This is a genomic window from Mesorhizobium sp. P3_A10, from assembly GCF_056403175.1.
In genome coordinates, this window is sequence record NZ_JBFUFZ010000009.1 from 56,145 (window position 1) to 166,928 (window position 110,784).

Below are 110,784 nucleotides of genomic sequence, written 5' to 3' on the forward strand. Positions count from 1 at the left end.
GGCCATAATTGCTCGACGGTGCGGCGCGCGAATGTGCGGTGCAGCCCGTCATTCTCGGCGATCATGACCAGCATCATAGTGCCTCCGACACGACCCGGTGTTCGGGTGCTGCTGCTAGAACGGCCGCCTTGCCTTGCAAGGGCTGGCGGTCGATCTCGATGACCACCCGCGTCCCGCTGCTCTTCCGGCTGGCCCGGCCGATGCGCAGGCGCGCACCGATAAGCGCCGCCCGCGTATGCATATGGCCGATGCCGCCATGCGCGGCCGGATCGACCGTGCCGCAGCCCTGGCCGTCATCGGTGACGACGACGCGCAGCACGGTCTCGGTTGCATCCAGCAGCACGTCGATGCGGTGCGGCGCGGCGTGACGAACCGCATTGTTGATGGCTTCCTGGACGATCCGGTAGAGCGCCGTGCGCATCGGCTCCGACAAATTGTCGGCGCTGCCAGCGCTGGTGTCGGCGATGCGCACGGCAATCGGCGGCTTGGCCCTGGCGACGCTGCGGTTGAGATGCGCTTCGACGGCATCGCGCAGCCCGAACAGTTCGAGCACGCTTGGCCGCATATCGTCGACGATGTGGCGCAATTCGGTAAGGCAGCCGACGACCTCCTGCTCGAGATCGGCAAGCTGCGCCGCCCGCGCCACGCCCTGGCTGCGAAACGCCGAGACCTGGCGCGCAATACGGGCAAGGTCGCCAAGCGTCTGGTCATGCAGGTCCATGGCCATGCGGCGGCGTTCCCGCTCCATGCCTTCCGTTAGTTGCGAGGCGCCGACCCTGAGCAGTTCCACCCGATTGTGCGCTTCGCTTTCGGCGAGCATGGCGCGGCGCGCCTCCTCGGTCTGGATCAGCGCAAAGATATAAGGCGCGATAAGGTCGGCGCATTGCTGGGCCACCGCGACATCGGCGAGCGTATAGCAGCCGACTTCGTGCCGGCTGATGTTGAGGGCGCCGATGATGCCGCCGCGCGCCTTGAGCGGCACGACGATGCGGCTGCGTAGCCTGGCGGCGAAGATCGGCCCGTCGATCGCTTTGTCGAAATGGAAGCGCTGGTCGCACAGCGCGTCGTCGGAAAGCAGATAGGGCACCTCGCCCCACAGGATCGAGCGTATCGGGCTGACCTCGGTCGGCAGCGGGTGCTGGGCCAGCTCGCTCCAGCTGGTGTGGAAGCCAGCCTCATAACAGGCATGCTTGCGCCCATCCTGCGACAGCACCGCCAGATCGACGTGATCGTGCGGAATGAGCGTGCCGATCTCGATGGCGGTTGCGCGAAACGCCGAGCCCGGGTCGATATGGCCGGCCAGCGCCTGCGAAATGGCCAGCAGCCGGTCGATCAGCATGGGAGATACATCCGACATCGCTTTGAGACCCTCCCATGACACCTGAACAGTTACGCTACGCGAGCCGCGACGCTTCTCGCGCCGCCAATTCCCGAATTTCGTCAGGCCTCCCCTGCAACAGGAATAGTGGGCACCTGTGACCGGCGCTGTCAACGACGCCTCCGTCGCGGCGGCCGATCAACTTGCGGTGCATCAATTGAAAAGGGTTCGCGTCCTGGTCTAGGGAAGAGGCAGGAGACCAAAGCAAAAATGGCAGCGACGCCAACTGTTGCGCCGGGCGCACCCGGAATCCCAGCGCGCTGGACGTCGAGCGCCAAGAGCGGCGTTGGAGCAGCCCTTTCACCGGCCAGCCGCGTCTGGTTCACGCTGAGCCACGGCATTCTCAACGAAATCTACTATCCGCGCCTCGACAGCGCCTGCACCCGCGACATGGGATTGCTGGTGGCCGGCCCGGATGGCTATTTCTCCGAGGAGAAGCGGGACGCCGAACACCGGGTCGAACGGTTCGAGGATGGCGTGCCGGCCTACCGGCTGGTTAACACCGCGACCGACGGAGCCTGGCGGATCGAAAAGCGCATCGTTACGGATCCGAAACGCCCTACCTTGCTGCAGGAGATCACCTTCACGTCGCTCAAGGGCGCCGACCACAGCGTCTACGCACTTCTGGCGCCGCATCTCGTCAATGCCGGCATGGGCAACACCGCCTGGATCGACGACCACCAAGGGAAAACAATGCTGTTTGCCTCGGGGCGCGGCGTCTGCCTGGCGCTCGCCTCGTCACTGCCCTGGGGAGACTGCTCGGCCGGCTATGTCGGTGTCTCCGACGGCTGGCAGCAACTCAGCCACAGCGGTCGTCTCGATCCGGCTTGCCGCAGGGCCGAGGACGGCAATGTCGCGCTGACCGGTGAGATCGGTTTTTCCCCGGCAAATCCGAAAGCCCTGCTAGCGCTTGGCTTCGGCGCCACCCCACAAGAGGCGGCGGACCATGCTACTGCCAGCCTTGCCCAGGGGTTTGAGCCTGCCGCCAAGGCCTATGTCGAGACATGGCGCAAATGGCAGGCCGGCCTGCTGCCGCTCGACCGCCATGACCAGTCGGGCCTCAACACCTATCGCGTCAGCACGGCGGTGCTGGCAACACACCGGTCTCTCGCCAAGCCCGGCGCGGCCGTCGCCAGCCTGTCCATCCCGTGGGGTTTCAGCAAGGGTGACGACGACCTCGGCGGCTATCATCTGGTCTGGCCGCGCGATCTGGTCGAGACCGCCGGTGGTTTCCTTGCAGCCGGCGATGCCGAGGCGGCGCTGCAGACGCTTGCCTATCTCCGTTCCATCCAGCAGCCGGACGGCCATTGGCCGCAAAACGTCTGGCTCGACGGCTCGGCCTATTGGCCGGGCATCCAGATGGATGAGTGTGCCTTTCCGCTGCTGCTTGCCGACGCGCTGCGCCGCGCCGGCCGTTTGCCGCGCGCAGCACTGACTTCCTTCATGCCAATGATCGAGAAGGCGGCGTCCTACGTGGTGCGTAACGGCCCCGTCACCGGCGAGGACCGCTGGGAGGAGGATGCCGGCTACAGCCCGTTCACGCTAGCCGTCGAGATATCGGCATTGCTCGCCGCCGCCGATATGTTCGACGCTTTCGGCAAAGCAGAGCCGGCTAACTATCTGCGCGAGACTGCCGATATATGGAACGACCAGATCGAGCGTTGGACCTATGTCACCGGCACGGATTTGTGCGCCGAGCACGGCGTCAACGGCTATTATGTCCGCATCGCGCCGCCCGACGATGCCGGCGCGGCGGCGCCGAAGGACGGCTTTGTGCCGATCAAGAACCGCCCGCCCGGCGACACCGACAAGCCGGCCGAGGCCATCATCAGCCCGGATGCGCTGGCGCTTGTCCGCTTCGGTCTCAGGGCAGCCGATGATCCGCGCATCGTCGACACGGTCAAAGTTATCGACGCGCAATTGCGCATAGAACTGGCGCAAGGACCACTCTGGTACCGCTATACCGGTGACGGCTACGGCGAACACGCCGACGGCGCGCCGTTCGACAGCACCGGCACAGGCCGGCCATGGCCGTTGCTGGCCGGCGAACGCGCCCATTACGAGCTGGCCGCGGGGCGCAAGGACAGAGCGGCAAGCCTGCTCGAGACATTCGAGGCCTCCGCCGGGGTCGGCGGCTTGCTGCCGGAGCAGGTCTGGGATGGTCCTGACCTGCCGCAGCACGAATTGCGGCGCGGCGGGCCGTCAGGCAGTGCCATGCCGCTGGTCTGGGCGCATTCGGAGCATATCAAGCTGCTGCGATCGCTGCGCGACGGCGCGGTCTTCGACATGCCGCCGCAAGGTGTGGAGCGCTACATCACGGACAAGACCGTGTCGCCGCGCAGGACATGGCGCTTCAACAACAAGCCACGCACCATCCCCGCCGGCAAGCTATTGCGCGTGGAGCTTCCGGCGCGCGGCGTGGTCCACTGGACAAGCGACAAATGGCTGGCTGTGCAAGACAGCAAGACCGCGGAGAATGCCTTTGGCATCCATCTGGTGGATCTGCCCGTTGCCGATATTCCGCCGGGCAACGCCATCGTCTTCACTTTTTTCTGGCCCGATACAGGCGGTTGGGAGAATGTCGACTTTTCCGTCGGCATAGACGCGCCGGACAGCCAGTAAAGCTTCGATTCCTCAAGAAACCAGGACAAGACCATGCAAATCGGAATGATGGGACTGGGCAGGATGGGCGCCAACATGGTGCGCCGCCTGATGCGCGATGGCCATGAATGCGTCGTCTATGACATCAACGCGGCAAGCGTCGCCGCTCTGGTCAAGGACGGCGCCATTGGTGCTGCCTCGATGGAGGAATTCGTCGGCAAGCTGTCCAAGCCGCGCAGCGCCTGGCTGATGCTGCCGGCAGCGATCACCGGCAAGATCGCCGACCAGGTGGCAGCGCTGATGGAACCCGGCGATATCATCATCGATGGTGGCAATTCCTACTACCACGACGCCGTCGACCAGGCGGCCGAGCTGGCGGCCAAGGGGCTGAACTATGTCGATGTCGGCACCAGCGGCGGCGTCTGGGGCCTGGAGCGCGGCTACTGCCTGATGATCGGCGGTCCCGACGAGGCAGTGCGCCATCTCGATCCGATCTTTGCCACGCTGGCGCCGGGCCTCGATGCCGGTGCGCCGGCTCCCGACAAGGCCGCGGGCACGGCGCCGTTCGGCTATCTCCATTGCGGACCGAGCGGCGCCGGCCATTTCGTCAAGATGGTCCATAACGGCATCGAGTACGGCGTCATGGCCGCCTATGCCGAAGGCATGAACATCCTGAAGTCGGCCAATGCCGGCAAGCGGCAACGCACGGCCGACGCCGAAACCAGCCCGCTGGAAAACCCGAAATATTATCAATTCGACATCGACCTTCCCCAGGTGGCCGAGGTCTGGCGGCATGGCAGCGTCATCGGTTCCTGGTTGCTCGACCTGACCGCCGGCGCGCTGAAGAGCGACCCGGCGCTAGCGCAATTCGGCGGCCGCGTCTCGGATTCCGGCGAAGGCCGCTGGACGCTGAAGGCGGCGATCGACACTGGCGTGCCCGCGCCGGTGCTGTCCTCGGCCCTGTTCGACCGCTTCTCTTCGCAAGGCGAATCCGAATTCTCCGACAAGCTCCTGTCCGCCATGCGCTACGCCTTCGGTGGCCATGTCGAAAAGCCGAAGGCCGGCTCGTGACGGTGGCGAGGGAGGCACGCTCATGAGCCAGGAACGCTCCGACACGCTGGTGCTTTTCGGCGCCACCGGCGATCTCGCCCACAAGAAGATCTTTCCAGCACTTTACCAGATGGTCGCCAAGGGAACGCTGACCGAGCCGGTGATCGGCGTCGCTTTCGATCCCTGGGACCTCGGCCAGTTGCAGGCGCGCGCCCGCGACGGCATCGTCGCCGCGCTCGGCGGCATCGATGACGCGGTCTTCGCCAAGCTGGCCTCGCAGCTGCGCTATGTCAGCGGCGATTACCGCAACGGCGCCACCTTCGAAAAGCTGAAAAGCGCGCTCGGCTCGGCGCAGCGGCCGCTGCACTACATGGCGGTGCCGCCGACCATGTTCGAGACCGTCGTCCAGGGGCTGGAACAATCCGGCACCGCGCATGGCGCGCGGCTGATGGTGGAAAAGCCGTTCGGCCACGATCTGCAATCGGCGCGCTGGCTGAACCGGGTGCTGCATCTGGTCTTCGACGAGCAGTCGATCTTCCGCATCGATCACTATCTCGGCAAGGAGGCGATCCAGAACCTGCTCTATTTCCGCTTCGCCAATTCATTCCTCGAGCCGATCTGGAACCGCAATTTCGTCGAAAGCGTGCAGATCACCATGGCCGAGGATTTCGGCGTCGAGGGCCGCGGCCGCTTCTATGACGATGTCGGCTGCATCAGGGACGTGATCGAAAACCATCTGCTCAACATCCTGTTGCTGCTCGCCATGGAACCGCCGGTCGGCCGCTCCGCCGACGATCTCATCGACGAGAAGGTGCAGGTGCTGAGGGCCATCCGCACGCTGACCAAGGACGATGTCGTGCGCGGCCAATTCAACGGCTATCTGGCCGAGCCCGGCGTGGCGCCGAATTCGCCGGTCGAGACCTTCGCCGCGGTGCGCTTCTTCGTCGATACCTGGCGCTGGCAGGACGTGCCCTTCTTCATCCGCGCCGGCAAGAACATGCCGGTGCATGTCACCGAGGTGGTGGTGCGGCTGAAGCGGCCGCCGCTGGATGTCTTCGACCCGATCAAGCCAGCGGACCAGAACTACGTCCGCTTCCGCATCGATCCGCAGGTGGTGATCGCCATCGGCGCGCAGCGCAAGGCGCCCGGCGACGACATGATCGGCGAGCAGGTGGAACTGACGGCGCTCGACGACTCGAAGAGCGACATGCCGCCCTATGAGCGGCTAATCGGCGACGCCATGAACGGCAACGGCCAGCTGTTCACCCGCCAGGACGCCAGCGAAATGGCCTGGCGAATCGTCGGCCCGGTGCTTGGCGACACCACGCCGCCGCATGTCTATGAGCCGAAGACCTGGGGACCGGCCGATGCGATGGCCGGGTTCGGGCCGCCCAATGGATGGATCGATCCGGTAAGATAATTTCGGGAGGGTGAGACAATGGCCAAAGCGGTGAAACAACCGGCATCGGGCACCGAGCCGGTCGTGCTGGCGATCGACATTGGCGGCTCGCACGTCAAGATCCTGACCAGCGCCGGCGGCGAGGAGCGCCGGGCCGATTCCGGACCGGGACTGACGCCGCAGCAGATGATCGCGACGGTGAAGACATTGGCCGAGGGCCTGCCCTATGACGTCATCTCGATGGGTTATCCCGGCCCGGTGACCCACAACCGGCCAATGATCGACCCGGCCAATCTCGGCAAGGGCTGGGCCGGCTACGATTTCGCCGCCGCCTTCGGCAAGCCGGTGAAGGTGGTCAACGACGCGCTGATGCAGGCGATCGGCAGCTATGAAGGCGGGCGCATGCTGTTCCTCGGCCTGGGCACCGGCCTCGGCGCCGCGATGATCGTCGACAACGTCGCCCAGCCGATGGAGCTGGCCCACCTTCCCTACAAGAAGGGGAAAAGCTTCGAGGACTATGTCGGCGAACGCGGCCTTGAAAAGCGCGGCAAGAAGAAGTGGCACAAATACGTCTTCGACGTCGTCGATCGGCTTCGCGCCGCCATGCAGCCGGACTACGTGGTCATTGGCGGCGGCAATGTCGACAAACTCGACGAATTGCCTGAAGACAGCAGGCGCGGCGACAACACACGCGCCTTTGAAGGCGGATTTCGCCTGTGGCGCGACAAGGCGCTTATCGTCTGATATTAGTCCAGTTTAGTATAGTTGTTCAAAATAACGTGTGATTTCGCGCGAAATCATTGCGTTGTGCAGATTTGCCGACTAGGAATTCGGCCACCCCCACGGATGGAGAAAATAGATTGTCCGACGATAGCAACAACACCAGCAAAGACGACCTGCTTGAACTGACGGCTCACATCGTGTCCGCCTATGTCGAGAAGAATCGCTTGCCTGCTTCCGGCCTGAGCGACCTTATCGCCAGCGTCAGCGCCTCGATCAGCGGGCTCGGACAACCGGCGACCCCCGTCGCCGCGCCGCTCGTCCCCGCCGTCAATCCGAAAAAGTCGGTGACCCCGGACTACATCATCTGCCTCGAAGACGGCAAACGGTTCAAATCCCTGAAGCGTCATCTCGGCGTGCATTTCGGGCTGACGCCGGAGGCCTATCGCACCAAATGGAGCCTGCCGGCCGACTACCCGATGGTCGCCCCCAATTACGCGGCTTCCCGCTCGGCGCTGGCCAAGTCGATCGGTCTTGGTCGCAAGGCCGCCGTGCCAGCAGTCGTCAAGCGTCAGACCAGGAAGGCCAAAGCCTAGGCTAAAACGGGAATCCTCGCTAAGCAGGCTGTGGTTCTGCCGGCGATCCCTCGACGGCAGACGTCGGGGGAGTGCCGCCATGAACTACGCCAGGATGGTGATCGAGAAAGAGGCGCCGGAGGAGTACGGCTACGACCGTATCCGCTACAATCTCTCCGAAAGCTCGATCGCCGACCAAAAACTCTCCGACATCGGCCTGTCGCTGCCCGACCTGACGCTGTTCTATGGCGAGCATCGCGGCGACAAGGATCTGCGGGGGCTGATCGCGGCGCAGGATGCCGGCATCTCGCCTGACGATGTGCTGGTCACCGCCGGTGCCGCGGGCGCACTGTTCATCATCTCGACCTCGCTTCTGTCCGAGCGCGACCACCTCGTCGTCATCAGGCCCAACTACGCCACCAACATCGAAACCCCCAAGGCGATCGGCTGCGCCATCTCCTATGTCGATCTGAATTTCGACGAAGGTTTCGCCATCGATGTCGGCCGCGTCGCCGCCAGTATGCTGCCGAACACAAAGCTGATCAGCGTCACCTGTCCGCACAATCCGACCGGCACCATGATGCGCCAAGCCGATCTCGACGCGCTGGTGGCGCTGGCCGAGGCTAGCGGCTGCCATCTTCTGGTCGACGAAACCTATCGCGACCTCTCCTATGGAACGCGCCTGCCCACAGCGGCCTCGCTGAGCCCACGCGCGATCAGCGTCTCGTCGCTGTCCAAGGCTTTTGGCATTCCCGGCATCCGCATCGGCTGGCTGGTCACCCGCGACGCAGCACTTCAGGAAAAATTCCTCGCCGCCAAGGAGCAGATCGGCATTTGCGGCAGCGTCATCGACGAAGGCATTGCCCGCGGCATGCTCGAACGCCGCGACACCTTCCTGGCAACGCTGCTGCCTGAAATGGCCCGGCGCCGCGACATCGTCCAGGCTTGGATCGACCGCGAGAAGCTGGTTGACTGGGTGCGGCCGGAAGGCGGCGTTGTCGGCTTCCCCCGGCTGAATGTCGGTCCCGGTTTCGACCTCGACCGCTTCTATGTGAACCTGCTGGAAAACCATGGCGCCTATGTCGGGCCCGGCCACTGGTTCGACATGCCGAAAAGCTTCTTCCGCGTCGGCTTCGGCTGGCCGAAGGAAGCCGAATTGCGCGGCGGCCTCGACGCCATCTCGGCCGCGCTCAGGGACTGAGGGCCGTCACCGCTGCGCCAGATGGATTCCCGCCAGCATGCAGCGGACCGAGCCGCCCGCGAGCTCAATGGTCGGAATGTCGAGGCTGACCGGGGCAATGCAATTCTCGATGGCGGCGACCTGATCAGGCCGAAGCGCCCGCATCGCCCGCGATGAGATCGCCAGCACGCGGCCGTCCCGCCCCTGAAGCTCAAGCGCATTGCCCGCGAACGCCTCGATCTGCTCGGCCGTCAGGTCGACGACAATGCGCCCTCCTGCCTCAAGCCGTTCGCGGACCTCGGCCCGCCGGCGGTCCGACATGATGCTGGCGAGACCGATGAGGCAGAGCTCGGTGCCGAGGCACATCATCACATTGGTGTGGTAGATCGGCCGCCCGGATCGATCGAAGGCGTCGAACAGCATCGGTTCGAAGTTGAAATGCGTACAGAAGCGTTCCAGCGCCACCTCATTGGTGCGGTTCGACCGGGCGGCATAGGCAACGCGCTCGATATGGTCGAGGACCATGGCGCCGGTGCCTTCGAGAAAGATGCCATCCTGCTCCAGCCCGGAATAGTCGATGATGTCCTGGACGCGGTAATGCCGCTTGAGGAACTCGATGATATCCCATCGCCGTTCCGCCTGCCGGCTGGGCGAAAACATCGGATACACCGCGATATGGCCGCCGGAATGGGTCGAGAACCAGTTGTTCGGGAAGACCGAATCCGGACGCCCGTCGGTCTCGTCCTCGAAGAGATGGACGGTGACCCCGGCCGCCTCGAGGCGCGCCGCCATGCGTGTCGATTCCTGATAGGCCTCGGCGCTGATCAGGGTGACCGTGCGCGTTCCGTCACGGTTCTGGAATGCGTTGTCGGCGGCGGTCGCCTCGTTGGGGGTGAAGTGATGTGGGCGGATCATGACGACGCCGCGCGGCGCCTGCGCGGAAACGGAGCGCATGGTCATTGCACCGTGCAAGCAGCGACCGGGCCGCTGGAGGCGGGCGCCGATATCAGGCCGAACAGGTTGCGAGGATCAGCGGGCTGAGCCAGAAGCTCGAAGGGTTCCAACCCGATCGAACCGACCAGCCGTATCAGGTTTGCCGTGCCGACATATTGCACCATCGATGCGCTCCACCTCGAGAAGAATTTTCTGACGAGGCGAGAGCTTAGGGGTAGCAGAATTTACAAGAAACCTGCAAAGTGTTCAAAACTCGCGCCAGAATCGTACAATCTGATCACTGCTGGCTGGCAACATTGACATGCATGTCTTCGACGAAATCGATCGCCGGCTGATCTCGATCCTCAGGGAGGACGGCCGCGCGCCCATTTCCAAGCTTGCGGATTTGCTCGATGTTTCACGCGGAACGGTGCAGGCGCGGCTGGATAGGCTGCTGTCGTCGGGCGCCGTGCTCGGCTTTACCGTTCGCGTGCGCCAGGACGTCGACGATCAGGCCATCCGCGCCATCATGATGATCGAAGTCACCGGCAAATCCACCACCACCATCATCAAGCGGCTGCGTGGCATACCGGAGCTGTATTCGCTGCATACGACCAACGGCACCTGGGACCTGATCGCCGAGATCCATGCGGCGAGCCTTTCGGACTTCGACCGTGTGCTGCGTGAAGTCAGAGCCATCGATGGCATCCTCAACAGCGAAACCAGCCTGATGCTGAGCAGCGTATAAGCTTCGCCAACGCCGGCGTTGCGCAGAAAATCCCTTGATCCAGCGCCGATTCTGGCGCACATGCCGCAGCGAACTTTGCTAAAAGTTCCCTGGCCGGAACAGCGCCCATCGTGGAAGAGCCCCGCTGGCCAGTGTTTTCGCAACGGGGCCCATCTCCATGACACTTGAACAGACATCGCCGGACCAGCGCTATGCCGCCTTCCGGCACAAGGCCTTCCTCAGCTACTGGGCGGCGCGCTTCCTCGGCACTTTCGCAACCATGATCGTGTCTGTCGCGGTCGGCTGGCAGGTCTATGACCTGACGCGCGATCCCTTCGACCTTGGCATTGTCGGCATCGTCCAGTTCCTGCCTTCGCTGCTTCTGGTGCTGGTCACCGGCGCCGTCGCCGACCGCTTCGGCCGCCGCCTGATCATGACATTGTCGACGCTGGTCGAGGCGATCTGCGCACTGGCGTTGCTGCTGTTGACGGTGCGCGGTCTCGTCAGTCCACTGCCTATCTTCACCGTGCTCGCTCTATTCGGCGGAGCGCGCGCCTTTTTCGGACCGGCTTCGTCCTCGCTGTTCGCCAACCTTGTGCCACCGGAGGATTTCGCCAACGCGATCGCCTGGAATTCGTCCGCCTGGCAGACGGCGACCATCGTCGGCCCGGTGGCCGGCGGCCTGCTCTACGGCGTCTCGGCCGAAGCCGCGTACGCCGTCGCCGGCGTGCTGATGCTGGTGGCCGCCGTGCTGATCTTCACCATCCCGAAACCTGCCCAGCAGACCGCCACCGACAAGCCGACGATGGAAACGCTGTTTGGCGGCTTCCGCTATATCTGGAGCGAGAAGATCGTGCTCGGCGCCATCTCGCTCGACCTCTTCGCCGTGCTCTTGTCCGGCGCCTCGGCGCTGTTGCCGGTCTATGCGCGCGACATCCTGCAGCTCGGTCCATGGGGCCTCGGCCTGCTGCGCTCGGCGCCCAGCGTCGGCGCCATTTGCGTCGCCATCTGGCTGGCCGGGCATCCAATACGCAACCACGCCGGCATGATCATGCTCGCCGCCGCCGCGTCGTTCGGCGCCTTCACCGTTCTGTTCGGCCTCTCGACCATCACCTGGCTGTCGATCGTGGCGCTCGCCTTGCTCGGCGCCACCGACATGTTCAGCGTCTACATCAGGGAGACGCTGATCCAGCTGTGGACGCCGGACGAACTGCGCGGCCGCGTCAACGCCGTCAACCAGGTCTTCGTCGGCGCCTCCAACGAGGTCGGCGAATTCCGCGCCGGCACGATGGCGGCGCTGATCGGCACCGTCCCGGCGGTGGTGGTCGGCGGCGTCGGCGCCATCGCGGTTGTCGGCCTGTGGGCGGTGCTGTTTCCAGCGCTAAGGAAGGTACGGCATCTCAGCGGGCGGAACTGATCGAGCGAGCCGCTGGATCCGCCGCTTGGTCTAAATCTGCTTGCGCCGACAACGGCTGAGATGGACCGGAAGCGGACGGTCCGGTTCCGGGACGAACTAGCCAGGTGGCGGGGCAGCCTCAGGGTGGACATTTCAGCCCACATGGAAAATGATCATGTTGCCTGCACAACACTGCAGGGCTCTGATCTCGATGAGAAGCGTAGAAGCGGATCAACCGACCTCCGGGTCCAGCGTGGGGGATGCAAATGGACAATGGGCAATTGCACCGCGACGCGGGCGGGCGACCCCGTCGATCGGCCGGCTGGCTTGCCCGCGCCGCCGTGCCGGCGGCTTTCCTGCTCGGCATGGCTTTCAGCAACACTGCGTTCGCGCAGGACCAGCAGCTGCCCGTGGTGACGGCGGCCAAGCCGGTGGTCCGTGAAATCGTCGAAGACGACGAGTTCGTAGGGCGCTTCGAAGCCGTCGACCAGGTCGCCATCCGTTCGCGCGTCAGTGGCTATCTGGACAAGGTCAGCTTCCAGGACGGCGCACTGGTCAACAAGGGCGACCTGCTCTTCACCATCGACCAGCGTCCATACCAGGCGGCTTATGATGCCGCCAAATCGCAAGTGGATGTCGCCAAGAGTCTGCTCGAATTCTCCAAGATGCAGCTGGATCGCGCCGACGAACTCGCCAAGACCGGCAATATCTCGGCCGCGACGGTCGACGACCGCCGGCGGGAATACCTTTCGGCACAGGCGCAGATGCAGGGCGCAACGGCTGCGCTGACGTCGGCCAGCCTGAATCTGGAATTCACCGAGATCAAGGCGCCCTTGTCCGGCCGCATCGACCGCCGGCTGGTGTCGGTCGGCAACCTCGTGCAGCCGGATTCCACCTTGCTGACGACCATCGTTACGCGCGATCCGATCGACTTCTATTTCGACGTCGATGAGCGCCTGTATTTCAGCTACGCCCGCGACGCGAAGGAGCGCGGCGGCTCGATGCAGGAAGGCGCCGGCGGGCTCGAGGTGGTGGTTCGCGTCGCCGACCGCGCGGAGGCGGTCTTCAAAGGCAAGCTCGATTTTGCAGAGAACCGGATCGACAACGCGACCGGCACCATGCGGGTGCGTGCAACGTTTCCCAACGCCGACGGCGTTCTCCAGCCAGGTATGTTCGGGCGCATCAACGTGCCGGGGTCGCTGCCGCATAGCGGCGTGCTTGTGCCCGACGAGGCGATCGGCGCCGATCAGGATCGCCGCATCGTGTTCTTGGTGGATGAGGCCGGGACGGTGTCGGCGAAGCCCGTGCGCACCGGCCCGCTTCTCGATGGCTACCGGGTGATCCGCTCGGGCCTGACCGGCAACGAGACGATCATCGTCAACGGGCTGATGCATGCCAGGCCCGGCACCAAGGTGAAGGTCGAGATGGTGACGTTGCCGCCCAAGGTCGAAACCGCCGGGTTGCCGCAATGAGGTTCGCCCATTTCTTCGTCGACCGTCCGATCTTCGCATCGGTCGTTTCGATCGTCCTGCTGATCCTTGGCGGGATTGCCTATACCCAGCTGCCGGTCGCGCAATATCCCGAGATCGCGCCGCCGACCATCGTCGTTCGCGCGCAATATCCGGGCGCCGACGCCGAGACGGTCGCAGCGACGGTGGCAACGCCGATCGAGCAGGAGATCAACGGCGTTGAGGGCATGCTCTACATGTCGTCCTACTCGTCGGGCGACGGGGCGATGGCGCTGACCATCACCTTCAAGCTGGGCACCGATCTCGACCAGGCGCAGGTGCTGGTGCAGAACCGCGTGTCGGTCGCCGAGCCGCGCCTGCCCGAAGAAGTCCGCCGCCTCGGCATCACCACCACCAAGAGCTCGCCCGACCTGATGATGGTCGTGCACATGCTGTCGCCCGACAATACCTACGACCAGCTCTACGTCTCGAACTACGCCCGCTCGCGGGTGCGCGACATACTGCTCAGGTTGGACGGCGTCGGCGACCTCATCATCTTCGGCGAACGCGAATATTCGCTGCGCATCTGGCTCGATCCGGAAAAACTGTCCGCCCTGGGGATGACCTCGGGCGATGTGGTGCAGGCGCTGCGCGACCAGAACGTCCAGGTGTCGGGCGGCTCGATCGGCGCGCCGCCGACCAACATGGGCACCGCGTTCCAGTATACGGTCACCACGCAAGGCCGTTTCAACGACGCACGCGACTTCCGATACGTGATCGTCAAATCGACCGAGGACGGCCGCCTTATCCAGCTGCAGGACGTGGCGCGCATCGAGCTCGGCGCCAAGGATTACGTCACCAACTCCTATCTCAACGGCAAGCCGGCGGTGGCGCTCGCCATCTTCCAGCGGCCGGGCACCAATGCGCTCGCCGCAGCCGCCGAGATCCAGGACAAGATGAAGGAGCTTTCCCGCGACTTCCCGAAGGGGTTGAGCTACGACATCGTCTACAATCCGACCGAGTTCGTCGCCGAGTCGATCCAGGAGGTCTACAAGACGATCCTCGAGGCGATGGTGCTCGTCATCATCGTCATCATCGTCTTCCTGCAATCGTGGCGCATGGCGATCGTGCCGATCGTGGCGATCCCCGTGTCTCTGATCGGCACGCTGGCGGTGCTTTACGCCGCCGGCTTCTCGCTCAACATGCTGACACTGTTCGGCCTCGTTCTGGCGATCGGCATCGTCGTCGACGATGCCATCGTCGTGGTCGAAAACGTCGAGCGCAATATCGCCAGCGGGCTGGCGCCCAATCCGGCGTCGCACCTGACCATGGACGAAGTCGGAACGGCCATCATCGCGATCTCGCTGGTGCTGATCGCCGTGTTCGTACCGACGGCCTTCATCCCCGGCATTTCCGGGCAGTTCTACCTGCAGTTTGCGATCACCATCGCGGTGTCGACGGCGATTTCGGCATTCAATTCGCTGACGCTTTCGCCGGCGCTGGCCGCACTACTGTTCAAGCCGCACCACATTGCTGCGGCGCCGCCGCGCTTTTTCCTGGTGCGGTTCGGACAGGCGCTCGCCGACGGCTTTAACAGGGGCTTCGACAGGCTCGCCCATTGGTATTCGAGCATCATACGCGTGCTGGTCGGTTCGCGGATAGCGATCGGCGCCATGCTGGCCGTTTTCGCGGCCCTCATCTACGCCACGGTCTACATGGTGCAGACGGTGCCGCGCGGTTTCATTCCGTCGCTTGACCAGGGCTATGCGATCGTTGTCGTCCAGCTGCCGGACGGCGCTTCGCTGTCGAGGACCGATGCGGTCATCCAGCAGGCGTCGCAGATTATCCAGAAAACCCCAGGCGTCGACTACGCAGTCGCCTTCGCCGGCTTTTCCGGCGCGACCTTCACCAACGCCAGCAACGCGGGCGTGATCTTCGCCAGGTTCAAGCCGTTTGACGAGCGACTGAAAGAAGGCCAGTCGGCGACCAAGGTCATCGGCAATCTGTTCGGCAGCCTGCAAAGCATCAAGGAAGCCTTCATTATCGCGCTGCCGCCGCCGCCGATCCGCGGCGTCGGCAATGCCGGCGGCTTCAAGCTGCAGATCCAGGAGCGCAACAGCGCCGACATGCGGCAGATCCTGGCGCTTGCCTACGAAATCGCCGGCAAGGCCAACAAGACGCCGGGGCTGACGGGCGTGTTCACCACCTTCTCCGCGTCGAGCCCGCAATTCTTCCTGGCGATCGATCGCGACAAGGCGCGCATCCTGAACGTACCGATCCCCAACATCTTCGAGACGCTGTCGATCAATCTGGGCACCGCCTACGTCAACGACTTCAACGCGTTCGGGCGCGTCTACCAGGTGCGGGCGCAGGCCGACCAGGCGTTCCGCCTCGATCGCGCCGACATCCTAAAGCTGAAGGTGCGCTCGGCGACCGGCGCGCTGGTTCCGCTCGGCACGTTGATCGAGATCCGCGACGTCACCGGCCCGGCGCTGGTCCAGCGCTACAACATGTACGTCTCGGTGCCGCTGCAGGGCAACGCCGCGCCCGGCGTTTCCACGGGCGACGCGCTGGCTTTGATGGAAGGGATCACGGCACAGACGCTGCCGGCCGGTACCTCCTATGAATGGACCGAGCTCGCCTATCAGGAGCGCAACACCGGCAATGCCGCCGTCTATATCTTCGGACTGTCGGTGCTGTTCGTGTTCCTGGCGCTGGCGGCGCAATATGAAAGCTGGGTGCTGCCGTTCGCCATTGTGCTGGTGGTGCCGCTCGGCGTGCTCGCGGCTTTGGTCGGCGTGTCTTTGCGAGGGCTGGACAACAACATCCTCGTGCAGATCGGTCTCATCGTGCTGATCGGGCTTGCCGCCAAGAACGCGATCCTGATCGTCGAATTCGCGCGGCAGGCGCAGGAACGCGGCCTGTCGGTCGCCGAGGCTGCCGTCGAAGCCTGTCGGCTTAGGCTGCGGCCGATCCTGATGACCGCCTTCGCGTTCATCCTCGGCGTCGTGCCGCTCATGATCGCAACAGGCCCGGGCGCGGAAATGCGCCAGTCGCTCGGCACCGCGGTGTTCTCCGGCATGCTCGGAGTCACCTTCGTCGGCCTGTTCCTGACGCCGGTGTTCTACGTCACGCTCAGGTCGCTGTTTTCACGGCGCCGTGCCGAGGCCGAGCCTTCGGCGCCGGCAGAGGCGCCATCGGAGACGGCCGCCGAGTAGGGTTGCGAATTCGCTGCGTCGGGCGCGGCGTGTCGCGCCAGAAAATCGGCGCCGCAACGGCCGCGACCTGCGCGACATCGGCGTCGGCGCAAAGCGGCCGTCCACGCCCAGGCAGACGCAGGTCGTCTTTCGATCAAGCTCGGCCACTATGAACCATTGGCTCGTATTCTATCGGCAGCCGGCTTGCCAAAAATCAGCCCCAAAAACTCACCCAGCCAGCGCTTGAGATGCATGTCCCAGATCAGCCGGCCGCCGAGATGGTCGCGGCCGGGCTGGGCGCCGGGCAGTTCGAAACGGTGGGCGCCGCGCACCACCCAGCGCTGCATCATCATCCGGGTCAATTCGCCATGGAACTGGATGCCCCAGGCATTGTCACCATAGCGGAACGCCTGGTTGGGATAGGTCTCGGCTGTCGCCAGCAGCGTCGCGTCCCTGGGCAGCGAAAAGCCTTCGCGGTGGAACTGGTAGACCATCTCGGGCCAGTGCAGCAGCCTTTTGCCGGCTTCAGTCGCTTTCAGCGGATACCAGCCGATTTCGACCAGCCCTTCGCCATGACCCTCGACCTTGCCGCCGAGGTGGTTGGCCAGCATCTGCGCACCGAGGCAGATACCCAGAAACGGCCGGTTCTCCCTCAGCGGGATTTCCAGCCAGTTGGTCTCGCGGCGGACGAACTCGTCCTCGTCATTGGCGCTCATCGGTCCACCGAACACCACCGTGCCGGCATGGCCGTCCAGCGTTTCCGGCAAGGCGTCGCCCAGCGGCGGGCGGCGGATGTCGAGATCAAACCCTTCTTCGAGCAGCATGTGGCCGACGCGACCGGGGCTCGAATTTTCCTGATGCAGGACGATCAGGATCTTTGGCTTCGAGCTCGGTCTTGGCGGCATGGGAAGGCGGGATCCTATTCGTCGCTCGACGTTCCGGTGGCACCCGGTGCGGCGGCGGCCGCCTTGCGGCGTGCTTCGACACGGTCGCGGCGTTCGACGCCGATCAGCTCGGCGACGCGCCAGACGGTGTTGTCCTCGAGCTCGTGCAATTCGCCGTCGGCGTAGACGATCTCCCACATCAGGCCGATGAAGGCCTTGCGCGCCTCGGCATCGAGGTGGCGCTTCAGAACGCTGGTGAAGGCATAGAGGTCGATCGCCTCATTGTCGGCGCGCTCGCCGGCGGCGGCCAGCGCATCGAGTTCGTCACCGCTGATCGAGTAGCTTTCCGCCAGCACTTCCTTGAACCGCTCCCATTCGACGTCCTGACGCACGCCGTCGGCGTTCATCACATGATAGAGAAGGGCAGATGCCGCAACGCGCGGATCGTCCGCGTTTGGGCGGGCGCCGGCACCGCTCGGCAGGTCCTTCAGAAACGAGAGAACGCGTTCGAACATCAAACTATTCCCAATCGGCCAACGGGCCCATTCACATCAAAACAGTCGAAACCGGCGCGGTGACTTCTCCGCTTCCTCATCGGGATCGACGCCGGGGTCGTCGGGCAGTCGGGCAAGTTCCTCCGCCGGCTCGACGGCTTCGGCATCGGCCGGCACCGCGGCAAAGGCGGCGGCGGTGACTGGCGTAACCAGGTCCTCGCCGCTTTCCGCTACGGCTCCGGTCGCTACTGTCGTCCTGCCAGCCGAAACAGCCGGGTGAAAGATCACGTCGGCAGGCTTTTCCTTGACCGATACGACTGGCGCCGCAATTGCCGGCACTTCGGCCTCCGGCGTCTCCTCATGGCTGTCGATGAGCTGGCCGAGCCGCTCCATCGGCGCGCGCCATTCGAACGCGTCGAGCTTGCCGGTGACCGGCGATACCGGCGCCCAGCGCTCGGAGATGACGCCATCGGCAACCCACGCGGGATCGCGCGGCGCCCGCACCGCCTTCGACAGCAGCTGCCGCACCTTGCCCTGGTCGCCGCTTTCGGCCTCTTCGATGTCGGCCAAAAGCAGATAGGCGCCTTCGCGCCGGTCCATGCGGATCGCGGCTTCCGCCTCGCGCCGCGCGGTGGCGAAATCCTGCGCGTCGAGCGCTGCGCGGGCGACGGTCATCGACGACTCCGCGTGGTTCTTCTTCATCTCCTGCAGCTTCTTCGCCCGGTTCAGGCGATCGAGCACGGCGTCGCCCGGCCTTGCGTGGGTGTAGAGTTCGGCGATCTCCGGATGCGGCTCGGCCTTCCACGCCGCCTCGAGGATCTTTGAGCCCTTGCGCACATCGTTCTGCCGAAACAGCGCCGTTGCCGCTGCGACCGCGGCCGGGGCGAAATCCGGTCGCAACCGGTTGGCCTCTATGGCGGCGGTTCTGGCGGCATTGGGATCGCTGTCGAGCAGCGCCTGCGCCTTGGCGGTGAGCAGCACGGCGCGGCGCCGGTTGGCGGCGTCGCGCTCGATCTGCCGCGTCGACTTTTGCGCGTCGACCAGTTTCAGCGCGCCGTCCCAGTCGCCGCGTCCGGTCAGGTCTTCCAGCGTCGATTCGGCGGCCCAGGCCAGTTGCGGCGCCATCACCGCGGCACGGCCGGCATAGTGCCGCGCGGCGTTGCGGTCACCCAGCCGTTCGGCCTCGAGATAGAGCCCACGCAGGCCGAGCAGCCGCATTTCGGGATCGTCGAGCATGGTCTCGAACTTTTCGCGGGCGCCCTCATGGTCGCCTTCCAGCAACGAGGCCTGCGCCTCGAGCAGATGGATCAGCGGCTCCTGATCGGAGCGGATCAGCTTTGCCGCTTCCTTGGTCTTCTTGCGCGCCAGCGCGCCATCGCCGGCGCCGGCGGCGATCATGCCGGTCGACAGCGCCTGGTAACCGCGGTCGCGGCGGCGCACGCGGAAATAGCGCGAGATGGTGTAGGGGCTGTTCCACAGCGACTTGATCAGCCACCAGACGATCATCACCGCGGCGACAATGGTGACGATCGCCACCGCTGCCACCATCAGGCTGACCTGATATTGATAGCCGTTGAAGGTGACGAGCATCTCGCCGGGACGGTCGGCCAGCCAGGCGAAGCCGAGACCGAGGGCGAAAACGACGGCGAGGAAGATCAGAATTCGGATCATCTTAACTCCCTCACGCCTTCATCGCGCCTGATATCAGCGCGTCAACCTGGGTCTCGACCTCGATGCGCGCCTTCAGTTTGCCGGCAAAATCGGCGCCGGCGGTCTTCACCGCTTCGGGCAGCGTCGCGTATTCGCTGAGCGCTTTGGCATAGTCGCCCTGGTTGACCGCCACTTCCATGCGGGCGACGGTTTCCGGCGCACCGGCGCCTTCGACGGCGCCGATCGGCCTGACCTTGACCAGCGATTCGGCGCTCGACAACAGGCTCTGCAGGAAGCCGGCATTCTCGTCGACAGGTGCGGCGGCAGCGACCATGGCATTGGCCGCGGCGTCGGCTTCCGCCGCGATGTCGGTGCGGGTCGGAACGCCCTTTTCGGCGTAGGGCCGCAGCGTTGCGATTTGCGGCGCATCCGGCGAAATCGCGGCAAAGGTTTCGAGTTCGGCCGCGAACGGCGCGCCCCGGTCGAGCGCCGCCTTCAGCGCCGAAGCGGCAATGGCGAGCGCAATCTTCGGCTGCGACGCCTGGGCGTCAACCTTGCCGGACAGTTGGGACACTGACTGTTCCAGCGCGGTCAATCTTCCTTCCTGCGCCGTCGCCGCCTCGCCGGCGGATTTCATCAGCGCGTCGAGCCCGGCCAGCTTTTCGTTGAGCGGGCCGAGATCGACCGGCGCCGTATTGCCGGCCTGGCCGAGCGCGGCCACCGCCGTCTCGATCTGCTTGACCTTGTCGCCCAATGCGGCAAGACCGGCATTGTCGCCGGCGCCGCCTTGCTCGACCGCCGATTTCAGCGCCGCGACATCGGTCTTGACCTGATCCAGTGCCGCCGACAGCCCATCGACCTTAGCCGATGCATCGGCGTTGCCGCCTGCTTCTTTCAAGCCAGCGATCTCGGTCTTCAGCGAAGCGATTTCGCCATTGACGCCGTCGAGCGACACATTGCCCGCACCGGAGCCCGGCCCGCCGAGCAGGCCGGCAAATTGCAGCCCGCCGGCGCCGACCAACGCGATGACGCCGCCGATGATGCCGGCGGCGATGCCGTTGATGCCGCTGCGCTTCGGCTGGATTGCCATCGGTTGGTCCCTTGTTTCGGCTTTTCTTGGTGCGTCTTTGGTGCCGCCCGCTTTGGGCGATGCGTCCTCGAAACTGTAGTCGGAGGTTTTGGCGCGGCTCGGTGGTGCGTCCGAGGGATAGGAGGAGTCCGATTCCGTAGCGCCTTTGGCCTCGGCCGGCGCTTCCGTTTCAGCCTGCTGCGAGGCCGCTACCGCGTCGGTATGCTCCCAAGGCTCGAGATCGACCTGGTCGGCATGCACCGGCTCTTCAGGCACCTCCGGTTGCGAAACAGTGACCGCTTCCTCTGCCGTCACGTCTTCGGCCGGCGCCTTGACGGCATCCTCGTCGACGATGCGCGACACGGCGCCGGGTTCGAGCTCGATGGTCACCGGCTCGCGCCGGCTTTTCGAATGTCGCATCTTCGGCGTCTTGACCATGCTTGGGCTCCGCAAAATTCGCTTCGGGATGGTTCAAATGGGTCTAGCACATCACCAAGCGGTGAAAAGGGGCGGCGTGATGACACGGGGTCAGCGCCATATCAGTAAAAGCTCAAGCAACGCCTCTTCGTGAGGTTCCCTAGCAATCCGGATTTTTTCACCAGCAACGTCGTCCAGGGCAGCGGCAATACGCGCCGACAGGGCGAAAACAAGTGTATTTTCAAAGAGATCGCGAAGCGCCGGCCGCCTGATCAGGGTTTGCAGTGCCGTCGCCGCCTTGGCCGAATAGAGCAGCGCAGCCTCGACCGGCTGGCCGGACAGGCGTTCGACAATTGCATCGCCGGAATAGTCCAGCGTCACGGTGTCGTAGGTCTCGACGGCGCGGACCTGCACTCCCACTGCCTGCAGCCGCGCCTCGAAGGCCGGAAACCGCACCCGCCCGCACAGATAGGCGATCGTCTTGCCCGAAAGGCCGGCAAGCGCATCGGCAAGCGCCAAAGCGTCGCCCGGGCCTTCGCTGACGGCCAAGAATCCCGCCGCACGCGCGGCTTCCGCAGTCCTTTTGCCAACGGCATGGCAAGGCAAACCGGCGAGCGCCGCGATGATTTCTTTCGGCGCATGGCGCACCGCATTGGCGCTGGTGACCGCAACGGCGGCGGCGTCCCTGACGACTGGGCCGAGCGGCAAAGCCGCAGTTTCAGTCAATGGCAACAGAATCGGCTGGAAACCCATATCCTGTAGCCGCTGCGCCGTGCGTGACGCCCCCGGTTCCGGCCTGGTCACCAGGACGCGGACCATGTCACGCCCAGCCGTCAAAAAATGTTTCGCCGGCCTTGGCGCGTATTGTCCGGGCGGCGTCCTCGCCGATGCGGGCGGCCTCGTGTGCCGGGCCTTGCGCCTCGACTTCATGGGAGACTGCGCCGTCCGGCGAGATAATCAGCCCGGCAAAGACGATCGTGCCGCCAGATATCGTCGCATGGCCGGCGATCGGCGTGCGGCAGGAGCCGTCGAGCGCCGCCAGGAAAGCGCGTTCGCAGGCCAGCGCCTGGCCCGTCGCCACATCATGGATGGCCACAAGCATCTTTTCCACGTCACGATCGCCAATGCGGCTTTCGATGCAGATCGCGCCTTGCCCGGGTGCCGGCGGAAAGCTGTCGAGCGGCATCAGATCGGTGACGACGTGTTCGAGCCCGAGCCGCTTCAGCCCGGCATAGGCGAGGATGGTGCCTTCGGCGACGCCCTCGTCGAGCTTGCGCAGCCGCGTCTGCACATTGCCACGAAACATCACCACATCGAGATCCGGCCGCATGCGCCGGATCAGCGCCTGGCGCCGGAGCGACGACGAGCCGATTTTGGCGCCGTGCGGCAGGTCGGCGATTGTTTTCGCCGCCTTGCCGATAAAGGCATCGCGTGCATCCTCGCGCGGCAGGAAGGCGCTGAGTTCCAGCCCGTCGGGCAGTTTCGTCGGCATGTCCTTCGACGAATGCACGGCGATGTCGATCCTGCCGGCGAGCAGCGCCTCTTCGATTTCCTTGGTGAACAGGCCCTTGCCGCCGGCTTCCGACAGCGGCCGGTCCTGGATGCGGTCGCCGCTGGTCGAGATGACGACCACCTCGAACGCCTGTTCCGGCATGCCATGCGCCACCATCAGCCGCGCCTGCGTTTCACGCGCCTGCGCTACGGCCAGCGGGCTGCCGCGTGTTCCGATTTTCAAAGTTTGCATGGCGCGCAGTCCGTGATAACCCCCGGGCAGCTTGAGCTCTGCCGGGCCTTTTCCTAATTGGGAATGGCCGGTGATACAATCTTCGAAGGCAGCGACCAATTGATCCGCGTTCTGGGCATTGAGACGAGTTGCGACGAGACCGCCGCCAGCGTGGTGACGCTGGATGGCGATGCCGCGCCCAAAATTCTGTCCAATGTCGTGCTCAGCCAGATCGAGGAACATGCCGCGTTTGGCGGCGTCGTGCCGGAGATCGCCGCGCGCGCCCATGTCGAAGCGCTGGACGGCATCGTCGAGGCGGCCCTTGCCGATTCGGGCATCGATCTCGCAGACATCGATGCGATTGCCGCCACCGCCGGTCCCGGCCTGGTCGGCGGGCTGATCGTCGGCTTGATGACGGCCAAGGCCATCGCCGCCGCCGCCAACAAGCCGCTGATCGCCATCAACCACCTCGAGGGCCATGCACTGACCGCAAGGCTGACCGATGGCCTCGATTTTCCCTACCTGCTGCTGCTGGTGTCCGGCGGCCATACCCAGATCGTCGCGGTGCGTGGCGTCGGTGACTACCAGCGCTGGGCGACGACCATCGACGATGCACTGGGCGAAGCCTTCGACAAGACGGCCAAGATGCTCGGCCTGCCCTATCCCGGTGGCCCGAATGTCGAAAAGGCTGCGGCGGCAGGCGATCCAATGCGCTTCGCCTTTCCACGCCCGATGAAGGGCTCGGCGCAGCCCGATTTCTCCTTCTCCGGCCTCAAGACCGCCGTGCGCCAGGCGGCGACCGCCATCCAGCCTCTGAGCGACCAGGATGTCGCCGACATCTGCGCCTCGTTCCAGGCGGCGGTGGCAGATGCGCTTGGCGACCGTGTGTCGCGGGCGTTGAACCGGTTCCGTCAGGAATTTCCCGGCAAGGCGGACCCGGCGCTTGTCGTTGCCGGCGGCGTCGCCGCTAATCGGACGATCAAGGCGACCCTGGAAACGCTGTGCGATCAGGCCAGCTTCGCTTTCATCGCACCGCCGCTAAAGCTCTGCACCGACAATGCGGCGATGATCGCCTGGGCCGGCATCGAGCGGCTACGGGCGGGCCTGGCGGAGGAGAACGGCTTCGATTTCGTGCCACGCTCGCGCTGGCCGCTGGACAGCATCTCGGCGCCGATGGTTGGCTCCGGCCGGCGCGGAGCCAAAGCATGACGGGCCGGGGCAAGTCCGGCTGGCGTGTCGCCGTGCTCGGCGGCGGCGCCTGGGGCACGGCGCTGGCGCTGGCCATGCTGCGCGCCGGCCACGATGTCCGGCTCTACGCGCGCGACGCAGAAACTGTCGCCGCTATTCGTGGCGGCGAGAACCCGCGCTATCTCCCCGGCATCGCCATCGAGCCCGGCATCGAGGCGACGAGCGACATCGGGGCGGCGCTGGCTGATGCCGATTGCGTGCTGGCGGTGGCGCCGGCGCAGGCTCTGCGGGCGATGCTGTCGGCGGCGAAGACCCACATGCCGAACGCCATTCCGCTGGTGCTCTGCGCCAAGGGCATCGAGCGCGACACCGGCGCGCTGCTGTCGGCAATTGTCGAAGAGATCCTGCCCAGCAATCCAGTCGCCGCTCTGTCCGGCCCGAGCTTTGCCACCGACGTCGCCCGCGGCCTGCCAACGGCGGTGGTGGTCGCCGCCCGCGGCGACGACCTGGCAGCGGAGCTTGCCGCCCGCTTTTCGGCTGAAAATCTGCGCTGCTATTCCAGCGACGACCTGATCGGCGTCGAGATCGGCGGCGCGCTGAAAAATGTCTTTGCCATCGCCGCCGGCGCCGTCACCGGTGCCGGGCTTGGCGCCAGCGCCCAGGCCGCCATGGTGACGCGCGGCTTCGTCGAATTGCGCCGCATCGGCGCCGCCTTCGGCGCCAGGCCGGAGACGCTGATGGGGCTTTCCGGGCTCGGCGATCTTTTGCTCACCTGCTCATCCGCGCAGTCGCGCAATTTCGCCTATGGGCTGGCGCTCGGGCAAGGCAAGGCGCTTGCCGGCCTGCCGCTAGCCGAAGGTGTGCCGACGGCGGCAATTGCCGCCCGCATCGCCACCGAACGCCAGATCGACGCGCCGATCATCGCCGCCGTTGCCGCGATCCTCGATGGCAAGATAACCATTGGCCAAGCCGTGACCGCCCTGATGACAAGGCCCCTCAAAACCGAAACCGACATCTGAACCAGCGGAGTTTCAAGACATGCTTTTTGCCTTTGTTTGCAAGGACAAGCCCGACAGCCTGCAACTGCGCATCGACACGCGGCCGCCCCATGTCGCTTTCCTCGAAGGGCTGAACGCAGAGGGCAAGCTCGCCTTTGCCGGTCCGTTCCTCAACGCGGAGGGGAAGCCGGACGGCAGCCTCGTCGTCGTCGAGGCGGCTGATATGGCCGCCGCGCAGGCCCTGTCGGCCGCCGACCCCTATGCCAAGGCAGGCCTGTTCCAAAGCGTCGAAATCCGCCAGTGGAACTGGACCTTCAACAAGCCGGCGGCTAGTTAATCGCTGGCGGGCAAGCCGCACGGAGGAGCAAAGACATGAACTACTGGCTGTTCAAATCCGAACCCTCGGTGTTCTCCTTCGAGGCGCTGAAGGCGAAGGGCAAGGCCGGCACGCAATGGGACGGCGTGCGCAACTATGCGGCGCGCAACAACATGAAGGCGATGCAGGTCGGCGATCTCGGCTTCTTCTACCATTCCAACGAGGGGCTCAATGTCGTCGGCATCGCCGAGGTCTGCGCGCTTGCCCATCCCGATACCAGCACCGACGACCCGCGCTGGGAATGCGTCGACATCCGCGCCTTCAAGGACGTGCCGAACCCGCCGACGCTGGAGCAGGTCAAGGCCAATCCCAAGCTGGCCGAGATGGCACTGGTGCGCCTCGGCCGGCTTTCCGTGCAGCCGGTGACGCCGGCCGAATGGAAAGAGGTCTGCCGCATGGGTGGCCTGACACCCGCACCGTGACGGCGCTCACCCCCAACAGCGCGAAGAAATTCATCCTCGACAACACGGCGCTGATGGCGCCGCCGCATGTGCCGGAGATTTTTCTGCGGCTGGCCGACGAGGCGCATGATCTGTGGCAGCGGACGGAGGACGAGCTGATCGAGATCGGCCTGCCGCCGCCCTTCTGGGCCTTCGCCTGGGCGGGCGGCCAGGGCCTTGCCCGCTATGTCCTGGACAATCCCGATACGGTGCGCGGAAAGCGCGTGCTCGACTTCGCCTCCGGCTCCGGCATCGTCGCCATTGCCGCCGCCAAGGCCGGTGCCGCGGAGGTGATCGCCGCCGACATCGACCCGTTCTGCGAGACGGCGATCCGCCTCAACGCCGAAGCCAATGAAGTCAGCATCGACTTCCTCGGCACGGACTGCATCGGCACCGATGCGGGCTGGGATGTGATTCTGGCCGGCGACGTCTTCTACGACAAATCCTTTGCCGACGCTCTGATGCCATGGTTTGCAACGCTGAAGGCGCGCAGCGCCGACATCCTCGTTGGCGATCCCGGCCGCTCCTATTTGCCGAAGACAGGACTGCAGCCGCTCGCCGTCTACGAAGTGGCGGTGACGCGAGCGCTGGAGGATGCCCTGGTCAAGCGCACCACGGTCTGGCGCCTCGCTTGACGCCGTCGCCGAACAGGCGTTCCATCGCGCATTATTTGGAGAATATGCATGTCGTTGTCCCAAAAGCGCTGAGGCTTTGGGCGACATGCTCCGGGGGGAGGACTTTATGGATTTTTCCGCAGTGAACTGGCTGGCGGTGGTGGTTGCGGCCGCGGTGGCGTGGCTGTTCGGCGCGCTCTGGTACACGGTACTCAGCAAGCCTTGGATGAGGGCGGCCAGGATCGATCCGTCAACGACGAAGAAATCAATATTGCCCTTCATCATCTCCTTCATCGCCGAACTGATCATGGCGCTGATCGTGGCCCTGGTCGTCGGTGCGATGACCGGCGGCGAGCCGAGCCTTACCGCCGGATTTGTCTTCGGCTTCGTTCTCTGGCTGGGCTTCGTCGCCACGACGCTGACGGCCAACCATCGCTATGAGAATTTCGGCTGGGACCTGACACTGATCGACGGTGGCCACTGGCTTGGCGTGCTGCTGCTCATCGGCGCGGTAATCGGCTGGTTCGGAGCGCCTGTGGTCGCGGGCTAAAGCTCGTCCCAGCTTCGACGCGTCGGGTCCGGCTGCGGGTTGTGGACTTCGTTCAGCATCCAGTCCTTGAACGCGACGATCCTGGCGTCGTTCGCCGATCCCTGGGGATAGACCAGATGATAGGCGAAGTCGGGCGCAACCTTGATGCCCAGTTCGAACGGCTGCACCAGCCTGCCCTCCGAGAGGTCGTTGGCGACCATGGCGAAATCGGCAAGCGCCACCGCATTGCCGTCGAGTGCTGCCTGCGTCGCATCGGTTGAGGACCCGAAGACGAGGGTGCGGCTGTCGTCGAAATCGTCGACGCCGGCGGCCGCCATCCACATGCGCCAGTTCGGCCATGTCACCCCCTGGCGCGACCACTGGATATGGGCGAGCGTGTGGTGGAACAGGTCGCGCGGCTCCTTCAGCGGCGGCCCGGCGCGCAGCAGAGCCGGACTGCAGACAGGGATGATGACATTGTCGAACAGCCGGTCCGAGCAAAGTCCCGGATATTTTCCGGTGCCGAAGCGGATGCCGATATCGACGTCGTCGCGATCGAAATCGCGCACTTCATAAGTGATGTCGAACCGGAGCTCGATGCCCGGCTGATGCCGACGAAACTCGTCGACCCGCCGCATCAGCCATTTTGTCGCGAACTGGGCATCGAGAGTTATTTTCAGCAGCGCCGTGCCGCGTGTCATCTTTTGCGCCCGCGAGACGGCCCGGCCCAAAAGGTCGAGCGCATCGATCGCCGCCTCGAACAGCACCGTGCCTGCCTCGGTCAGCCGGATGGTGCGGCTGGTGCGCGTGAACAGCACGATGCCGAGCTGATCCTCGATTTCCTTGATCTGATGGCTGACCGCGGCTGGCGTCAGCCCAAGCTCGTCGGCGGCGCGGGTGAAATTGAGGTGCCGTGCCGCGGCTTCCAGCGTCCTCAGAGCACGCGTTCCGGGCAACTGGCGGGCCATGCCATCCTCAAATAAAACTTGATGATAAGGAAAGAACTACTCGTTTCTCTCAGGCATTTCAATCCGGCATGATGCATCCATCGAAACATCATCAAGCCGGATTTGATATCCGGCGGAAGCGGAGCACATCATGTCCATCATCACTTTGAATTCGCCAGCCGCCCGTCCGGCTTCGTTAATCGCCGTAATCGACTGGTTTCGCCAGGCGAGGGTCGCGATCAACCTGCCACGCCAAGATGTCGAGGATCTTTCGGACCGCCAATTGTCCGATATCGGCGCCAGGCGCAAGGACGTCACGCGCGCGGTGGACCGGGAACTCGGCCGGTTGGGCCTGCTGGACATCGGTTGGCAGCAGCCGCGTCGCTAAGGGAATAGGGCAGTACGGCAGTAAGGCAGTAGGTGGAAATCAAGGCAGCGCTGACCGGTAACCCTACTGCCCTACTGCCCTACTGCCCTACTGCCCTACTGCCCTACTGTCCTACTGCCCTACTGCCCTACCTCACCTACCTCACCACCCTCACCACCGTCCGATCCGAAATCAGCGGCAAGAGCCGCGCCATGGTGCGTGCAGTCACCGCGACGCAGCCTTGCGTCGGCGTGAAGCCGGGGCGCGCCAGATGAAAGAAAATCGCGCTGCCGCGCCCGCGGCGGCGCGGCGCCATGTTCCAGTCGAGCACCAGGCAGGCGTCATAGAGACGGTCGTCGCGCCGCATCCGCTCATGGCTGGCGCCATAGGGGATTTTGACCGGCCGGTTGTAGTTGCGGTCGTCGGGCACCTCGCACCAGCCGAGATCGGGACCGATCGGCGCCATCGCCAGCCGGGTTTTACGGCCGGCCGAGAAATGATCCCCGCGAAAATACCCCGATAGAATCCGCATCTCGGCAAGCGGCGTCGCGCCATCGCCTTCGCGTTTGCTGGCCGAGATGCCGCCGCGCCCCAGCGCGCAGGCAAACACCTTGCTGCCGGCCTGCAAGATACCTTGGCTGGGCTTGCCAGGCCGTGCCCGCACCACCAGCACCCGCAGCCCTTTCGGCAAAAATGCGCCGGCTGCATTGCGCGGCCGTTTTTTCTTGTATGATCGTGTCACGGAACAAATCACTGTGATCGGCTGTTGTGCCGGTCAGCTTCAGCATAAACGGGGGGCGGTCAACTGAATATTCTTTTCAAAACAACGGATTGATCCATGACATCACGCACAATTCTGATCGTCGACGACGATGACGACCTCCGCGGCACCCTCGTCGAACAACTGGCCCTCTATGAGGAATTCGACGTTCTGCAGGAATCCACCGCCGCCAAGGGTGTCGCTTCGGCGCGTGGCGGCCTGATCGACCTGCTCATCATGGATGTTGGATTGCCCGACATGGACGGCCGCGAGGCGGTGAAGATCCTGCGCAAGGGCGGCTACAAGGCGCCGATCATCATGCTGACCGGCCACGATACCGATTCCGACACGATTCTCGGCCTCGAAGCCGGCGCCAATGACTACGTGACCAAGCCGTTCCGCTTCGCCGTGCTGCTGGCCCGCATCCGTGCGCAGTTGCGCCAGCACGAGCAGAGCGAAGACGCCACCTTCTCGGTCGGTCCCTACACGTTCAAGCCCAGCCAGAAGCTGCTCATCGACCAGCGCGGCGCCAAAGTGCGGCTGACCGAGAAAGAGGCCTCGATCATCAAATATCTCTACCGCGCCGACCAGAAGGTGGTGACGCGCGACGTGCTTTTGGAGGAAGTGTGGGGTTACAATTCCGGTGTCACCACGCACACGCTGGAAACCCATGTCTACAGGCTGCGCCAGAAGATCGAGCGCGATCCTTCCAATGCCGAAATTCTTGTGACAGAAAGCGGCGGCTACAAGCTGGTTCCTTAAACATTTCATGATCCGATATGCGGCCGGGGCGGGGCCGTTTTCGGGGACGATCCAGTTGGAGGTTTTCTGGATCGACCCGCAGAGGAGGGATTGGACTGACCGTTCGGGGACACAGCTAGAGATGGCGTTGGATGACGACATCCGCATCCTGTCCGCCGTGAAGCTCTTCGAGGGTTTCACGCAGGAACAGCTGCGTCTGCTCGCCTTCGGCGCCGAATCCACCCTGCTCCAGGCAGACCATAAGCTTTACCGCGAGGACGACGAGGCCGATTCGGCCTACATCGTGGTCAATGGGCGCATCGTGCTCTATCGCGAGCAGAATGGCGAACGCATCCCGATCGGCAAGGCCGGCCCTGGTACGATCCTGAGCGAGCTGGCATTGATCGCCGACACCAACCGGCTGACCAGCGCGTCAGCCGAAATCGATTCGGAAGTGATCCGGCTCAGCCGCAAGATGTTCCGCCGTATCCTTGAGGAATATCCCGAAGTGGCGGTAAAACTGCACCAGCGCATCCTGGAGGATTTCCAGGCCATGATCGCCCGCATCGAAAAACTGGCGCCGCGCTTTTCCAGCTGAACGATAGCGGCGGGTTGGCCATCCCGCCGCCCGGACCCGAGGGGCGAGCTTCGTTGACAGGCAAGGGGTGAAATCCTACAGAGCCTCCAGGCGGGCGGCGTAGCGGGCACCGCCACCACCAAGCTCGTTGGGGGGAGCGCGGCATGCTGCCAGCCCGATACGACACGATTGTCCTGTATTCCCGACATGACGCGTTCGGCGACGGACTGATCCGAGTCCCGGCTTTGCGGGCCGCGAGAACGGCATTCCCTGACAGTTTTATCGTGTATGGAACCACCGAGCCTTCGACTCTTGAACATGTCCTCAATCGTCATGTCGACCACTTGGTCGACGCGATCAAAGTGCGGACGCCGCTGGCGCGTCTGGTAGCCAGCCACCGCAAGGCCAACGAGCGTATGGCCATTGTCGATTTCCGTATCGTGGCTCCTTGGTTGATTCAGACCTGGGCCTCGCTGCTCGGGCGCGGAATTGCCTATGAGGCGAATTTTCCGGCGTTCGCTCTATCATTGCCTCCCGGCCGAAAACCCGAACCACGCCCCGAGCACAATGCATGGCGCTTCCACCGCCTGATCGAGCGTCTTGCGCGGAGACAATTGCCTTTCGATCATCGCCTGGAGCCCACGCCGGCCGCGCGGGCGGCAGCCAGCCACCTGACCGACGGCAAGCATGGCCCACTGATCGTGATCGCGGCACATGGCAATGGCGGCAAACGAATGGCGGCGGATCAGCTTGTCGCAATATCCGACGGCATGATCGCCAATGGTGCGAACCTTGTTTTTGTGAGAACGCCGGGCGATGGCCCTGACATGGCTGAGCTGGCTCAACGCGTGCCGAAATTGCAGCTTATCGATTCTGGCACGGTGGAGAATGTCGCTGTCAGCGACATTCTGCTGGCGCTCGGAGAGTTTGCCGATCTTTACATTGGCGCCGAAGGGGGCACGGCACATCTCATGGCTACTGTGATGACCCCGATGGTCATCGTCAGTGGCGGCGCCAATATGAGCCGTTGGCGGCCGCTTTCGAACAGCGTGGATGTGGTAGAGGCACGCCACGCAAGTCCGACCGGCCTGGTCGCCAATGTCCCGGCGCCGAAGATCATCGAGGCGGCGCAGCGCATGCTGGCGGCGCGCCGCCGCGACCATCCCTATCAACTGGGTCACACGGACAAGACAGGATCGCTGTCCGCGCAGCCGTTTTTGGACAACGACACGCGCAAAGCCAAAGACGTGAAACGCATCGTGTGAACCCGTCCGGTCGCGACGCACTTTAAGGTGTGTTGAGATTCAGGTCAGGCCGAGCCGGAGTCGATGACGGGCGCGGAGCTACCAATTAATCGAGGTCGAACCTTGCGATCACCGGCACATGGTCCGACGGCCGGTCCCAGCCGCGTGCCAGCCGCAGGATGTCGTAGCCGGCAAACCGCGGCACCAGGTTTGGCGATGGCCAGACGTGGTCGAGCCGGCGGCCACGGTTCGACGCTTCCCAATCCTGCGCGCGATAACTCCACCAGGTGTAGAGTTTCTGATCGTGCGGCACGTTGAGCCGCATCAGGTCGACCCAGTCGCCGGCGAGCCGCATGGCTTCGAAATTCTCGGTCTCGATCGGCGTATGGCTGACGACGTTGAGCAGCTGCTTGTGCGACCAGACATCGTGCTCGAGCGGCGCGATGTTGAGGTCGCCGACCAGGATCGAGCCGGATACCTCGCTATGCTCGGCGCGGATGGCGTTCATCTCGGCGACGAAATCCAGCTTGTGCTTGAATTTGCGATTGATGACGGGATCGGGCTCGTCGCCACCAGCCGGAACATAGAAATTGTGAACGAGGATCGTCTTGCCGCCGGCCTGGACGGTGACCGACAGATGCCGGCTGTCCTCGATTTCGCAGAAGCGCCGCTTTTCGACCACTTCGATCGGCCGTCGCGCCACCGTCGCCACGCCGTGGTAGCCCTTCTGACCATGGAAGGCGATGTGCTCGTAGCCGAGCTTGCGAAAAGCCTTCTCCGGAAACAGCTCGTCGGGAACCTTGGTTTCCTGCAGGCAGAGCACGTCCGGCGCCTGCTCGACCAGCAGCCGCTCGACGATCGGCATGCGCAAGCGAACGGAGTTGATGTTCCAGGTGGCGATGGAAAAGGGCATGCGGAATCCGGGATAATGCCAGGCCCGTCAAAGCCTGGGGCTTTTGCGCGGTCAGGACAGCTTTGAAAGAGTCTGTCCGGACCCTGCCAGCCACGCGTCTGGAAAACAAGCCGGGCCGCGCCTGTTGAGGCACAGCCATGGCACTATCCCACAGTGGAGGTGAAGCAGTCAGGCTTTGCCGGGTCTGGCCGTGTCCCCCGTCACTGCCACCGCTAAGTCATTGTCTCTGCCCGGCGACGTATCCTTTCCCTGCTTTCGTCCGTCTTGGTTGTTGATGGGCAGTCATTGTCGACATCGCCCGCAAACAAATCGGAGCGTGACATGAACAGCAACAAGAGCTTGGCCAACAAGATACACTACGAAACGCTGGCGGAGGCCTGGCGCAGCGGCCGGGAATTGCCGCCGGAAGTCTCGGAGTGGTCCACTTTGACGGAGGAGCCGGGCGGCGTCGATTACATCGAGACGGGTCTCGGCGACAAGACCGCGCTGTGGGTGCAGCCAAAACGGGCGGCCAAAGATCGCGTCATGCTCTACGTGCACGGCGGTGGCTATCTTGGCGGATCGATCTGGACCCATCGCAAGATGGTTGGACACATCGCCAAGGCGGTTGGCTGTTACGCTTTGATCGCCACATACGACTACTCGTTTCAAAGCAAGTTCCCGCGCCAGATCGAGCAGATCGTGGCCGCGTTCGAGTGGCTGGCTGCGCAAGGTATCGAGCCGCGGCACACCATTGGCGCGGGCGATTCCGCTGGCGCCGGCCTGATCGTTGCTGCTGCGATGAAACTGCGTGATGCGCGACGTCCGCTGCCAGCCGCGCTCCTCAGCATCTCTGGCTGGCATGATGCGTCGGCGAGCGGCCGCTCTTACGAAGCCAACCGCGAGAAGGACGCCTTCTTCCAGAAGGCGGCGGTGGATATGCTGGCATCGCAATGGCTCGGTGGGGCCGACGCCAGAAATCCATTCGCCAGCCCGATCTTTGCCGATCTCAAAGGCCTGCCGCCGATCAATCTGCAAGTGGGCGGAGATGAAACCCTGCTCGACGACAGCCTCGTGCTCGCCGACCGTGCGAAGGCCGCCGGCGTCGAGGTGCACTTGGAAGTATTTCCCGGCATGCTGCACAGTTTCCAGATGATGGCCGGCCGCGCTCCCGAAGCCGACGACGCCATCGAGCGGTTTGCACAATGGGTTCGCCCCAGGCTCGGCCTGACCGCGCCGACACGCGGTGAAAGGCAGGAGGTCGCATGACTGCCAAAAGGGGCAAGCGCGCATTTGAAGACGTTGACAATGAGCTCGTCCGCCTGAAGGCTTGTCGATACGCATCGTTTCAAGAATGGCGCCGTGGTCCTCACCTGTGTTCGCCAATGGCGCCAAGATGTGGAAGGTGAAGGACATGCCCGAGCGACCGACCGGCCTGTTCGACGCGCAGTATCGAGCCTTCCTCGAGACGGTGTCGGACAGCCGCGCCCAACTGCATCGCTACTGCGCCCGCATGACCGGCTCACGGCTCGACGGGGAGGACCTCATGCAGGAGACGCTGTTTGAGGCCTACACCAAGATCGAGACCCTCGATGATGCCGGCAGGCTGAAGCCCTGGCTGTTTCGCATCGCCCACAACCGCTGCATTGACTTTCTGCGGCGGCGCGATGCGCGCGTGCACGCGGAGAGCGCCTATTCGGACGACATCGGCGTCGTCGCTGCGGAGCCGCCGACGGCCGATGCCCGTCGCGCCATCGAACGGCTGGTTGGTCACCTGCCGCCCAAGGAGCGCGCCTGCCTGCTGCTGAAGGATGTGTTCGACTACTCCCTGGAAGAGACCGCCGAACTCGTGGACTCGACGGTTGGCGGCGTCAAATCCGCACTCTCCCGTGGCCGGACGAAGCTCGCTGACCTGCCCGCTGACCCTGCCGGCAAACCGAGCCACCAGCTTGATCCCGACACCGCGCAGCTCTTGCAGCGCTATGTCGACCTCTTCAACCGCCACGACTGGGAGGGCGTGCGCGGCCTCACCAGCGCCGATGCCCGGTTGCGGGTCGCCGACTGCTTCGACGGCCTGCTCAAAAGCTCTCCCTATTTCGCCGAGTACGAGCGAAATCCGGAGAGGTGGACCATGGCGTTCGGGGCGATCGACGCAGAGCCTGTCCTGCTCGTGCTCTTCCAGCGAGACGACCAGTGGCAGGTCGCGTGGCCGATTCGCGTCCATGTCACCGGCCGCGTCATCGACCGCATCGAAGACTATTATGCCTGCCCGTGGGTCATCGGAAACGCCTCGGAGTCCGACTTGAAACTCATGATGGAGCCGGACGTCCTGCAAGAAGCGTGACGGCGGAGGAGACGAACCCTTAGCGCGTCTTCGTATTGAGCTCGCGATTGGCCGTATAGTCGATGGCAAAGGTGTCGGGGGCGAAGCTCACGCCCTCCTTGACGTTGAAGATCATCACCGTCGTGTCCTTGCCTTGCGCGTCGGTGATGGTCCACTGGCGCAGCTCATAGGATTTCGGATCGAACATCATGGTGATCTTCGAATTGCCGAACACCGATTTGTCGGCAAGCTGGATGGTGGTCAGGTCGCTCTCTTCCTTGACGCTTTTGACGCGATTGCCGGAGAGGTCGATCTTGGTGTCGAGCAACAGCTTCAGCGGCGTCTTCGACAGCGGATAGAGGTCGGACGTGTTCAGCTTCTTGTTGAGGATGACCACCGACTTGCCGTCGGAAATCACCCGGAAATTCGACGACCCGTCATAGTTGAAGCGGATCTTGCCCGGCCGTTCCAGAAAGAACTTGCCGCCGGTCTGCTCGCCCTTGGGTCCGAACTGCACGAACTCGCCGGACATCGATTTGACCGAGGAAAAATGGTCGGCGATCTTCTGCGCCGCTGGCGGCACCGCCGCTTGCGCCGACGCCAGCAGCTGGAACCCGGGAACGACGTTGACGGCTGCAGCGCCGGCAAGGACCAGGCCGAGGCCGAGCACCTGGCGGCGGGTTGGATTGAATGAAGCGTTTGTCATGCCGGTCACTCTCGTCTGGTTCGGTTGTGTCGCAGTCCTTGGCCCCCCAGTTGGGCTTAAGTTTGGCGGCCGGACAGCGCTCAGTCACCTGAACGCGTCAAAAGGTTCAAAGTTGCCGCCCCGTCGGGTCCAATCAGAACTTGTCGTCCTCCGTCGGCACCAGGATCTCGCGTTTGCCGGCATGGTTGGCCGGGCCGACAATGCCTTCCTTCTCCATCTTCTCGATGATCGAGGCGGCGCGGTTGTAGCCGATGCCGAGCCGGCGCTGGATGTAGCTGGTCGAGGCCTTGCCGTCGCGCAGCACCACCGAGACCGCCTGGTCGTAGGGATCGTCGGAATCCTCGAAATTGCTGTTCCCGCCACCACCGGAGCCACCCTTGCCCGACGGCTCGTCCTCGTCCTCGCCGTCATCCTCGGTGATGGCGTCGAGATATTCCGGCACGCCCTGCAGCTTCAGATGCGCGACGATCTTCTCGACCTCCTCATCGGCGACGAACGGGCCGTGCACGCGCTGGATGCGGCCGCCGCCGGCCATGTAGAGCATGTCGCCCATGCCGAGCAGCTGCTCGGCGCCTTGCTCGCCCAGGATGGTGCGGCTGTCGATCTTCGACGTCACCTGGAAGGAGATGCGGGTCGGGAAGTTGGCCTTGATCGTGCCGGTGATAACGTCGACCGAAGGGCGCTGCGTCGCCATGATGACATGGATGCCGGCGGCGCGTGCCATCTGCGCCAGCCGCTGCACCGCACCTTCGATGTCCTTACCGGCGACCATCATCAGGTCGGCCATCTCGTCGATGATGACGACTATGTAGGGCATCGGCTCGAGGTCGAGATTCTCCGTCTCGTAGATCGCCTCGCCGGTCTGGCGGTCGAAGCCGGTCTGCACGGTGCGCGAGATCTTTTCGCCCTTCTTCTCGGCCAATTGGACCCGCGCGTTGAAACCGTCGATGTTGCGCACGCCGACCTTCGACATCTTGCGATAGCGGTCCTCCATCTCGCGCACGGTCCATTTCAGCGCCACCACCGCTTTCTTCGGATCGGTGACCACGGGCGTGAGCAGATGCGGGATGCCGTCATAGACGGAGAGTTCCAGCATTTTCGGATCGATCATGATCAGGCGGCAGTCCTGCGGCGTCAGCCGGTAGAGCAGCGACAGGATCATGGTGTTGATGGCGACCGACTTGCCGGAGCCGGTGGTGCCGGCGACCAGCACGTGCGGCATCTTGGCGATGTCGACGATGACGGCCTCGCCATTGATGGTCTTGCCGAGTGCCAGCGCCAGCTTGGCCTTGGTGGTTTCGAAATCGCGGCTGGCCAGGATTTCCCGGAGATAGACGGTCTCGCGCTTGGCGTTCGGCAGTTCGATGCCGATAGCGTTGCGGCCAGGCACCACGGCGACGCGGCAAGCGATCGCGCTCATCGAGCGGGCGATGTCGTCGGACAGGCCGATGACCCTGGACGATTTGATGCCGGGCGCCGGCTCGAGCTCGTACAGTGTCACCACCGGACCCGGACGGACCGCGATGATCTCGCCCTTGACGCCAAAGTCCTCCAGCACGCCTTCGAGCAGGCGCGCATTCTGCTCCAGCGCATCCTTCGACAGGCTGGCATCGCGCACCACATTCTTCGGCTCGGACAGGAAATGCAGCGACGGCATTTCGAATTTTTCGGAGCCGATCAGCGAAGTCTGCGCTTCGCGCTGGACGCGGGCGCCGGGCGCCGGGCGGGGCGCCGGTGCGGCAACACGAGTGGCAGCATCGGAGCGGAAATTCTGCACCTGCGCGCGGCGCTGGACGACAGGCTCGTCGTCGTCGAGGTCGATGTCTTCGTCATCGTTGTCGAAGACGTCGTCATCGTCGGGGTCGACCGAAACGCTGCGATCGTTGACCATGGCGGCGAAGAATTCCGGCTCGACGCGGGCGCGGCCGTCGGCGCTCATCCGTGCTTCGGCGAACTCGGCCGATTCGACCCGTTCGGCGGCGCGCCGCCAGCCACCGGCGCGTGGCTCCACCTCGGGTTCGTACCCGTCGCGTTCCTCCCGCCGGCGCGCCGCGCGGCGGCGCAGATAAGCGCGCAGCGACAGCCACCAATGGGTGATGGCGCCAAGCGCCAATATGCCCTCGTCGCCCTCGTCGTCGTCATTGTCGAAGAGCAGGTCGTCCTCGCGCGGATCGGCAGCGGCAGGTTCCTCCTGGACAGCAAAACCGTTCTTGCGTGCGAGCAGCGCCGAACCATAGGCAAACAGCCACAGCGTCGGTGCGATGAGCAGCACGGCAAGCACGCTGGCGATGATGCCGGTCGGATAGCCGCCAATGACCAGACCGGGGATCTTGAGCACCATGTCGCCGAACACGCCGCCGAGGCCGGTCGGCAGCGGCCAGGTCTTGGGCGGCACCACGCAGCCGGCGATCGCCGCGGCCATGAGCGCAAAACCGAACCAGGCAAGGCCGCGCTTGGGCAGCCTGTCGACACCGCGCGCGGTGAACAGAAGAAAGCCCCAGATCACCGCCGGCACCAGCGCTGCAACGGCGGCAAGGCCGAAGAACTGCATGGCGAGATCGGAGAAGACAGCGCCGGTATAGCCCATGGCGTTGGTGACGATGTTGTCGGTGGCGTGCGAGAAACTCGGATCGGCGACATTCCAGGTGGCGAGGCTGGCGACACCGAAGGCGACCGTCGCGAACAGGCAAGCGCCGACCAGCCGACCGACCTGGCGCCGTGCGAATGCCTGGATGCCGTGCCCCGTATCGGTCAGCGCGAGCGGTGCTGAAGCCCCTGAACGCATGCTCTTCCCCGTCTGTTTTTGCCTGGCCGGGCGCAAGACGCACTCCGGCAGATTCGGATGTCAGACTATCGGCGGGAAGGTTAAGGCCGCATTAACTATACGGAGCCCGCAGCGTTAAAACACGGGATGGAGTGGTCGGTCGCAGATGTGCGGGCACAAATGAAAACCCTGCGCGAGCGGGAGCCGGCGAGGCCCTCGTGAAAGGGCAAAAGTGAGAGGCGGTGGAACCTGGTATCAGGTCTTGGACACCAACGACGCCACCACGGCAGAGAGCTTGCCGCGCTTGTCCAGCCTTGGCTTCTCGTAGATCTTCTTCATGCGCGGTTCCCTATCCTGGCGCGAGTCGCGACGCGGGCGACATGCAAGGGATACCACGCCTGTCCAGTACGGTCATCTCCCGCCCGGGGGGTGATTTGGCCTGCCCGATGCGTGGAAAAAATGGCGGGCGCATTGGCCCACCACCGTTCATTGCAAGCGACAAGACGACCAGGCTCGATCGAGCCTGATCCCTGGCAACCTCAGTTGGCGCCACCGAGCGCCTGCACATTGGCGCAGAATTCGGCGTGCGGCATCATCGCCGCGTCATTGCATTCCTTCTTCATCGCTTCCTGCTTTTCCATTGGCATCGCCATGAAAGCAGCCTTGAACTCTTCCATCGGCTTCATGGTTTTCATGCTGGAATCCGTGAAGAACGGCGCCATGTTGTCCGGCTCGTCGAGTGCGCCGGCAAACGCCGCGCCGCTGACCATGGTAAGGGCAAGCGCTCCGAGGCAGATGTTCTTGATGTTCATGGGATGGTTCCTTCGCTGTTATTTTTGCGACCGTCCGAACGACGTTTCGCCTCCACAGTTCGGAACGAGCAGGGTCGATGTTTCCTGGAAAATCTCCATCACGCGAACGTGATTGCCAGAATATCGGCGTTGCCAGAACGAGTGTACCAAAAAAGAGGCCCGGACCAGGTCCGGGCCTCAATGCGTGAGCACCTTTCGGGAGCGTCACGACGGGATTCCTTAGAGCAATTCCGGGTGTGCAGCGCTTTCCCAGGGAATTGCGTAGAGAGATAGGGGACCGGCGGGAGGAGGGTTCCGCCGGTCCCGTTGGCAAAGCTGGCCTTACGGCACCACTTCGCCATGCTGGCTGATGTCGAGACCCTCGACCTCTTCCTGTGTCGTCGGACGCAGGCCAACCAGGGCCTTGACGACATAGAGGATCACGAAGGTGGCGACGGCCGTCCACACGATGGTGACGGCGACGCCGTAGATCTGCTTGCCGAGCGAAGCACCCGACGACAGGCTGTTGATCGCCGGATCGGCCAGCACGCCGGTGAGCAGAGCGCCTATGATGCCGCCAACGCCGTGCACGCCGAAGGCGTCGAGCGAGTCGTCATAGCCGAACATGTGCTTCACCTTGACCGCCGAGATGTAGCAGAGCACGCCGGCGACGATGCCGACGATGAAGGCGCCGGTCGGGTTGACGAAGCCGGAAGCCGGGGTCACCGCGACCAGGCCGGCAACGGCGCCGGAGATGATGCCGAGCACGCTGGGCTTCTTGGCGATGATCCATTCAGCAAACATCCAGGCGAGAGCCGCGGCTGCGGTGGCAACCTGGGTGTTGAGCATGGCTGCACCGGCGAGGCCGTCGGCCGCCAGTTCCGAACCGGCGTTGAAGCCGAACCAACCGACCCACAGCAGCGAAGCGCCGATGACCGAGTAGACGAGGTTGTGCGGCGCCATGTTGGTGGTGCCGTAGCCTTCGCGCTTGCCGAGAACCAGCGCGCAGACCAGACCCGCGACACCGGCGTTGATGTGAACGACCGTACCGCCGGCGAAGTCGAGCACGCCGGCCGTGCCGAGGAAGCCGCCACCCCAGACCCAATGCGCGATCGGCACATAGACGACGAGCAGCCACAGCGCCATGAAGATCAGCAGCGCCGAGAATTTGAAACGCTCGGCGAACGCGCCGGCAATCAGCGCAGGCGTGATGATGGCGAAGGTCATCTGGAACATCGAGAAGACGAATTCAGGAATGTTCGCGACGCCCGGCAGCCACAGCGAGGACGTGGTGATGCCGTGATGGAAGAATTTCGAGGTACCGCCGAGATAGCTGTTGATGCCGCCGCCGTCGGAGAAGGCCAGCGAATAACCGAACATGAACCACAGCACCGTCACCAGACAGGTGATGGCAAAGCTCTGCATGATGGTGGCGAGCACGTTCTTCTTGCGCACCATGCCGCCGTAGAACAGCGCCAGGCCGGGGATGGTCATCATCAGAACCAGTGCCGTCGAGGTCAGCATCCAGGCGGTGTTGCCGGTGTCGAGCGCGGGTGCGGGTGGCGCAGCCGCGGCTGCATCGGCGGCGGCTGGAGCCGCGGTCTGCGCGAAGGCAGCGACCGTGCCCATTGCAGCGAGAGCGAGCGAGCCAAGCGCGGCCACACGTCCCGTTGTCTTCAAGGTGGAAGGTATGTTCATTGAACTCTCCATTGGAATACGTGTTCGCCGCTCAAAGCGCGTCGGTGTCTGTTTCGCCGGTGCGAATGCGCACCGCCTGATCGATGCCGAAAACGAAGATCTTGCCGTCGCCGATCTGACCGGTCTTGGCCGCCGCGGTGATGGCTTCGACGGCCTTGTCGACCAGGTCGGTGCTGACCGCGACTTCGATCTTGATTTTTGGCAGGAAACTGACCGCGTATTCCGCTCCGCGATAGATTTCCGTGTGTCCCTTCTGACGCCCGTAGCCTTTGACTTCGGTGACGGTCAGGCCCTGGATGCCGACCGCGGTGAGCGCTTCGCGCACCTCGTCGAGCTTGAACGGCTTGATGATTGCCATCACGATTTTCATAAGGTTTCACCCTTTGCTGTTGCGGGTCCCCCGCGTTTACGACTTCGCCGATCCCAATGAGAGCCGGAGAGTGCCCGCTAGGATTCAAGCTCCGTGCCAATTGCCGAAGCAGGGTGTTAACCCTCTGTAAACAAACGGATTGGGGGAGGTTCGGCGGCTAAATGTGCACAGCCGGAGTAAAGCCGGTGATTAAAAAATAGGCAATTTTTCAAAAATGCCTATTCTGCGGGCGACCGCTTCAGCCTGATGAGGCCTTCTTGGGCAACCGAGGCAATCAGCGTGCCGTCGCGGGCAAACAGCGAACCGCGGGTGAAGCCGCGCGAGCCTTGCGTCGACGGGCTGTCTTGCGTGTAGAGGATCCAGTCGTCGAGCGGATGGCTGCGATGGAACCACATGGCGTGATCGAGGCTTGCCGCCTGGATGTCACGATCGAAAATGGCGCGGCCGTGCGCAAAGGTCGAGGTGTCGAGCAGCGTCATGTCGGAGAGATAGGCGAGCACCGCCGCCTGAATGCCTCTGTCGGCCGGCACCGGACCGGTGGTGCGGATCCAGATGTTCTGCTTCGGCTCCAGTTTTTCGCGGCTGGTGTAATGCTTCAGCATCACCGGCTTCATCTCGATCGGCCGGTCGCGCTCCCAGTAGCGCTTGATGCCCTCGGGCACCGCCTCGCCGAACTTGCCCAGCAATTCGCGCTGCGACAACAGGCTGTCGGGGGCCGGCACATCCTGCGGCATCGGCACCTGGTGTTCGAGACCGATTTCGTCCTGCTGGAACGAGGCTTCGAGCGAAAAGATCGCCTGGCCGTGCTGGATCGCCACCACGCGGCGCGTGGTGAAGGAGCCGCCGTCGCGGATGCGGTCGACCTCGTAGATGATCGGCACCTTGGTGTCGCCCGGCCGCATGAAATAGCCATGCAGCGAATGCACGTGGCGCTCAGGCTCGACCGTTCGCTGCGCGGCGACCAGCGCCTGGGCAATGGTCTGGCCGCCGAAGATGCGCTGCCAGTCGAGTTTGGGGCTGCGACCACGGTACAGGTTGTGTTCCAGCTGCTCGAGGTCGAGAATGCTGAGAAGCTCGTCCATGGCCGCTGTCATGTTTTTCGCGCCTTCGCTGCGGAAGTGTTAAGGCGGTTTCCGACAGGAATGGCGGGCAGTCAAGGCCGGAGTGGCCGGTAACGGCCAAGGCCACGAAAGGAATTTGTCATGGCGGACCGCAAGGCGGATGCAAAAGCCCGAGGCTCACTCGACGTTCTGGTCGCCGGCGCCGGCTATGTCGGTCTGGCCGCCGCCGTATCGCTGAAACAGGCACGGCCGAGCCTCACCGTCGCCATTGTCGATGCCGCACCCGCTGGCGTCTGGCAGAAGGATGGCCGCGCCTCGGCCATCGCCGCTGCCGCTTGCCGCATGCTCGACCAGCTCGGCGTCTGGCAGGAAATCGCTGCGGAGGCGCAGGCGATAACCGAGATGATCGTCACCGATTCGCGCACCTCCGATCCGGTGCGTCCGGTGTTTCTCACCTTTGACGGCGAGGTCGCGCCAGGCGAGCCGTTTGCGCATATGGTCGCCAACACGGATCTGAATGGCGCCTTGCGCCGGCGCGCGAAAGAACTCGGCATCGACATCATCGAAGGCGTCGCTGTCAGTACTTTCGACAGCAATGGCACCGGCATCACCGTGCATCTGGCCGATGGCGCGACGCTGAAGGCTCGGCTGCTGGTCGCCGCCGACGGCGTCAACTCGAAACTGCGCGACATGGCCGGCATCAAGACGGTGAAGTGGGAGTATGGCCAGTCCGGCATCGTCTGCACCGTGGCGCATGAACGCCCGCACAATGGCCGCGCCGAGGAGCATTTTCTCCCCGCCGGTCCCTTTGCCACACTGCCGCTCAAGCCCGGCAAGGATGGCAGCAATCGCTCATCACTGGTCTGGGTCGAACGATCCGAGGATGCTCAGAAACTGGTCGACGGCGACGACCTAGTCTTCGAGCACGAACTCGAGCAGCGTTTTGGCTTGCGGCTCGGCGAAATCCGTGTCGCCGACAAACCGCGCGCCTGGCCGCTCGGCCTGACCATTGCCCGCGCCTTCGTCGCGCCGCGCATTGCGCTTGCCGGCGACGCCGCCCACGGCATCCACCCGATCGCCGGCCAGGGCCTCAATCTCGGCTTCAAGGATGTGGCGGCTCTGGCCGAAGTGGTGGTCGAGGCCGATCGGCTCGGACAGGACATCGGGGCGCTTGACGTGCTCGAACGCTACCAGCAGTGGCGGCGCTTCGACACCGTGCAGATGGGCATCACCACCGACGTGCTGAACCGGCTGTTCTCCAACGATATCGGCCCGCTGCGCGCCGTCCGCGACATCGGTCTCGGTCTGGTCGAACGCATGCCGCGGCTGAAGGATTTCTTCATCCGCCAGGCGTCGGGCCTGTCCGGCGACACGCCGCGGCTATTGAAGGGGGAACAAATCTAGCAACCAAAAGAGGTAGTAGAAAACCACAATGGCGGCCAGCATGCCGATCACCAACCTGCCGGCTCTGGATTTGCGCAACCTGTCTCCAAACAGCGTGTCAATCAGATCGGCCAATTCGGCAGCCACGTAGGCAATTGCTTCCATCTGTGCCTTGACGGTTGGGTGTTCCTTCCCATTGATGTGGGGACGCCCGCCCTCCATTCAAAGATCATGTTGACCGAGGTCAGTTGACCTCGAAGCCGAGTTTCTGCCGCAGCCGCAATATTCGCTGGTCGGCAAGCACCAGGCTTTTCTCGCCGCCTTGCGCTGCGCGGTTCACCATCTGCAGCAGATCGTTGCGCTCACCCACGTCGAGCCGTTCGCGCAGGAACGGCGCCAGCTTGTCGATGACGATCGTCGTGTCGTCGATCTGCGCCGCCGCCCATTTGGCATAGATCACCGCCTCGTCGGTCTTCTTCTTGTCGGCGATCTCCGAAATCACCGAACGAATGACGGCTTCGCGCTGTGGCAGGATCGGACCGTTCTCGGAAACCATGGCGGTGATCAGCGTTGCCGCGGCCACCACCGGATCGTCGATCGCCGTCAGCGGCGAAAGCGCCGCCTGCTTGCGCAGCTTCTTGCGCCTGATATTGCCTTGCACACGCCCGACGACATCGGCGACCTCGCGCGCGGCCTCGTTCATGGCCTTCATTCGGTACCACCAGAACGCTGCCGCCCCCAGGACGCCAAGGATAGCAATCAAGAACGGCATGCCAACATCCCCCAAAATCGCGCCGACGATAGGAGAAGTATTGCCTTGCTTCAACACGCAAAGATTGCTTGCGGCGAAGAAACCGAGGGCATTCATCCAGTCGAACACCCCTGGTTTCAAGGTCCGGCAGCCGACAGCCAGGGATTAGGGCTCAGGACCCCGCCCTGACCTCGATGGTGCCGATTTCGGCCAGCGGAATTCCGCCGGCGATCTCCAGCGCCTCGTCGAGATCCTTTGCTTCGATCATGACGAAGCCGAGCAATTGCTCCTTGGTCTCGGCGAAGGGGCCGTCGGTGATCAATCTCTTGCCCTGGCGCCGGCGCACGGTTTTCGACGTTTTCACCGACTGCAGCGCCTGCGCGATGACCAGCTTGCCTTGCTGGTTCAAGGACCTGTCATAGGCCAGCGATTCGGCGTCGAGCTTGGCCGACCCCTCGGGGGTGAGCGCATAGAGGTCTTTTTCCTCACCGTAGACCAGGCAAACATATTGCATCTTCTATCTCCCTTGCGGTGACGAAACATAGGCGACCAAAGTGTCAGCCGGCCTTTGGCCCGCCGCATGATCGAGAAGGCAGAAGGCGATGCCGATAATGGCGACCGCCGCAAGCAGCCGGCCGAAGCCGGACGGCGGCTGATACAGCCAGTCGGTTTCTTGTGCGCCGGCCTCTCGGCCGGTGTCTATCCAATGCGCGGAAAAAAGATTGTTCATGGGAACCTCCATCCGCCACGAAATCCGTGGCCGCCCGCAGGACGGTCGGGGCGCAGCCAAGTCGACATTTTTGCACGCTCATTTTTTCAAAATAATTTCGAGGTGCCGCGAAGAGTGCGCGATGGCCACAAGACCGCGGTGGTCTTCCGGTGGACCCGCGCTATAGTTGAGAGGAACGCCGGCACCAGGCCTGCGCAATCGGATCAATCAAGGAGGACTTCATGGACCGCACCGCAAACGCCATCTGGAAAGGTGATCTGAAGGGGGGCAAAGGCACGCTCGACAGCCAGAGCGGTACCCTGAAGGGCACGCCCTATTCCTTCAAGGCGCGCTTCGAGGACGAAAGCGGCAAATCCGGCACCAACCCGGAAGAGCTGATCGCGGCAGCGCACGCTGGCTGCTTTGCCATGCAGTTCTCGCATTTCCTGGCCGAGAACGGCACCCCCGCCACCGAGCTCAACGCCAAGGCGGTGGTAACGCTGGTGCCCGGCACCGGCATCACCGGCAGCGCCCTCACCGTGGTCGGCAAGGTGCCGGGCATCGATGCGGCGAAATTCCAGGAGTTGGCCGAAAAGGCCAAGGCCGGCTGCCCGGTGTCGCAAGCGCTCGGCGCGATAAAAGTGTCGCTCGACGCCAAACTGGGGTGAGGCATTCCACCGTCTGCGAGTACCGCTCGTAACAAAAGCCGGCGCTGCCCCTCACCTGCCTGCCGGCATCCTCTCCCCGTATAGTGACGGGGAGAGGGACGCTGTCGCAGCCGGCTTCGCCAATCTCCAGCGTTGCCGGAAGAGCGCCGGCACTTAAGCTGCCCCTTTCTCCCCGTCACCATACGGGGAGAAATGTCCGGCAGGACAATGAGGGGCGGCGCAAACCTCTACAAGCAAGCCTTACGCACCCAACGCGTCGAGCCGGGCGCGAAGGGCTGCGACTTCCTGCTCCAGCGATTCAATCCTCGCTTCCAGGTCGGAGGCAGGCATGGTCGGCATGCTCCGTTGTGCAGACAGGGCAGCAACGTCCACCGGGCCGGCGAGAAGATGCACGAAGCGGTCCTCGCGTTGGCCTGGACCACGCGGGATTTCCTGGACGAGCGGCGGGCGGCGGCCAATCAGCATGTCGAGTTCGCCGCGCAGATCCTCGATCGACGAAAACCGCGCCATGCGCTCAGCTCGCGCCAGCAACTCATGTGCGGTCTGCGGCCCGCGCAACAAGAGCAGGCCGATCACCGCGGTCTGTGCCGTGGTCAGCGAGAAGCGCTGCGCCATCTGATGCTCGTAGCGCTCGACACGCGAGCCGAACATCTGCCGCACCAACCCCTTCTGCTCGAGCAGCTTCAGCGCCCGGTGCACCTCCACCTGCTCCAGTGCCATGACCGGCTCGCGCGCCGTCTTCTGGTTGGCGGCGGCGTGCGCGGCATTGAGCGTCAGCGGATAGATATCAGGCGTCAGTTCCTTCTTTTCGATCAGGCAACCGAGCACGCGGGCTTCGATGGGGGAGAGGATGGGAAGATCGTCGCTCATTGAAGTTCTGCCTCCCGGCGATAAAAAGCCGTTGCCAGCGCGCGATTGTGGGACTGTCGGGCCTCGTCCCTGACCGCACTCGAAAGGTTCATTTCGTGGTGACCATAGCGGCCCTCAAGATAGCGCGCGATCTCGGCCGGGATGAGGCCAAATCCCATCTCCCGAGTATGGTTTTTCTTGTCGATCAGGCGCCGGATTTCGTTGCTTGCCTCCGTCGGCATCTCGACCTGGTCGAGGCATTCGACAAGGTTCATCGGAGGAAGACTGCTAAAACCACGCTGCTCCATCCAGTCCAGAGCCACGAGTGGTCGGATCAGGTAGAACAGCTTCTTCAGTTTTACCTCCCCGGAAAAACTGCCAATCTTGGTGACATGCGAACGTGCGAGCCCAAGGTAGTGGCGCGATACTTTTGCTGGATCGACGATCTCGCCAAGCAGGTCGAGAAGGCGGCCTCGAAACCCTCCGACTTCCTCATAGACGATCGGAGATTTCGCCCATTCGACGATGACGGCATTGCCGCCAAGAGCCAAAAGCAGCGCCTTTCTAAGATCCCAGCCACCGGCATCGATCTCGCTTTCAATCGGGAACTCGATCACGTCGCGGGCCTGTTCCAGCACGAGGTGATCGGACACTGGCCTGACATAGACGAAGCGGCAATCGTAATCGCTGTCCGGCGATGGAAAGCCCCAGGCGCGGCTGCCACTTTCGATGGCGAACAGGATTTTTACGCCCTGGCTTCGAACCAGATCGAGGCGGACGCGGAGCGCCGCGACGGCGTCGGGCGAAAAGTCAGCGGGTAGTCTCGGCGTCAGACTCTGCGCTCCACCATCATCTTCTTGATCTCGGCAATGGCCTTGGCCGGGTTGAGCCCTTTCGGGCAGGTCTGGGCGCAGTTCATGATGGTGTGGCAGCGATAGAGCCGGAACGGGTCTTCGAGATTGTCGAGCCGCTCGCCCTTGGCCTCGTCGCGGCTGTCGATCAGCCAGCGATAGGCCTGCAGCAGCGTTGCCGGGCCGAGATAGCGGTCGCCGTTCCACCAATAGCTCGGGCACGAGGTCGAGCAGCAGGCGCACAATATGCACTCGTAGAGCCCGTCGAGCTTCTCGCGGTCCTGATGGCTCTGCAGCCATTCCTTGGCCGGCTGCGGCGACACCGTCTTCAGCCATGGCTCGATCGAGGCGTGCTGGGCATAGAAATTGGTGAGGTCGGGCACCAGATCCTTGACCACTTGCATATGCGGCAGCGGATAGACTTTGACGGCGCCGGCAATGTCGTCGCAGCCCTTGGTGCAGGCGAGCGTGTTGGAGCCGTCGATGTTCATGGCGCAGGAGCCGCAAATGCCTTCGCGGCAGGAGCGGCGCAAGGTCAGCGTCGGGTCGATCTTGTTCTTGATCCAGAGCAGCGCGTCGAGCACCATCGGCCCGCAATCGTCCATGTCGACGAAATATGTGTCGATGCTCGGGTTCTCGTCATCGTCCGGCGACCAGCGGTAGATGCGATATTCCCGCAGATTGGTCGCACCCTCAGGCTTCGGCCAGGTTTTTCCCGCCTTGATCTGCGAGTTCTTAGGGAGCGTCAGTTCAACCATTTACCTCAGGTCCTTTCGGATGACGAGCTTCAGCCCGGACCAGATATCGTTCACAGCGGCGACTTTCACATCGACAAGGTCGAGCTTCAGCGCCTCGGTGCGGATGACGCCCTCGGTGACGTCGGTCGGCACTTTCGAGGCTTTTTTCGGCCAGGACACCCAGACCATGCCGTCGCGCTTGATCGCCGCCTGGATACCGGCGAGGCGATCCTCGATCTCGGCGCGCTGTTTCGTAAAGGCGTGGACGGCATCGTATTTCAGGGCAGCACCGGAAATCTCCGACCAGTCGGCCAGCCGGTCTACACGTGCAAAATCGACGGCGTCGGCCAATTCATCGAGTTCCGCCGGCAGCGCGATGAACGCCGCGGTCATCCCGTCCTTCAGCCCAAGCTTGGCCGGAAGGGGCGTGCCGGAATATCCCGATGCCGAAAGCGCCATCGTCAATACACCCGTGCCTTGGGCGCGATCTTGGCCGGGTTGATGCCGCCGTCGGCCTCCTTGCGCAGCAGCTCGGTGTGCACCGGCCGATAGCTGAGAGCCACTTCGCCGGCCTCGTTGAGCCGCGCCAGGGTGTGCTTGCGCCAGGTCGTGTCGTCGCGCGCCGAGAAATCCTCGCGGGCGTGTGCGCCACGACTTTCCTTGCGCGCCGCAGCGCCGTAGACCGTGGTGATGGCGTTGGCCATCAGATTTTCCAGCTCCAGCGTCTCGACCAGATCCGAGTTCCAGATCATCGAGCGGTCGAAGACTTTGACATCCTTGAGCTCGGTCCAGATCTGCGAAATGCGCTTGCAGCCATTGTCCAGCGATTCCTGGGTGCGGAACACCGCTGCGTCTTCCTGCATCGCCTTTTGCATCTTTTCGCGCAGCACCGCCGTCGGCGTCGAGCCGTTGGCATGACGTAGCCGGTCGAAGCGGTCCATGATTTTTTCGACCGAGGCTTCGTTGGGTGCAGGGATGGCCGATGTGCGGTCGATGACCTGGCCGGCGCGGATTGCCGCCGCGCGGCCGAACACGACGAGATCGATCAGCGAGTTTGAGCCCAGCCGGTTGGCGCCGTGGACCGAGGCGCAACCGGCTTCGCCGACCGCCATCAGTCCGGGCGACACCCGGTCGGGGCTTTTGGCCGTCGGGTTGAGCACCTCGCCCCAGTAATTTGTCGGCACGCCGCCCATATTGTAGTGCACCGTCGGCAGCACCGGGATCGGCTCCTTGGTCAGGTCGACGCCGGCGAAGATCTTGGCCGATTCCGAAATGCCGGGCAGACGCTCATGCAGGACGGCCGGGTCGAGATGGTCGAGATGCAGGAAGATATGGTCCTTCTTCGGACCGACGCCCCGCCCCTCGCGGATTTCCAGCGTCATGCAGCGCGACACCACGTCACGTGAGGCAAGGTCCTTGGCCGACGGCGCATAGCGTTCCATGAAGCGCTCGCCCTCGGAGTTGACGAGATAGCCGCCCTCGCCACGCGCACCCTCGGTGATCAGGCACCCGGCGCCATAGATGCCGGTCGGGTGAAACTGCACGAATTCCATGTCCTGCAGCGGAAAGCCGGCCCGCGCCGCCATGCCGCCGCCGTCGCCGGTGCAGGTGTGCGCCGACGTCGCCGAGAAATAGGCGCGGCCGTAACCGCCCGTTGCCAGCACCACCATCTTGGCTGAAAAGCGGTGGATGGTGCCGTCATCGAGATTCCAGGCGACGACGCCGGTGCAGGTGCCGTCCGGTTCCATGATCAGGTCGAGTGCGAAATACTCGATGAAAAACTGCGCGTTGTGCTTCAGGGACTGGCCGTAGAGCGTGTGCAGCATGGCGTGGCCGGTGCGGTCGGCGGCAGCGCATGTGCGCTGCACGGGCGGGCCCTCGCCGAAATTCATCATCATGCCGCCAAACGGCCGCTGATAGATCTTGCCCTCTTCGGTGCGCGAGAACGGCACACCGTAATGTTCGAGCTCGTAGACGGCGGCGGGCGCCTGCTGGACCATGTATTCCTGCGCGTCGATGTCACCCAGCCAATCCGAACCCTTGACGGTATCGAAGAGATGCCATTGCCAGTTGTCAGGCCCCATATTGGCAAGCGAAGCGGCGATGCCGCCCTGCGCCGCCACCGTGTGCGAGCGCGTCGGGAACACTTTGGTGATGCAGGCGGTGCGCAGGCCTTGTTCGGCCATGCCGAGTGTGGCGCGCAGGCCGGCGCCGCCGGCGCCGACGACCACCACATCGAACTTGTGGTCGACATAGGTGTAACCAGCCTTGTTGGCGGTCTTCGCGTCCTTGGCCAAATTCAGCCTCCGAATGCCAGCTTGAGCAGGGCGAAGATCGAGGCGACGCCGACCACTACGGGAAAGAATGTGTTGAGCGCGATAAGCGCCAGCTTCATGCCCTCGCCATGCACATAGTCCTCAATGATGGCCTGCATGCCGAGCCGCATATGGTAGAGCCCCGACAGCAGCACCAGTGCAAGCACCAGTGCCACGAACGGATTGGCGAGAGCGGCGCGCACCTCGGCATAGCCGGCGCCGTTGAGCGCGATCAGGAAACCGACGAAAAACAGCATCAGCGGGATGTTGGCGATCGCGGTCAGCCGCTGGCGCCAGAAATGCTGAGTGCCTTCGCGGGCCGAGCCGAGGCCGCGGACCTTGGCCAGCGGCGTGCGCATATCGGTATTGCCAGAGCTCATGATCAGGCTCCCCGCGCCATGTAGCCGGCGATCCAGATCAGCAGCGTCAGTGCGATCGAACCGGCCAGCGTCGCCCAGGCAATCTTCGATGCCGTGTGCTTTTCAAGGCCGGCGCCGGTGTCCCAGACCAGATGGCGCACACCGCCCAGCATGTGATGCATCAGCGCCCAGGTGTAGCCGAACAGCACCAGCCGCCCCAGCCACGAACCGAACGCCCAGTTGACCCAGTCGAAAGTGGCCTCGGAGCTCGCCGCCGCCATCAGCCACACGGCCACCAGCAGCGTGCCGAAATAGAGCGCCCCGCCGGTGATGCGATGGATGATCGACATCGTCATGGTTATCGGCGGCCGATAGACGGTCAGATGCGGCGAAAGCGGTCTTGCGCGGGTGGCTGGTGATTTGCTCATGGCTCCCCCAGTTCGGCGTCTCTGGAGCCACAGGTGGAAATGCGGCAATACCGCTTCCGGATGCGACTTCGGACAGGCGGTTTCTAATGCTCTTTTTGCACCGCGTCAAAGCCAGAAAATCGTTTTGAAAACGTCATTTAGTCTGACAAAAAGCCGGCGTTTCGCTTCAATCGATTAGGGCATACCCACCAAGCCGGCGCAAAGTTCGCTGCAGTGCGGCAAAGTCGGTTTAGCTCGGGCCGAAGGTGCCTCGGGATTCAGGTCAGGCCGAGCCGGAGTCGAAGACGGGCGCGAAGCGACCAAACTGGGCAGCATCCGAGAACCGGAGCGGAGCGTACTTAAAGTACGTGAGCACCGGAAGCGCAGGAGGCTGCCATTTGCAGGCCGGCCTCACCTGAATATCGACACACCGGCTAGCGGGTGCAGGTCAGGGGCGTAGCCCCGCCCTTCATCACCAGCGCGTCGCGTCCGTCGATCACGATTGCGTCATGCGCAATGCCATAGCGGCTGTTCTGATTGGCGGGCGACGCCGGCAGGTCCTCAGCTGTGCCGTCTGCAGCAAGCACGTGCAGCGAGGTGCCGAGGTTCTGGATGGTCATCCTACCGCCGTCCGCGCAATTGTAGGTCGCTGTGCGCGGCTGCGGTGCGGTCATATCGGTAGTGGTGGTGGAACTGGGAGCGACCATCGGCTTGGACGTAAGCGACACGGTGGGGGCGGCGGTACTCCCGGCTTTGGGCGCGCTCTGTTGGGGCACACAGGCCGCCATGGCCATCAACAGCGGAAACAAGGGCGCCACCCGAAACGTCCGGCGTAACGCCATATGCTGTCCTCCCCGCGCGGCAAGCTAGCCGCGATGCCTTGCCAAGATCAAGCCCGCCTGACGTAAACGGAAGCTCTAGCTCGACGCCGGCCGCGATGGTGCGGGCAAGCATGGCCGAATGATGGCTGCCGGGCTTTCCATTCCGTCTGATATTAACCATGTTTGCCAAGAGATTGCCGCCTCAACGGCTCCCCCTCTTAACAAAGGTTAATAAAAGGTTAATTTCTGATTCGAGGAGGCTTGCCTCTAGGAAACGGAGAGGACGCCATGCGTTCGAATTCAGGCACACTAAGACTTCCGGCACTGATAGCGGCGGCGTTAGCCGTCGGCTTTGCCGCACCGGCGCTCGCCGGGACGCGCCACCACGATCGCGTCTATGCCGATTCCTTCGGCAATCTCGTCATCGACAGCGCCGCCGGCTACAAGCGCATCATCGTTGGCGAAGGCAAGCTGGCGAAAGAATTGTCAGCCTACACCAGCACCAGCGACGCCAGCGACGCCAGCGACGCCAGCGAACCAGACGTCATCTACGAGAACGAATCGGACAATGTGATCCGCCGCGGCTGTTATCAGCCGCCGGTTTTCGTAAAAGGCCGCTCCTATATGTACGGCCTCTCCGACGGCGAAATGCCCAACCTCAGCCCCTGCCGCTGATCTATCCAGCGTTTGCCACTGTTGCCGGCCAGGCGACCGGCCCGGCCGAGACGTGCACGCAGTCGCGGCCGGAGCCCTTGGCCTGATAAAGCGCTTCGTCGGCGCGCCGCAACAAATCGGAAAAGCCTTCGCCCGGATGCAGCTCGGCAACGCCGAAACTGGCGCTGCAGCGCTGCTCCGCCGGCAGGCTGTCGATCGGCAGCGCGCCGAAAGCGCTGCGCGTGCCCTCGGCAAACAGCCGCGCGGCGGCAAGGTTGGTTCCCGGCAGGATGATGGCGAATTCCTCGCCGCCGATGCGGCCGGCAACATGATGGTCGGCAGCGGCATCGCGCAGGAAGCCGGCGAAGGTCTCGATCACCCGGTCGCCGGAAGCGTGGCCATAGTTGTCGTTGATGCCCTTGAAGTGGTCGAGATCGGCAATGACCAACGCCACCGGAACACCCCGGCGCACGGCGTCGCGCAGCGCGACCTCGGCATGGCGCTCGAAACCGCCGCGGTTGAGCAGCCGTGAAAGCGTGTCGGTTTCCGACTTCGACGTCGCCTCGGCCAGCACATCGCGAACCAGGATGGCCAGCATCAAAAGCGCCAGCGCCAGGCCCAGCACGGTGCCGAGCGACTGCGACACCAGCGCGTAGCTGGTCTGCATATAGGACTGCGGGTTGGCGCCCCAGCCGCCCAGCGCATGCGCGATGAACGGTTTTGAGGCGAACTGCACGGCGCTGGCCACCAGCACGGCCAGCAGAATTCGATCGAGCCGGTCGCGTCTTTGCCTGGACGACCAGACGATGCCGAAACCGACGAGCTGCATGGCCGCATAGGGGAGCTGGTAGGCCATCATGCGGGCAAGCGACTGGCGCGGCAGATCCTGCACGAACCAGACCGCGACGGTGGCGAAGACCAGAAAGAAGACCATGGGCGGCCAGGGCGGCGCCACGCCATATTTGCGGGCAAGCCCGGTATTGAAGGCGATGGTGGCGCCGAGGAAAACGGCAAAGGCTGTGACAACCGCGGGTCGTGCGTCGGCAAAAACCGGGATGCTGAATTCGACGGCGAAATAGGCCATGCCGAGGACATAGCCGAACGCCAACCAGCGCGCCGATACGCGTCCCACGTCATAAATCGCGATCGCCATGAAGGCCGCGGCCAGCAGTCCGGCAACGCACAGATTGATGACAAGGATGAAGTCTGCGCTGCCCATCGCGTCGTTCGCACTTAGAGCGACAGCTAATCACCGACGCGCGAAAAAGACGTTAACGGTGGGGGCATAACGACAGATCGCACACCTTGGCGACTAGCCGAAAACTTCACAGCTTCGTCATCCTAGGGCGAAGCAAGGAGCGAAGCGACGCGGCGCAGACCCCGGGATCCATGCCGGGATCTGCGAGCGACGCGGCGGAATTCTGATGCGCCGCGTGCGTCGGCGACTGTCACGGCAACTGTGTTCATGCGAATGCGATTTTGTCTCGTATGATAGCGTTGAGGGTGACCAGAAGCTTCCTGGCGACGGCGACGATGGCGAGTTTCTTTGATCCGGAACGAGCGGCAAGGGCGGCGTAGAAAGCTTTGAACCGATCATTGGCGCGGATGGCGCCCAGCGCTGCCATGTAGAGAGCTCGTCGGACCCGCGGGCGACCACCGCTGATCTTGCTCCTGCGCTTGAGCTTGCCGCTCTCATTGTCGAAAGGGGCAAGGCCGGCAAGGGCTGCGATCGACTTGGGCGAGCGCCGGCCGAGTTCCGGCATGTGTGCCAGCAAAGAAAGGGCCGTGATCGTGGCAACCCCGGGTACGGAGACCATCAGCGCGTAGTCGAGGGCGGTGTCCTCGGCTTCGCGAATGGTTTTGACGATCCGGCTCTCGAGCGCATCGATGCGTGTGTCGAAGTCGGCGATCAGTCTTTCTGTGTCAGCGACAACATCTTCGTCGAAGGCTTCTTCAGCTTCGCTCTGATCTCGACCAGATGGTCGCGATGACGGGCAAGCGATTGAAGGTGCTCGCCTTTCTCGCACGGTGCCGGCTCGGCAGCAGGCTGATAGCGACGACCGTAGTCGCTCAGCATCCTGGCATCGAGGCGGTCGGTCTTGGCGCGCTGCGTCGTCGACTTCGCGTAATGGTGGGTGTGGGCCGGGTTGTGCCGCGAGAAGGCGATGCTTGCCTTGGCCAGCGCATGGCGCAGCAGCCGGTCATGAACGCCTGTTGCCTCCATGACGACAAAATCTCGGCCAGGGCAAAGGCCTGCTACATAAGCAGTAATCGCGTCGGCCTGATTGGTGATGCGCTGGCAGCGGCCGCTTGCCTCATCAAAAAAATCGAGCCACTGCTTGGAGATATCGCAGCCGATGTAGTTCTGCACTATCATGTCCATGCCTCTTCCTGTGGTGCGGGGTCTGCTGGTAACAGCCCCGTGCAACTGTTCAGGTTGATGGTTCATTGGTGGGAAGGGACCGAGCCATGCCGCGGCCTGTCCCGAAAGGGACGACCAGGATCCTCTCGGCCTCCTTCCCACTTCAACCATACACCCGAACCAACACACAGGATCCTCGGGTCAAGCCCGAGGATGACGAAGGCGCGAGGTTTCGATCAACCTCGAAGGTTGGAGCAGTCTGCAAACAAACGACGTGCGCTCTAGCCGAGGTTCGCCGTGTCCGGCACGAACACCGTTTCCGGCCGCTCGTAGGACAGGCGCACGCTGTCGCGGCCATTTTTCTTGGCCTTGTAGAGCGCCTCGTCGGCACGACGCATCAGCGGCTCCAGCCCCTCGTCGCCGGTGCGGGCGGCGACGCCGAAGCTCGCGGTCACTCGGATACCCGGCGGCAGGCTGGTGACGCCGCCGGACGAATAGAGCGAGCGGATCGCCTCGGCGAACAGACGTGCCGAAGCCAGGTCGCACAAAGGCAGTAGCACCGCGAACTCCTCGCCGCCGATGCGGCCGGCAGCACCGCGGGCGCCGGTGGCGAAATTCAACTTGGCGGCGAAATCGGCGATGACCTTGTCGCCCGCCGCATGGCCGTGCACGTCGTTGAGCGCCTTGAAGTGGTCGAGGTCGGCAAGTACCAGCGCCACCGGGAGCCTCGCCGAGGCGCACTGCCGCAGAAGCAGCGCCGCCCGCTCCTCGAAACCGCGACGGTTGAGCAGGCCGGACAGCGGATCGGTAAACGTCTCGGTCTTCAGCGCCTTCAACACGTCGAGCGCGGCGGCCGAGAACAGGCAAAGCGCGATCAGCAACGACAGCAGCGCGTGCGAGAGCAGCGCCGTCGTCCAGTAGGATGAGGCATAGAAACCGTCATAGCTGGCGAACGGCCCATGCGCGATGACGACGGCCAGCGTGCGCACGAAGAAGTTCAGGCCCGATAGCAGCGACAGCACGAACAGGATGTTTTCCGTCGGGCCGTTGTTGCGCACCTGGCGCAGTTCGGCGGCGACCAGCAGGCTGAGGCCGCCGAAGCCGAAATTGATGGCAAGGATGCGCCAGGTGAGATCCGGTTGGACGAACAGGAACCAGCAAAACGCCGCCAGCCCGCCCCCCGCCAGAACACCGATCCCGACAAAGGGCACGCGCCGGCCATAGCGGGCGACGATCGCGCCGGAGAGACAGCAGGCGGCAAAGGTGAAGCATATGTTGGAGAGCAGCTTGGTCAGCACCATGCCGACGGGCAGCGTGAAATACTGCAGCAGGAAGCCGCCCGCCGAGACGCAGTAGCTTGCACCCAGCACCGCCAGATAGGGGCGGTGGCGCTGATAGAACCACAGCACGAGGAACGCCGAGCCGAGCGCCAGCGCGATCGTCGGGTTGAGCAGCGCTATGAACAGGCCGGTGTCCAAGGACCGTGACTTCTCTCGCTTCCGTCAGGGAAGATGTTTAGGCCGCAAGCCCAAACAAGCGGTTAAGCGAGACCGAATATGCGGTCGGCGCCAAAGAAAAACCCCGAACCGCTGGTGCGGTCCGGGGTCTGCAATGCTCGGCGATATGGGCGGCGAAAATCCGGACTATTTCCAGTCGCGGATATCGACGAAGTGGCCGGCGATCGCCGCCGCTGCAGCCATGGCCGGCGACACCAGATGGGTGCGGCCCTTGAAGCCCTGACGGCCCTCGAAATTGCGGTTCGAGGTCGAGGCGCAGCGCTCATGCGGCTTCAGCCGGTCATCGTTCATGGCCAGGCACATCGAGCAGCCTGGCTCGCGCCAGTCGAAGCCGGCGGCGACAAAGATCTTGTCGAGGCCTTCGGCTTCCGCCTGCTCCTTGACGAGGCCGGAGCCCGGCACGATCATCGCATCGACATGCGCACTGACGGTCTTGCCTTCGACCACCTTGGCCACCGCGCGCAAATCCTCGATGCGGCCATTGGTGCACGAGCCGATGAAGACCCGGTCGAGCGTGATGTCGGTGATCTTGGTGCCCGGCGTCAGGCCCATATAGTCCAGCGCACGCTGCTTGGAGGTGCGCTTGTTTTCGTCGGCGATGTCGTCCGGGTTCGGCACGATGCCTTGCACCGAAACGACGTCCTCGGGCGACGAGCCCCAGGAGACGATCGGCGGCAGTTTGGCTGCGTCGAGCACGATCACCTTGTCGAAATGCGCGCCTTCGTCGGACTGCAGCGTCTGCCAGTAGGCGAGCGCGGCATCCCACGACGCGCCCTTCGGCGCACGCGGCTTGTCCTTGACATAGGCGAAGGTGGTCTCGTCGGCCGCGATCAGGCCGGCGCGCGCGCCACCCTCGATCGACATGTTGCAGATCGTCATGCGGCCTTCCATCGACAGCGCGCGGATCGCCTCGCCGGCATATTCGATGACATAGCCGGTGCCGCCGGCAGTGCCGATCTCGCCGATGATCGCAAGGATGATATCCTTGGCGGTGACGCCTTCCGGCAGCACGCCGTCAACGCGCACCAACATGTTCTTGGCCTTGCGCTGGATCAGCGTCTGCGTCGCCAGCACATGCTCGACCTCCGATGTGCCGATGCCATGCGCCAGCGCGCCAAAAGCACCATGCGTCGACGTATGGCTGTCGCCGCAGACGATGGTCATGCCGGGCAGCGTGAAACCTTGCTCCGGGCCGATGATGTGGACGATGCCCTGGCGGATATCGTTTTCGGAATAATATTCGACGCCGAAATCCTTGGCGTTCTTGGCCAGCGCCTCGACCTGGATGCGACTTTCCTCGTTCTTGATGCCGAACTTGCGCTCGGGCGAGGTCGAGACATTGTGATCGACCACGGCCAGCGTCTTTTCCGGATGCCGGACTTTGCGGCCAGTCATGCGCAGGCCTTCGAAGGCTTGCGGGCTGGTGACTTCGTGGACGAGGTGACGGTCGATGTAGAGCAGGCAGGTGCCGTCGTCCTGGCGGTCGACAACGTGCTCGTCGAATATCTTGTCGTAGAGGGTGCGCGGTGCGCTCATGTGCGTAAATCCGTCGATCTGATAAGGGGGAAGAGGCGAAATGCCGACCGTTGGGCCCGGCGAAAGCGGTCTAGCTAAGTCGGCTGGTCAGCGCGCCGCAAACGCGCGCGGAGAAGCGCGACGGCAGGCGTTTTCTGTCCTGCAGCACGAACCCCTTATAGGCCGGATCGCCAAAAAGCTCTTCCATGGCGTGGCTCATACCAATGTTTTGGGTTTTCGGCAATTGCGGCTTGTCTTGGCAGAATCTGGGTTCCTCGTCCTCACGTCCACACCTTCGGGAGGAGGGGCGCCAAGGTCGGTGAACTCACGCCTTTCCTCTCCCCGTCGATCGGGGGAGAGGTGGCGAGCGAAGCTCGACGGAGTGGGGGTCGATCTTGCATCGAAATAATGCTTCCGCCTGATTGCCACTTGCCTTGAGTCTTCTCGCTCGCCGGCTTGTGGCTGTCTTGCGGCAGCGCGATTGACGAGCGGCTTCCCCCACTCCGTCGCTGCTTCGCAGCGCCACCTCTCCCCCCTCCGGAGGGAGAGGAAAGGTGCCAAGGTCGGCGAACGCCCCGCTCACAAAACCTCAAACACAAACGTCTTCACCAGTGCATCCGGCTCGGCGATGGCATAGCAGCGGAACCATGGGCTTTCTTCGACCGGCCGCCATTTTTGCGCCTGCTCCAGTTCGTCGAACACCGCCTGAAACCCGCCGCTTTCAAACACCTGGTCTCTCACCGTGAAGATCGCATGGCCGCCCTTCTTGGTGATGCGTACCAGTTCATGCAGGCCGGACGCCGGGGCATGGCTGATGGTGAAGACGCCGGTCGAGAAGAAGGCGCGGAAATGCCCATCCGGCCAGGGCAAAGGTCCGCCGAGCATCGCGTTCTTCAGGTCACTGTAGGCCTGCCGGCTGCCGGCTATTTTCAGCATGTCGTCGGAGAGGTCGAGCCCGGCAATGTCGGGGTAGCCCAGCGCCTTGAGCGACGGCCCCGACAGGCCGGTGCCGCAGCCGGCATCGAGCAACGGCCCTTCGCCCGCTGGCACATGGCGCGCCACCCAGGCGGTGATCAGGAACGGCAGGAGATAGCCAAGCGAAGCGGTTTCGCTGTCGTAGGTCGCGGCCCAAGCGGCATAAGCCTCAGAGAGCGCTTCCGGCGTATCGGCGGTATAGACCGAATTCAGCGCCGCATTGGCCTTGTCGACGATCATGGCTTCCTCCGGAACTGCCGTATGATCGGTGATGGTAGCCTCGTCTTCGCCTGACTTCTATTCCTGATGCTGGTTGCGCAGCCGCTTCTCCAGCGTCCTGAGCGCCAGTGACAGGCCGACGGTGAGGATGAGATAGATGTAGGCGACGATCGAATAGGTCTCGAAGAAGCGGAACGAGCCGGCGGCGTAGACCTTGCCCATCTGGGTGATGTCGGCGACGCCGAGCACCGAAACCAGCGAGGAATCCTTGACCATGGCGACAAAGTCATTGCCGAGCGGCGGCAGGATGGTGCGGATCGCCTGCGGAAAGACGATCAGCCGGAAACGTTGCGCGCGCGACAGTCCCAACGCCTTTGCCGCCTCGATCTGGCCTTTCTCGACCGCCTGGATGCCGGCGCGAAACACCTCCGAGATGAAGGCCGAATAGCCGATGGTCAGCGCCATGATGGCACGCCACAACAGCGAGACGTCGCGCACCAGCAGTTCGCCGAAGAGGCCGGCATTCTGCAGCGGCGCGGTCAGCGCGTTCCAGGCGGCGACGAAGGCCGGCGCGCCGGCAAAGGCGATCCAGAACAACAGCACCAGGATCGGCACGCCACGGATGATCTCGACATAGAAGCGAGCGATCTGCCTGAGCCAGCGCGACCCCGACAGCCCCATCAGCGCAAGCCCAAGCCCGATCGCGCAAGCCATCGCGAAGGCGACGACGGTGACGAAGACGGTGATGCCGATGCCCTTGGCGACGGTGGCAAAAACCTGCGCGTAGAGGTTGCTGGTGGCGATGAAGATGGCAGCGATCACGGCGATCGCCACAGCCACGGCAAGCCACCAGGGGAAGTCGGATTTGGCGGTGGAAGATGGTGTTGCCATCAGGCGATGCCCGCCAGGCAAGCATTGCGACGCGCCAAGGCGCCCCCCTCTGTCCTGCCGGACATCTCCCCCTCAAGGGGGGAGATTGGCAGCTTTGGCCTCGCGGCCTGTCCCTTGACGCTGGAAATTGGCGAAAGCCAAGGTGGCATCCGATCTCCCCCCTTGAGGGGGAGATGCCCGGTAGGGCAGAGGGGGGTGTTCAAGCGCAAACTCAGCACAAGTTCCGGCGCGTCATGAAATGCGCGCGGCAGGGAAATCACTGCCCCATCTTGTAATCAAGAAACCACTTCTTGTTCAGCGCATCGATCGTCCCGTCCGCCTTCAGCGCCGCGATTGCCGCATTGACCGGCTTCACCAGGTCGGAGCCCTTGGGGAAGATAAAACCAAAATCCTCGGTGCCGAGCGGGCCGCCGATCAGCTTCAGCTTGCCTTCGGAAGCGTCGACATAGCCCTTGCCGGCGGTGCCGTCGGTCAGGACGACATCGACGTCGCCGGACTTGAGCGCCTGCACCGTGGCGCCGAACGTCTCGAACAGTTTGATGCGCGGGTTCTGCTCATTGCCGTCGAGCACGCTGTAGACGGCGGTGTAGAAGGGCGTGGTGCCGGCCTGCGCGCCGATCAGCCCGTCCTTGAAGGCACCAAAAGTCTTGGCGTCGGTGAAACGGCTTTCGTCACCGCGCACCAGCATGAACTGTTCCGAGCGCATGTAGGGGTCGGAGAAATCGACCTTCTCCTTGCGGTCGTCCTTGATGGTGATGCCGGTCATGCCGATGTTGTACTGGTTGTCGGAAACCGCCTGGATCATCGCATCCCAGGAGGTGTTCTGGTACTCGACGGAAAAGTTCAGCCGCTTGGCGATTTCGTTCATCGCGTCATATTCCCAGCCGATCTGTTTTCCGGTCTTGGCATCGATGAACTGCAGCGGCGGATAGGCGTTTTCCGTCACCACCACCACCTTCTTGCCCCCGAGGTCGGGCAGCGCCTGCGCCCATGCGGCGACCGGTGCGAGAAGGCAGGCCAACAGGCCGGCCAGCAGCAGTTTCGATTTGGTCATGACACACTCCCAGAACTTGAAAGGCCCCGGCACGGCCGAGGTTTGCAGGAAAATCCGGCGCCGACTTTAGCTGTCCGCAAGCGCCGTGCAAGCCGGTCCGATGTGACCCTTGGCGCAAAAGCGGATTCCAATGCTTTCCATCGGGGGATTCCGGAACGATCTTTGCCCGGCGGTCAATCCGCCGCACCATGGCGCCGCGCGAACACTCAGCGCCGCTTGGTTGCGCCGATCGAAACGGAAAGCGGTATCTTGGTCATGCCGTCAGGCAGCGCGTAAAGCCCCTCGCCGGCCTCGACCATATAGGGGAATTCCTTCCAGCCCAGAATGGCATGCTCGTTGAGGAAGTCGATCGTCATGTCGGACGCGATGAGGGCGTTGATGACGTCGCCCAACGGGTGGATCCACTCATAATTCAGGCGATGGGTCAGCGGCCGCTCGTCGCCGGTATAGGTGTGCGTGTCGTGCCATTCCAGCGGCGCCTGTGGCGGCGTCCGCCAATCCAGCAACAGGCCGGGCTGATCGGTCTTGCGGCCGCACTGGAACATCGTCGGATGCCCGTCGAGGAAATACAGCTGCCCACCCGGGCGCAGCAGATTGGCGACCACCTTGGCCCAGCTGAAGATGTCGTCCAGCCAGATGGTCGTGCCCCACGTCACGTAGACGAGGTCGTAATAGTCGTCGAGTGCCGCCACCGCATCATAGACCGAAGCCTCCACGAAGCTGACTTCAGCACCGGCCTGCGCGGCAAACCGGCGCGCCGCGGCAAGCGCCTTGGGCGAGAAGTCCAGTCCGGTGACACTCTTTGCGCCGAGATGCTTCAGGCTGATCGTGTCGAGGCCGATATGGCATTGCAGGTGGGCGACGTCCTTGCCGGCGATGCGGTTGCCGACTTCCCGCTTTTCCAGCGCGGTCAGGCTCAAGCCGCCGGCCAGAACCCGATCGATCGGGTAATAGCGATGGGCCTCGTCAGTGGTATGCAGTTCGGCTCGATTGTCCCAGTTGAAGCGGTTCGCCCTGGCGAAAGAATCCATCACATCACTCCAAAACAGGGGACAGCCGAAGCCACCCATTGCTAAGCAATGTTATGTCCAATGCAAGGTATATTAGTAAGAGATTGTTTACTGTGCGGCGCCGGGCAGGCGTTCTAGAGCATGATCCCGAAAAGTGGGACCCGGTTTTCGGAAAAGATTATGCTCAAACAAGAAGCTAGAGCCCCATCCCGATTCCATCGGGATGGAACAGGCTCTAGCGGCGATCAATCCCGGTCCGCCGCGTCGGCGTCCGCCTCGCGCAACCCGGCGACAAATTTGGTCAAGGTGCGGTGCAGAGCCCTCAGCTCTTCGGCCTCGAGCGGCATGGCGCAGGCCAGCCCGGCGGATACGTCCTGCGTGCGTGCGCGCAGCGCCTGGCCTGCTGCGGTCGGCTCGACCAGCACGCGGCGCTCGTCGGCGGCGTCGCGCCGGCGGGTCACCAGGCCGTTCGCCTCCAGCCGTTTGAGCAGCGGCGTCAGCGTCGCCGAATCGAGCCCAAGCGCTTCGCCGAGCGCGCCGACAGTGCTTGGCGCGCGCTCCCACAGCACCAGCATCACCAGATATTGCGGATAGGTCAGGCCGAGCGGCTCGAGCAGCGGCCGGTAGAGCTTCGTCATCAGTCCGCTCGCCGAATAGAGCGCGAAGCAGAGCTGCTGGTCGAGGCGCGGAACTTTGATCGTCCCGGCTGATACCGCCGGGACGTCGCTGGCACTCTTTGTGGTCGTTGTCGTCATGCTGCCTTTGCCGGAAGCGCCACTGCCGAAAGCACCACCTCGACATTGCCCTTGATGGCGTTGGAATAGGGGCAAACCTGATGAGCCGCCGATACAAGCGCTTCCGCGGCCGCCTGATCAAGACCTTTCGTCTCCGCCGCCAGCGAAACGCCGAGCCGGAAGCCACCCTGGCCATTGGCATGCAAACTGACATTGGCCGTCACCGCGGCATCCAGCAGCGGCAGTTTCTGCTTGCCGGCGATGAAACGCATGGCACTTTCGAAACAGGCGGCATAGCCGGCGGCAAACAGCTGCTCGGGATTGGTGGCGCCACCCTTGCCGCCAAGTTCCTTCGGCATGGCGAGGTCGACGCTGAGCAGGCCATCATTGCTCTGGACGTGGCCGGCGCGGCCGCCGACGGCGCGAGCTTGGGTGGCGTAGAGTGCAGGCATTTCATATCTCCATTTAATTTGTACACGATTAGTTAGTGTACAAGATAATTAGAGTCAACCTGGCCGAGGGCAGATTTCCGGTTAATTTCCGCCCAAAACGAAAAAGGCGGCCGAAGCCGCCTTTCCGAAACTTGTGCCCGAAAAAACTTATTCGGCGGCGGTCGCTTCCGCGGCCTTGGCGGCCTCGTCGGCGGCCTTCTTCTCGGCGGCGTCCTGCGCTGCCTTCTCGACCGCCAGCGCCTGGGCGGCGGCCACCTTCTCGGCCTCGATGCGGGCCTTCTCGGCGTTCAGCGCATCGCGCTCATCGTCGTTCAGCTTGCGGGCGCGCACGCCGGTGTTTTCCGAAATACGGGCCGACTTGCCGCGACGATCGCGCAGGTAGTACAGCTTGGCGCGACGCACCTTGCCGCGGCGAACGATCTCGACGCCTTCAACCATCGGCGAGTAAACCGGGAACACGCGCTCCACGCCTTCGCCGTAGGAAATCTTGCGAACGGTGAAATTTTCCTGGAAGCCGGCGCCGGCGCGGGCGATGACGACGCCCTCATAGGCCTGGACGCGGGTGCGGGTGCCTTCGGTCACGCGGACCTGGACGCGCACGGTATCGCCGGGCTGGAATTCGGGAAGCTTGCGCTTGGCTTCGATCTTGGCGGCCTGTTCGGCCTCGAGCTGACGGAGAATATCCATCTAAAAGTCCACTTCTTGTTCTTCCGACAGTCAGAGCGTCCGACACTCGCCTTGCAGTTCCTAAGACCGCTCGGCTATGCCCTTTCGGGCAGGGGCGACTACACCGTCATTGTTGACGGGTCCGGTAGATTGTTCTTCCGGTTCGGGCGGGCACATACAGCTATTTCGAGGCTTTGTCACGCCTTGGCCCTGTCTTTTTTGCTCGCATGCCACCACGCAATCGTCCAGCGCGGGGTTGCGCCGACCCTGCAAGCTTCCTAATCCGGGCAAAGCATAGGTCTCTGGCGACATCCTCATGTCTGTATTCGACGCGATCCTGCTCTTTCTCGCAGGTTTTCTGTCTGGCGCCGCCAACGCGGTCGCCGGTGGCGGCACGTTCATCACCTTCGGCGCCATGACACTGGTCGGCCTGCCGCCAATCGTCGCCAACGCGACCTCGTCGGTGACACAGTTCCCCGGCTACATCACCTCGACGCTCGCCTACGCCGACGACATCCGGCATTTCTGGCGTGGCGCGCTGCTGCTCTGCGTGATCTCAGCCTTCGGCGCACTGGCCGGCGCGCTCATCCTTCTGGCGCTCTCCAATCCGTCCTTCCGCGCCATGGTGCCGTGGCTGCTCTTGGGCGCAACCGCCTTGTTTGCCGCCGGCCCATGGCTGAAGCCGGCGCCCAAGCCTGGACATGAAGCATCGGTCGGCTCGCTGGCCGGCTCCTTGGCGCAGTTCGCTACCGCAATCTATGGCGGCTTCTTCGGCGCCGGCATGGGCGTGATGATGCTGGCGACACTGGGCCTGACGCAAGCCGGCGACTATCACCGCCTGAACGCGCTGAAGAACATGCTGGCCGTGGTCATCGCCGCCGTCGCCATCCTGGTCTTCGTCTCCGGCGGCGTCATCGCCTGGCCGCAAGCGATCGTCATGATTCCCGGCGCCGCGCTCGGTGGCTATGCCGGCGTCTGGATCGCCAAGCGCGTGCCGCAGAACGCCGTGCGCGGCTTCGTCGTCGCCGTCGGCCTGTTCCTCGCCTTCTACTACTTCACCAAGGGTTGAGCGGCGCCGCCCGGCAGATCCGGCCGTCTTTCCTTCGTCAGCTTTTCCGACTCGGCGCGCCGCCATTTCGCGATTTTTGCGTGGTTGCCCGAGATCAGCACCTCGGGAATGGGCCGGCCTTCAAACTCCTGCGGCCGCGTGTAGTGCGGATGCTCGAGCAGGCCGTTCTCAAAACTCTCTTCCTCGCCCGACACAGCATTGCCCATCACGCCCGGCAACAGCCGCACCACCGCATCGAGCAGGACCAGTGCCGCCGGCTCGCCGCCGGAGAGGATGAAATCGCCGACGGAAACCTCCTCCAGTCCGCGCGCGTCGATCACCCGCTGGTCGACGCCTTCGAAGCGGCCGCAGACGATGACAGCGCCCGGCCCGGCGGCCAGTTCGCGCACACGCGCCTGCGTCAGCGGCTTGCCGCGCGGGCTCATCAGCAGGCGCGGGCGCGGATCACCCGTTGGCGACGCATGGTCGATGACTCTCGCCAGCACGTCGGCGCGCATCACCATGCCGGCACCGCCGCCAGCCGGCGTGTCGTCGACGGTGTGGTGACGATCGGTGGCGAAGTCGCGGATCTGGATCGCATGCAGCGACCATGTGCCTGATACCAGCGCGCGGCCCGCCAGCGACAGGCCGAGCGCGCCTGGAAACATCTCGGGATAGAGCGTCAGCACCGAGGCGGAAAAACTCACCGGTTGCCTCCGGCATCCCTCGGTCCGCGCGGCCTGCCCTGGGCGTCGAAATCTTCTTCGCGAGGCGCATCGCCATCCTCGTCATCGACCAGCCCCGCCGCCGCCAGATCGATGCGGATGAAGGCATCGGCAATCGATACCTCGGGAACGGCGGCCTGCGTGAACGGGATCAGCACGCCTTTGCGCCCCGCCAGCGTCACATCAAGAATGTCGCCGCCACCGAAATTGTGCACGGCGACAACCTTGCCGATGAGAGCGCCCGTATCGTCCCGGACCTCCAGCCCGACGAGGTCGGCATGATAGAACTCGTCCTCCTCGCCGTCGTCCGGCAGCATCGAGCGGTCGACGAACAGTTCCGTGCCGGCAAGCGCCTCGGCGGCGTTGCGATCGTTGATGCCCTTGAAGCGCACCACGACGACTGTGTTGGCCGGCCGGATGTCGATGATCTGGAAGGCGCGGCCATCCCTGGCGTAGAGCGGCCCATAGTCAGCCAGCGCCAAGGGCTCACCGGTGAAGGTCTTCACCCGCAATTCACCCTTGATGCCGTGGGCGGCGCCGATCACGGCCATCTGCACGGGGTTCTGGGGCTTGGTCATGGCAAAATTCCTTTGCCCTGCTCTAGCGCCGCCCCGGCGTCATTTCAATGATCGCTCGGCGCCATTTCAATGGCGCAGCTCTTCACCGCTTCCTAACCCGACTGCCCGATAATGACGGGGAACTGGAAGAGCGCCATGCAAGAATTCCTCATCCCCGCCAAGCCGGACCTCCAGGCGGCGCGCGAAAGCTGGCTGAAGATGCTTGCGCGCGAACGCCGGCTGTCACCAGAAACCGTCGAAGCCTATGAGCGCGACACACGCCAGTTCCTGCATTTCCTGACCGGCCATTGCGGTGGCTCGCCCGGCATTGCCGAGATCGCCAATCTGCGTCCGGCCGATCTGCGCGGCTTTCTCGCCGCCCGCCGCAACGCCGGCGCCGGCGCCCGCACGCTTGGGCGCGGCTTGGCCGGTATTCGCTCGCTGCTGCGCTTCCTCGAACGGCGCGGTCTCGCCAATGCGGCGGGTGCGGCGGCGCTGCGCGCGCCGCGCCAGCCGAAATCGCTGCCCAAGCCGCTGACGGCAAGCGACGCCAAACACATCGTCTCGGTGGAAGGCCAACTGGCGGAAGAGCCGTGGATCGCCGCCCGCAACGCCGCCGTGCTGACCTTGCTTTACGGGTCAGGCCTGCGCATTTCCGAAGCGCTCGGCCTGTCGGGCGCCGAGCTCGCTTTGGCGAGCGACACGGTGCTGCGCATCACCGGCAAGGGCGGCAAGACGCGACTGGTGCCGGTGCTGCCAGTTGCGCTGCGGGCGATCGCCGAATACCGCCGGCTCTGCCCCTATCATCTCGACCCGAAAGGCCTGTTGTTTCGCGGCGCCCGCGGCGGCCCGCTGAACCCGGCCATCGTCCAGCGCGACATGGCCAAGTTGCGCTCGGCGCTCAACCTGCCCGAGACCGCGACGCCGCATGCCTTGCGCCATTCCTTCGCCACGCACCTGCTGGGACGCGGCGGCGATTTGCGCACCATCCAGGAACTGCTCGGCCATGCCAGCCTGTCGACGACGCAGATCTACACCGGCGTCGACACGGCAAGGCTGCTCGAAATCTACGACCAGGCGCACCCGCGGGCGTGATGGCCGGCGGAGCGCTACGCAGCGTGATTAGGCGAGGCCTCTCAGCTTCGTCATCCTAGGGTGGAGCAGTCGCGAAGCGACGTCGCGGAAACCCGAGGATCCATGCCGCGACGGTCGACACGAACACAGCGGTTCAGAATGATGGCTACGCTCACCAGAGCAGGTTCTGCACAGTAGCATCGGTCGGAAGTCGCGGCATGGATCCTCGGGTCTGCGCTGCGTCGCTACGCTCCTTGCTTCGCCCGTGGATGACGAAGAGACGAGCGTTTCCGCGAACCGCCGAAGCGCGCCACCTATCGGCACAGATCACCTTCGGGGTCTCAGCGCCAGGAGCCCGTCGAAGACAATTTCCCCATACAAGTTAACCGTTTTGCCGCTTTTTATCCCTAAAACCGGGTTATGAAACGCGTCATTGCCATCGCCGACCGCGCAGCACTCGTGTCGCTGAAGCTGCTCGTCGCGCTCAACGTCCTGTTTTTCCTGTCTTTCCTCATCGTCGCGCTGCTCGCTGCCGGTAAGGCGCATGCCGAAATCCCGACCTGCGCCGGCGCCGACATGCTATCTGCCTTGCAGAAGAGCGATCCCGCCGCCTACCAAAACGTCGCAGCGGAAGCCGCTGCGACGCCGAACGGCAAGGGCCTGTTGTGGAAGCTGGAAAAGCCGGGCGAAAAGCCATCCTGGCTGTTCGGCACCATGCATATGACCGATCCGCGCGTGACCGTGCTGCCGCCCGCCGCGCAAACGGCCTATGACGCCGCCGGCACCATCATCATCGAAACCACCGACGTGCTCGACAAGCAAAAGATGATGACGGCGATGCTCGAAGAGCCGGGCCTGATGATGTTCACCGACAACACGACGCTGTCGTCCTTGCTGTCGCCGGACGATGCGGCGGCAATGAACAGCGCGCTCGACGCGCGCGGTATTCCGCCGCTGACGGTGGCCAAGATGAAGCCCTGGCTGTTGTCGGCGATGCTGGCATTGCCGGCCTGCGAGCTCGCCCGCCAGTCGGGCGGGGCACCGGTGCTCGACGTCAAGCTGGCGGAAGGTGCAAAGGCTTCCGGAAAGTCGGTCGAAGGACTGGAAACGGCTGTCAGCCAGCTGCGCGCCATGGCCTCGCTGCCACTTTCCTTTCACATGAAGGGGCTCGTCGACACGCTGAAACTCGGCGACAAGGTCAATGACGTCAACGAGACCATGATCGTGCTCTACCTGCGTGGCGAGACCGGCATGTTCTGGCCAATGTTTCGCGCCGTTATTCCCGGCGCGGACGATGACCAGGCAGGCTACGCCGCGTTTGAGGAAACCATGATCACCAGCCGCAACAAGGTGATGGTCGATCATGCCGCACCGATCCTCGCCAAAGGCAACGCCTTCATGGCGGTCGGCGCCCTGCATCTTCCCGGTCCTGAAGGCCTGATCGAGGATTTCCGCAAAGCCGGATACACGGTTACGCCAGCCGGCCTCTAGGACCGATCAGCCGCCCATCGGTTCCCATTTTGGTCCGATGCTTACTTAGCCAAGACCTGAGCCAGCATCGCCGGGACGATAATCCGGTGAAAGGGTTTGACGATCGCGAGATAGACACGTCCGAACAGGTTGTGTGTTTTGACGATCGTCGACGCGGCGACTTCCTGGCGGCCGCCGCCAAGCTCCCTGACCTCGACCAGAACGCGAAAGTCGAGATGCCGGTCGTCAAGACCGAGGACGACCTTGCCTGGTGACCGGCTGATGAGCGGAAATATCCCGATCTTGCCTTCGGGCGCCGACGCGGCATCCGCGCCCGTCTTCAGGCCAAATGGCCGGACGGCGAAATTGCGCAACGTCGTCAGCCTGCCGATCCATCGCGGCGTTCGCCCCATGACGCGTTCGGTCGCGGCAATTGCGCTCAACGACAAGCCGTTTGCGACCAGCACGTAGCGGTCGGCGAATTGCGCGCCGGCAAGAACGTCCTGGGGATTGGGGAAAATCTGTAAAAGCGGCTTCATCGCGGCCATCCTTTAAGAGCAGGATAACAGCAGCACGCGCGCCGCGCTGCGTGGCGAAACGTCGCCAGCCATCTCCAGGATACGAGGGCCTGGAGCAGCATCCCGAACCGAAGGTCCGCGTCAGCGAAAGGCAGGTACCGGTTTTCGGAAAAGATCATGCTCAAAAAAGCCCTCCATCGCGCTTCAATCGGGATGGAATAGGCCCCAGTCGAGGATTTCCATAAAGCCGGCTATACTGTAAGCGTTGTCAACTGAGTCGCATGGCAGAGAGGGGGGCGGATTGCCGTGTTTTTGGCGTTTTCCAACCCTAGCGTGAAACCCATTCAACGATTGCGCGTTGATGGCTATTGATTGATATCTTTCATCCACGGAGGAGGACTTTTATGGCGAATCCAAACGACGCTCCCAAGTCGGGTGGCGGCAGCGCATGGCTGATTGCCCTGGTTGTCGTTATCCTGGCTATTGTCGCTTACTATGTTTTCGGCAGAAGCGGCGAACATCCGGCGCCAGCTGAACCGCCGGCCGCCAGCACACCGGCGCCAGCACCTGCGCCCGCCGAGCCGATGAAGCCCGCCGAACCGGCGCCTGCTCCCGCACCAGCCCCTGCTCCCGCACCGGCTCCTGCGCCAGCCCCGGCTCCTGCGCCCGCACCGGCACCGGCACCGGCACCTGCGCCGACACCCTGATCAGGCCTCTGATTGCAAATGAGAACGGCCCGCTGAAAAGCGGGCCGTTTTGTTTTGAGGTGATGAGCCCTTGGGCGATAGCGGCAAGCCCCGCACCTTCGTCATCCTCGGGCTTGACCCGAGGATCCATGCCGCGACCTCTGTGAAGGGCGCAACTGGGCAGAACGCAGCCTCGCTACGACAGCCGAAAACGATAGGTATGCATCGCCGCGACGCTTTAACGTCGCGGCATGGATCCCAGGGTCTTCGCGACGCCGCTTCGCGGCTGCTCCGCCCTGGGATGACGACGCGTTGGTCGGCCCCTTAAGGCTAGATGTGGATCGGCTTGAAGAACGTGGCCAGCGCCGCTTCCTTCACCGCTTCCGACATCGTCGGATGCGCGTGGCAGGTGCGGGCGAGATCTTCCGACGAGCCACCGAACTCCATCAGCACCGCTGCCTCGTGGATCATTTCGCCGGCGCCGAAGCCGACGATGTGAACGCCGAGCACGCGGTCGCTCGCCTTGTCGGCCAGTATCTTGACGAAGCCGTCGGTGTGCAGCATGGCGCGCGCCCGGCCATTGGCGGTGAACGGGAATTTGCCGGCCTTGTAGTCGATGCCGGCCTTTTTCAGCTCTTCCTCGGTCTTGCCGACCGAGGCGATTTCCGGGCTGGTGTAGACGACACTCGGGATGACCTCGTAGTTCACATGGCCGGCCTGGCCGGCAATGGTCTCGGCCACCGCCACGCCCTCGTCCTCGGCCTTGTGCGCCAGCATCGGTCCCGCGATGACATCGCCGATGGCGTAGATGCCGGGTACGTTGGTCCTGAGATGCCCGTCGGTCTTGACCCGGCCGCGCTCGTCGACCTCGATACCGGCCTCCTTCAGCCCAAGGCTGTCGGAATAAGCCCGGCGTCCCGTGGCGATCAGCACCGCGTCGGCCTCGATCGTCTCCGCCGCTCCGCCTTTGACGGGTTCGAAGGTGACGGTCGCGCCCTTCTTGGCCTTGGCGACACCGGTGACTTTGGCGCCGAGCTTGAACTCGAAACCTTGCTTGGAAAGCAGGCGCTGGAACTGCTTGGAGACCTCGCCGTCCATGCCGCCCAAAATGGTGTCGAGGAACTCGACGACGGTGACCTTGGCGCCGAGCCTGGCCCACACCGAGCCGAGCTCCAGCCCGATGACGCCGCCGCCGACCACCACCAGATGAGCCGGTACCTTGGCCAGCGACAGCGCGCCGGTGGACGACACGATCACCTTCTCGTCGATATCGACCTTGACGCCCGGAATGCCGGCGACATCCGAGCCGGTGGCGATGACGATGTTCTTGGTTTCGATCTCCTCGACCTTGCCGTCCTCCGAGGTGACCGAGACCTTGCCGGCCGCAACCACTTTGCCGGTGCCGCGAAACGAGTCGATCTTGTTCTTCTTGAACAGGAAGGCGACACCGTTGACGTTGGACGTTACCGTCGCATCCTTGTGCGCCATCATCTTCTTCAGATTGAGCTTCGGCGTCACCTCGACGCCGAGCGTGTCGAAGGAATGGCTCGCCTCGGCGAACATCTCTGAGGCATGCAGCAGCGCCTTGGACGGGATGCAGCCGATGTTGAGGCAGGTGCCGCCGAAGGTCGCATTCTTCTCGACCACCGCCGTCTTCAGCCCGAGCTGTGCCGCCTTGATGGCGCAGACATAGCCGCCCGGTCCCGATCCGATGATAACGACGTCATAAGCCATGATGTTGTCCTTCTCGTCAGGGGCTCAGCGGCCGCCGCTCACATTCAAGATTGCGCCCGTCGTATAGGACGCCTCGTCGGATAGAAGATAGAGCACTGCATGCGCTACTTCATCCGCCGTGCCGGCCCGTTTCATCGGCAGCATGTCCCGCATCCGCGCCACACGGTCGGGCTGGCCGCCGGAGGCGTGGATTTCGGTGTCGGTGATGCCGGGGCTGACCGCATTGACGCGCACGCCTTCGGTCACAACTTCGCGCGCCAGCCCGATGGTGAAGGTGTCGATCGCACCCTTGGAGGCGGCATAGTCGACATACTCGCCAGGTGCGCCCAGCCGAGCCGCCGCGGACGAGATGTTGACGATGGCACCGCCGTTGCCGCCATGACGGGTCGACATGCGTTTCACCGCCTCGCGGGCGCAGAGAAAGGAGCCGATGACATTGATGCGCATCATGCGCTCCAGCCGCGCCGCGCTCATCTCGTCGACGCGCGCCTTGACGTCGACGATGCCGGCATTGTTGACGAACGCGTCGAGCCGGCCGAAGGCCGTGTCCACAGCTTCGAACATGGCGACGATATCGGCCTCGGCGCCGACATCACCCTTGATCGCAAAGGCTTCGCCGCCTGCCGCGCCTATTTCAGCGACCAGTGCGTCGGCAGCGTCCTGGTTCGACGCATAGTTGACCGCGACGCGATAGCCGGCCGCGGCCCCGAGCCGGCAGACGGCAGCACCGATGCCACGGCTGCCGCCGGTGACCAGCAGCACTTTTTTCGCCGCGCTCATTCCTGGCAACCCTTCAGCAGAAAAACATCCCACGGCACTTTCGAAAATCCGTTCTCGCCATAGGCCGCCGACATCTGCAGGGACGCCCCAAGGTCCGGAAAGATCAGACTTCTAGGCGCATCCACTTTTTCGGCCGGCAGCAAGGCGATGTTACCCTTGTCATCGGCACTGTAGACGACGCCCTCCCACACCGTGCAGGCTGCAAGCTCCTCGCCGGTGACGTCGCCCGTCGGGCATTTGTACATCAGCGAGCCATGCGGCCGCGAAACACCATTGGTCCACATGACGAGGCCGTCGAGCACGACGCCCTTGTCTAGCACCATCTTGAAGCTGTTGGTGACGGTTGCCGAATCCATCGTCGGCCGGAAATCGATGCTGGCCTCGCTCTCGCCATCGCCATAGACGGCAAGCGCTAGCGGGCAGGCGGCATGGGCATTTACGGTGACCAGCGCCATGCCCATCGCGACCGATGAGGTCGACAAACTTCTGAACAGGCGAAAGGCACGGGTCGTCATGCGGCGGCGCAGTCCTTTCTTCCCTGAGCAGCGCTTTAGAGATCGAGCACCAGCCGCTCCGGATCCTCCAGGCTTTCCTTGACCCGGACCAGGAACGTCACTGCTTCCTTGCCGTCGACGATGCGGTGATCGTATGAGAGCGCCAGGTACATCATTGGCCGGATCACGATCTGGCCGCCGACCACCACCGGCCGGTCCTGGATCTTGTGCATGCCGAGAATGCCGGACTGCGGCGCATTGAGGATCGGCGTCGACATCAGCGAACCGTAAACGCCACCGTTGGAAATCGTAAACGTGCCGCCCTGCATGTCGGCGACCGAAAGCTTGCCGTCACGCGCGGCGATGCCCAGCCGGCCGATATCTTTCTCGATCTCGGCGATCGACATCTGGTCGGCATTGCGCACCACCGGCACGACCAGGCCCTTTTCGGTGCCGACGGCGACGCCGACATGGGCATAGTTCTTGTAGATGATGTCGGTGCCGTCGATCTCGGCGTTGACGGCCGGGATTTCCTTCAGCGCATGCGTTACCGCCTTGGTGAAGAAGCCCATGAAGCCTAGCTTTACGCCGTGCTTCTTTTCGAACACGTCCTTGTACTTGGTCCGCAGCGCCATCACCGCTGACATATCGACCTCGTTGAAGGTGGTCAGCATGGCGGCGGTCGACTGCGCTTCCTTGAGCCGGCGCGCGATGGTCTGGCGCAATTTGGTCATGCGCACACGCTCTTCGCGTGAGGCATCGTCGGCGGAGGTCGGCGCACGAGCAACGACCAGCGCGGGTGCTGCTTTCGGTGTCTCCGCCGGCTGCGATGGTGCGCCCTTGGAAATGGCGTCGAGCACGTCGCCCTTCAGCACCTGGCCGCGCTTGCCGGAGCCGGAGAGCTGGTCGACGGACAGATTGTTCTCGGCGATGAGTTTTGCCGCGGCGGGCGCCGGCGGCATGGAGCGCGGCTCGACCGCACCGGCATCGCCGGCGATCTTGGCGGTCTCGGCCGCTGCCTGCTTGACGGTGGACGCCGCGTCGGGGCTCGACGCCTGCGATACGGCTTGTGGCTTGGTCGCCGGGGCAGCGGCGTCGCCGCCGGCCGTAATCATGCCCAGCAGTGCACCGACACCGACCGTCTCGCCTTCCTTGGCGGCGATCTCACTCAACGTCCCAGCGCTTGCTGCGGGCACCTCCACCGTCACCTTGTCGGTCTCGAGCTCGACCAGCGGCTCGTCGGCAGCGATGGCGTCGCCGACCTTCTTGAACCATTTGCCGATGGTCGCCTCGGTGACGGATTCGCCGAGAGTGGGGACGCGGATTTCGGTAGCCATTGTGCCTGTCCGTTTCTTTCTGAGTTTTATTCGCCCAGTTCTGTTCTATTCACCGAGCGCGTCTTCGAGCAAGGCGGCGAGCTGCGCGAGATGCTTCGACATCAGTCCGGTCGCCGGCGAAGCCGCGGCCGGCCGGCCGGTGTAGCGCACCCGCTGGTGCTTCGCGTCGATATGCGCCAGCACCCATTCGAGATAGGGATCGATGAACGACCAGGCGCCCATGTTCTTCGGCTCTTCCTGGCACCACACCATCTCCGCATTGCGGAAGCGTGACAGTTCGGTGATCAGCGCCTTGGCGGGGAACGGATAGAGCTGTTCGACGCGCAGCAGGTAGATGTCGTTGATGCCGCGCTTCTCGCGCTCCTCGTAGAGGTCGTAATAGACCTTGCCCGAGCACAGCACGACACGGCGGATCTTCGAATCCTTGACCAGCTTGATCGCCTGGCCGGAGAGCAGCTGGGCGTCGTCCCAGAGCAGCCGGTGGAAGGCGCTTTCGCCCGAAATTTCCGGCAGCGTCGACACCGCCCGCTTGTGGCGCAGCAACGACTTCGGCGTCATCAGGATCAGCGGCTTGCGGAAATCGCGCTTCAACTGCCGCCGCAGGATATGGAAATAATTAGCCGGCGTAGTGACATTGGCCACCTGCATATTGTCTTCGGCGCAAAGCTGCAGGAAGCGCTCCAGACGAGCCGAAGAATGCTCTGGCCCCTGGCCTTCATAGCCATGCGGCAACAGGCAGACGAGCCCCGACATTCTGAGCCACTTGCGTTCGCCCGACGAGATGAACTGGTCGAACACCACCTGGGCGCCGTTGGCGAAGTCGCCGAACTGCGCTTCCCACAAGGTCAGCGCCTTCGGCTCGGCCAGGCTGTAGCCATACTCGAAGCCGAGCACCGCCTCTTCCGACAGCATCGAGTTGATGACTTCGTAGCCGGCTTGCGCCGCCGACAGATTGTTGAGCGGGATATAGCGGGTCTCGTCGCGCTGGTCGTAGAGCACGGAATGGCGCTGCGAAAACGTGCCGCGTTCGGAATCCTGCCCCGACAGCCGGATCGGATTGCCGTCGAGCAGGATGGCGCCGAAGGCCAGCGCCTCGGCCGTCGACCAGTCGATGCCTTCGCCCGATTCGATCGCCTGGCGGCGGTTCTCGAGGAAGCGGATGATGGTCTTGTGCGCCTCGAAATCCCTAGGCACTTCGGTCAGCTTCTTGCCGATTTCCTTCAAGGTCTTGACCGGCACGGCGGTCTTGCCGCGCCTTTGTTCGTCCTGGTTGTCGGCCGTGCGCAGGCCCGACCAGGCGCCGTCCAGCCAGTCGGCCTTGTTGGGCTTGTAGTGCTGGCCGACTTCCCATTCCTGTTCCAGATGCGCGCGCCAGTCGGCCTTGAGCTTGTCGAACTCGGCCTGGGTCAGGTGGCCTTCGGCGATCAGCCGGTCAGCATAGATCTGCACCGTCGTCTTGTGGCTGCGGATGTTGCGATACATGATCGGCTGGGTGAAGGCCGGCTCGTCGCCCTCATTGTGGCCGAAGCGGCGGTAGCAGAACATGTCGACCACGACAGGCTTGTGGAACTTCATGCGGAATTCGATCGCCACCTTGGTGGCGTGGACCACGGCTTCCGGGTCGTCGCCATTGACGTGGAAGATCGGCGCTTCGATCATCTTGGCCACGTCCGACGGGTAGGGCGACGAACGCGAGAAGCGCGGATTGGTGGTGAAGCCGATCTGGTTGTTGATAATGAAATGCAGCGTGCCGGCAACGCGGTGGCCGCGCAGGCCCGACAGGCCGAGGATCTCGGCAATCACGCCCTGGCCGGCGAAGGCGGCGTCGCCATGCAGCAGCAGCGGCAGCACCTTGGCGCGCTCTTCCAGCGGCACGATTTCCTCGCGGCTGCGGCCAAACAGATAGTCCTGCTTGGCGCGCGCCTTGCCCATCACCACCGGATCGACGATTTCCAGATGCGAGGGATTGGCGGTCAAGGACAAATGCACCTTGTTGCCGTCGAACTCGCGGTCCGACGAGGCGCCGAGATGGTACTTCACGTCGCCCGAACCTTCGACCTCGTCGGGGGCCGCCGAGCCGCCCTTGAACTCGTGGAAAATTGCGCGGTGCGGCTTGGCCATCACCTGGGAGAGCACGTTCAGCCGGCCGCGATGCGCCATGCCGAGCACGATCTCCTTCATGCCGAGCTGGCCGCCGCGCTTGATAATCTGCTCCAGCGCCGGGATCAGCCCCTCGGCGCCATCGAGGCCGAAGCGCTTGGTGCCCTTGTACTTGACGTCGATGAACTGCTCGAAGCCTTCGGCCTCGATCAGCTTCTGCAGGATCGCCTTCTTGCCGGTGGCGGTGAAGCTGATCTCCTTGTCGGCACCTTCGATGCGCGCCTGGATCCAGGCCTTCTCCACCGGATCGGAAATGTGCATGAACTCGACGCCCAGCGTCGAGCAATAGGTGCGCGTCAGGATATCGAGCATCTGCCGGATGGTGCCGAATTCGAGCCCGAGCACATTGTCGAGGAAGATCGGCCGGTCGTAGTCGGCTGATGTAAAGCCGTAATTTTCCGGCGACAGTTCGTTGTAGTCCTCGAGCTTGGCGATGCCGAGCGGATCGAGATTGGCGTGCAGATGGCCGCGCATGCGGTAAGCGCGGATCATCATGATGGCGCGCACCGAATCGCGCGTCGCCTGGTGCACATCGGCATCGGACAGCACGATACCGTTGGTGACGGCCTTGTCCTTGACCTTCTTTTCCAGGTGCTTTTCGACGATCCCCCAATTGCCGTCGAGCGCCGACACCAGTTCGCCATTGGCCTGCAGCGGCCATGAGGGCCTCGCCCAGGAGGCGCCCTTGGCGTTCTTGCGCACATCGCCGGCGTCGTCCTTCAGCGCCGAGAAGAAGTCCTGCCACTCGGGATTGACCGATTCCGGATCATCCTCATAGGCGGCGTGCAGCGCCTCGATATAGTCGGCATTGCCGCCGTACAGGAAAGAGGTGAGCGAAAACTGGTCGTTGGCCTGATCTTGTCTTGCCATTTTTTGCCTGCGGAGCCTGGCTCCGTCTCCTGTTTTTGGAGGGGAGTAGGGCAGTAGGGGAATAGGGCAGTAGGGAAAGCAAGCCGCGCTCGTCCCGTTCTTCCTATTTCCCTACTGCCATACTGCCCTACTCCCTTAACCTTTGATCGCCTCGACCAGCGTCGTGCCCAGCCGTGCCGGCGATGGCGAAACCTTGATGCCGGCCGATTCCATTGCCGCAATCTTGTCCTCGGCGCCGCCCTTGCCGCCGGAGATAACCGCGCCGGCATGGCCCATCGTGCGTCCCGCCGGCGCCGTGCGCCCGGCGATGAAGCCGGCCATCGGCTTCTTGCGGCCGCGCTTGGCTTCGTCCTTGAGGAACTGCGCCGCGTCTTCCTCGGCCGAACCGCCGATCTCGCCGATCATGATGATCGACTTGGTCTCGTCGTCGGCAAGGAACATTTCCAGCATGTCGATGAATTCGGTGCCCTTGACCGGGTCGCCGCCAATGCCGACGGCGGTGGTCTGGCCGAGGCCGACATTGGTGGTCTGGAAGACCGCCTCATAGGTAAGCGTTCCCGAGCGCGAAACAACGCCGACCGAACCCTTGCGGAAGATGTTGCCGGGCATGATGCCGATCTTGCATTCGTTGGGGGTCAAGACGCCCGGGCAGTTCGGGCCGATCAGCCGCGAGGTCGAGCGGTCGAGCCGTGCCTTGACCTTGATCATGTCCATCACCGGTATGCCTTCGGTGATGCAGATGATAAGCGGGATCTCGGCCTCGATCGCCTCCAGGATCGCTTCGGCGGCACCCGCTGGCGGCACATAGACGACCGAGGCGTTGGCGCCGGTCCTTTCCTTGCCTTCGGCGACAGTGGCGAAGATCGGCAGGCTTTCGCCCTTCGAGCCGGTCCACGTCTCGCCGCCCTTCTTCGGATGGATGCCGCCGACCATCTTGGTGCCGTGATAGGCCAGCGCCTGTTCGGTGTGGAACGTGCCGGTCTTGCCGGTCAGGCCTTGCACCAGCACCTTGGTGTTCTTGTCGATGAGAATGGACATGATGGCCCTTTTTACAAACCGTTGATCGAGGAAGGCGAAACGCGTCGGTAAACGCCGCTCACCATGTCTTGCCAGATGTTGCTGCCGGCCGGCTGGAACTGCAGCCGCATCCGGTAACTGTCATCTGTATCGAAAATGTAGGTCACGCGGGCCGATCCGCGCGGCGACGAGCGGACCAGCACCAACTCGCTGCCGTTCCAGGCACCTGTGGCAGGAGTAGCCGGCACAAAGCCCATCGAATCGAACTGGTGCATGCTGACGACGCTGTTTTGCTGGTCGAAGCCGAACACATTGTGCGAACCGAACGAGATCGTCCCGTCGCGGCGCTGGCGATAGCGCTGCACCACGAACAGGCCGCCGAACTGTGCCTCTGCCAGCACTTCCGACGTCGCCGTGCCGGCATCGGTCCATTGCGTGGCCGCCACCTCTTCTTCGCCACGCCACGCGCCGACCAGCGCCTGCAGGCGCTGGTGATCGGCCGAGAGCGAAGAGAAGGAGGCCGCGTTCATGGTCAGAGCCGCTTCAGCTCGGCGACGGTAAGGTCGCTCTTGGCATTGCCGGTGTTGAGCGTCGTCGCCGGCTCGAACATCAGCACCACGGGCTCCGCCGTCAGCGAACGTGGACGATGCTCGACGCCACGCGGCACGACCATGAAGTCGCCCTCGCCGAGCTCGACCGGACCGTCGCGGAAATCGATGGCGATGCGCCCGCGCAGCACGAGGAAGGCTTCATCTTCCCTCTCATGCGCGTGCCAGTCGAAGATCTCGCCGAACTTGGCGACCTTCGCTTGGGCATCATTGACGTCGCCGGCAATATGCGGATCGAAGACCTTGCTGATCTTCGCGTCGGCCGCCTCGACCAGGTTTATCTTGCGCGGAGGCACCAGATCAGCCCTTCACCGCCGCCACGATCTTCTTGGCTGCGTCGTCGAGGTCATCGGCAGAGACCACATTGAGGCCGCTGTCGTTGATGATCTTCTTGCCGAGCTCGGCATTGGTGCCTTCCAGACGCACCACCAGCGGCACTTGCAGGCCGACTTCCTTGACCGCGGCGATGACGCCCTCGGCAATGATGTCGCACTTCATGATGCCGCCGAAGATGTTGATCAGAATGCCTTTGACCGCGGGATCCTTGGTGATGATCTTGAACGCCGCCGTCACTTTTTCCTTGGACGCGCCGCCACCGACATCGAGGAAGTTGGCGGGTTCGGCGCCGTAGAGCTTGATGATGTCCATCGTCGCCATGGCGAGGCCCGCGCCATTGACCATGCAGCCGATATTGCCGTCTAGCGCGACATAGGCGAGGTCGTATTTCGACGCCTCGATCTCCTTCTCGTCCTCTTCGGTGGTGTCGCGCAATTCCATCACGTCGGGGTGGCGAAACAGCGCGTTGTTGTCGAACGACACTTTGGCGTCGAGCACGCGCAACCGTCCGTCCTTCATGACGATCAGCGGGTTGACCTCGAGCAGGCTCATGTCCTTCTCGACGAAGGCCTTGTAGAGGATCGGGAACAGCGTATCGCCGTCCTTGGCAGCAATGCCGTCGAGCTTCAGCGCGCCGTTCAGCGCCTTCAGATCGGCCGCCGTGACGCCCTTTTCCGGGTCGATGGCGACAGTGATGATCTTTTCCGGCGTATCATGCGCGACCGCCTCGATGTCCATGCCGCCTTCCGTCGAGACGACGAAGGCGATGCGGCCGACGGTGCGGTCGACCAGGATCGACAGATAAAGCTCGCGCTCGATATCGGCGCCGTCCTCGATATAGAGGCGGTTGACCTGCTTGCCGGCCGGGCCGGTCTGCTTGGTCACCAGTGTGTGGCCGAGCATCTCCTTGGCGTTGGCGACCACTTCGGCCACCGACTTGGCCAGCCGCACGCCGCCCTTGGCGTCGGGAGCAAGCTCCCTAAACTTGCCCTTGCCGCGGCCGCCGGCATGGATCTGGCTCTTCACCACATAGAGCGGCCCGGGCAGCGCCTTGGCCGCGGCTTCCGCCTCGCTTGCCTTGAACACCGGTACGCCTTCGGCAACCGGTGCGCCAAAGCTCTTCAGCAGCGCCTTGCCCTGATACTCATGGATGTTCATCGAGACTGTCTCCGGGTCACAGCTAGGTTGGCGGGATGGCGGCGAGAGATCACTTGTTGGCGAGATGCGGAGCGATCTTGACGCAGGCCTCGGTGAGGCCCTGCACCGTCGCCACCGACGCGTCGAACATCTTCTGCTCGCTCTTGTTGAGGTCGATCTCGATGATGCGTTCGACGCCGCCGGCGCCGATCACCACGGGCACGCCGACATAGGTGCCCTTGACGCCATACTGTCCCGAGAGATGCGCCGCGCAGGGCAGCACGCGCTTCTTGTCCTTGAGATAGGCTTCGGCCATCGAGATCGCCGAGGCGGCCGGCGCATAGAAGGCCGAGCCGGTCTTGAGCAGGCCGACGATCTCGGCGCCGCCGTCGCGGGTGCGCTGCACGATCTGGTCGAGCCTTTCCTTCGAGGTCCAGCCCATCTTGATCAGGTCGGGCAGCGGAATGCCTGACACCGTCGAATAGCGGATCATCGGCACCATGGAATCGCCGTGGCCGCCGAGCACGAAGGCGGTGACGTCCTCGACCGAGACCTTGAACTCCTCGGCCAGGAAATAGCGGAAACGCGAGCTATCGAGCACGCCGGCCATGCCGACGACATGGCTCTTCGGCAGGCCGGAAAACTTCTGCAGCGCCCAGACCATGGCATCGAGTGGGTTGGTGATGCAGATGACGAACGCCTTCGGCGCATACTTCTTCAGGCCGGCGCCGACCTGCTCCATGACCTTCAGATTGATGCCCAGGAGATCGTCGCGGCTCATGCCGGGCTTGCGCGGCACGCCGGCGGTGACGATGCAGACATCCGCACCCTCGATGCCGGCATAGTCGTTGACGCCGGTCAGCCTGGAGTCGAACCCATCGACCGGCGACGACTGCGCGATGTCGAGACCCTTGCCTTGCGGGACGCCCTCGGCGATATCGAACAGCACGACGTCGCCGAGATCCTTGAGGCCGATCATGTGTGCGAGGGTGCCGCCGATCATGCCAGAGCCGATGAGCGCTATCTTGTTGCGTGCCATGTGAGGATGTTTTCCCTTTGTCGGTGACGGCGCCGAACGGCGTCGAAGAAGAGGCCGGAATGCTGCGGGGTATCAGCGAATTTTCGCCGCACCCAATAGCCTTGGTGGAAAAAATATTCAAACGATTATTTTCGAGTGAATAATTTCAATCGGTTAGAAACATTGGGATTTACGTAAACGTCAAAGTTGTTAAGCCGACTTGGGAGATTTTGCACATGACTGTGGAAATCAGAAGGCTCAATCCTAGTGATGACGCCATTTTGATGCGGATCGCCGAAGATGTGTTCGACGAGCCGGTGCGGGCCGACAGGCTGGCCGCCTATCTCGCCGCGCCGGGCCATCTGATGATCGTGGCGCTGGCCGATGATGTCGTTGTCGGCCAATGCGCCGCCGTCACCCACCGCCACCCCGACAAGGTCAGCGAACTCTACATCGACGAAGTCGGCGTGTCCCCGGCCTTCCAGCGCCAGGGCATCGCCCGAAAAATGCTCGACGCCATGTTGGCGCTCGGCCGCGAGCAGGGTTGCGGGGAAGCCTGGGTCGGCACCGAGCCGGACAATGTTGCGGCACGAGCACTTTATGAAACGCGCCGGGAGCCGCATGGGCCGGCGGAGGATTTCGTCATGTATGCGTATGAACTTTAGAGATTGGCCGAAAGCCTCACACCTTCGTCATCCTAGGGCGGAGCAGGAGCGAAGCGACGTCGCGGAGACCCTAGGATCCATTCCGTGACGGTGATGAACCCGCAGCGGCGCAGAACAATCGCTGCTCTTCCCGTTTCGTCCGCTGGTCGTATCGCAAAGTTCTGCACCGCCGCGACGCCCGCAAGTCGCGGCATGGATCCTAGGGTCTGCACTGCGTCGCTTCGCTCCTTGCTCCGCCCTAGGATGACGAAATGCATGGCGGCTAAGCCTGCGCCTGCTGCACTTCGGCAACCGCCTTCGCCTTGTGCCGTTCCGCCCAATCCTCCAGCCAGTCACGGCTCTGCATCTCGATCAATCGCGAGGCGGTGCGTTCGAACTCGAACACCTCGACGCCGCGCTTGGCGGTATAGAGCAGATTTGGCTGCGCCGCCGCACTCACCACCAGCCGCACATGATGGTCGTAGAGCGTGTCGATCAACAGGATGAAGCGCTTGGCCTCGTTGCGCCGGCCTTCGCCGAGCACCGGAACATGGTCGATGAAGATCGTCGAAAACCGACCGGCAATGGCCAGATAGTCGCGGGCGCCATGCGGCTTTTCACACAGATCGGCGAAGGAAAACCGCGCCGCAGCACCGGCGGCAGCCGGCACCGCGACCTGCCGACCCTTCACTGTCAGCGCCGTCCCGGCGGTCGGCGCACCATGCGTCATTGCTTCCCAGGCGTCATCGAGCGTCCGATCGGCAGCCGCATCGTCCGGGGTGACATAGACCGGGGTGCGCGCCAATTTTTCCAGCCGGTAGTCCTTGTCGGCGTCGAGCGCCAGCACATGGGTCTGCCGTTCGAGAATGCCGATGAAGGGCAGGAACAGCTGGCGGTTCAGCCCGTCGCGATAGAGATCCTGCGGTGCGACATTGGAGGTGGCGACCAGCACCACGCCATTGGCAAACAGCGCCGAAAACAGCCGGGACAGGATCATCGCATCGGCAATGTCGGTGACCGAAAACTCGTCGAAGCACAGCACCCAGGCCTGCTCGGCCAGTGCGCGCGCCACCGGCGGGATCGGGTCGTCCTCCTTGACGTCGCCGTTCTTGCGCGCGGCCCGATGCTTCTGGATGCGGTCCTGCACATCGGCCATGAAGTCGTTGAAATGCACGCGGCGCTTGCGCCGCACCGGCAGCAGCTCGAAGAACATGTCCATCAGCATGGTCTTGCCGCGGCCGACGCCGCCATGGATGTAGAGGCCTTTGACCGGCTCATGCGTTTCGCGCTTGCGGGCAAACAGCCAGCCCAGCGCACTCGATTTCTGCGCCAGCCGTTTTGCCGAAATTTCGTCGGTCAGCCGGTCGAGCGCTGCGGCGATCCGCTCCTGCGCAGGGTCGCGTTCGATCGCGCCGGTCTCGACCAGATGGTCGAAGCGCTGCCTGACGGTCGCATGGGTCTGGAGGCCGTCACGCAGATGCATCGGTCACGTCATAAAAGAGGTAGGTCGGCCTTATCGTGTAAGCGAAATCGGCAAGCCGGTGGAAGTCTGGCCGTCGAATTTCGAGCCGCCCGAGGAATAGAGCCGCGCCAGCGTGCCGCCATTCTCGTCATAGAGCGTCAGCTGCTTGCCGGCGACGTTCCACGACTTGATGCCATCGATGGGAGCCGGGCAATGCAGCGGCCCGGCGCGGAAGCCGGCGCCGAATTTGGTCTGCGGCGTCGCCACCTTGCAGCTCTGTCCGGAGACACTGGCGTTCCAGACGCCGGCGACGCTGGCCGCGGTCAGGTCGGTGGCGCCGGCTGGCGCCGTTCCATCCGGCGGCAGCGAGGCGACCTGCGTGTTTGCCGGCGCGGTCGGGAATTGCGACGGGTCGGTGGCGCCGGGCGTTGCCGGCGGCGGCAGCTGGTTGCCGGTCACCTGGCCGGCGGGCGCAGGCTGCAGCGGCGCCGGCTGCTGGTCGTCCATTGATGAAAAGCGCGAGGTCGAACAGCCGCTCGCAATGAGGGCGGCCAGCGATACGGCCAGCAAACCGGTCTTCGAAAAATTCATGTCAACCTCCGTCGGATCCGGCTGGGGGTGCCGTCCGCGCAATCTCACCTCCACCAAGACGGAGAAGGTGGCGAAATTTCAACCTGATATGGTTAAAATACGGTTTGCGGCAACATTTGTTGCAAATTTAACGCAATCATCCGGCCAAGGGCGCGCTCGTCGGCCATCGGGAGCTTGACCGGGAGGTGCCCTAGCGCGGCTCGAACCGGTAGAGCGGCTGCGAAACCGGCATTGGGGGCCGCAGCAGGTCGGCGCATCGGCGGTCCAGCCTAAGCGCCAACTGATGAGAGCGCCGCACTGCCGTCTTCCAATCGCCGGCCGTTTTCAGCAAGGCCAACGCATCCGCAGGACGGTCGGCTGCGATCATGAGATCGGCCGCGACGATGCGATCTTCCGGCGCGATGGCTTCGCCGCTCTTCAGCTTGCCGGCCAACCCAACCCACTGTTCCCAGGGGAAGGCCGCGGTGAGCAGATCCGGGCGACGTGGCGGTTCGGCCCCATTGTCTAGCATGAAGGAGGCCAACATCACCCGGGCTAACGCCCTGTCTATGAACGACTCCGCCGTTTCGCCCTGCATTTCCGAGATTAGAGCGTCGCGCAAATTATGCTCCCGGTCGCGGCGGCCAAGAATGTAGTCGATCCCGTCGAGCATGGCTGCCGTGACCGTATCGGGATTGTTGATCGGGTCGAGATGTTTTGCGGCAATCTGCGCGTTGATCGCCCCTGCCACCGTTGTGCCGAGGCTGAGGTTGCCGGTCTGGTTCACGAGAGGCAGCAAGATCGCAGTTTGAGGAACATAGGCAATCAGCTGCCCGATCGACCGGATGGCTGAGCCCAGATCGTTTTGACCGTCGAGCGCCTGCACCTCCGCTGGCTGTTTGGACATATCGAAGGAAGGGCGAAGATTGGCCAGGTTCAGGGCTTGGCGGATAAACCATATGCGACCACCCTTGTCGGAACGTACTGCGGGGGGAAGCCTGTCGAGGTAAGCTACATAGTCCGAGAGGTCGTCTTTGACTGCCCTCATCTCCAGAGCCACGGGCCAGATGCCTGCGTCTTCCGCTCTTTTGGCAAGGCGCGACTTGGCGTCATCCTCGAGGTCCGCCAGCACCTGGGCAAGCCCCACGGAAATCCTCGACGCGTCGAACTGGCCGGCGTCGGCCGCACGCCAGCGCGCCAGTTCGCCCAGCAGCCAGTCGCCGCCGTCCTCGGTGACGAGCGTGCGCCAGGCAGATTCACCAAGCTGAGGCACAACCGACTTCGCGTTGCGCTCCGGCTGCATGCCGGCGATCATCGCCGTCCGCTCCGGCGTTGTTGCATAGGCAAGTCTGAGTTCGCCAATCCGCAGCGGCGGATGGCTGCGTTTTTCCAGACCGGCCAGCAGCGCCGAGCCTTCGGTGTAGCTGAGGCCGCCATAGCGGATCTTCAGATAGGCCGCATCATCCCCATAACGATCGCGCCAGAAATTGGGGAACGTAGCTGGCTCAGCAAGCAGGAAATCAGCGCTGGCCAGGATGGTTGGCGCATGGATGCAGGCGCTGGGCTTGTCGGGCTGCGTCTGCGCTACAGCCATCGACGGCGCGGACGCTATCCCGATGATCGCAAGAAAAGTCAGCCAGCGCATGGTTTGAACCCCTCCGCTACGACAGCATCGTACACCGAAAATCCCCACCGACACCAGCAAGCCGGGCATACCGGCTCGCTGGTGTCTGGTTGCTGCCCGGTATTGCGCCAAAGGCCAGCGTCCCTATGTTTGCTGAGACTGAAACATGCGGGAGCAGAAAATTGGTCGCCAGAAAGAAAGCCGCCAATCGCTACTACAGCGGCCCGCCCCGCGATCATTTCGACGGCACCCTGTTCTTCAACCCCGATGGCAAACCGCCCGGCCGTTTTGGCGATCTGTTGAAATGGCAATTGAACGGCAAGCGTTCGAAATGGCCGGCGGCCAATCCGAGCCCGTTTGAACAGGCAAGGCCGGCGGAGCGGATCGACGGTTGCGGATTGCGGCTCACCATGGTCGGCCATTCCACGCTGCTCATCCAGACCGCCGGGCTGAACATCCTCACCGATCCGGTCTGGTCGCCCCGCGTCTCGCCGCTCTCCTTTGCCGGGCCCAAACGCGTCAATCCGCCGGGCATCGCCTTTTCTCAGTTGCCGCCGATCGACCTCGTCCTGGTCAGCCACAACCATTACGACCATCTCGACCTCGCCACGCTGAAGCGGCTGCAGGCCAGGTACGACCCAAAAGTGCTGACGCCGCTCGGCAACGACGCCATCATCGGCGATGCCGTATCCGGCATGCGGCTGTCGGCGCATGACTGGGGCGACCGCGTCGAGATCGGCAACGGCGTCGCCATCCATGTCGAGCCGGTGCACCACTGGTCGGCGCGCGGCGCGCGTGACCGGCGCATGGCGCTGTGGGCCGGCTTCGTCATCGAAACGCCTGACACAAAGGTGTATTTCGCCGGCGACACCGGCTTTCACGGCGGCACCAACTACCGGCTGATGGCCGAAAAACATGGCGGCTTCCGCCTCGCCATCCTGCCGATCGGCGCCTATGAGCCACGCTGGTTCATGGCGCCGCAGCACCAGAACCCTGAGGAGGCGGTGCAAGGCATGCAGCTATGCAACGCCGCCTATGCCGCCGGCTGCCACTGGGGCACGTTTCAGCTCACCGACGAACCGATCGACGAGCCGGTGAGAAAACTGGTCGAGGCGCTCGACGGGCAAGGCGTGCCGCAAGAGCGCTTTCGCGCCTTGCGTCCGGGCGAGATCTGGGACGTGCCGGAGGACTGACACAGCCAACGGAACCCGTACCCTCACAGCCGCGTGTGTAGACAGTTTCAAACTGTCGGCTATGAGGCATTTGCCATGATCAAATGGATCGTCATTCTGCTGATTGTCGCCGCTGCGGCGAGCCTGCTCGGCATGCCGGCTCTCGCTGGAGCCGCCGCCACCGGCGCCCGTGTGCTGATCGGCATCGTCCTGATCATCTTCCTGATGATCGTGCTCGGGGTCTTCGCGATAACCTAAAAGCAGCGCGGACTGGTAATTTCGGCCGGTATCCGCCATATAGGCGCCAAACCGGCAAGAGACCTTTCGACCCATGGCAAGTGCTGCCCCTTTCGCCAAGATGAACGGCATCGGCAACGAGATCATCGTTGCCGACATGCGTAGCCGTGCCGATCGGGTGACGCCTGCGGCGGCCATTGCACTGAATGCCGACGCCGCGACCAAATTCGATCAGATCATGGCGATCCACGACGCCAGGACGCCGGGCACCGCCTTTTTCATCGACATCCTGAATTCCGACGGCTCCGGGGCGCAGGCCTGCGGCAACGGCATGCGTTGCGTCGTCCAGGCGCTCGCTGCCGAAACCGGACAAAAGACTTTCACCTTCGAGACGCGCGCCGGCATCCTCAACGCCATAGAACATGCCGATGGGACGATCTCGGTCGACATGGGCACCCCGCGCTTTGGCTGGCAGGATATTCCGCTGGCGGAAGAATTCCGCGACACCCGCATGATCGAGCTGCAGATCGGCCCGATCGACGCGCCGGTGCTGCATTCGCCCTCAGTTGTTTCGATGGGCAATCCGCACGCCATCTTCTGGGTCGACCAGGACGTCTGGACCTATGAGCTCGACCGTTTCGGCCCGTTGCTCGAGAACCACCCGATGTTTCCCGAGCGCGCCAACATCACACTGGCGCAGGTGACCTCGCCCGAGACGATGATCATCCGCACCTGGGAACGCGGCGCCGGCCTGACCAAGGCCTGCGGCTCCGCGGCTTGCGCCGCTGTCGTCGCCGCGGCCCGTACCAGGCGCACCGGCCGCAGCGTCACGCTAATGACGCCCGGCGGCGGTTCGCTGCATGTCGAATGGCGCGACGATGACCACGTCATCCTCACCGGCGCCGCCGAATGGGAATTTTCCGGCAGTTTTGATCCGTCAACCGGCATCTGGGCCCGCGACACCGAAAGCGCCGCCTGATGGCACCCCTCTCCAAGGGTCCAAAGGGTATTGACGTCGTCACCTTCGGCTGCCGGCTGAACACATATGAATCTGAGGTGATGCGCCGCGAGGCGGAAAGCGCCGGCCTCGGCGCGCTGCAAGGCGGCGCCATCATCTTCAACACCTGCGCCGTCACATCAGAGGCGGTGCGCCAGGCCAAGCAATCGATCCGGAAAGCCCGCCGCGAGAACCCCGGGGCGCGCATCATCGTCACCGGCTGCGCCGCGCAGACCGAGCCTGAGAATTTCGTTGCCATGGACGAGGTCGACCTCGTGCTTGGCAATGAAGAGAAGCTGAAGGCGCATTCCTATCGCGCGCTGCCGGATTTCGGCGTCAACGACACCGAAAAAGCCCGTGTCAACGACATCTTTTCCGTGCGTGAAACCGCCGGCCACATGGTCGACGCCATCGAGGGCCGGGCGCGCGCTTTCGTCCAGGTGCAGAATGGCTGCGACCACCGCTGCACCTTCTGCATCATTCCCTACGGCCGCGGCAATTCGCGCTCGGTGCCGATGGGCGCCGTGGTCGAGCAGGTCAAGCGGCTCGCTGGCAACGGTTATGCCGAGATCGTGCTGACCGGTGTCGACATGACCAGTTTCGGCGCCGACCTGCCGGGCGCGCCGAAACTCGGCAAGCTGGTGAAGACGATCCTCAAGCAGGTGCCCGATGTGAAGCGCCTGCGCCTGTCCTCCATCGATTCGATCGAGGCCGACGACGATCTGCTCGACGCCATCGCCACCGAGCCCAGGCTGATGCCGCATCTGCATCTGTCGCTGCAGTCCGGCGACGACATGATCTTGAAGCGCATGAAGCGCCGGCATTTGCGTGACCAGTCGATCCGCTTTTGCGAGGAAGTGCGCAAGCTGCGCCCTGCAATCGTCTTCGGCGCCGATATCATCGCCGGCTTCCCGACCGAAACCGACGCCATGTTCGCAAACTCGGAAAAGATCGTCGAGGAATGCGGGCTGACGCATCTCCACGTCTTCCCGTTCAGCCCACGCGAAGGCACGCCCGCCGCGCGCATGCCGCAGCTTCGGCGCGAGGTCGTGAAGCAGCGTGCCGCCCGGCTGCGCGCCGCTGGCGAGGCCGCCTACCGCCGCCATCTGTCCTCTCTTGCTGGCACACGCCAATCGATCCTGGTCGAACGCGACGGGCTCGGCCGCACCGAAGGTTTTACGCTGGCCACGGTCTCCACGGGTGCGCCGGGCGACATCGTCGAGGCTGACATTTCCGGCCATGACGGCGCCCGCCTGATCGCGGCGCCGCTTAGCGCCCGCGCCGCCTGAGAAACGCAAAAGCATGGCTGGTTTTTTCAAGAAGATATTTTCGTTCGGCAAGAAGGAAGTGGTCGAGGAGCGGGTCGACGAGACCGCCCCGCTGCCGCCGATCAAATGGGAAGCGCTCGAGGCGCTGAAGCCGGCGGCTGAGCAGGCCGTTCCGGAGTTTCTGAAGCGCGACGAGCCCGAGGCGGAGGTCGCACCGGCAGTCGAACCGGCACCACCTCCCGAGGTTGAGCCAGAGGCACCGCCTGCGCCGCAACCGGCACCTGTCGAAGAGCCAACCCCCGAACCGACCCCGTCCATTCCGCCAGAGCCGGAAGTCCAGCCGGAGCCTGCTCCTGTCGAGGAACCGCAGCGGCCGGAAGCGCCTGCTGAGAAGCCGGCTCCGGAGGAGATCCCGGTCGCGCCTGTGGTGCCGGAGCCGCAGGAAATTCCGCAGCCGGCGCCGAAGCAGCCGGAAATCGTCCCGCCGCAGCCGGAGAGACAGCCGGAGCCAGTACCTGTCGAGGTGCCGGCACCTGTCGAGCCTCCCCCGGCCGAGCCGGAACCTGCAGCCCCGCCGGCGGAAATCCCGCCTCCCATTCGCCAACCTGCGCCGGTCGCGGCGCAGCCCGTTCTTGCCGAGATCGCACCCGAACCGCAGCCGATCCCGCCACCGGCGCCCCAACCTTTGCCGGAGCCAAAGCCTGCGCCCGGCAAGGTGACCGTCACCAAGAAGGTCGAGCAGAAGGCCGAACCGCAGAAAGCGCCGGAGCCGGCGCCACGGCGCTCGTGGTTCCAGCGCATGAAGGACGGGCTTGCCCGTTCTTCCAAGGAGCTGACGGGCAACATTGCCGGCGTCTTCACCAAGCGCAAGCTGGATGAAGACACGCTGCAGGACCTGGAAGACGTGCTGATCCGCGCCGACCTTGGCATGGAAACCGCCTTGCGCGTCACCGATGCGCTGGCTGCCAGCCGCTACGGCAAGGACGTCTCCGACGCAGAGGTCCGCGCCATCATGGCGACCGAAGTGGAGAAGGTGCTCACCCACGTCGCCATGCCGCTGGAGCTCGACCTCTCGCACAAGCCGCATGTCATCCTGGTCGTCGGCGTCAACGGCACGGGAAAAACCACCACCATCGGCAAGCTGGCGGCCAAGCTGACCGATGGCGGCCTGTCGGTGATGCTCGCCGCCGGCGACACGTTTCGCGCCGCAGCCATCGAGCAATTGAAAATCTGGGGCGAGCGGACCAAGTCGCCGGTCATCGCCTCCAAGATCGGTGCCGACGCCGCTGGCCTCGCCTATGATGCCTTCGAGCGGGCGAAGGAGGCCGGCTCCGACGTGCTGATCATCGACACCGCCGGGCGGCTGCAGAACAAGACCGAACTGATGGCGGAGCTGGAAAAGATCGTCCGCGTGCTGGGCAAGCTCGACCCCGAAGCGCCGCACACCGTGCTGCAGACGGTCGATGCCACCACCGGCCAGAACGCGCTCAACCAGGTCGAGATTTTTCGCAACATCGCCGGCGTCAACGGCCTGGTGATGACCAAGCTGGACGGCACCGCGCGCGGCGGTATTCTGGTGGCAATCGCGGCAAAGCATAAATTGCCGGTCTATTTCATCGGCGTCGGCGAACAGGTCGACGACCTCGAACCTTTTTCAGCCAGCGAATTCGCCAGGGCGATCGCCGGCGTAGCGTAGCAGGCACGATCCCCGGGGCCGCAGGCTTTTGGACAAGATCATGCGTCAGAAGGAAATCATGAACCCGCCCATCCTCGAACGCGACCCGTCCGATCCGCAGAAGAAGAAGGAAAGCGTCAACCCGCTGCTCAAGCTGGTGCTGGAGCTTGGCCCGCTGATGGTGTTCTTCTTCGCCAATGCGCGCGGCGCCTGGCTGGTGCAGAAATTCCCCGTCTTGGCGGAATTCGGCGGACCGATCTTCGTCGCCACCGGCCTGTTCATGGCCGCCACCGCGATCGCCTTGATCGCCTCCTGGCTGCTGCTGCGCACCTTGCCGATCATGCCGATGGTGTCAGGCGTCGTCGTCCTCATCTTCGGTGCGCTGACGCTCTATCTGCAGGACGACATCTTCATCAAGATGAAGCCGACCATCGTCAACACTCTGTTCGGCGGCGTGCTGCTCGGCGGCCTGTTCTTCGGCAGGTCGCTGCTCGGCTACGTCTTCGATTCCGCCTTCAGCCTCGATGCCGAGGGCTGGCGCAAACTCACCTTCCGCTGGGGGTTGTTCTTCCTGTTCCTGGCCCTCGTCAACGAGATTGTCTGGCGGAATTTTTCCACCGACGCCTGGGTTACCTTCAAGGTCTGGGGCATCATGCCGATCACGCTTCTGTTCACCTTCAGCCAGATGCCGCTGATCTTGCGCCATTCGCTTGAAGACAAGACCGGAGAGGCCGGCAAGTAGGGAGAGGGTCATGGAATTCGTCACTTCGCGCGACGAGTTGAGGACGATCTACAAGACGCCGCGGCCGACCGACGGCTCCATCCGCAAGGAGCTGAAGGCGCTCGACGGCCACTGCCGCTCCTTCATCGGCAAGAGCCCGTTCGTGCTGATCGGCTCATCCGACGGCGCCGGCAATGCCGACGTGACGCCGAAAGGCGACAGGCCGGGCTTCGCCCTGGTGCTCGACGACAAAACCATCGCCATCCCCGACCGGCCCGGCAACAACCGGCTCGACACGCTGGAGAATATCCTGCTCAACCCCTCGATCGGGCTGCTGTTCCTCATTCCCGGCATGAACGAGACGCTGCGCGTCAATGGCGACGCCCGCATCACCGTCGATGCCGGCTTGCGCGAGCGGCTGGCGGTCGACGGCAAGGAACCGCAAAGCGTCGTCGTGGTCAGCGTCAAGGCCGCCTACATACATTGCGCCAAGGCCTTCATGCGTTCCGACCTGTGGAAGCCGGAAACCTGGTACGACCGCGCGACGCTGCCGACGCTGGGCCAGATCCTGCGCGACCAGCTGGCGGTTTCCGATTCGGCCGAGGCGACCGACCGCTGGCTCGACGAGGAATACAAACAGACGATGTGGTAGGTTTGGCGGCACGATTCGCTCGCATACGGCTCGCCTTCCTTGATCGAAATCCTCGCCCTCTCAGGCAGCCTGCGCGCCGCCTCCACCAATTCAGCGCTGGTCGCGGCGCTGGCGCAAAACGTCCCGTCAGGCTGCCGCGTCGGCGTCTATGACGGGCTCGGCAGGCTGCCGATCTTCAACCCCGACGACGAAGGCGAGCGAACACCGCCTGAGGCTTCCCGACTGATCGATGCCGTCACCCGCGCCGACGGCGTTATCATCTCCTGTCCGGAATATGCCCATGGCGTGCCGGGTGGCCTGAAGAACGCGCTCGACTGGCTGGTGTCGCGCGACGCCGCCGTCGCCAAGCCGGCCATGCTGGTGCACGCCTCACCACGGTCACTGTTCGCCCGCACGGCGCTCGCCGAGATCATGCGCACGATGTCGTTTGCGCTTTACGAGGAAGCGGTGTGCGAAATCGCTTTGCTCGGCAAGAAACCGCCGGAGGTCGCGGCAATCCTGGCGGAGCCGGTGAACGTACTGGCGATGCGCAGTGCCGTTTCAGCCTTCGCGGATTTCATCCGCGCTCGTTGAGCGACGGTGATCCTTCGCGCCCCCCTCTGTCCTGCCGGACATCTCCCCCACAAGGAGGGAGATTGGCCGTCATCCCGGCTTTCGCCAATCTCCGACGTCGAAAGACGAGCTAGGCGGCGAAGCTGCCGATCTCCCCCCAAGTGGGGGAGATGCCCGGCAGGGCAGAGGGGGGCGCTGTCCCGCCAGCCATTGGCAAATTTCTGTGCCGCAGCTTTGGTCGAACTAGCTCTTCCGTCTCAGCGTCTCGACATCCGTCTTGCCGACATACCAGTCCCGCGCGTTGACCTCCTCGAACACCACCCAGACATCGTTGTTACCCAGTCCAGTGGCATCCATGATCGCCGCCGTGACTTTTTTGGCGATATCCGCTTTCTTGCCGGCCGGGTCGGCAGCGATCACTTCCTTGACGATGCGAATGTTGACGAATGGCATGATGTCCTCCCCTTGATATCGTTGACCGTCATGAAGAGACCGTTTCGAAATTCGCTCTGGCGAGTCATATGGTGGTGGTTTCGAGACCCGGAGCGCAGCGGACGTTTGGGTCCGTGAGCACCGGAAGCGCAGAAAACGCCATCAGATGGCCGCCAGAGTAGAATTTCCAAACGGTCTCAAAAAGTCTTGGCGCCGTTGACCATGAGCCGCACCATGTAGAGCGAGGTGGTGCCGGCGATGTACAGGCAGTTCAGCTTGTTGCCACCGAACACGCAGTTGGCGGTGACTTCCGGCACCTTGACCTTGCCGATCAGCGTCCCGTCGGGGTCGTAGCAATGGATGCCGTCGGCAGCGCTGGTCCAGATACGCCCGTCCGCGTCGAGCCGGAAACCGTCGAACAGACCGGCCGTGCAGTCGGCAAAGACCTTGTCGCCGGACACCTTCTTGCCGCCCTTGCCGACATTAAACACCCGCATATGGGCCGGGTTCTTGGCGCCGTGCGTGCGGCCGGTGTCGACGACATAGAGCTTGCTCTCGTCGAGCGAGAAAGCGAGCCCGTTGGGCCGGACCATGTCGGTGATGACGGCTTCCACCTCACCCGTATCAGGGTCGACGCGGTAGACATGGCAGGCGCCGATCTCGCTCTCGGCTTTGTCGCCCTCATAGTCGGTGTCGATGCCATAGCTCGGATCGGTGAACCAGATCGAGCCGTCGGATTTCACCACCGCATCGTTGGGCGAGTTCAGCCGCTTGCCCTTCCATGTCTTGGCGATGGTGGTGACGGAGCCGTCATGCTCGGTGCGGCTGACGCGGCGGCCCGAATGCTCGCAGGTCACCAGCCGACCCTGCCGGTCGACGGTGTTGCCGTTGGAATTTCCGGACGGCTGGCGAAACACGCTGACGCTGCCGTCGGTCTCGTCGTAGCGCATCATGCGGTTGTTGGGGATGTCCGACCAGACCACGTAGCGGCCGGCGGCGAACCAGGCCGGCCCTTCCGCCCAGCGGCAGCCGGTGTACAGCTTTTCCACCTGGGCGTTGCCATTGAACAGCCGCGCAAAACGCGGATCGAGAATTTCGTAATAGTCTGCGGCCGCCATGCTTTCCTCCGGGCACTACACAACGCGAGGGATCAAGCCAGCCCGTGGAACAGAAGGCAATGTGCGTACGCACAGTGCCATACAAAAAGGGGCAGCTGGGACTGGTGGCTTGCCGGTCTATTCCCTGCCTATGACGTTAGCGCCGCATTAACCGGCTATGCGCCCAGTGCAATGGTGCATTGCAACATCTTCTTTTTGCAACGCAGCGTAACTATGTCATGCTTCGTATCGATCAAGGGAGGAATAACTGCCGCAGCAATGCGGCGCTGAAAGGAACCTTGCTATGATCATCGACAGCCTTATGACCCGCGCTCGTGCCAGCATTGCCAAGCGCAAGCACTACAACCGCCTCGTCGCCGAAATCGACAGCTTCTCCAGCCGCGACCTCGCCGACATGCGCGCCGACCGTTCGGAAATGCTCTACCAGATCCACAAGCAGATCTACGGCTGAGCCGCACCACGTTCGTCATCCTCGGGCTCGAAGCCCGAGGTGCCGCATCAGTTCGGCGCCGCAAGCGCCTTCTCGATCTGCGGCAAAAGCAGCGTCTGCGCCGAGTCTGGCGTCAGCGGGCCGACATGCTTGTAGGCAATCTTGCCGTCCTTGCCGATAACAAAAGTCTCCGGCACGCCGTAGACGCCCCAGTCGATTGCGGTGCGGCCTGCCTCATCGACACCGATCGCCTGGAACGGATTACCGAGATCGCCGAGAAACCGGCGCGCGTTTTCCGGCTGGTCCTTGTAGTTCAGCGCCGTCATGACAAAGCGCTTGTCCTGCGACAGCGCCAACAGCACCGGATGTTCTTCCCGGCATGGCGCGCACCACGACGCAAAGACGTTGACCAGCGTCACCTTGCCGGCGAACGATTTTGAATCCAGCCCCGGCAGATTGATGCCTTCGAGCGCCGGCAGGTTGGTCTGCGGCGCCGGCAGGCCGATCAGCGCCGACGGCACTTCCGAAACATCGCGTCCGGACAAAAGCTGCGACAGGAACAGCCCGGCCAGTCCGAGAAAAATCAGCAGCGGCAACAGCACGATCAGGCGTCGGCCACGTACCGGCGTTTCGTTTTCTGTGCTCATGGCTTGGCCTTGTCGGAGCGTCGCCGCACGCCGGCGGCCTCCAGTTCGGCAAGGTCGCGCTTGCGGCCGCGCTGGTCGATGAGGATCCAGCCGATCAGCCCGGCCAGGACGATGCCGGTGATCGCATAGGCGGCGGTGACGTAGAGGGCGTGCGCGCTCATGCGACCCGCTCCGCCAGCGCGCAATCTTCCGATCCGCCCATTTCGCCTTGTTCGACCATGCCTTTCCTTAGCCTCGCGCCGTCGGCTTCGCAATCGGCCGCCATGCCGCGGCCTTCAATCGGTCCCGTGCCGCAACGCCAGCGCCGCCGCCACCGGTCCCAGCACGGCAAGAAACAAGGTCAGCGCGGCGAGAATGAGGAAAGGCTGCAGGAACGGATCGGGATCCGCCACCGCGCCATAGCTGGCGGCGACGCCAAAGATCAGCACCGGAATGGTCAGCGGCAGCACCAGAACCGAGATCAGCAACCCACCGCGCGGCAGCGCCACCGCCACCGCCGCACCGGCGGCACCAATGAAAGTGATGGCCGGCGTGCCGACCAGAAGCGTCAGCGCCGTGGCGCCGATGCCGACCGGCTCCATGTTCATGAATAGGCCGAGCAAGGGTGCGGCGATGACCAGCGGCAGCACGCTGCCTGCCCAATGCGCCAGGCATTTGGTCAGCACCGTCAGCGCCAGCATGTGGCGGTCGTGGCCCAGCACCAGCAGGTCGAGCGAGCCGTCTTCGCGGTCGGCCTGGAACAGCCGGTCGAGGCCGAGCAGGCAAGAGAGCAGCGCGCCGATCCACAGGATCGCCGGACCGATGCGGGCAAGCAGCTTCAGGTCCGGCCCAACGCCGAAGGGGATCGTGGCGATGACGGCTAGGAAGAAGATAACGCCAGTCAGCGCCCCGCCACCGGCGCGGATGTTGAGGCGGATGTCGCGCAGGAAGAGGGCTAGCATGATGTGAGATGCTCGCGCTTGAGCACCCCCCTCTGGCCTGCCGGCCATCTCCCCTTCAAGGGGGGAGATTGGTTGGAATTTCGGCCTTCGCCAATCTCCAACGTTGGAAAACCCGCAGGACGCCCAAACTGCCAATCTCCCCCCTTGAGGGGGAGATGCCCGGCAGGGCAGAGGGGGGTGCCTGGCACCGACATCAAATCCCCATCCTCAATTCCTGTGCCCCATCCAATCCCAATGGCAGATGCGTTGCCGCGACGACAATCCCTCCCCGCCGACAGTGATCCGTCATCAACCTGGCAAACCGCGCCTCCGATGCCTTGTCCAATCCCGCTGTCGGCTCATCTAGCAGCCAAAGCGGCCGCTGGCTGACCAGCAATTTTGCAATCGCCGCACGCCGCCGCTGTCCGGTCGACAGATAGCCAAATGGCAAATGGCCGATACCGCCAAGCCCGACCGTCTCCAGCGCCTCTTCGACGCTCGGCAAACCCGCACCGGAAAAATCCCGCCAGAAGCGCAGGTTTTCCGTCACGCTCAGCGCTGTCTTCATCGCGTTGAGGTGGCCGAGATAGTGGCAGGCCGCGGCGACCGTTGGAAAGTCTTCACCACCTCCCTCGATCGACACGCGGCCTTGCGCCACCGGCAACAGGCTGGCGACGATCCGCAGCAGCGTCGATTTGCCCGAACCGTTCGGCCCGGTGACGATCAGCGCCCGGCCTTGCGCAAGTGCGAAGTGGATGCCGGAAAACACCGTCTCGCCGCCGCGTTCCCCGCCCAGATTTTCGGCAACCAGCCGCATTCTTTCCCCTTCGCCGAACATCCGCGCGCGGCTTCGGTGCGCCGCAGCAAAAATGGCCATTCCGTGTCTAGAACTATTCCAGAAAATTCTCTATATGCGAGGCATCCGTGCCAGCGGTCGGCACGGGAACAGGAATTTGCGCCGAACCAGCGCACGCGCCGCCTTGAACGGCTCGGGTTGGCTGGGAACGGACAGCGGAAATGGCCGTACCCGCACCTTTGCGCGTGATTGCATGCCATCGGCGTCCGTTCCCTTTCAGGCTGAACAGACAAGGACGGACCGCACGTGTCAAAATCCCTCGATAGTTTCAACTGCCGCCGCACGCTGACCGCGAGCGGTACTGACTATGTCTATTACGACCTCATCGAGGCCGAGAAGAACGGCCTCACCGGCATCGCCCAGCTGCCCTATTCGATGAAGGTGCTGCTGGAGAACCTGCTGCGCAACGAGGACGGCCGTTCCGTCACCAAGGAATCGATCCAGGCGGTTGCCGGCTGGCTGACCGACAAGGGCACTGCCGGCGTCGAGATCGCCTACCGCCCGGCTCGCGTGCTGATGCAGGATTTCACTGGCGTTCCCGCCGTGGTTGACCTTGCCGCCATGCGCGACGCCATGGCCTCGCTCGGCGGCGACCCGCAAAAGATCAATCCGCTGGTGCCGGTCGATCTCGTCATCGACCATTCGGTCATCGTCGACGAGTTCGGCACGCCGATGGCTTTTGCCCGCAATGTCGAGCTCGAATATGAGCGCAACGAGGAGCGCTACAAATTCCTCAAATGGGGCCAGCAGGCGTTCCGCAACTTCCGCGTCGTGCCGCCTGGCACCGGCATCTGCCACCAGGTCAATCTCGAATATCTCGGCCAGGTGGTGTGGACCAACACCGAAGACGGCGAAACCACCGCCTATCCCGACACCTGCGTCGGCACCGATTCGCACACCACCATGATCAACGGCCTTGGCGTGCTCGGCTGGGGCGTCGGCGGCATCGAGGCCGAGGCGGCGATGCTCGGCCAGCCGGTTTCCATGCTGTTGCCCGAAGTCATCGGCTTCCGTCTCACCGGCAAGCTGAAAGAAGGCGTCACTGCCACCGATCTCGTGCTCACCGTCACCCAGATGCTGCGCAAGAAGGGCGTCGTCGGCAAGTTCGTCGAATTCTTCGGCCCGGGCCTCTCCAACATGACGCTGGCCGATCGCGCCACCATCGGCAACATGGCGCCTGAATATGGCGCCACCTGCGGCTTCTTCCCGGTCGATGGCGAGACCATCCGCTACCTCACAATGTCGGGCCGCGAGGAAAGCCGCATCGCTCTGGTCGAAGCCTATGCCAAGGCGCAAGGCCTGTGGCGCGACACCGGCTCGGCCGATCCTGTGTTCACCGACCTGCTCGAGCTTGAGCTCGGCAGCGTCGTGCCGTCGATGGCTGGCCCCAAGCGCCCCGAGGGCCGCGTTGCCCTGGAAGGCATTCCGGAAGGCTTCGCCAAGGCGATGGAGACCGAATACAAGAAGGCCGCCGAAATCCACAAGCGCTACGCCGTCGATGGCACCAGCCACGATCTTGGCCATGGCGATGTCGTCATCGCCGCCATCACGTCGTGCACCAACACCTCGAACCCGAGCGTTCTGATCGGCGCCGGCCTTCTGGCGCGCAACGCCAACCGGCTCGGCCTCAAGCAGAAGCCTTGGGTGAAGACATCGCTGGCGCCGGGCAGCCAGGTGGTCGCCGAATATCTGGAGAAATCCGGCCTGCAGAAGGAACTCGACCAGATCGGCTTCAACCTGGTCGGCTTCGGCTGCACCACTTGCATCGGCAATTCCGGCCCGCTGCCGGCGCCGATCTCGAAGACCATCAACGACAAGGGCTTGATTGCTGCCGCAGTCTTGTCCGGCAACCGTAACTTCGAAGGCCGCGTCTCCCCCGACGTGCAGGCGAACTATCTGGCCTCGCCGCCGCTGGTCGTCGCTCACGCGCTGGCCGGAACGGTGACCAAGGACCTGACGTCAGAGCCGCTCGGCGAAGACAAGAACGGCAACCCGGTCTACCTCAGGGATATCTGGCCGAGCTCCGCCGAGATCCAGGAATTCATCGAGAAGAACGTCACCCGCGAATTGTTCGCCCGCAAATATGCCGACGTCTTCAAGGGCGACGAATACTGGCAGAACGTCAAGGCGCCGGAAGGCCAGACCTATGCCTGGGACGACAACTCGACCTATGTGCAGAACCCGCCCTATTTCGCCGGCATGACCGCAGGCTTCGGCAAGATCGGCGACATCAAGGGCGCCCGCGTGCTTGGCCTGTTCGGCGACAAGATCACCACCGACCACATCTCGCCGGCGGGGTCGATCAAGGCGGCGTCTCCGGCCGGCAAATACCTGACCGACCATGGCGTCGGCGTGGCCGACTTCAACCAGTACGGCACGCGCCGCGGCAACCACGAGGTGATGATGCGCGGCACCTTCGCCAACATCCGCATCCGCAACCACATGCTGGGCGAGAATGGCCGCGAAGGCGGCTACACCATCCACTACCCCAGCAAGGAAGAGACGTCGATCTACGACGCCGCCATGGAATACAAGAAGGAAGGCGTGCCGCTGGTCATCTTCGCCGGCGTCGAATACGGCAACGGCTCGTCACGCGACTGGGCGGCCAAGGGCACCAATCTCCTCGGCGTCCGCGCCGTCATCGCCCAGTCTTTCGAGCGCATCCACCGCTCGAACCTGGTCGGCATGGGCGTCATCCCCTTCGTCTTCGAGGAAGGGACGTCATGGGCCACGCTCAACCTCAAGGGCGACGAAATCGTCGAGATCGATGGCTTGAGTGCCATCAAGCCGCGGCAGACCATGACCGCCAAGGTGACCTATGGCGACGGCACGGTGAAGAACGTGCCGATCATCTGCCGCATCGATACGCTGGACGAGCTCGACTACTTCAAGAACGGCGGCATCTTGCAGTACGTGCTGCGCGATCTGGCTGCCTAGCGGCAAGGGAGTAGGGGAGTAAGGGAATAGGGCAGTAGGGAAAAGTCACCGCAGCTCGATCCTCTTCCCCTACTCCCCTACTGCCCTATTCCCCTACTCCCTTAGCTTTCCCATACCGCGCCGCCGCCGCCAGCAGCACGCCGAGCATCAGCCCGTTGAAGATGTGCCACAGGAAATGCGTGCCGAGCGGAAAGCTCGTGCAGACCAGCGGATCGGCCATCCGACAGATAACCGAGACGACAAAGATCGCCGCGCCGGCCAGAGTGTAGCGGCCGGCGCTGCTGCCGCTCGCCACCGTCCACAGGCCGAAGAAGACAAGCGCCAGGAAGGGCGGCAGATAGCCTGTCGTGCCGTTCGAGGCCAGGTGCAGCCAGTCCGGCACGGCCCAAGTCAGCAGGCCGGCAACGGTATAGAAGGCGAAGAAGACGGGAACCGCCCTGCTCCATTCCATGCCGAGGAGGCGACGCAGGTTGAACAGCGTGTAAGCCAGCGTGAGGCCGGCGATGGGCAGCACGTCGGCCCAGATCGTCGCCCGGACGGCCAAGGTATGGAACAGCGTCGAGCCGATGCCGATCGCCACCACCCACCAGGCCAGCACCTCGGCGAACGTGCCGGTGCCGCGCCGCCGCACTTCCCGCACACCCCACAGACCGGCGGCAAGAAAAGCAAGATTGGTCAAAGCATTGGCTGGTTCGGCCCAAAGTTCCGGCCCGGTCCGTTCGCAATAGAGATCGACCGGCATCAGGAGAGTTTGCCACATACCGCTGATGCTGCCCTCGAATCGAACCACGCCGTGAAGTGCAGGCCCATCCTCCTATTGCGGTGCAGCCTGCCGCTGCAACGGCAAAATTTCACCGCAACGTGACTTCCCGTTGACTGTCGCTTCTGCCACATATTTCAGCAACCAGAACAAGGCCGGCAGCACCGGCGGGAAATCGGAACGACCATGGCCTTCAACAGACAATTGCGGCTTGCGGCGTTGGCGCTGGCCTTTTCGGCGCTTGCCGGAACCGGGCTTGCCGCCGAGAGCGACAGACCCTTGGGCGTGGTCGAGCTTTTCACCAGTCAGGGCTGCAGTTCCTGTCCGCCGGCCGACGCGTTCTTTGCCGAGCTTGCCGCCAAGGAGGACATCGTCGCGCTCGCCTATCATGTCGATTACTGGGATTATCTCGGCTGGCAGGACACGTTGAGCCGCAAGGAAAATACTGAGCGCCAGTACGACTATATGCGCGCCTTCGGCAACCGTTCGGTCTACACGCCGCAAGCCGTCATCAACGGCCGCAGCCACGTCAACGGCGCCAGCCGCAAGGAAGTCGATGGCGCGCTTGCCCGCATGGAGCGTATCGGCGAAGGCATGCGGGTCGGCATCAAGGTCAGCCAGACCAGCGACCGCGTCATGATCGACGCCGGCGACGCCGGCAACGGTCCCCGCGACGCCCATGTCGTCATCGTCTATTTCGACCCGCCGCAGACGATCGACATCGGCAAGGGCGAAAACAGCGGTCGCAGCATGACCTACTGGAACGCCGTCTCCGGCATCCAGACCGCCGGCATGTGGCACGGCAAGGCGCAGCGCTACGAATTGCCGATGAGCGAGATCTCCAAGAAGGGCGGCTGCGCGGTGTTGCTGCAGTCGGTCGGCAAGGACGGCATGCCCGGGCCGATCCTGGGGGCAGCGTTTATACATAAGCCTTAAGAGCGCCGAAACGACCCGTGCCTTCGTCATCCTGGGGCGAAGCAGGAGCGAAGCTCCGTCGCGGACACCCCAGGATCCATGCCGCGACATCGGCCACACACGAAAGCGGTCCAGAAATAGGGTAGCGGCCTGCTTAGGCTTATCCTGAAGCACCAGTTGACCAGCCTGACAGGGAGCATGCTTCGACAAACGTCCCGGCATGGATCCTCGGGTCTGCGCGTCCGCTTCGCTTCCGCTCCGCCCGAGGATGACGACGTCGCGGTTGCGCGAGGTTCACCCAATAAAAAACCGACGTCAGCTTGCTTCTGACGTCGGTCATTTAGTTTTGGGATCGTCGCACCCGATTTTCCCTTGGGAAAACCGAGGTTGGTTCGATCCGACGCAGACCCGTGGGCGGGGGGCTTGGGGTTTACGAGCCGGTGCCGGACCGAACCGTCTCAGGCAACGCCGGTAAACTCGTCGGACATTGGGGCATGAGCGCGGATAAAAAAAGGCAGAAATGTGGCGAAGGATCACCAATTCCATCAGCGCGTTTCACAAAAGTGACTGGACGTGACGGAAACAGCGCGGCTGCGGGATGCTTAGCCGGGTCTTGCAATTCGGCGACGAACACGCCAACTTTGGCTTGCAAGATTCATTTTGAAGGATCGAGGCATGACCGATCGCGGCAGTGGGGCGGAGGATGGGGACGCATCCGCAATATTGATCCCGTTGCATGAGGCAAGACGCGAGCGCCTCGACCAGCCGGTTCGCTTCGACCGGCGCGAGCTGGAACAGATACTCAGACTTTACGGACGCATGGTCGCCGCCAATGAATGGCGCGACTACGCCATCGACCAGCTTGCCGACCGCGCCGTCTTTTCGGTGTTCCGCCGCACCAGCGAGGTGCCGCTGTTCCAGATCGTCAAGGACCCGCAGCTGGCGCGCCGGCAAGGCGCCTTCGCCGTCATCGCCGCCGGCGGCCGCATCCTCAAGCGCGGCCAGGAACTTGGCCGCGTGCTTGGCGTTTTCGATCGCACGCTGAAGCTGGTCGAAGCCTAAGCTATTATTTTTGTTGGCGAAATTTCCGCTCTGGCAGCGATTCGGGATCGGGCGGAACCTCCGACCCACCATTCAACGACAGCTGCATGAACACGGTATCCAGCCAGCGTTCGTGCTTGTAGCCGGAGCCTTCAAGGCGTCCCGAATGGCGAAAGCCGAGCTTTTCGTGCAGCCGCACCGAGGCGCTGTCCGCGTGGCCGTCGCCGATGACAGCGACGATCTGGCGAAAGCCCGCCGCCCTAGATGCCTCGATCAGCGCCTGCATCAGCTTGAGCCCGACGCCCTGTCCCTTGGCTTCGGGCGCGACATAGACGGAATCCTCGACGATGAAGCGATAGGCCGGGCGCGGCCGGAAGGCGCCGGCATAGGCATAGCCGAGCACCGCGCCGTCCTTCTCCGCCACCAGATAGGGAAAGCCGCCTGCTGTCAGGCTATCGAATCGCGTGCCCATCTCGGCGCGGCTCGGCGGCTCCAGCTCGTAGCTCGCCGTGCCATGAGCCACCGCATCGGCATAGATTTCCGTGATCCGGTCGAGGTCGGCGGCAATTGCGGCGCGTATCGTGATGCTGCTCATAATTTATGCAAATTGTTAATCTGCCTGCCATAACAGCAAAAGCCGGCACAAAAGAAAAGGGCGGCCGTTGGGCCGCCCTTCCGGAACTCAATGGTCCAGTTGCCTGGATGGGGGGCCGATTAGCGGCGGTCGCCCATGAACTGCAGCAGGAATGTGAACAGGTTGATGAAGTCGAGGTAGAGCTTCAGCGCGCCCATGATCGCCTTGCGGCCGACGACATCGGTGGCGTCACCCTCGTAATACATCTCCTTGATGCTCTGGGTGTCGTAGGCAGTGAAACCGGCGAAGATGAGTACGCCGATTGCCGAGATAGCGAAGGTCATCGCCGACGAAGCCAGGAAGATGTTGATCACCATCGCAACAATCAACCCGATGAGGCCCATGTAGAGAAACGAACCAAGCCCGGAAAGGTCGCGCTTGGTCGTATAGCCGTAGAGGGAGAGCGCTCCGAAGCCGGCGGCGGTGGCGAAGAAGGTCTGCGAGATGCTGGCGGACGTATAGATCAGGAAGATCGATGACAGCGACAGACCAATCAGGCCGGCAAAGACCCAGAAGGTCGTTTGCAGTGCCGAAACGCTCATCGATTGCATGCGAGCTTGCATGAAAAACACGACGGCCAGCGGGGCGAAGATGACCACCCACTTCAGCGGCGAGGCGTAGATCGCAACGCCGAAAGAGGTCAGCATCTCACCGCTCCGCAGCGTGGCAACCGCAGAAGCCGGGTCGGCAGTGGTGGCCAGCATGATCGTACCGACTGCGACAAGGCCGGTGATGAGGAGGCCAAGCCCCATCAGATTGTAGACCTTGATCATGTAGGCGCGCAGGCCCTGGTCGATGCCTGCGTCAACGCGGGCGCCGGGCACGGCGCGCGTCTGGTAGTTGCGAAGGGGTTCAGCCATGAGAGTCCTCTATTGCTTCTGCCCCGTCCGGTGTCAGGCCCATTTGAGCCCAGGCGCCGCTGGCGGGGCTCCAGCATGCCTGTGGCGAAATATGATGGTTCTTGGCGCCAAGAACAAGGCCGTAACCGGATGCAATGCTTCGTGAAGCAGCCGAAACTCAGTTTAGCGGCCGTCTGAGGCCCAACATTACCAAGATTTAACCAAAAAGCGGGTTGTCCGCACCGGAGCCGGACTAGAGATTGCGCAGCACCGGGGCTGCCTTGTGGCCCAGCACCCGCCACGTCCCGGCAAGGCCGATGCCGACCGTGATCACCAGCGCAAAGACGATCGTGGCGACCGCCACTTCGGGCATGAAATGCGACGACAACGTCATGATGCGCGCGACGACGAACCACGCCGCGACCCCGCCCGCGGCCAGCGCGAAGATGGCAGTGGCAAGCCCGATCAGCATGTATTCCAGCGAGAAGGCCGCGATCAGCGTTTTCCTTGTCGCGCCCAGCGTCTTCAGCACCACGGCATCATGGATGCGGGCTCGGTTGCCGGCGGCAAGCGCGCCGGCCAGCACCAGCACCGAGGCAAACAGCGCCACGCCGGCCGCCGCCCCGATCGCCGTGCCAAGCTGCGCAACCAGCCGGTTGACGATGTCGAGCGCATCCTTGACCCTGACCGTCGTTACCGCCGGAAACGCGCGGGTGACGGCGTTGAGCAGGCGATCATCGTCGGCCGCCGACGTGTTCTTCTCGGTCAGCGTCGCCAGCCAGCCATGCGGTGCCCCGGCAAAGGTGTTGGGCGAGAACACCATGACAAAGTTGATGCCCATCGTTTCCCATTCGACCTGGCGGAAATTGGCAATCCTGGCCGTCACGTTGCGCCCCAGTACATTGACGGTGACGGTGTCGCCGAGCTTCAGCCCGATCTCTTTGCCCTCTTCGGCCGAAAACGAAACCAGCGGCTCGCCGGCATAATTGTCCGGCCACCATTTGCCCTGAGTGAGCGTCGCATTGGCGGGCAGTTTCGCCTCATAGGTCAGGCCACGATCGCCGCGCAGCACCCAGGCGCCTTCCGGCGGAACGTTGACCTTGCCGACATCGACGCCGTTCAGAGCCATCACCCGGCCGCGCAGCATCGGCACCTTGAGCAGCGTGCCTTGCGGCGCTTGCCTGCCGATCAGCGTCGAGAAGGCATCGACATCATTGCTCTGGATGTCGACGAAGAAGAAGTTCGGCGCACGTTCGGGCAGGCTGCCGGAGATCTGCCGCCGCAGATTGCCGTCAATCAGCGCCAGCGTCACCAAGAGTGTCAGCCCGAGGCCGAGCGACAGCACCACCGACGGGGTCAGCGCGCCTGGCCGATGGATGTTGCTGATCGCCAGCCTGAGCGCCACGGAGCGAACGCGCGGGCTTCTTTTCGCCGTCCATTGCACCAGCCCACCAACCAGGCGCAGCACCAGGAAGGCAAAAATGGTGGCGCCGACGAAGATCGAGGCGATGCGGCGGTCGCCGGAAAACAGGATGGCCAAGGCCGCCAAGGCCAGCGCGATGCCGACCGCAGCCACGACATAGGGCAGGCGCGGAAAGCCGCGACCCTCAAACCCCATTTCGCGAAACAGCGCCGTTGCTGGCACGTCGCGGGCTCGGCCGAGCGGCAAAAGCGCGAAGGCCAGCGTCACCAAAAGCCCGAACAGCGCGGCAAGTGCCAACGCGCCGGGATAGAAGCCGCCTTCCGCCGGCACCGGAATGACCTGATACAAGGCAGTGCTGGCCGCGAACGGCATCAGCGCGCCAAGCACAAGGCCAAGCACGATGCCGAGCCCGGCGATCATCAGGATCTGCACGAGATAGACGGTGAAGACGAAGCCGCCGGAAGCCCCCAGGCTCTTGAAGGTGGCGATGACGCCGCGCTTGCCGTCGAGATAGGCGCGCACCGCGTTGGCGACGCCGACGCCGCCGACCACCAGCGCCGTCAGCCCGACCAGCGTCAGGAATTGCGAGAACCGCTCGATGTTGGAGGACAGCGCCGGCGCGGCATTGCTGCGCGTGCGGATCGACCAGCCGGCCTCGGGAAAGTCCTTTGCCGCCTGATCCTGAATGCTTTTGATATCGGCCTCGCTGGTCCCGGCGGGAAGGCGCACCTTGTAGGCGTTCTCGACCAGGCTGCCCGGCTGGATCAGACCGGAGGCGGCCAGCCCTTCGGTCGACACCATCAGCCGCGGCGCGAAGCCGAAACCGTCGGACACCGCGTCCGGCTCGGTGACCAGCCGGGCGCGCAATTCGAATGTGGCGCTGCCGAGTTTCAGCCGGTCGCCGATCTTCACATTCAGCCTGTCGAACAGAAGGTCCGGTGCGGCGGCGCCGAACACGCCGGATTTTTCGCCAAACAGATCCTGTTTCGACAGCGCCGGCTCGGTCGCTAGCGCGCCATAGAGCGGATAGGCATCGTCGACCGCCTTGGCCTCGACCAGCGACTGGTCGGAACCGTCTTCGAGCCGCGCCATCGAGCGCATGTTGGCGCTGCGCGAAACCGTGCCCAGCCCATCGAGGAAGCTGCGCTCGGCCTGGCTGGTGTCGCGCTGGTTGATCTGGAAACGCAGATCGCCGCCAAGCAGCGTCTGGCCCTGGTCGGCGACGCCGGCGGTGATCGCCTGCGCCACCGAATTGACGCCGCCTATTGCCGCGACGCCAAGCGCGATGCAGGCCAGGAAGATCATGAAGCCGGACAACCCGCCGCGCATCTCGCGCAGCGAGAAGCGGAAGGCGAGTTTCAATGTCCGCGACAACGGCATCAGGCCGGCACCTTGGCCGGTGCCGGCGCCTCGATCCGTCCCGACCGCATCGAAACCTGGCGCGAGCAGCGTGCCGCCAGCGCCGGATCATGGGTGACCAGCACCAGGGTCATGCCGCGCTCGGCCGCCTTGGCGAACAAGAGGTCGGCAACCTGCCGTCCCGTCGCCTGGTCGAGATTGCCGGTCGGCTCGTCGGCGATCAGAAGGCGCGGCGAGGGCGCCAGCGCCCGGGCGATGGCCACGCGCTGCTGTTCGCCGCCGGACAGCTCGCCCGGATAATGGGTGACGCGATCGCTGAGGCCTACGGCTGCCAACTCCCGCGCGGCCACCCCGAACGGATCGGCATGGCCGGCCAGCTCCAGCGGCACCGCGACATTTTCGAGCGCCGTCATGTTGGGGATGAGATGAAAAGACTGGAAGACGATGCCAATGTTTCGCCCACGAAACGATGCAATCTGGTCCTCGCTTTTGCCGTTCAGCAGCTCACCGGCGATTCGTACCGTACCCGAATCGACCCTTTCCAGTCCTGCTAGGACCATCAGCAATGTCGACTTGCCGGACCCCGAGGGACCGACGATGCCGGTCGCCTCGCCCTCGGCCACGTCGAGACTGACGCTCTTCAGCACATCGACGGACGACGCACCTTCGCCGAGCGTCAGCGATACGTCTTTCAGCGCGATGACGGCTTCTGTCAAAATGAAAGCGTCCTATATGGGAGGATGAAGGCTCTGCTTGTCGGGCCGGAAGAATCCTTGGTCATATGGGGCCTGCCGCATGTCTTTCAAACGCATCTTTGCCGCAGGCTTCATGCTTTTTCTTGGCCTCAGCAGTGCCGTTCCGCCGGCGCGCGCCGAGACGTTCAAGATCGTCGGCTTCGGCGACAGCCTGATGGCGGGCTTCAGCCTCGGACCTGGCGACGGTTTTACCGACAAATTGCAGGCCGCCCTTCGCGCCAAGGGTCATGATGTGAGCGTCGCGAATGCGGGTGTCTCCGGTGACACCTCGAGCGGCGGCCTGGCGCGGCTCGACTGGTCGGTGCCGGACGGCACAAACCTTGTGATCCTCGAGCTTGGCGCTAACGATATGCTGCGCGGCGTTTCACCAGACATTCCCGAAAAGAACCTGGACGAGATGCTGGCCAAGCTGAAGCAGCGCAAGATTGCCGTGCTGCTCGCCGGCATGCGCGCCGCCCCCAATCTCGGTGCCGACTACCAGAACGCTTTCGACACGATCTATCCAAAACTGGCCGCGAAATACGATGTGCCGCTCTATCCGTTCTTCCTCGACGGTGTCGCCGGCGTGCCCGCCCTGCAGCTCGGAGACGGCCTGCATCCCAATCCGAAAGGCGTCGATGTGATGGTCGAGCGCATCCTGCCGACAGTCGAAAAGGCGATTGCCGACAATGGCGGCGCCTCATGAGGCGAATAAGTCACGCTTGCCGTTGCGGAAACCATGACGCCAACAAACCACTTGCCGAGTTTCAATATCGATGATTCGCTAGGGGCATAGTTCGATTCGAGGAAGGGAGGCTCTCCATGCCGCGTCTTTTCACCGCCCTCGAAATACCGCGTGACGCCGCTCTTTCGCTGTCCCTGCTCCGGGGCGGCCTGCCCGGAGCCCGCTGGATCGACGTCGAGAACTACCACATGACGCTGCGCTTCATCGGCGATGTCGAAGGCCATGTCGCCGACGAGATCGCCAATGCGCTCGACCGGATCCATCGCCCATCCTTCCCGCTGACATTGTCGGGTGTCGGCGCCTTCGGCCAGAAGAAGCCGCATGCGGTGTGGGCCGGCGTTTCAGCCTCGCACGATCTTTCCGCCCTGCAGGGTGAGATCGACCGCATCTGCCAGCGGCTCGGCATTCCAACCGATCCGCGCAAGTTCACCCCGCATGTGACGCTGGCGCGCCTGCGCAATTCGAGCCCGCTCGACGTCGCCCAGTACCTTTCGGCACGCGGCAATTTTTCGACGCTGCCGTTCCGCGTCGGTCGCTTCGTCCTGATGTCGTCGCGCGATTCGGTCGGCGGCGGACCCTATATCGTCGAGGAGGCCTGGCCGCTGTCGGGCACGGATGCCCGTGTCGCGAGCCGCGTCGACAGCGTCTCCGACGCGTCGCGGATCATGCGGTAGACCAAGGCGAACGCGTCGGCCCCGTCATAATAGGGATCCGGCACGTCGCGAGCTGTACCGCTGGCGAACTCCAGGAACAGATGAACCCGGTCGCGCAGGGCCGGCGGCGCCAGCGCCTGGAGGTCACGGACATTCGACCGGTCCATACCCAGGATCAGGTCGAAACGCGAAAAGTCGTCCGGCCTCACCTTGCGCGCTCTCTGGCCCGAAATGTCGATACCGTGCAGTGCGGCGATCGAGATCGAGCGCGGATCCGGGGCAGAGCCGGCCTCCCAGCCGCCGGTTGCGGCTGAATCGAGCAGCATATCCTGATGCTGCCCGCGCTCGGCCAACACCGCGCGAAAGGTGCCTTCCGCCAGTGGCGAGCGACAGATGTTGCCGAGGCAGACGAAGAGAATGGATTTTATGGGCTTCGCGTTCATTGATATGCGCCGTTCGTGCATTTGGAGACCCAAAACCGCACAGCATTCATGGGCGACTTGCATTAGGGTGAGGGCCAAAGTCGGGATAGCACGGGAAATCATCATGACGAGAGAAAAACTCAGCAAGGACGCAATCGCCGCCGCGCTGGCCGAACTCGGCGGCTGGTCGCTGGCCGCGGATGGCGCTTCCATCAAGCGCAGCTTTGTCTTCAAGAACTTTTCCGAGGCCTTCGCCTTCATGACCCGCGTCGCTTTGGCGGCGGAGAAGATGGACCATCACCCCGACTGGTCGAACGTCTACAAGACGGTGGACGTGACGCTGAACACCCACGACGCCGGCGGCGTCACCGCCCTCGACATCGAACTGGCGAAGAAGATGAACCGCTATTTTGGCGGTTGATTGGAAAGGGCTTCTCCAACCTTCGTCATCCTAGGGTGAAGCAGTCGCGAAGCGACGTCGCGGAAACCCTAGGATCCATGCCGTGACCCTTGTCATGAAGCCCAGCGGTGCAAAATTCTGAACCGCTGCAACGCTTTGAAGTCGCGGCATGGATCCTCGGGTCTGCGCCGCGTCGCTTCGCTCCTTGCTTCGCCCGTGGATGACGAAGTGAGGGGCGTTTCGGCTAATC

The 110,784-nt window shown here is 63.6% G+C and carries 116 protein-coding genes (1 of these 116 cut by a window edge); 44 read left to right on the top strand and 72 right to left on the bottom strand.

The genetic code is table 11. The annotated features are described in order from the left end of the window. On the bottom strand, positions 1-74 hold the 5' portion of the coding sequence (locus AC1DXU_RS27185) for a response regulator transcription factor (protein ID WP_477373964.1). Its footprint begins 667 nt before the window's first position; only the first 74 of its 741 coding nucleotides appear in the window; the start codon lies at positions 72-74; the stop codon falls past the left edge of the window. After that, positions 74-1,357, bottom strand: coding sequence for a sensor histidine kinase (locus tag AC1DXU_RS27190; RefSeq protein WP_477373966.1), 1,284 nt, complete (start codon positions 1,355-1,357; stop codon positions 74-76). The genes AC1DXU_RS27185 and AC1DXU_RS27190 overlap by 1 nt, the downstream gene beginning before the upstream one ends. Before the next feature lie 231 nt (positions 1,358-1,588). On the opposite strand from AC1DXU_RS27190, the gene AC1DXU_RS27195 reads away from it, so the two are divergent. From AC1DXU_RS27195 to AC1DXU_RS27220, 6 genes are all read left to right on the top strand, one after another. After that, positions 1,589-4,000, top strand: coding sequence for a glucan 1,4-alpha-glucosidase (locus AC1DXU_RS27195; RefSeq protein ID WP_477373968.1), 2,412 nt, complete (start codon positions 1,589-1,591; stop codon positions 3,998-4,000). 33 nt (positions 4,001-4,033) lie between these two features. Next, positions 4,034-5,050: a phosphogluconate dehydrogenase (NAD(+)-dependent, decarboxylating) gene (gnd, locus tag AC1DXU_RS27200; RefSeq protein WP_477327242.1), complete on the top strand. Its 1,017-nt coding sequence runs from the start codon at positions 4,034-4,036 to the stop codon at positions 5,048-5,050. Between the two features lie 22 nt (positions 5,051-5,072). Continuing rightward, a complete protein-coding gene (zwf, locus tag AC1DXU_RS27205; protein ID WP_477373970.1) occupies positions 5,073-6,449 on the top strand; it encodes a glucose-6-phosphate dehydrogenase in 1,377 nt (458 codons plus the stop codon). An 18-nt stretch (positions 6,450-6,467) separates the two neighbouring features. Beyond that, the gene (locus AC1DXU_RS27210) at positions 6,468-7,172 is read left to right on the top strand and encodes an ROK family protein (RefSeq protein ID WP_477373971.1); all 705 of its coding nucleotides are present in this window, start codon (positions 6,468-6,470) and stop codon (positions 7,170-7,172) included. Between the two features lie 116 nt (positions 7,173-7,288). Further along, entirely contained in the window at positions 7,289-7,744 is a 456-nt protein-coding gene (locus AC1DXU_RS27215; protein ID WP_477373973.1) for a Ros/MucR family transcriptional regulator, read from the top strand. Between the two features lie 79 nt (positions 7,745-7,823). Next, positions 7,824-8,924 (top strand): pyridoxal phosphate-dependent aminotransferase, encoded by a 1,101-nt coding sequence (locus tag AC1DXU_RS27220; protein WP_477373975.1) that lies wholly within the window; start codon positions 7,824-7,826, stop codon positions 8,922-8,924. Between the two features lie 6 nt (positions 8,925-8,930). On the opposite strand, the gene ctlX is transcribed toward AC1DXU_RS27220, so the two are convergent. After that, entirely contained in the window at positions 8,931-9,857 is a 927-nt protein-coding gene (gene ctlX, locus AC1DXU_RS27225) for a citrulline utilization hydrolase CtlX (RefSeq protein WP_477373977.1), read from the bottom strand. 2 nt (positions 9,858-9,859) lie between these two features. Then, positions 9,860-10,021 (bottom strand): hypothetical protein, encoded by a 162-nt coding sequence (locus AC1DXU_RS27230; RefSeq protein WP_477319741.1) that lies wholly within the window; start codon positions 10,019-10,021, stop codon positions 9,860-9,862. Between the two features lie 137 nt (positions 10,022-10,158). Here AC1DXU_RS27230 and AC1DXU_RS27235 point away from each other — a divergent pair, with 137 nt between their 5' ends. The 4 genes from AC1DXU_RS27235 to AC1DXU_RS27250 all read left to right on the top strand — a co-directional run bounded on the left by AC1DXU_RS27235 (position 10,159) and on the right by AC1DXU_RS27250 (position 16,625). Further along, positions 10,159-10,584 (top strand): Lrp/AsnC family transcriptional regulator, encoded by a 426-nt coding sequence (locus AC1DXU_RS27235; protein WP_477373978.1) that lies wholly within the window; start codon positions 10,159-10,161, stop codon positions 10,582-10,584. A gap of 157 nt (positions 10,585-10,741) precedes the next feature. Then, the gene (locus AC1DXU_RS27240) at positions 10,742-11,980 is read left to right on the top strand and encodes an MFS transporter (RefSeq protein WP_477373980.1); all 1,239 of its coding nucleotides are present in this window, start codon (positions 10,742-10,744) and stop codon (positions 11,978-11,980) included. Positions 11,981-12,324: 344 nt separating this feature from the next. Next, on the top strand, positions 12,325-13,431 hold the full coding sequence (locus AC1DXU_RS27245; RefSeq protein ID WP_477374142.1) for an efflux RND transporter periplasmic adaptor subunit: 1,107 nt from the start codon (positions 12,325-12,327) through the stop codon (positions 13,429-13,431). Further along, positions 13,428-16,625 (top strand): efflux RND transporter permease subunit, encoded by a 3,198-nt coding sequence (locus AC1DXU_RS27250; protein ID WP_477373982.1) that lies wholly within the window; start codon positions 13,428-13,430, stop codon positions 16,623-16,625. Before AC1DXU_RS27245 ends, AC1DXU_RS27250 begins: the two co-directional genes overlap by 4 nt. Positions 16,626-16,771: 146 nt before the next feature. Here the strand turns inward: AC1DXU_RS27250 and AC1DXU_RS27255 are convergent, their stop codons facing one another. The 6 genes from AC1DXU_RS27255 to hemC all read right to left on the bottom strand — a co-directional run bounded on the left by AC1DXU_RS27255 (position 16,772) and on the right by hemC (position 22,862). Next, entirely contained in the window at positions 16,772-17,509 is a 738-nt protein-coding gene (locus AC1DXU_RS27255; protein ID WP_477373984.1) for a glutamine amidotransferase, read from the bottom strand. Positions 17,510-17,523: 14 nt separating this feature from the next. Next, positions 17,524-18,003 (bottom strand): tellurite resistance TerB family protein, encoded by a 480-nt coding sequence (locus AC1DXU_RS27260; protein ID WP_477373986.1) that lies wholly within the window; start codon positions 18,001-18,003, stop codon positions 17,524-17,526. A 36-nt stretch (positions 18,004-18,039) separates the two neighbouring features. Continuing rightward, on the bottom strand, positions 18,040-19,653 hold the full coding sequence (locus AC1DXU_RS27265; RefSeq protein WP_477373987.1) for a heme biosynthesis HemY N-terminal domain-containing protein: 1,614 nt from the start codon (positions 19,651-19,653) through the stop codon (positions 18,040-18,042). Positions 19,654-19,663: 10 nt separating this feature from the next. Further along, positions 19,664-21,139, bottom strand: coding sequence for a COG4223 family protein (locus tag AC1DXU_RS27270; RefSeq protein WP_477373989.1), 1,476 nt, complete (start codon positions 21,137-21,139; stop codon positions 19,664-19,666). Positions 21,140-21,229: 90 nt separating this feature from the next. Next, on the bottom strand, positions 21,230-21,937 hold the full coding sequence (locus AC1DXU_RS27275; protein ID WP_477373991.1) for a uroporphyrinogen-III synthase: 708 nt from the start codon (positions 21,935-21,937) through the stop codon (positions 21,230-21,232). A 1-nt stretch (position 21,938) separates the two neighbouring features. Further along, the gene (gene hemC, locus AC1DXU_RS27280) at positions 21,939-22,862 is read right to left on the bottom strand and encodes a hydroxymethylbilane synthase (protein WP_477373993.1); all 924 of its coding nucleotides are present in this window, start codon (positions 22,860-22,862) and stop codon (positions 21,939-21,941) included. A 102-nt stretch (positions 22,863-22,964) separates the two neighbouring features. On the opposite strand from hemC, the gene tsaD reads away from it, so the two are divergent. The 6 genes from tsaD (at position 22,965) to AC1DXU_RS27310 (ending at position 27,007) form a co-directional block, all read left to right on the top strand. After that, positions 22,965-24,050, top strand: coding sequence for a tRNA (adenosine(37)-N6)-threonylcarbamoyltransferase complex transferase subunit TsaD (gene tsaD / locus AC1DXU_RS27285; protein ID WP_477374143.1), 1,086 nt, complete (start codon positions 22,965-22,967; stop codon positions 24,048-24,050). Continuing rightward, a complete protein-coding gene (locus AC1DXU_RS27290) occupies positions 24,047-25,048 on the top strand; it encodes an NAD(P)H-dependent glycerol-3-phosphate dehydrogenase (RefSeq protein ID WP_477373995.1) in 1,002 nt (333 codons plus the stop codon). The genes tsaD and AC1DXU_RS27290 overlap by 4 nt, the downstream gene beginning before the upstream one ends. A 19-nt stretch (positions 25,049-25,067) precedes the next feature. Continuing rightward, positions 25,068-25,364, top strand: a complete 297-nt coding sequence (locus AC1DXU_RS27295; RefSeq protein ID WP_477373996.1) for a YciI-like protein — start codon at positions 25,068-25,070, stop codon at positions 25,362-25,364. Positions 25,365-25,399: 35 nt separating this feature from the next. Beyond that, positions 25,400-25,825 (top strand): EVE domain-containing protein, encoded by a 426-nt coding sequence (locus AC1DXU_RS27300; protein WP_113191894.1) that lies wholly within the window; start codon positions 25,400-25,402, stop codon positions 25,823-25,825. After that, positions 25,780-26,478: a class I SAM-dependent methyltransferase gene (locus AC1DXU_RS27305; protein WP_477373998.1), complete on the top strand. Its 699-nt coding sequence runs from the start codon at positions 25,780-25,782 to the stop codon at positions 26,476-26,478. The genes AC1DXU_RS27300 and AC1DXU_RS27305 overlap by 46 nt, the downstream gene beginning before the upstream one ends. A gap of 106 nt (positions 26,479-26,584) precedes the next feature. Further along, on the top strand, positions 26,585-27,007 hold the full coding sequence (locus AC1DXU_RS27310) for a DUF1761 domain-containing protein (RefSeq protein ID WP_477319770.1): 423 nt from the start codon (positions 26,585-26,587) through the stop codon (positions 27,005-27,007). On the opposite strand, the gene gcvA is transcribed toward AC1DXU_RS27310, so the two are convergent. Continuing rightward, positions 27,004-27,954 (bottom strand): transcriptional regulator GcvA, encoded by a 951-nt coding sequence (gene gcvA / locus AC1DXU_RS27315; RefSeq protein ID WP_477374000.1) that lies wholly within the window; start codon positions 27,952-27,954, stop codon positions 27,004-27,006. The two genes, AC1DXU_RS27310 and gcvA, sit on opposite strands and share 4 nt — an antisense overlap. Positions 27,955-28,084: 130 nt before the next feature. On the opposite strand from gcvA, the gene AC1DXU_RS27320 reads away from it, so the two are divergent. Beyond that, positions 28,085-28,321 carry a hypothetical protein gene (locus tag AC1DXU_RS27320; protein ID WP_477374002.1) on the top strand — a complete coding sequence of 79 codons (237 nt, stop codon included), beginning with the start codon at positions 28,085-28,087 and terminating at the stop codon, positions 28,319-28,321. A gap of 136 nt (positions 28,322-28,457) precedes the next feature. On the opposite strand, the gene AC1DXU_RS27325 is transcribed toward AC1DXU_RS27320, so the two are convergent. Further along, positions 28,458-29,054 (bottom strand): L,D-transpeptidase family protein, encoded by a 597-nt coding sequence (locus AC1DXU_RS27325; protein ID WP_477374004.1) that lies wholly within the window; start codon positions 29,052-29,054, stop codon positions 28,458-28,460. 84 nt (positions 29,055-29,138) lie between these two features. On the opposite strand from AC1DXU_RS27325, the gene AC1DXU_RS27330 reads away from it, so the two are divergent. The 3 genes from AC1DXU_RS27330 (at position 29,139) to AC1DXU_RS27340 (ending at position 31,643) form a co-directional block, all read left to right on the top strand. Beyond that, a complete protein-coding gene (locus AC1DXU_RS27330) occupies positions 29,139-29,822 on the top strand; it encodes a response regulator transcription factor (protein ID WP_477248755.1) in 684 nt (227 codons plus the stop codon). Positions 29,823-29,943: 121 nt separating this feature from the next. Further along, positions 29,944-30,399: a cyclic nucleotide-binding domain-containing protein gene (locus AC1DXU_RS27335; RefSeq protein ID WP_477374005.1), complete on the top strand. Its 456-nt coding sequence runs from the start codon at positions 29,944-29,946 to the stop codon at positions 30,397-30,399. Between the two features lie 143 nt (positions 30,400-30,542). Continuing rightward, entirely contained in the window at positions 30,543-31,643 is a 1,101-nt protein-coding gene (locus tag AC1DXU_RS27340) for a glycosyltransferase family 9 protein (RefSeq protein ID WP_477374007.1), read from the top strand. An 85-nt stretch (positions 31,644-31,728) separates the two neighbouring features. Here the strand turns inward: AC1DXU_RS27340 and AC1DXU_RS27345 are convergent, their stop codons facing one another. Beyond that, positions 31,729-32,535: an exodeoxyribonuclease III gene (locus tag AC1DXU_RS27345; RefSeq protein ID WP_477374009.1), complete on the bottom strand. Its 807-nt coding sequence runs from the start codon at positions 32,533-32,535 to the stop codon at positions 31,729-31,731. A gap of 396 nt (positions 32,536-32,931) precedes the next feature. Here AC1DXU_RS27345 and AC1DXU_RS27350 point away from each other — a divergent pair, with 396 nt between their 5' ends. Together AC1DXU_RS27350 and AC1DXU_RS27355 are read left to right on the top strand one after the other, a co-directional pair. Continuing rightward, the gene (locus AC1DXU_RS27350) at positions 32,932-33,783 is read left to right on the top strand and encodes an alpha/beta hydrolase (RefSeq protein WP_477374011.1); all 852 of its coding nucleotides are present in this window, start codon (positions 32,932-32,934) and stop codon (positions 33,781-33,783) included. A gap of 127 nt (positions 33,784-33,910) precedes the next feature. After that, positions 33,911-34,858, top strand: a complete 948-nt coding sequence (locus AC1DXU_RS27355; RefSeq protein ID WP_477374013.1) for a sigma-70 family RNA polymerase sigma factor — start codon at positions 33,911-33,913, stop codon at positions 34,856-34,858. Positions 34,859-34,877: 19 nt separating this feature from the next. Here AC1DXU_RS27355 and AC1DXU_RS27360 read toward each other — a convergent pair whose 3' ends face one another. The 6 genes from AC1DXU_RS27360 to tesB form a co-directional block, all read right to left on the bottom strand. Beyond that, positions 34,878-35,543: an outer membrane lipoprotein carrier protein LolA gene (locus AC1DXU_RS27360; protein WP_477374015.1), complete on the bottom strand. Its 666-nt coding sequence runs from the start codon at positions 35,541-35,543 to the stop codon at positions 34,878-34,880. A 133-nt stretch (positions 35,544-35,676) separates the two neighbouring features. Continuing rightward, positions 35,677-38,328 carry an FtsK/SpoIIIE family DNA translocase gene (locus tag AC1DXU_RS27365; RefSeq protein WP_477374017.1) on the bottom strand — a complete coding sequence of 884 codons (2,652 nt, stop codon included), beginning with the start codon at positions 38,326-38,328 and terminating at the stop codon, positions 35,677-35,679. Between the two features lie 518 nt (positions 38,329-38,846). Further along, a complete protein-coding gene (locus AC1DXU_RS27370; RefSeq protein ID WP_477374019.1) occupies positions 38,847-39,119 on the bottom strand; it encodes a hypothetical protein in 273 nt (90 codons plus the stop codon). Positions 39,120-39,440: 321 nt separating this feature from the next. Next, positions 39,441-40,727 (bottom strand): ammonium transporter, encoded by a 1,287-nt coding sequence (locus AC1DXU_RS27375; RefSeq protein WP_477374145.1) that lies wholly within the window; start codon positions 40,725-40,727, stop codon positions 39,441-39,443. Between the two features lie 100 nt (positions 40,728-40,827). Then, a complete protein-coding gene (locus AC1DXU_RS27380; protein WP_023670499.1) occupies positions 40,828-41,166 on the bottom strand; it encodes a P-II family nitrogen regulator in 339 nt (112 codons plus the stop codon). A gap of 218 nt (positions 41,167-41,384) precedes the next feature. Beyond that, entirely contained in the window at positions 41,385-42,260 is an 876-nt protein-coding gene (gene tesB, locus AC1DXU_RS27385; protein ID WP_477374021.1) for an acyl-CoA thioesterase II, read from the bottom strand. Between the two features lie 108 nt (positions 42,261-42,368). Here tesB and AC1DXU_RS27390 point away from each other — a divergent pair, with 108 nt between their 5' ends. Continuing rightward, on the top strand, positions 42,369-43,631 hold the full coding sequence (locus tag AC1DXU_RS27390) for a ubiquinone biosynthesis hydroxylase (RefSeq protein ID WP_477374023.1): 1,263 nt from the start codon (positions 42,369-42,371) through the stop codon (positions 43,629-43,631). Here the strand turns inward: AC1DXU_RS27390 and AC1DXU_RS27395 are convergent. The 4 genes from AC1DXU_RS27395 to AC1DXU_RS27410 form a co-directional block, all read right to left on the bottom strand. Then, entirely contained in the window at positions 43,608-43,832 is a 225-nt protein-coding gene (locus AC1DXU_RS27395; RefSeq protein WP_477319791.1) for a hypothetical protein, read from the bottom strand. The two genes, AC1DXU_RS27390 and AC1DXU_RS27395, sit on opposite strands and share 24 nt — an antisense overlap. A 22-nt stretch (positions 43,833-43,854) precedes the next feature. Further along, a complete protein-coding gene (locus AC1DXU_RS27400) occupies positions 43,855-44,382 on the bottom strand; it encodes a hypothetical protein (protein ID WP_477319793.1) in 528 nt (175 codons plus the stop codon). 151 nt (positions 44,383-44,533) lie between these two features. Continuing rightward, positions 44,534-44,875: a YciI family protein gene (locus tag AC1DXU_RS27405; RefSeq protein WP_477374025.1), complete on the bottom strand. Its 342-nt coding sequence runs from the start codon at positions 44,873-44,875 to the stop codon at positions 44,534-44,536. A gap of 3 nt (positions 44,876-44,878) precedes the next feature. Next, positions 44,879-45,091 (bottom strand): hypothetical protein, encoded by a 213-nt coding sequence (locus tag AC1DXU_RS27410; RefSeq protein ID WP_477374027.1) that lies wholly within the window; start codon positions 45,089-45,091, stop codon positions 44,879-44,881. A gap of 221 nt (positions 45,092-45,312) precedes the next feature. Between AC1DXU_RS27410 and AC1DXU_RS27415 the strand changes: the two genes are divergently transcribed. Continuing rightward, on the top strand, positions 45,313-45,738 hold the full coding sequence (locus tag AC1DXU_RS27415; protein ID WP_477248742.1) for an OsmC family protein: 426 nt from the start codon (positions 45,313-45,315) through the stop codon (positions 45,736-45,738). Positions 45,739-45,978: 240 nt separating this feature from the next. Here the strand turns inward: AC1DXU_RS27415 and AC1DXU_RS27420 are convergent, their stop codons facing one another. From AC1DXU_RS27420 to AC1DXU_RS27455, 8 genes are all read right to left on the bottom strand, one after another. After that, a complete protein-coding gene (locus tag AC1DXU_RS27420; protein WP_477374029.1) occupies positions 45,979-46,608 on the bottom strand; it encodes a YceH family protein in 630 nt (209 codons plus the stop codon). Further along, positions 46,605-47,354 carry a nucleotidyltransferase domain-containing protein gene (locus AC1DXU_RS27425; RefSeq protein ID WP_477374147.1) on the bottom strand — a complete coding sequence of 250 codons (750 nt, stop codon included), beginning with the start codon at positions 47,352-47,354 and terminating at the stop codon, positions 46,605-46,607. Before AC1DXU_RS27425 ends, AC1DXU_RS27420 begins: the two co-directional genes overlap by 4 nt. A gap of 62 nt (positions 47,355-47,416) precedes the next feature. Further along, positions 47,417-48,196, bottom strand: coding sequence for a succinate dehydrogenase iron-sulfur subunit (locus tag AC1DXU_RS27430; RefSeq protein ID WP_477374030.1), 780 nt, complete (start codon positions 48,194-48,196; stop codon positions 47,417-47,419). After that, on the bottom strand, positions 48,197-48,634 hold the full coding sequence (locus tag AC1DXU_RS27435; protein WP_477374032.1) for a DUF3052 domain-containing protein: 438 nt from the start codon (positions 48,632-48,634) through the stop codon (positions 48,197-48,199). 2 nt (positions 48,635-48,636) lie between these two features. After that, positions 48,637-50,472: a succinate dehydrogenase flavoprotein subunit gene (sdhA, locus tag AC1DXU_RS27440; protein ID WP_477309999.1), complete on the bottom strand. Its 1,836-nt coding sequence runs from the start codon at positions 50,470-50,472 to the stop codon at positions 48,637-48,639. Between the two features lie 2 nt (positions 50,473-50,474). Further along, positions 50,475-50,870: a succinate dehydrogenase, hydrophobic membrane anchor protein gene (sdhD, locus tag AC1DXU_RS27445; RefSeq protein ID WP_477310001.1), complete on the bottom strand. Its 396-nt coding sequence runs from the start codon at positions 50,868-50,870 to the stop codon at positions 50,475-50,477. A 2-nt stretch (positions 50,871-50,872) separates the two neighbouring features. After that, complete coding sequence (gene sdhC, locus AC1DXU_RS27450) at positions 50,873-51,277, bottom strand: succinate dehydrogenase, cytochrome b556 subunit (protein ID WP_477310003.1); 405 nt, start codon at positions 51,275-51,277, stop codon at positions 50,873-50,875. A 413-nt stretch (positions 51,278-51,690) separates the two neighbouring features. After that, a complete protein-coding gene (locus AC1DXU_RS27455) occupies positions 51,691-51,876 on the bottom strand; it encodes a hypothetical protein (RefSeq protein ID WP_477374034.1) in 186 nt (61 codons plus the stop codon). 489 nt (positions 51,877-52,365) lie between these two features. Here AC1DXU_RS27455 and AC1DXU_RS27460 point away from each other — a divergent pair, with 489 nt between their 5' ends. Next, positions 52,366-52,752 (top strand): hypothetical protein, encoded by a 387-nt coding sequence (locus tag AC1DXU_RS27460; RefSeq protein WP_477374036.1) that lies wholly within the window; start codon positions 52,366-52,368, stop codon positions 52,750-52,752. Between the two features lies 1 nt (position 52,753). On the opposite strand, the gene AC1DXU_RS27465 is transcribed toward AC1DXU_RS27460, so the two are convergent. The 12 genes from AC1DXU_RS27465 to rplS all read right to left on the bottom strand — a co-directional run bounded on the left by AC1DXU_RS27465 (position 52,754) and on the right by rplS (position 64,147). Beyond that, on the bottom strand, positions 52,754-53,950 hold the full coding sequence (locus AC1DXU_RS27465; protein ID WP_477374038.1) for a GGDEF domain-containing protein: 1,197 nt from the start codon (positions 53,948-53,950) through the stop codon (positions 52,754-52,756). A gap of 244 nt (positions 53,951-54,194) precedes the next feature. Next, positions 54,195-54,548: a transposase gene (locus AC1DXU_RS27470; RefSeq protein ID WP_477374040.1), complete on the bottom strand. Its 354-nt coding sequence runs from the start codon at positions 54,546-54,548 to the stop codon at positions 54,195-54,197. A gap of 92 nt (positions 54,549-54,640) precedes the next feature. After that, entirely contained in the window at positions 54,641-55,102 is a 462-nt protein-coding gene (locus AC1DXU_RS27475) for an IS110 family transposase (RefSeq protein WP_477374041.1), read from the bottom strand. 272 nt (positions 55,103-55,374) lie between these two features. After that, positions 55,375-56,571, bottom strand: coding sequence for a GGDEF domain-containing protein (locus tag AC1DXU_RS27480; RefSeq protein ID WP_477374043.1), 1,197 nt, complete (start codon positions 56,569-56,571; stop codon positions 55,375-55,377). A 165-nt stretch (positions 56,572-56,736) separates the two neighbouring features. Next, positions 56,737-58,146: a 3-isopropylmalate dehydratase large subunit gene (leuC, locus tag AC1DXU_RS27485; protein WP_477374045.1), complete on the bottom strand. Its 1,410-nt coding sequence runs from the start codon at positions 58,144-58,146 to the stop codon at positions 56,737-56,739. 558 nt (positions 58,147-58,704) lie between these two features. Further along, positions 58,705-59,340 (bottom strand): class I SAM-dependent DNA methyltransferase, encoded by a 636-nt coding sequence (locus AC1DXU_RS27490; protein WP_477374047.1) that lies wholly within the window; start codon positions 59,338-59,340, stop codon positions 58,705-58,707. 57 nt (positions 59,341-59,397) lie between these two features. Next, a complete protein-coding gene (locus AC1DXU_RS27495) occupies positions 59,398-60,210 on the bottom strand; it encodes an amino acid ABC transporter permease (RefSeq protein WP_477374049.1) in 813 nt (270 codons plus the stop codon). Between the two features lie 256 nt (positions 60,211-60,466). Beyond that, a complete protein-coding gene (locus tag AC1DXU_RS27500) occupies positions 60,467-61,264 on the bottom strand; it encodes a transporter substrate-binding domain-containing protein (protein WP_477327179.1) in 798 nt (265 codons plus the stop codon). A 206-nt stretch (positions 61,265-61,470) separates the two neighbouring features. Next, complete coding sequence (locus tag AC1DXU_RS27505) at positions 61,471-62,295, bottom strand: class I SAM-dependent methyltransferase (protein ID WP_477374051.1); 825 nt, start codon at positions 62,293-62,295, stop codon at positions 61,471-61,473. A gap of 224 nt (positions 62,296-62,519) precedes the next feature. Beyond that, positions 62,520-63,029: a MarR family winged helix-turn-helix transcriptional regulator gene (locus tag AC1DXU_RS27510; protein WP_477374052.1), complete on the bottom strand. Its 510-nt coding sequence runs from the start codon at positions 63,027-63,029 to the stop codon at positions 62,520-62,522. Continuing rightward, entirely contained in the window at positions 63,026-63,460 is a 435-nt protein-coding gene (locus tag AC1DXU_RS27515) for an organic hydroperoxide resistance protein (RefSeq protein ID WP_477374054.1), read from the bottom strand. The genes AC1DXU_RS27510 and AC1DXU_RS27515 overlap by 4 nt, the downstream gene beginning before the upstream one ends. Positions 63,461-63,607: 147 nt before the next feature. Beyond that, the gene (gene rplS, locus AC1DXU_RS27520; RefSeq protein ID WP_477374055.1) at positions 63,608-64,147 is read right to left on the bottom strand and encodes a 50S ribosomal protein L19; all 540 of its coding nucleotides are present in this window, start codon (positions 64,145-64,147) and stop codon (positions 63,608-63,610) included. Between the two features lie 295 nt (positions 64,148-64,442). On the opposite strand from rplS, the gene AC1DXU_RS27525 reads away from it, so the two are divergent. Beyond that, positions 64,443-65,195: a sulfite exporter TauE/SafE family protein gene (locus AC1DXU_RS27525; protein WP_477374057.1), complete on the top strand. Its 753-nt coding sequence runs from the start codon at positions 64,443-64,445 to the stop codon at positions 65,193-65,195. On the opposite strand, the gene trmD is transcribed toward AC1DXU_RS27525, so the two are convergent. Both trmD and rimM read right to left on the bottom strand, forming a co-directional pair. Continuing rightward, a complete protein-coding gene (gene trmD / locus AC1DXU_RS27530) occupies positions 65,177-65,881 on the bottom strand; it encodes a tRNA (guanosine(37)-N1)-methyltransferase TrmD (RefSeq protein WP_477374059.1) in 705 nt (234 codons plus the stop codon). The genes AC1DXU_RS27525 and trmD overlap by 19 nt on opposite strands. Next, the gene (gene rimM / locus AC1DXU_RS27535; protein WP_477374061.1) at positions 65,878-66,477 is read right to left on the bottom strand and encodes a ribosome maturation factor RimM; all 600 of its coding nucleotides are present in this window, start codon (positions 66,475-66,477) and stop codon (positions 65,878-65,880) included. Before rimM ends, trmD begins: the two co-directional genes overlap by 4 nt. Before the next feature lie 135 nt (positions 66,478-66,612). On the opposite strand from rimM, the gene AC1DXU_RS27540 reads away from it, so the two are divergent. Further along, positions 66,613-67,551, top strand: coding sequence for a tyrosine recombinase XerC (locus AC1DXU_RS27540; protein ID WP_477374063.1), 939 nt, complete (start codon positions 66,613-66,615; stop codon positions 67,549-67,551). Positions 67,552-67,950: 399 nt separating this feature from the next. Further along, positions 67,951-69,021 (top strand): TraB/GumN family protein, encoded by a 1,071-nt coding sequence (locus tag AC1DXU_RS27545; protein WP_477374064.1) that lies wholly within the window; start codon positions 67,951-67,953, stop codon positions 69,019-69,021. Between the two features lie 41 nt (positions 69,022-69,062). On the opposite strand, the gene AC1DXU_RS27550 is transcribed toward AC1DXU_RS27545, so the two are convergent. The 12 genes from AC1DXU_RS27550 to mdh form a co-directional block, all read right to left on the bottom strand. Beyond that, positions 69,063-69,548, bottom strand: coding sequence for a DUF2867 domain-containing protein (locus AC1DXU_RS27550; RefSeq protein ID WP_477374066.1), 486 nt, complete (start codon positions 69,546-69,548; stop codon positions 69,063-69,065). Between the two features lie 450 nt (positions 69,549-69,998). Further along, the gene (locus AC1DXU_RS27555; RefSeq protein ID WP_477374068.1) at positions 69,999-70,355 is read right to left on the bottom strand and encodes a hypothetical protein; all 357 of its coding nucleotides are present in this window, start codon (positions 70,353-70,355) and stop codon (positions 69,999-70,001) included. A 179-nt stretch (positions 70,356-70,534) separates the two neighbouring features. Then, on the bottom strand, positions 70,535-71,941 hold the full coding sequence (gene lpdA, locus AC1DXU_RS27560) for a dihydrolipoyl dehydrogenase (RefSeq protein WP_477374149.1): 1,407 nt from the start codon (positions 71,939-71,941) through the stop codon (positions 70,535-70,537). Between the two features lie 21 nt (positions 71,942-71,962). Further along, the gene (locus tag AC1DXU_RS27565) at positions 71,963-72,718 is read right to left on the bottom strand and encodes an SDR family oxidoreductase (protein ID WP_477374070.1); all 756 of its coding nucleotides are present in this window, start codon (positions 72,716-72,718) and stop codon (positions 71,963-71,965) included. Beyond that, entirely contained in the window at positions 72,715-73,179 is a 465-nt protein-coding gene (locus AC1DXU_RS27570) for a hypothetical protein (protein WP_477374151.1), read from the bottom strand. The genes AC1DXU_RS27565 and AC1DXU_RS27570 overlap by 4 nt, the downstream gene beginning before the upstream one ends. Positions 73,180-73,268: 89 nt before the next feature. Further along, on the bottom strand, positions 73,269-74,549 hold the full coding sequence (gene odhB / locus AC1DXU_RS27575) for a 2-oxoglutarate dehydrogenase complex dihydrolipoyllysine-residue succinyltransferase (RefSeq protein WP_477374072.1): 1,281 nt from the start codon (positions 74,547-74,549) through the stop codon (positions 73,269-73,271). Between the two features lie 45 nt (positions 74,550-74,594). After that, a complete protein-coding gene (locus AC1DXU_RS27580; protein WP_477374074.1) occupies positions 74,595-77,579 on the bottom strand; it encodes a 2-oxoglutarate dehydrogenase E1 component in 2,985 nt (994 codons plus the stop codon). A gap of 135 nt (positions 77,580-77,714) precedes the next feature. Continuing rightward, on the bottom strand, positions 77,715-78,617 hold the full coding sequence (gene sucD, locus AC1DXU_RS27585) for a succinate--CoA ligase subunit alpha (RefSeq protein ID WP_477310046.1): 903 nt from the start codon (positions 78,615-78,617) through the stop codon (positions 77,715-77,717). A gap of 11 nt (positions 78,618-78,628) precedes the next feature. Further along, positions 78,629-79,126: a DUF1579 family protein gene (locus AC1DXU_RS27590; RefSeq protein ID WP_477374076.1), complete on the bottom strand. Its 498-nt coding sequence runs from the start codon at positions 79,124-79,126 to the stop codon at positions 78,629-78,631. A gap of 2 nt (positions 79,127-79,128) precedes the next feature. After that, the gene (locus tag AC1DXU_RS27595; protein WP_477310050.1) at positions 79,129-79,500 is read right to left on the bottom strand and encodes a cupin domain-containing protein; all 372 of its coding nucleotides are present in this window, start codon (positions 79,498-79,500) and stop codon (positions 79,129-79,131) included. Positions 79,501-79,504: 4 nt separating this feature from the next. Beyond that, positions 79,505-80,698, bottom strand: a complete 1,194-nt coding sequence (sucC, locus tag AC1DXU_RS27600) for an ADP-forming succinate--CoA ligase subunit beta (protein WP_477374078.1) — start codon at positions 80,696-80,698, stop codon at positions 79,505-79,507. Between the two features lie 49 nt (positions 80,699-80,747). Beyond that, a complete protein-coding gene (gene mdh / locus AC1DXU_RS27605; protein ID WP_477374080.1) occupies positions 80,748-81,716 on the bottom strand; it encodes a malate dehydrogenase in 969 nt (322 codons plus the stop codon). A gap of 215 nt (positions 81,717-81,931) precedes the next feature. On the opposite strand from mdh, the gene AC1DXU_RS27610 reads away from it, so the two are divergent. Next, a complete protein-coding gene (locus AC1DXU_RS27610; RefSeq protein ID WP_477374082.1) occupies positions 81,932-82,360 on the top strand; it encodes an N-acetyltransferase family protein in 429 nt (142 codons plus the stop codon). Between the two features lie 262 nt (positions 82,361-82,622). Here the strand turns inward: AC1DXU_RS27610 and zapE are convergent, their stop codons facing one another. The 3 genes from zapE to AC1DXU_RS27625 form a co-directional block, all read right to left on the bottom strand. Further along, on the bottom strand, positions 82,623-83,822 hold the full coding sequence (gene zapE, locus AC1DXU_RS27615) for a cell division protein ZapE (RefSeq protein WP_477374084.1): 1,200 nt from the start codon (positions 83,820-83,822) through the stop codon (positions 82,623-82,625). Positions 83,823-83,852: 30 nt separating this feature from the next. After that, complete coding sequence (locus AC1DXU_RS27620; RefSeq protein WP_477310060.1) at positions 83,853-84,392, bottom strand: protease inhibitor Inh/omp19 family protein; 540 nt, start codon at positions 84,390-84,392, stop codon at positions 83,853-83,855. Positions 84,393-84,582: 190 nt separating this feature from the next. Next, entirely contained in the window at positions 84,583-86,016 is a 1,434-nt protein-coding gene (locus tag AC1DXU_RS27625; protein WP_477374086.1) for a hypothetical protein, read from the bottom strand. Between the two features lie 161 nt (positions 86,017-86,177). On the opposite strand from AC1DXU_RS27625, the gene AC1DXU_RS27630 reads away from it, so the two are divergent. From AC1DXU_RS27630 to AC1DXU_RS27665, 8 genes are all read left to right on the top strand, one after another. Next, positions 86,178-87,188, top strand: a complete 1,011-nt coding sequence (locus tag AC1DXU_RS27630) for an MBL fold metallo-hydrolase (RefSeq protein ID WP_477374088.1) — start codon at positions 86,178-86,180, stop codon at positions 87,186-87,188. A 75-nt stretch (positions 87,189-87,263) separates the two neighbouring features. After that, positions 87,264-87,425, top strand: a complete 162-nt coding sequence (locus AC1DXU_RS27635) for a DUF1328 domain-containing protein (protein WP_477374089.1) — start codon at positions 87,264-87,266, stop codon at positions 87,423-87,425. Between the two features lie 73 nt (positions 87,426-87,498). Further along, entirely contained in the window at positions 87,499-88,383 is an 885-nt protein-coding gene (gene dapF / locus AC1DXU_RS27640) for a diaminopimelate epimerase (RefSeq protein WP_477374091.1), read from the top strand. Then, positions 88,383-89,690 carry a tRNA (N(6)-L-threonylcarbamoyladenosine(37)-C(2))-methylthiotransferase MtaB gene (gene mtaB, locus AC1DXU_RS27645; RefSeq protein WP_477374093.1) on the top strand — a complete coding sequence of 436 codons (1,308 nt, stop codon included), beginning with the start codon at positions 88,383-88,385 and terminating at the stop codon, positions 89,688-89,690. The genes dapF and mtaB overlap by 1 nt, the downstream gene beginning before the upstream one ends. A 13-nt stretch (positions 89,691-89,703) precedes the next feature. Then, positions 89,704-91,365, top strand: a complete 1,662-nt coding sequence (gene ftsY, locus AC1DXU_RS27650; RefSeq protein ID WP_477374095.1) for a signal recognition particle-docking protein FtsY — start codon at positions 89,704-89,706, stop codon at positions 91,363-91,365. Between the two features lie 58 nt (positions 91,366-91,423). Then, the gene (locus tag AC1DXU_RS27655) at positions 91,424-92,086 is read left to right on the top strand and encodes a septation protein A (protein ID WP_477311867.1); all 663 of its coding nucleotides are present in this window, start codon (positions 91,424-91,426) and stop codon (positions 92,084-92,086) included. 10 nt (positions 92,087-92,096) lie between these two features. Then, positions 92,097-92,717, top strand: coding sequence for a pyridoxamine 5'-phosphate oxidase family protein (locus tag AC1DXU_RS27660; RefSeq protein WP_477310076.1), 621 nt, complete (start codon positions 92,097-92,099; stop codon positions 92,715-92,717). A 39-nt stretch (positions 92,718-92,756) separates the two neighbouring features. Further along, positions 92,757-93,290: an NADPH-dependent FMN reductase gene (locus AC1DXU_RS27665; RefSeq protein WP_477374097.1), complete on the top strand. Its 534-nt coding sequence runs from the start codon at positions 92,757-92,759 to the stop codon at positions 93,288-93,290. Between the two features lie 222 nt (positions 93,291-93,512). Here the strand turns inward: AC1DXU_RS27665 and AC1DXU_RS27670 are convergent, their stop codons facing one another. Next, entirely contained in the window at positions 93,513-93,722 is a 210-nt protein-coding gene (locus AC1DXU_RS27670; protein WP_477374099.1) for a tautomerase family protein, read from the bottom strand. A 176-nt stretch (positions 93,723-93,898) separates the two neighbouring features. Beyond that, on the bottom strand, positions 93,899-94,819 hold the full coding sequence (locus tag AC1DXU_RS27675; RefSeq protein WP_477374101.1) for an SMP-30/gluconolactonase/LRE family protein: 921 nt from the start codon (positions 94,817-94,819) through the stop codon (positions 93,899-93,901). Between the two features lie 283 nt (positions 94,820-95,102). Here AC1DXU_RS27675 and AC1DXU_RS27680 point away from each other — a divergent pair, with 283 nt between their 5' ends. Next, positions 95,103-95,270 (top strand): hypothetical protein, encoded by a 168-nt coding sequence (locus tag AC1DXU_RS27680; protein ID WP_477374103.1) that lies wholly within the window; start codon positions 95,103-95,105, stop codon positions 95,268-95,270. 47 nt (positions 95,271-95,317) lie between these two features. On the opposite strand, the gene AC1DXU_RS27685 is transcribed toward AC1DXU_RS27680, so the two are convergent. From AC1DXU_RS27685 to ccmA, 4 genes are all read right to left on the bottom strand, one after another. Beyond that, positions 95,318-95,896 carry a DsbE family thiol:disulfide interchange protein gene (locus AC1DXU_RS27685; protein ID WP_477374105.1) on the bottom strand — a complete coding sequence of 193 codons (579 nt, stop codon included), beginning with the start codon at positions 95,894-95,896 and terminating at the stop codon, positions 95,318-95,320. Continuing rightward, positions 95,893-96,057 (bottom strand): heme exporter protein CcmD, encoded by a 165-nt coding sequence (ccmD, locus tag AC1DXU_RS27690; RefSeq protein ID WP_477310084.1) that lies wholly within the window; start codon positions 96,055-96,057, stop codon positions 95,893-95,895. Before ccmD ends, AC1DXU_RS27685 begins: the two co-directional genes overlap by 4 nt. 114 nt (positions 96,058-96,171) lie before the next feature. Further along, positions 96,172-96,837 carry a heme exporter protein CcmB gene (gene ccmB, locus AC1DXU_RS27695; RefSeq protein ID WP_477374107.1) on the bottom strand — a complete coding sequence of 222 codons (666 nt, stop codon included), beginning with the start codon at positions 96,835-96,837 and terminating at the stop codon, positions 96,172-96,174. Positions 96,838-97,030: 193 nt separating this feature from the next. After that, positions 97,031-97,633 (bottom strand): heme ABC exporter ATP-binding protein CcmA, encoded by a 603-nt coding sequence (gene ccmA / locus AC1DXU_RS27700; protein ID WP_477374109.1) that lies wholly within the window; start codon positions 97,631-97,633, stop codon positions 97,031-97,033. Between the two features lie 285 nt (positions 97,634-97,918). Between ccmA and acnA the strand changes: the two genes are divergently transcribed. After that, entirely contained in the window at positions 97,919-100,609 is a 2,691-nt protein-coding gene (gene acnA / locus AC1DXU_RS27705) for an aconitate hydratase AcnA (RefSeq protein ID WP_477374111.1), read from the top strand. A gap of 85 nt (positions 100,610-100,694) precedes the next feature. On the opposite strand, the gene AC1DXU_RS27710 is transcribed toward acnA, so the two are convergent. Continuing rightward, positions 100,695-101,369 carry a ceramidase domain-containing protein gene (locus tag AC1DXU_RS27710; RefSeq protein WP_477374113.1) on the bottom strand — a complete coding sequence of 225 codons (675 nt, stop codon included), beginning with the start codon at positions 101,367-101,369 and terminating at the stop codon, positions 100,695-100,697. A 186-nt stretch (positions 101,370-101,555) separates the two neighbouring features. Here AC1DXU_RS27710 and AC1DXU_RS27715 point away from each other — a divergent pair, with 186 nt between their 5' ends. Beyond that, the gene (locus tag AC1DXU_RS27715; protein ID WP_477374114.1) at positions 101,556-102,305 is read left to right on the top strand and encodes a DUF1223 domain-containing protein; all 750 of its coding nucleotides are present in this window, start codon (positions 101,556-101,558) and stop codon (positions 102,303-102,305) included. Positions 102,306-102,959: 654 nt separating this feature from the next. After that, a complete protein-coding gene (locus AC1DXU_RS27720; RefSeq protein ID WP_477374116.1) occupies positions 102,960-103,346 on the top strand; it encodes a DUF2794 domain-containing protein in 387 nt (128 codons plus the stop codon). Positions 103,347-103,350: 4 nt separating this feature from the next. Here AC1DXU_RS27720 and AC1DXU_RS27725 read toward each other — a convergent pair whose 3' ends face one another. The 4 genes from AC1DXU_RS27725 to AC1DXU_RS27740 all read right to left on the bottom strand — a co-directional run bounded on the left by AC1DXU_RS27725 (position 103,351) and on the right by AC1DXU_RS27740 (position 108,296). After that, positions 103,351-103,920: an N-acetyltransferase family protein gene (locus AC1DXU_RS27725; RefSeq protein ID WP_477374118.1), complete on the bottom strand. Its 570-nt coding sequence runs from the start codon at positions 103,918-103,920 to the stop codon at positions 103,351-103,353. 119 nt (positions 103,921-104,039) lie between these two features. Further along, a complete protein-coding gene (locus AC1DXU_RS27730) occupies positions 104,040-104,819 on the bottom strand; it encodes a Bax inhibitor-1/YccA family protein (RefSeq protein WP_477310100.1) in 780 nt (259 codons plus the stop codon). Between the two features lie 232 nt (positions 104,820-105,051). Beyond that, positions 105,052-107,601, bottom strand: coding sequence for an ABC transporter permease (locus tag AC1DXU_RS27735; protein WP_477374120.1), 2,550 nt, complete (start codon positions 107,599-107,601; stop codon positions 105,052-105,054). Beyond that, a complete protein-coding gene (locus AC1DXU_RS27740) occupies positions 107,601-108,296 on the bottom strand; it encodes an ABC transporter ATP-binding protein (protein WP_477374122.1) in 696 nt (231 codons plus the stop codon). The genes AC1DXU_RS27735 and AC1DXU_RS27740 overlap by 1 nt, the downstream gene beginning before the upstream one ends. Positions 108,297-108,375: 79 nt before the next feature. Here AC1DXU_RS27740 and AC1DXU_RS27745 point away from each other — a divergent pair, with 79 nt between their 5' ends. Both AC1DXU_RS27745 and thpR read left to right on the top strand, forming a co-directional pair. Further along, on the top strand, positions 108,376-109,020 hold the full coding sequence (locus tag AC1DXU_RS27745; RefSeq protein WP_477374123.1) for an arylesterase: 645 nt from the start codon (positions 108,376-108,378) through the stop codon (positions 109,018-109,020). Positions 109,021-109,136: 116 nt separating this feature from the next. Beyond that, positions 109,137-109,733 carry an RNA 2',3'-cyclic phosphodiesterase gene (thpR, locus tag AC1DXU_RS27750; RefSeq protein ID WP_477310108.1) on the top strand — a complete coding sequence of 199 codons (597 nt, stop codon included), beginning with the start codon at positions 109,137-109,139 and terminating at the stop codon, positions 109,731-109,733. Here thpR and AC1DXU_RS27755 read toward each other — a convergent pair. Beyond that, the gene (locus AC1DXU_RS27755) at positions 109,637-110,155 is read right to left on the bottom strand and encodes a low molecular weight protein-tyrosine-phosphatase (RefSeq protein ID WP_477374125.1); all 519 of its coding nucleotides are present in this window, start codon (positions 110,153-110,155) and stop codon (positions 109,637-109,639) included. The genes thpR and AC1DXU_RS27755 overlap by 97 nt on opposite strands. 103 nt (positions 110,156-110,258) lie before the next feature. On the opposite strand from AC1DXU_RS27755, the gene AC1DXU_RS27760 reads away from it, so the two are divergent. Further along, complete coding sequence (locus AC1DXU_RS27760) at positions 110,259-110,555, top strand: 4a-hydroxytetrahydrobiopterin dehydratase (protein ID WP_477374127.1); 297 nt, start codon at positions 110,259-110,261, stop codon at positions 110,553-110,555. The last annotated feature ends 229 nt before the right edge of the window (positions 110,556-110,784 follow it).

Coding starts and splice junctions, on each gene's coding strand:
- AC1DXU_RS27190 (WP_477373966.1), bottom strand. CDS start 1,357: ATGTCGGATGTATCTCCCATGCTGATCGACCGGCTGCTGGCCATTTCG.
- AC1DXU_RS27195 (WP_477373968.1), top strand. CDS start 1,589: ATGGCAGCGACGCCAACTGTTGCGCCGGGCGCACCCGGAATCCCAGCG.
- gnd (WP_477327242.1), top strand. CDS start 4,034: ATGCAAATCGGAATGATGGGACTGGGCAGGATGGGCGCCAACATGGTG.
- zwf (WP_477373970.1), top strand. CDS start 5,073: ATGAGCCAGGAACGCTCCGACACGCTGGTGCTTTTCGGCGCCACCGGC.
- AC1DXU_RS27210 (WP_477373971.1), top strand. CDS start 6,468: ATGGCCAAAGCGGTGAAACAACCGGCATCGGGCACCGAGCCGGTCGTG.
- AC1DXU_RS27220 (WP_477373975.1), top strand. CDS start 7,824: ATGAACTACGCCAGGATGGTGATCGAGAAAGAGGCGCCGGAGGAGTAC.
- ctlX (WP_477373977.1), bottom strand. CDS start 9,857: ATGCGCTCCGTTTCCGCGCAGGCGCCGCGCGGCGTCGTCATGATCCGC.
- AC1DXU_RS27230 (WP_477319741.1), bottom strand. CDS start 10,021: ATGGTGCAATATGTCGGCACGGCAAACCTGATACGGCTGGTCGGTTCG.
- AC1DXU_RS27235 (WP_477373978.1), top strand. CDS start 10,159: ATGCATGTCTTCGACGAAATCGATCGCCGGCTGATCTCGATCCTCAGG.
- AC1DXU_RS27240 (WP_477373980.1), top strand. CDS start 10,742: ATGACACTTGAACAGACATCGCCGGACCAGCGCTATGCCGCCTTCCGG.
- AC1DXU_RS27245 (WP_477374142.1), top strand. CDS start 12,325: ATGGCTTTCAGCAACACTGCGTTCGCGCAGGACCAGCAGCTGCCCGTG.
- AC1DXU_RS27250 (WP_477373982.1), top strand. CDS start 13,428: ATGAGGTTCGCCCATTTCTTCGTCGACCGTCCGATCTTCGCATCGGTC.
- AC1DXU_RS27255 (WP_477373984.1), bottom strand. CDS start 17,509: ATGCCGCCAAGACCGAGCTCGAAGCCAAAGATCCTGATCGTCCTGCAT.
- AC1DXU_RS27260 (WP_477373986.1), bottom strand. CDS start 18,003: ATGTTCGAACGCGTTCTCTCGTTTCTGAAGGACCTGCCGAGCGGTGCC.
- AC1DXU_RS27265 (WP_477373987.1), bottom strand. CDS start 19,653: ATGATCCGAATTCTGATCTTCCTCGCCGTCGTTTTCGCCCTCGGTCTC.
- AC1DXU_RS27270 (WP_477373989.1), bottom strand. CDS start 21,139: ATGGTCAAGACGCCGAAGATGCGACATTCGAAAAGCCGGCGCGAGCCG.
- AC1DXU_RS27275 (WP_477373991.1), bottom strand. CDS start 21,937: ATGGTCCGCGTCCTGGTGACCAGGCCGGAACCGGGGGCGTCACGCACG.
- hemC (WP_477373993.1), bottom strand. CDS start 22,862: ATGCAAACTTTGAAAATCGGAACACGCGGCAGCCCGCTGGCCGTAGCG.
- AC1DXU_RS27290 (WP_477373995.1), top strand. CDS start 24,047: ATGACGGGCCGGGGCAAGTCCGGCTGGCGTGTCGCCGTGCTCGGCGGC.
- AC1DXU_RS27295 (WP_477373996.1), top strand. CDS start 25,068: ATGCTTTTTGCCTTTGTTTGCAAGGACAAGCCCGACAGCCTGCAACTG.
- AC1DXU_RS27300 (WP_113191894.1), top strand. CDS start 25,400: ATGAACTACTGGCTGTTCAAATCCGAACCCTCGGTGTTCTCCTTCGAG.
- AC1DXU_RS27305 (WP_477373998.1), top strand. CDS start 25,780: ATGGAAAGAGGTCTGCCGCATGGGTGGCCTGACACCCGCACCGTGACG.
- AC1DXU_RS27310 (WP_477319770.1), top strand. CDS start 26,585: ATGGATTTTTCCGCAGTGAACTGGCTGGCGGTGGTGGTTGCGGCCGCG.
- gcvA (WP_477374000.1), bottom strand. CDS start 27,954: ATGGCCCGCCAGTTGCCCGGAACGCGTGCTCTGAGGACGCTGGAAGCC.
- AC1DXU_RS27320 (WP_477374002.1), top strand. CDS start 28,085: ATGTCCATCATCACTTTGAATTCGCCAGCCGCCCGTCCGGCTTCGTTA.
- AC1DXU_RS27330 (WP_477248755.1), top strand. CDS start 29,139: ATGACATCACGCACAATTCTGATCGTCGACGACGATGACGACCTCCGC.
- AC1DXU_RS27335 (WP_477374005.1), top strand. CDS start 29,944: ATGGCGTTGGATGACGACATCCGCATCCTGTCCGCCGTGAAGCTCTTC.
- AC1DXU_RS27340 (WP_477374007.1), top strand. CDS start 30,543: ATGCTGCCAGCCCGATACGACACGATTGTCCTGTATTCCCGACATGAC.
- AC1DXU_RS27345 (WP_477374009.1), bottom strand. CDS start 32,535: ATGCCCTTTTCCATCGCCACCTGGAACATCAACTCCGTTCGCTTGCGC.
- AC1DXU_RS27355 (WP_477374013.1), top strand. CDS start 33,911: ATGTGGAAGGTGAAGGACATGCCCGAGCGACCGACCGGCCTGTTCGAC.
- AC1DXU_RS27360 (WP_477374015.1), bottom strand. CDS start 35,543: ATGACAAACGCTTCATTCAATCCAACCCGCCGCCAGGTGCTCGGCCTC.
- AC1DXU_RS27365 (WP_477374017.1), bottom strand. CDS start 38,328: ATGCGTTCAGGGGCTTCAGCACCGCTCGCGCTGACCGATACGGGGCAC.
- AC1DXU_RS27370 (WP_477374019.1), bottom strand. CDS start 39,119: ATGAACATCAAGAACATCTGCCTCGGAGCGCTTGCCCTTACCATGGTC.
- AC1DXU_RS27375 (WP_477374145.1), bottom strand. CDS start 40,727: ATGGGCACGGTCGCTGCCTTCGCGCAGACCGCGGCTCCAGCCGCCGCC.
- AC1DXU_RS27380 (WP_023670499.1), bottom strand. CDS start 41,166: ATGAAAATCGTGATGGCAATCATCAAGCCGTTCAAGCTCGACGAGGTG.
- tesB (WP_477374021.1), bottom strand. CDS start 42,260: ATGACAGCGGCCATGGACGAGCTTCTCAGCATTCTCGACCTCGAGCAG.
- AC1DXU_RS27390 (WP_477374023.1), top strand. CDS start 42,369: ATGGCGGACCGCAAGGCGGATGCAAAAGCCCGAGGCTCACTCGACGTT.
- AC1DXU_RS27395 (WP_477319791.1), bottom strand. CDS start 43,832: ATGGAGGGCGGGCGTCCCCACATCAATGGGAAGGAACACCCAACCGTC.
- AC1DXU_RS27400 (WP_477319793.1), bottom strand. CDS start 44,382: ATGCCGTTCTTGATTGCTATCCTTGGCGTCCTGGGGGCGGCAGCGTTC.
- AC1DXU_RS27405 (WP_477374025.1), bottom strand. CDS start 44,875: ATGCAATATGTTTGCCTGGTCTACGGTGAGGAAAAAGACCTCTATGCG.
- AC1DXU_RS27410 (WP_477374027.1), bottom strand. CDS start 45,091: ATGAACAATCTTTTTTCCGCGCATTGGATAGACACCGGCCGAGAGGCC.
- AC1DXU_RS27415 (WP_477248742.1), top strand. CDS start 45,313: ATGGACCGCACCGCAAACGCCATCTGGAAAGGTGATCTGAAGGGGGGC.
- AC1DXU_RS27420 (WP_477374029.1), bottom strand. CDS start 46,608: ATGAGCGACGATCTTCCCATCCTCTCCCCCATCGAAGCCCGCGTGCTC.
- AC1DXU_RS27430 (WP_477374030.1), bottom strand. CDS start 48,196: ATGGTTGAACTGACGCTCCCTAAGAACTCGCAGATCAAGGCGGGAAAA.
- AC1DXU_RS27435 (WP_477374032.1), bottom strand. CDS start 48,634: ATGGCGCTTTCGGCATCGGGATATTCCGGCACGCCCCTTCCGGCCAAG.
- sdhD (WP_477310001.1), bottom strand. CDS start 50,870: ATGAGCTCTGGCAATACCGATATGCGCACGCCGCTGGCCAAGGTCCGC.
- sdhC (WP_477310003.1), bottom strand. CDS start 51,277: ATGAGCAAATCACCAGCCACCCGCGCAAGACCGCTTTCGCCGCATCTG.
- AC1DXU_RS27455 (WP_477374034.1), bottom strand. CDS start 51,876: ATGACCATCCAGAACCTCGGCACCTCGCTGCACGTGCTTGCTGCAGAC.
- AC1DXU_RS27460 (WP_477374036.1), top strand. CDS start 52,366: ATGCGTTCGAATTCAGGCACACTAAGACTTCCGGCACTGATAGCGGCG.
- AC1DXU_RS27465 (WP_477374038.1), bottom strand. CDS start 53,950: ATGGGCAGCGCAGACTTCATCCTTGTCATCAATCTGTGCGTTGCCGGA.
- AC1DXU_RS27470 (WP_477374040.1), bottom strand. CDS start 54,548: ATGGTCTCCGTACCCGGGGTTGCCACGATCACGGCCCTTTCTTTGCTG.
- leuC (WP_477374045.1), bottom strand. CDS start 58,146: ATGAGCGCACCGCGCACCCTCTACGACAAGATATTCGACGAGCACGTT.
- AC1DXU_RS27490 (WP_477374047.1), bottom strand. CDS start 59,340: ATGATCGTCGACAAGGCCAATGCGGCGCTGAATTCGGTCTATACCGCC.
- AC1DXU_RS27495 (WP_477374049.1), bottom strand. CDS start 60,210: ATGGCAACACCATCTTCCACCGCCAAATCCGACTTCCCCTGGTGGCTT.
- AC1DXU_RS27500 (WP_477327179.1), bottom strand. CDS start 61,264: ATGACCAAATCGAAACTGCTGCTGGCCGGCCTGTTGGCCTGCCTTCTC.
- AC1DXU_RS27505 (WP_477374051.1), bottom strand. CDS start 62,295: ATGGATTCTTTCGCCAGGGCGAACCGCTTCAACTGGGACAATCGAGCC.
- AC1DXU_RS27510 (WP_477374052.1), bottom strand. CDS start 63,029: ATGACGACAACGACCACAAAGAGTGCCAGCGACGTCCCGGCGGTATCA.
- AC1DXU_RS27515 (WP_477374054.1), bottom strand. CDS start 63,460: ATGCCTGCACTCTACGCCACCCAAGCTCGCGCCGTCGGCGGCCGCGCC.
- rplS (WP_477374055.1), bottom strand. CDS start 64,147: ATGGATATTCTCCGTCAGCTCGAGGCCGAACAGGCCGCCAAGATCGAA.
- AC1DXU_RS27525 (WP_477374057.1), top strand. CDS start 64,443: ATGTCTGTATTCGACGCGATCCTGCTCTTTCTCGCAGGTTTTCTGTCT.
- rimM (WP_477374061.1), bottom strand. CDS start 66,477: ATGACCAAGCCCCAGAACCCCGTGCAGATGGCCGTGATCGGCGCCGCC.
- AC1DXU_RS27540 (WP_477374063.1), top strand. CDS start 66,613: ATGCAAGAATTCCTCATCCCCGCCAAGCCGGACCTCCAGGCGGCGCGC.
- AC1DXU_RS27545 (WP_477374064.1), top strand. CDS start 67,951: ATGAAACGCGTCATTGCCATCGCCGACCGCGCAGCACTCGTGTCGCTG.
- AC1DXU_RS27550 (WP_477374066.1), bottom strand. CDS start 69,548: ATGGCCGCGATGAAGCCGCTTTTACAGATTTTCCCCAATCCCCAGGAC.
- AC1DXU_RS27555 (WP_477374068.1), bottom strand. CDS start 70,355: ATGGATCCTCGGGTCAAGCCCGAGGATGACGAAGGTGCGGGGCTTGCC.
- AC1DXU_RS27565 (WP_477374070.1), bottom strand. CDS start 72,718: ATGAGCGCGGCGAAAAAAGTGCTGCTGGTCACCGGCGGCAGCCGTGGC.
- AC1DXU_RS27570 (WP_477374151.1), bottom strand. CDS start 73,179: ATGGGCATGGCGCTGGTCACCGTAAATGCCCATGCCGCCTGCCCGCTA.
- odhB (WP_477374072.1), bottom strand. CDS start 74,549: ATGGCTACCGAAATCCGCGTCCCCACTCTCGGCGAATCCGTCACCGAG.
- AC1DXU_RS27580 (WP_477374074.1), bottom strand. CDS start 77,579: ATGGCAAGACAAGATCAGGCCAACGACCAGTTTTCGCTCACCTCTTTC.
- sucD (WP_477310046.1), bottom strand. CDS start 78,617: ATGTCCATTCTCATCGACAAGAACACCAAGGTGCTGGTGCAAGGCCTG.
- AC1DXU_RS27590 (WP_477374076.1), bottom strand. CDS start 79,126: ATGAACGCGGCCTCCTTCTCTTCGCTCTCGGCCGATCACCAGCGCCTG.
- sucC (WP_477374078.1), bottom strand. CDS start 80,698: ATGAACATCCATGAGTATCAGGGCAAGGCGCTGCTGAAGAGCTTTGGC.
- mdh (WP_477374080.1), bottom strand. CDS start 81,716: ATGGCACGCAACAAGATAGCGCTCATCGGCTCTGGCATGATCGGCGGC.
- AC1DXU_RS27610 (WP_477374082.1), top strand. CDS start 81,932: ATGACTGTGGAAATCAGAAGGCTCAATCCTAGTGATGACGCCATTTTG.
- zapE (WP_477374084.1), bottom strand. CDS start 83,822: ATGCATCTGCGTGACGGCCTCCAGACCCATGCGACCGTCAGGCAGCGC.
- AC1DXU_RS27620 (WP_477310060.1), bottom strand. CDS start 84,392: ATGAATTTTTCGAAGACCGGTTTGCTGGCCGTATCGCTGGCCGCCCTC.
- AC1DXU_RS27625 (WP_477374086.1), bottom strand. CDS start 86,016: ATGCGCTGGCTGACTTTTCTTGCGATCATCGGGATAGCGTCCGCGCCG.
- AC1DXU_RS27635 (WP_477374089.1), top strand. CDS start 87,264: ATGATCAAATGGATCGTCATTCTGCTGATTGTCGCCGCTGCGGCGAGC.
- dapF (WP_477374091.1), top strand. CDS start 87,499: ATGGCAAGTGCTGCCCCTTTCGCCAAGATGAACGGCATCGGCAACGAG.
- mtaB (WP_477374093.1), top strand. CDS start 88,383: ATGGCACCCCTCTCCAAGGGTCCAAAGGGTATTGACGTCGTCACCTTC.
- ftsY (WP_477374095.1), top strand. CDS start 89,704: ATGGCTGGTTTTTTCAAGAAGATATTTTCGTTCGGCAAGAAGGAAGTG.
- AC1DXU_RS27655 (WP_477311867.1), top strand. CDS start 91,424: ATGAACCCGCCCATCCTCGAACGCGACCCGTCCGATCCGCAGAAGAAG.
- AC1DXU_RS27660 (WP_477310076.1), top strand. CDS start 92,097: ATGGAATTCGTCACTTCGCGCGACGAGTTGAGGACGATCTACAAGACG.
- AC1DXU_RS27670 (WP_477374099.1), bottom strand. CDS start 93,722: ATGCCATTCGTCAACATTCGCATCGTCAAGGAAGTGATCGCTGCCGAC.
- AC1DXU_RS27675 (WP_477374101.1), bottom strand. CDS start 94,819: ATGGCGGCCGCAGACTATTACGAAATTCTCGATCCGCGTTTTGCGCGG.
- AC1DXU_RS27680 (WP_477374103.1), top strand. CDS start 95,103: ATGATCATCGACAGCCTTATGACCCGCGCTCGTGCCAGCATTGCCAAG.
- AC1DXU_RS27685 (WP_477374105.1), bottom strand. CDS start 95,896: ATGAGCACAGAAAACGAAACGCCGGTACGTGGCCGACGCCTGATCGTG.
- ccmD (WP_477310084.1), bottom strand. CDS start 96,057: ATGAGCGCGCACGCCCTCTACGTCACCGCCGCCTATGCGATCACCGGC.
- ccmB (WP_477374107.1), bottom strand. CDS start 96,837: ATGCTAGCCCTCTTCCTGCGCGACATCCGCCTCAACATCCGCGCCGGT.
- ccmA (WP_477374109.1), bottom strand. CDS start 97,633: ATGCGGCTGGTTGCCGAAAATCTGGGCGGGGAACGCGGCGGCGAGACG.
- AC1DXU_RS27710 (WP_477374113.1), bottom strand. CDS start 101,369: ATGTGGCAAACTCTCCTGATGCCGGTCGATCTCTATTGCGAACGGACC.
- AC1DXU_RS27715 (WP_477374114.1), top strand. CDS start 101,556: ATGGCCTTCAACAGACAATTGCGGCTTGCGGCGTTGGCGCTGGCCTTT.
- AC1DXU_RS27720 (WP_477374116.1), top strand. CDS start 102,960: ATGACCGATCGCGGCAGTGGGGCGGAGGATGGGGACGCATCCGCAATA.
- AC1DXU_RS27725 (WP_477374118.1), bottom strand. CDS start 103,920: ATGAGCAGCATCACGATACGCGCCGCAATTGCCGCCGACCTCGACCGG.
- AC1DXU_RS27730 (WP_477310100.1), bottom strand. CDS start 104,819: ATGGCTGAACCCCTTCGCAACTACCAGACGCGCGCCGTGCCCGGCGCC.
- AC1DXU_RS27735 (WP_477374120.1), bottom strand. CDS start 107,601: ATGCCGTTGTCGCGGACATTGAAACTCGCCTTCCGCTTCTCGCTGCGC.
- AC1DXU_RS27745 (WP_477374123.1), top strand. CDS start 108,376: ATGTCTTTCAAACGCATCTTTGCCGCAGGCTTCATGCTTTTTCTTGGC.
- thpR (WP_477310108.1), top strand. CDS start 109,137: ATGCCGCGTCTTTTCACCGCCCTCGAAATACCGCGTGACGCCGCTCTT.
- AC1DXU_RS27755 (WP_477374125.1), bottom strand. CDS start 110,155: ATGAACGCGAAGCCCATAAAATCCATTCTCTTCGTCTGCCTCGGCAAC.
- AC1DXU_RS27760 (WP_477374127.1), top strand. CDS start 110,259: ATGACGAGAGAAAAACTCAGCAAGGACGCAATCGCCGCCGCGCTGGCC.